We start from the raw sequence: 115,343 nt of genomic DNA, 5'->3' as shown, positions 1-115,343 counted from the left end.
GAGAAGGAGCAGCTTGTACGTGAAACGATGTCCCTTTTAAATAACCGAGAAGGGACTGTGACGGAAGAAGATATCGTGCAATGCATCGAAATGATGCAAGGTGAAGGGAAAATCATTATAGAAGAAGAGCGTATTTATTTAGCTTCTTTATATTATTCTGAGAAAGGTGTTGTGAAGTCGATTCGCCGCCTGATGAGCCAAGAGGAAACGCCGTCATTTCCTGAGGCAGAAGTGTTATTAACGCTAGGTAAGATTGAAGAGCAAATGAAAGTGCAGTATGCACCGCTTCAGCAAGAGGCGATTCAAACGGCACTTCATCAACCGATGATGCTGTTAACCGGTGGTCCAGGAACAGGAAAGACAACAGTTATTAAAGGAATTGTAGAAATGTATGCATCGCTACATGGATTATCGTTAAATCCTAAAGATTATAGCGATGATAATCCATTTCCTATTTTATTAACAGCTCCAACAGGTCGTGCGGCAAAGCGAATGAGCGAATCAACAGGTCTTCCTGCATGTACAATTCACCGTTTGCTTGGTTGGACGCCCGAAGGCTCGTTTCAGCGAAATGAAACAGATCCGGTGCAGGGGAAACTTCTTATTGTCGATGAATTTTCCATGGTTGATATTTGGCTTGCAAATCAGCTCTTGAAATCATTACCGACAAATATGCAAGTCATTATTGTTGGCGATGAAGATCAATTGCCATCTGTAGGACCAGGACAAGTATTAAAAGATTTATTAAATGCCGGTATCATTCCAACGGTAAAGCTGACCGAAATTTATCGGCAAGCTGAAGGGTCATCTGTTGTTCAGCTCGCTCATGCGATAAAGAATGGAACGTTACCGCCAGATGTAACGAAAAATAAACAAGAACGCTCCTTTATTACGTGCACAGGGAATCAAATTGTTGATGTTGTAAAACAAGTGTGTGAAAGCGCAAAGGTAAAGGGATTTAGTGCAAAAGATGTGCAAGTGTTAGCGCCTATGTATCGCGGTTCGGCAGGGATTAATGTGTTAAATGAGGCACTGCAACAAGTATTTAATCCGAAACAAGAGAAGAGTAAAGAAATTGCTTATGGCGATGTTGTATATAGAAGAGGCGATAAAGTTCTTCAATTAGTCAATCAGCCGGAAAGCCAAGTGTTTAATGGAGATATTGGCGAAATTATTTCTATATTTTACGCGAAGGAAAATGTGGAGCAACAAGATATGATTGTTGTTTCATTTGATGGCATTGAAGTGACATATACGAAGGCTGATTTGAATCAAATTACACATGCATATTGCTGCTCCATTCATAAGTCGCAAGGTAGTGAATTTCCGATTGTAATTATGCCGATTGTAAAAAGTTATAACCGCATGTTGCGTCGGAATTTAATTTATACGGGTATTACAAGAAGTAAAAAGTTTTTGATCATCTGCGGAGAAGAAGAAGCTTTTCGATCTGGAGTGAACCGTCTCGATGATGCCATGCGGCAAACAACTTTAGGAAGTCGTTTGCAAGAGGCAAAAGGCGAAGTACAGATGGTTGTTATTAATGGAGAAGAAATGGACGTGGAAAACATTTCACCGTATGATTTTATGTAACGAGGTGAAATTATATAGTGAAGCTTTCAAGTGTATCATATTGAAAGTTGCTAACATGTATAAATGAATGCAGTTTGGACATAATGGCGAATAGAATCTGGGAGAACGTAAGGAGATGGAAGCCATATGTTTAGTTGTCCAAATTGCAAAGGAAAAGATATTGGAAAAATCGGTGTGAATCAATTTTATTGTTGGAATTGTTATATCGAATTATCCGTTTCAAAGGGGAAAATCCATACACATCAAGTAGAAGAAGATGGTTCGTTAAGTTCTCTCGATGATTTATTCGATGAGGATGAAAGAACGATCGGATAACGAAAAGGGGGATTTACTTTGAATCTACGCAATTCATTCATTGCATTAGGAATTGGAGCTGCAGCATATCGATATGCTCGCAAACAAGATTTATTTTCAAAACGTAATATGAAAAAAGCACGCAAAATGATTAAGTCGTACTTGTGACGGTTTTTTATAAAATGAAAAACTCCCTAAATGAGCAGGGAGTTTTTTTATGCACTCATATGCAAATAAAAAAGTCCGATTTCTGAAAATACATGAGAAAGACCGTAACAGCCAATGCCAAGTACGCCATAATACCATAAATGTCTTGCGCGCTCTTTACGTGCTGTATGTGTAAAGAAACCTTTCCAAATTCCTAGACCAATGCAAATCCATTCAAGAATCATACAAAGTGCCGACAAACTAAGCATAAACCAGACCATTTTGTTCCTCCTGACTATCATTTTATTATGTTGTAGCCTCAGAGTAGTTGTTCTTGTTAGGTTAAATATATGTCCATCTTTTAGAAACAGTATGGTCTGGCTGAAAATATTTTAATCCAATGATTTTTTGAAGTTTTACACATAACCTGCTCGGTTTCTTTTCAAAATAAGAGAAGAGGAGGTTTTTCGTTTGAAGAATCTTAAAATTATTTGGATCTATCGACTAGGGTTATTGTTATTAGTATTTCTCTGCTTACTTGTTTTTTTAAAAATCAAACCATTATGGGCACCGATTGTATTTGTATGTAAAGTAGCCATTACACCGTTTTTTATTGCTTGTTTTATTGCTTATTTACTGCATCCTTTAATTGAGAAATTACATAAACAAGGAATGCCTCGTACCCTTGCGATTTTACTCATTTATATTCTCTTTTTTGGTGGTCTTGGTTACGGGATTTATAAAGGAACACCAGTTGTTATTAGCCAGTTGCAAGAAATGAATAAGCAATTTCCTGAGTTTATGAAAATGTATGATTCATGGATGGATGGTGTCACAGAACAAACGGATAATTTCCCGTCGTTTATTCATGATAAAGTAAAACAAATTTTTGTTGGAATTGAAATAAAAATACAATCCTTATTAAATAAAGTGATGAGTACGGCCCGCGGTGTGCTTGACTCTTTACTCATCATTTTTCTTATTCCGTTCATTGTGTTTTACATACTGAAAGATTATGGGGCGTTTTATCATGTTTTTTGGAAAGTAATTCCTTATAAATGGCGAGATACGGGACAAATATTAGCAAAAGAAATCGATAAATCGTTAGGGAGTTATATTCGCGGACAATTATTTGTTTGTTTAGTTTTAGGCGGTGTGTCTGCCCTTGCATTTTGGTTTATCGGTATGAAATATCCATTGCTTCTTGGGATTGTTGTCGGGGTTACAGATATTATTCCATACTTTGGTCCTATTTTAGGAGCGATTCCAACGTTAATGATTGCAGCAACAGTATCCACAAGTTTATTCATTAAAGCTGGGATTGCGCTAGCGATTTTGCAATTTGTTGAAAGTAACATTTTATCTCCGTATATTGTTGGGAAATCGTTGCGCATGCATCCAGTTGTCATTATGCTCGCCCTGCTTGTTGGGGGCGAGGTAGGTGGAATTGTCGGCCTTTTAATATCTGTTCCGATTTTAGCGGTTATTCGAACTGTAGTCGTTCATATAAAGCCTCTTTGGAGACATTGACAAATAGAAACGAATTCGCTACAATTTTGGCATATAGTAGAAACTTATGTCAGTTTCCATCATAAAATGTATTCTATACTGATTTGAAATTGATGACGGAACGAGTATGTCATAGTCCATTTGTAGAGAGAAACTTCCATTGGCTGAAAGAAGTTTTAAATGAAGGATGACAGAACGCTACTCCTGAGAGCAGCTAATCCCTGCCGTCTTGCCACGTTACGGCACCATGAGGTGATGAAATAAATGCATATTATTATATGCAATCTAGCTTTAGCGTCTAAAAGCTCTGAAATTTCCCAATCTCACTGAAAGACAAAAAGCGTCTTTCCGTTCGACTGGTCCAATTTCTTCCGCTTTTAAGCGAGACGCTTCCGCTTTTTATTTCATAATTAGGGTGGTATCGCGAGTTAACTCTCGTCCCTTTTATAGGGGCGAGAGTTTTTTGTTTTTATGGAATTTTTTTTAAGGAGGAAATATAGATGAAACAATTAACAGGCGCACAAATTCGTCAAATGTTTTTAGATTTTTTTAAGGAAAAAGGGCATGCGATTGAACCGAGTGCATCATTAGTTCCGCACGAAGATCCATCTCTTTTATGGATTAATAGTGGCGTAGCGACATTAAAAAAATACTTTGACGGACGTGTTATCCCACAAAATCCACGTATTACAAATGCGCAAAAATCAATTCGTACAAACGATATTGAAAACGTTGGGAAAACAGCTCGTCACCATACATTCTTTGAAATGCTAGGAAACTTCTCAATCGGTGATTATTTTAAAGAAGAAGCAATTACATGGGCTTGGGAATTTTTAACGAGTGACAAATGGATTGGATTTGATAAAGAATTATTATCTGTTACAATTCACCCAGAAGATGAAGAAGCATTTACAATTTGGCATGAAAAAATGGGCATTCCGAAAGAACGTATTATTCGTTTAGAAGAAAACTTCTGGGATATTGGTGAAGGACCAAGTGGACCGAACACTGAGATTTTCTATGATCGCGGCGAAGCTTATGGTAATGATCCAAGTGATCCAGAATTATATCCTGGTGGTGAAAATGAGCGCTACTTAGAAGTATGGAACCTTGTGTTCTCTCAATTTAACCATAACCCAGATGGTTCTTATACACCGCTTCCAAAGAAAAACATCGATACAGGAATGGGTCTAGAGCGTATGACATCTATCGTTCAAAACGTACCTACAAACTTTGATACAGATTTATTCATGCCGATGATTGGTGCAACAGAATCAATCTCTGGTGAAAAGTATCGTAGTGGCGACGCAGAGAAAGATATGGCATTTAAAGTGATTGCAGACCATATTCGTACTGTAACATTTGCTGTTGGTGATGGGGCTCTTCCTTCGAACGAAGGCCGTGGTTATGTGTTACGTCGTTTATTACGCCGAGCTGTTCGTTATGCGAAAAAATTAAACATTAACCGTCCATTTATGTATGAATTAGTACCAGTTGTTGGAGAAGTGATGAAAGACTTTTATCCAGAAGTTCTTGAAAAGAAAGATTTCATTGCAAAAGTTGTGAAAAATGAAGAAGAGCGTTTCCATGAAACACTTCATGACGGTGAAGCGATTTTAGCAGAAGTGATTGCAAAAGCGAAAGAAGAAAAAACAACTGTTATTTCTGGAGTAGATGCATTCCGTCTGTATGACACATATGGATTCCCGGTTGAATTAACAGAAGAATATGCTGAAGAAGCTGGCATGACAGTTGATCATGCAGGATTTGAGGCAGAGATGGAAAAACAACGTGAGCGTGCACGTGCGGCTCGTCAAGATGTTGATTCTATGCAAGTTCAAGGCGGCGTTCTTGGGGAAATTAAAGTAGCAAGTGAATTTGTTGGTTACGGCACTGTTGCAACAGAAAGCAACGTAATAGCACTTGTGAAAAATGGCGAGTATACAGACAGCTTACAAGCAGGTGAAGAAGGCCAATTAATGCTTGATGTAACACCATTCTACGCTGAAAGCGGTGGACAAATTGCAGACCGCGGTTACCTTCTTACAGACGGTGTGAAAGTTCTTGTAAAAGATGTACAAAAAGCACCAAATGGTCAAAACTTACACAAAGTAGTCGTGGAAGAAGGGGTATTAACGAAAGATGCAACTGTGAAAGCTGTTATTGATACGAAAAATCGCAGTAGCATTGTGAAGAACCATACAGCAACTCACCTGTTGCATCAAGCGTTAAAAGACGTGCTTGGAACACATGTTAACCAAGCTGGTTCTCTTGTTACAGCAGAACGTTTACGATTTGATTTCTCTCACTTCGGTCAAGTACAAGCTGATGAATTAGAAAAAATTGAGCGTATTGTAAACGAGAAAATTTGGGAAAGTATTGATGTGGAAATTTCTCAAAAGGCAATTGAAGAAGCAAAAGAAATGGGTGCAATGGCATTATTCGGTGAAAAATATGGAGATGTTGTTCGCGTTGTTCAAGTTGGTGATTACAGTTTAGAACTTTGTGGTGGTTGCCATGTTGATAACACAGCTTCTATCGGTATTTTCAAAATCGTTGCTGAGTCTGGTATCGGTGCAGGAACACGTCGTATCGAGGCGGTAACTGGTAAAGCGGCATACGAATTAATGAACGATCAAGTAAGTTTATTAAAAGAGGCTGCAGGGAAAATGAAAACAAATCCGAAAGATATTTTAACAAGAGTGGATGGTTTGTTTGCTGAAGTGAAACAACTTCAAAAAGAAAATGAATCTCTTGCTGCTAAGTTAAGTAATATTGAAGCTGGAAACTTAACAGACGCAGTTGTCTCAGTGGATGGGGTTCATGTATTAGCAACGAAAGTAAATGTTGCAGATATGAATAACTTACGTACAATGATGGATGACTTGAAAAATAAATTAGAATCTGCAGTCATTGTATTAGCAGCTGTAAATGATGATAAAGTAAATATCTTGGCGGGTGTAACGAAAGATCTAGTTGGTCAAGGGTATCATGCGGGTAAACTTGTAAAAGAAGTTGCATCTCGCTGCGGTGGCGGTGGTGGTGGCCGTCCTGATATGGCTCAAGCGGGCGGTAAAAATCCAGCGCAAGTAGATGAAGCGCTAGCTTTTGTACAAGAGTACGTTAAATCTGTTTCAAAATAAAGAGAGAGTAGTGTACAATAGTAGGGAGAGGAAATAGTCTTCTCCCTATATTTACTACTTGATAAGTGAGGTGCTTTAAATGGACGGTTTTGATAAAACAATGAAGTTTAGCATTCAAGATGAAAAACAGAGTGTCCATGTAAATGATGTACTTTTAACTGTGTATGATGCACTTCAAGAAAAAGGCTATAATCCGATTAATCAAATTGTCGGTTATTTATTAAGCGGAGATCCAGCATACATACCTCGTCACAAAGACGCGCGCAATATTATTCGCAAACTGGAACGTGATGAGTTAATTGAAGAACTTGTGAAGTCTTATTTGAAGCAACATCGTGAGGAGTAGTTTATGCGAATATTAGGTTTAGATGTTGGTACAAAAACAGTCGGCGTTGCCATTAGCGACGAAATGGGCTGGACAGCGCAAGGTTTAGAAACGATTAAAATTAACGAAGAACGAGAAATTTTCGGTTTTGATCGCGTTTCTGAACTAGTAAAACAGTACAATGTGGACAAGATAGTAGTAGGATTGCCAAAGAATATGAATGGGACAATCGGTCCGCGCGGTGAAGCTTGTCAAAGATATGCTGAAAGTTTACGTGAACTTTTGCAACTAGAAGTTATACTTTGGGACGAACGTTTGTCAACAATGGCAGCGGAACGACTTCTCATTTCGGCTGATGTAAGCCGAAAAAAACGAAAGCAAGTCATTGATAAAATGGCTGCAGTCGTGATTTTACAAGGATATTTAGATAGTAAATAAGAGGTGACCAGAATGGAAGAAAATCAAATTACAATTGTTGACGAAAAAGGAAATGAGCATTTATGTGAAATTATTTTCACGTTTGATGCTGAAAAATTTGGAAACAAATCATATGTTGTGTTCTCACCAATCGGTGAAGTAGACGAAGATGGAGATCCAATTTACGATGCAATGGCATACGAGCAAAACGAAGATGAAGCTGGTGGTACATTGCTTCCAATCGAATCTGAAGAAGAGTGGGAAATGGTCCAAGAAATGTTTAACACTCTTGCTGCAGAAGACGAAGAAGAATAATATAAAAAAGATGGGCTGCATGTGCAGTCCATCTTTTTATATTCATGTGTTCAATGAAAGATTTTTTGTCGAAACCATGTTGTGATTTATAGTATAATAATACGGATTGTATAACATACCAACTATGTATAAATGAATAGAGTTTTGCTTTGGTGCTGTAGAGCATTGTATAGAAGATATACATATGGTCTACAATGGAATAAGGAGGAAGAACTTTGATACAAAATCAAATGAAGAAGAAGCGTAGACGTGTCGCTTTTGTGGTGATTATTGCACTATTTGTATGTTGCGTATCAGTCTATGCGTACATTTCATCTGCATTGAAACCGATTGATCGTAGTAAGAAACAGGAAATTGTAGTTGAGATTCCAAAAGGTTCATCTACAAGTAAAATTGGAGAAATTTTAGAGGGAAAAGGTGCCATTAAAAATGGTACGGTATTTAGTATTTATGCAAAGGCAAAATCGAAAAACCTTCAGGCTGGTACATACTTATTACATACGTCGATGAATGTAGATGAAGTGATGGAACAAATGTCATCTGGAAATGTACATCGTCCAGTGGCGTATAAAATAACGATTAAAGAAGGGACACAGGTTGTCGAAATTGCCGATATGATTGCGAAGGAATTAAAATGGAATAAAGATGATGTAGTACGTCAATTAAATGATAAATCATTTGTTCAAAAATTGCAGCAAAAGTATCCGGCACTATTAACAAATAAAATTTTTGACAGCAATATAAAATATCCGTTAGAAGGCTATTTATATCCAGCAACATACTCTTTTTATAAAAAAGATACAACGTTAGAAGAAATTGTAACAGCAATGCTTGAAAAAACAAATGCACTTATTGTACAAAATGAAACGAAAATGAAGAAGAAAAATTTTGATGTTCATCAGCTGTTAACGTTATCTTCTTTAATTGAAGAAGAAGCAACAGGATTTACAGATCGTCAAAAGATTGCTAGTGTTTTTTACAATCGTTTAGCAAAAGGAATGCCATTACAGACAGATCCGACTGTATTGTATGCGCTTGGAAAGCATAAAGAGCGTGTATTATATAAAGATTTGAAAGTAAATTCGCCATATAATACGTATGTGGTAAAAGGGCTTCCGGTTGGGCCGATTGCAAACTCTGGCAAGCATTCTGTACAGGCAGCGTTAGAGCCTGCACAAACGGATTATTATTATTTCTTAGCAGCACCAAATGGTGAAGTGTATTATGCAAAAACGTTAGAAGAACATAATGCACTAAAGCAGAAATACATTACAAAAAAATAATGAAATGAGGAGGATAGCGAAAAAAGTCGCATATCCTTCTTTTTTATGTTAAAATATATCGGGTTAAAAAGTGGCAGAAGAATCGTTTGTAATATTGAAACGGGACGTACAAGCTAAGGGTGAAGCTGGCTTGTATTTTTATTGCATTCTATGTGTGAACAAAGACTGACACGTCATAGAGGCACTTCTCCGTGCAAATAAGGAGGACCATTTATGAAGGATGCAGTTAACGAATACTTATTATCATTTATTACTGAAAAAGACGAACTTATTCTTGAAATGGAAGAATATGCGAGTGAACATCATGTGCCGATTATGGATCGCCTTGGTATGGAATTTATGCTTCAATTTTTACGTTTGATTGAACCGAAAAGCATATTAGAGCTAGGAACAGCAATTGGTTATTCTAGTATTCGTATGATGCAAGCAATTCCAAATTCACGCATTGTGACAGTAGAGCGCAATAGTGATCGATATGAAAAAGCACTTGAATATATAGAGCGTTCTCCTGTTAAAGAACGCATTTCCGTTATTTACGGTGATGCATTAGAAACGGGTGAGCAAGTAAAGGAACACGGGACGTTTGATGTTATTTTTATTGATGCTGCAAAAGGACAATATCGTCGCTTTTTTGATTTATATGAGCCGTTATTAAATCCAGGTGGCGTTATTATTTCAGATAATGTGTTATATCACGGACTCGTAACGACAAAAGAGAAGATTGAAAATAGACGTACACGTGGTTTAATTCGCCGTATTAAGACGTATAATGAGTGGCTTATGAACCATAAGGGATATGATACAACAATTTTCCCGATTGGTGACGGAGTAGCAGTGAGCAAAAAGAAAGGGTGACAAAGGTATGAAAAAACCTGAATTGTTAGTAACACCAAGAGGGATTGCAGATATTGAACCTCTTGCAAAGGCAGGTGCAGATGCGGTCATAATTGGTGAACAAGAGTTTGGCTTACGATTAGCTGGTGAGTTTTCTCGTGAAGACGTGAAGCAAGGTGTAAATATTGCGCATGAGCACGGTATGAAAGTTTATGTAGCGATGAATGCAGTGTTTCACAATGAAAAAGTAGAAACTTTAAAAGACTATGTTTCATTTTTACGAGATGTACAAGTAGATGCGATTGTTTTTGGCGATCCTGCTGTACTTATGACAGTTCGTGAAGTAGCACCGAATATGCCGTTGCATTGGAATACGGAAACGACAGCAACGAACTGGTTTTCATGTAATTATTGGGGACGTAAAGGGGCAAAACGTGCTGTGCTCGCACGCGAGTTAAGTTTAGATGAAATTATTGAATTAAAAGAGCATGCAAAGGTAGAAGTGGAAGTACAAATTCACGGTATGACATGCATGTTCCAATCAAAACGTTCACTAGTTGGGAACTACTTTGAATATCAAGGGCGTCATTTGGAGATTGAAAAGAAAAAACATGAAGAAAATATGTTCTTATATGATGAAGAACGTAATAATAAATACCCGATTTATGAAGATGCAAATGGTACGCATATTATGAGTCCAAATGATATTTGCTTTATTGATGAATTAGAGGAACTAATCGATGCGGAAATAGATTGCTTAAAAATCGATGGTGTATTAAAAAGCTCTGAATATATTGTTGAGGTTACTAAGAAATACCGTAAAGCAATTGACTTATGCGTAGAAGATCGCGATGCGTATTATGACATAAAAGAAAATTTATATAAAGAGATAGAAGAGATGCAACCAGTAAATCGTCCACTTGATACAGGATTCTTCTTTAAAGAAACGGTTTACTAAACGAGGAGGGTGTAGAATATGACAATGCAAGAAATTTCACGAGTAATTGATGGCAAGCGCGTTATTGTGAAGAAACCTGAATTGTTAATCCCAGCAGGGAATTTAGAGAAATTAAAAATAGCTATCCATTACGGTGCAGATGCTGTATATTTAGGTGGGCAAGAATTTGGTCTTCGTTCCAATGCTGGAAACTTCACATTAGAAGAAATGGCAGAAGGCGTTGAATTTGCTAAGAAATATGGTGCAAAGATATATGTAACAACAAATATTTTTGCACATAATGAGAACATGGAAGGGCTAGAAGAATATTTAAGAGGCATTGAGAAAGCTGGTGTAACAGGTATTATCGTTGCAGATCCTCTTATTATTGAAACATGTAAACGAGTAGCACCTTCTGTTGAAGTACATTTAAGTACGCAACAATCACTATCTAACTGGAAAGCAGCGCAATATTGGAAAGAGGAAGGATTACATCGCCTTGTATTAGCGCGTGAAGTTGGATATGAAGAAATGAAAGAAATAAAAGAACACGTTGATATTGAAATTGAGGCATTTGTCCATGGTGCAATGTGTATTGCGTATTCTGGAAGATGTACATTAAGTAACCATATGACAGCACGTGACTCTAACCGCGGTGGTTGTTGCCAATCTTGTCGCTGGGATTACGACTTAATTCAAACAGTCTCCCAGCATAAAGATGCACAAGAACTACCGTTATTCCAAGAAGGAGATGCTCCTTTCGCAATGAGTCCGAAAGATTTAAATTTAATTCTTTCGATTCCAAAAATGATTGAAATCGGAATTGACAGCTTAAAAGTTGAAGGACGTATGAAATCTATCCATTACATTGCAACTGTAGCAACGGTATATCGTAAAGTAATCGATACGTACTGCGCAGATCCTGATAACTTTGAATTTAAACAAGAATGGTTAGACGAACTGGATAAATGTGCAAATCGTGACACAGCTCCAGCTTTCTTTGAAGGTGTACCAGGATATCAAGAACAAATGTATGGAAATCATAGTAAGAAAACAACGTATGATTTTGCTGGTTTAGTGTTAGATTATAATGAAGAAACAGGCATTGCAACAATCGAACAACGTAATTATTTTAAACCAGGACATGAAGTGGAGTTCTTTGGACCAGAAATAGAAAACTTTACACAAACGGTGGAGAAAATTTGGGATGAGGATGGAAATGAATTAGATGCAGCAAGACATCCGCTGCAAATCGTGAAAATCAAAGTGGATCGACCAGTGTATGTGAACAACATGATGCGCAAAAGCATATATCAATAAGAAAGAGTGGTAGTTGAATGGGGACGAATAAGCCTGTTGTAATTGGAATTGCTGGTGGTTCAGGATCAGGTAAGACAAGCGTAACAAAAGCAATTTTTGATCATTTTCAAGGTCATTCCATCTTAATTTTGGAGCAAGATTATTATTATAAAGACCAAAGTCATTTACCTATGGAAGAACGTTTAAAAACAAATTACGATCATCCATTAGCTTTTGATAATGATTTACTAATTGAACACTTGCACCAATTACTTGCATATAAAATGATTGAAAAACCTGTATATGATTATACTTTGCATACGCGTTCTGAGGAAGTGATTCCGGTTGAACCGAAAGATGTCATTATTTTAGAGGGGATTCTTGTACTAGAGGATCCGCGCCTTTGTGAATTAATGGACATCAAACTTTTTGTTGATACAGACGCTGATCTTCGTATTTTACGTCGTATGCAACGCGATATTAAAGAGCGTGGACGCACAATGGATTCGGTCATTGAACAATATGTAAATGTTGTACGCCCAATGCATAACCAATTTATTGAGCCTTCTAAGAAATTTGCAGATATCATTATCCCAGAAGGTGGACAAAATCATGTTGCAATTGATATTATGGTTACAAAAATCGCAACAATTCTTGAAGAAAAAGTGAATTTGTAATAGCATAGTAAAAGATATTCGATAGGAAGGGATTTTTTCCCTTCCTATCGAATACAATGATACATGCAACCTCATCTGTATATAGATGAGGGCATATTTATATCAACTTTCCATACATATCTTCTTTATATAAGGAAGAATTGGAAAAGACGGGGTTGTATGTGACAACTCCGCTAGTGCATATGTACTAGAAACCTCCGCTACTAGAAATGCGGAGGAGTTTTCATATTGGAACTCCTCTTTTTCTCGGGGGATTGGTATATAAAAGGAGTGGAAAAGAATGGCAACAGAAAAAACATACCCTATGACGCAAGAGGGTAAAGAAAAATTAGAAAACGAACTAGAACAATTAAAAACAGTAAGACGTAAAGAAGTTGTAGAACGTATTAAAATTGCACGTAGCTTCGGGGACCTTTCTGAGAACTCTGAGTACGATGCAGCGAAAGATGAACAAGCATTCGTAGAAGGGCGTATCACGCAGCTAGAAAACATGATTCGTAATGCAGTAATCATTGAGGATACTGGTGAAGCGTCTACAGTTGTTACATTAGGGAAAACGGTAACATTTAAAGAACTTCCAGATGGAGATGAAGAAGCTTACACAATCGTTGGTAGTGCAGAGGCTGATCCATTTGAAGGAAGAATTTCTAATGATTCTCCAATTGCAAAGAGCTTATTAGGTAAGCAAATTGGTGAGAAAGTAGTCATCCAAACTCCTGGTGGAGAAATGCAAGTTGAAATTATCTCTGTAAAATAATAAAAAAAGTTCACTCCTATGAGTGAACTTTTTTTATTTTCAATGAGAAGCTCCTTCTCTAAATGAAGGAAAGATAGGGAGGATTATAAGTGAAAATTGCTATATAAACATCCGTAATGTTTTAATTTTCGCCAAATTCGACATAATACGACAATAAAAAAGTTTTAACTTCCCACCCGAAAGAAGTCTCCCGCTTCTAAACGTGGAGGTGCTTTTAGCACCAGTGAAAGCGGGAGATGAATTTCGGTTAGGCGTAGCCTAACGTTATCTCTTTTTTTTGTGCCATGATATAATCAATCTTAGATAAAAAGAAAGGCTGTTATATAAATAAAATTAGACAATAATAATCATGCAGTGTTCCTGTTGTATGATCGTCTTGTTCTGGTCATAAAATATCGCAGAAAAGTGATTGATGATACCATATCTGACTATGCAAAAGATATGTTTGTTCGATTGGGCGAAAGTTACAATATTTCCTTAGTCGAATGGAATCACGATATTGACCATGTGCATATTTTGTTCAAAGCACATCCGAATACTGAAATGTCAAAGTTCATCAATGCCTATAAAAGCGCAAGTTCACGACATTTCTCCAATACAAGTTAGAAGAGCAAGGGAAAAAGCTGATCAAAATAGATAAATGGTTTCCATCATCCAAAACTTGCTCATGTTGTGGTCAAGTAAAAGAGTCTCTATCTCTTTCTGAGCGTAAATTCCACTGTGATTGTGGTTTTGTGGCAGACAGAGATTGGAACGCTTCTATCAACATCAAACGTGAAGGGTTACGCTTATTAGCGTTCGTATAGCAAAAAGAACTCTTGGAACGAGAGGGATAGCTCGGTCAGTTTTCGTTAGCTACTAAAAGTAACGATAAGTCGAGAAGCCCCCACTTCAAAAATCGTTAGATTTTAAGTGGGGGTAGTTCACAGCAACCAGCAAATCAAGAATAAAAGGAAGTTTTGTATAAAAAGAATAACACCTCGTCTAAACTGAAAAGACGAGGTGTTTTTTTATGAAAATGAAGCGAAGAATTGTTATCATTTTATTATGTTTTACATGTATTATGCTACTTTTACTTGGTAGACTGGCGCAAATACAGCTTATATCTACTGAATCATTTACAGATAGGCATATTAATTTAATTGAAAAGAGTGTCACCCAGCGTACACAAGCAGTCACAGTGGATGATGGCAGAGGGCATTTTGTTGATCGAAATGGAGAAAGAATCGGTGAAAAAAGCTATCCCGCTTTAATAATTTTTCCGTTCTTGCAAATAAAAAGTGACATGTTACAAAAAATTGCGCATATCATTGGTGTGTCAGAGCAAGACATACATTTGCAAATGAAAAATAAAAGAAAACCATTTCTATTTCAAAGAGGTGATCAGCCGTTTCAATTAACGAAAGAACAGATGGAAAAGATAAATCGTGAAAATCTGTTAGGGATGGTAGCGACTGAAGTAAGGTTAAAACAAGCATCCGAAGCAGAACATTTCATTGGTGTAGTAGGAGAGAATAAGAGGGAGTTTCAAAAGCGATATGGAGAGAAATATAAGTTATCTAGTCAAACCCCTGTCGGTATTTCAGGGTTACAACAGTCATTTGATGAATTTTTAATGACCGACGGTGAAACAAAAATATTATATCAAGTGGATCGGCAAGGGGAGCCTATTTTTGGGAAGCATGCGAAATTCACTTCTCCGGGAAATCCGTTTTATCCTGTCACGATTCAAACAACGCTTCATAAACGGATGCAACAAAAAGCTGAAGCACTTCTGGCAAGTCATGGGATAAAAAAGGGCGGATTAGTACTATTAGATATAGAAAATAGTGAAATTTTAGCTATGGTAAGTAAGCCGTCTATGCAACAAAATGATAAAGGTACATATGAACAGGCGTTGGAAAACCAAATGGTAACACCTCATTTTCCAGGCTCTATTTTTAAGACGGTGATAGCTACGGCAGCAATAGATCAAAAATTACTTCAGCATAACAGAATGTTTAATTGTGATACAGATTTATATGGTGAAGATATTCCAGAAGTAATGATGGGGAAATTAAACTTTAAAGAGAGTTTTGCTAGGAGTTGTAACCGAACGTTTGCTGAACTCGGGAATGAATTATTGCAGCTTGATACAAGTATGATGGAAACATATTTAAAGGCGCTCGGTGGAAGTGGGGATGTTGGCTGGACGGGACCGGTATTTCACGCATTAAAGTTTAAACAGTTACCAGAAGAAAAGAGAGCTGTTGTTTGGGATGAAGAAGAAAATAAAAGAAGCTATAAAGCAATTGCACAAACTGCAATTGGACAAAAAGATGTCCGAATCTCACCGTTAGCAGTGGCAAATATGATGGCAACGATTGCTCGAGGCGGAGAGAAACGTGAAGTAAAGGCTGTAAAAGAAATTCGATATAAAAATGGAACGAGTTTTTTTCGGTTTAAAGATCATAAGGTAGAAGGAAAGCAGCCTTCTTATACAACGATAACAAAGATGCAACAATTATTAAGGAGTGTAGTAACAATGAAGGAAGGCACTGGTTCAGCTCTTCAAGGTTTACCTTTATCTGTTGCTGGAAAGTCCGGTACAGCACAAACCGGAAAAGGAAATAAAGTAAATCGGTGGTTCGCTGGTTATTTTCCTTATGATCGTCCTAAATATGCTTTAGTTGTAGTGGATATAGAAACAGATAATAACCGAAATATGGTAACCTCTATTTTCAAAGAGTTTGTAGAAGCGATTTATCAATTAGAACATGCACAGTAATCTTGCAATTGTATATAAAATGTTTTCAGTTTGTGAAAAAATGTTTGTAATTGTTCAACCTTTTTAGATTTAATGTTACAATAGCAAGTAGGAAAAACTGCATGGAGGTTTGAAGAATGGCAGGAGGATCTAGATTCCAACAGAAACAACAAAAACGTCGTCAAAACGGTGTTTTAAATATTGCGATTGCGATTGTATTATTAGCAGTCATTGTTGTAGCATATCAAGTCTTCTTTACTTCTGATACAACAGAACAAGCGTCTTCTCAAGATAAGAAAGTATCTCAGGAAACAAAGAAAGAGAATAAGTCTGAGAATAAAAAAGCGAAAGAAAAAGCAGAAGAAGAAGCAAAGAAAAAAGCTGAGGAAGAGAAGCAAAAGGCAGAAGAGGAAGCAAAGAAAAAAGCTGAGGAAGAAGCAAAGGCAAATGAAAAAGTGTCAGCTGAAAAAACACTTCCAAAGGCGACTGATGCCTATACAAAACCTTCTTGGAAACCAGTAGGTACAACGCAAGGCGCAACGCCGGCAATGACATTTACAAAAGGAACAGCAGATTGGAATGAAATGAATCAAGCAATTTCTTCTGCAATTGAAATTCCTGTAGAACAATTAATTATTCATCGCATTGGAAATAATGGGAAAGAAAAAGCGTATGGTAATGTTCAAGATAAGCAAACAGGGAAAAGATATTATGTAAATATTGAATGGGTACAGAATGAGGGTTGGAAGCCAACACTTGTTCAAACTCTAAACTAAAAAGAGAGAGGTTCTGAAAAGAACCTCTCTCTTTTATAGTTAACGCAATTTTTTTAGTTTAAAATGAACAACAGCACTATAATATGGACGTTTGCTTTCTGGATCCATAACCATTTGGTGAGAAACGCGATGAACTTCAAGCATCAGTGCTTTGTTATGATCTATTTGTTCGTTAATCTTTTTCTCTAAAGAAACTAAGTCGGTTGCTTCAAAAAATTCTACTTTATCCTCTAACATTTCAAAGGTGAATGACATGAAGAAACACTCCTCTCCTTTATTCATCACATTTAGTGTAGCAAAGAAAAGAAGGAAATACCATGTACATTTAGATTGACATTTTAGGAAAGAAAGCATATCATACTGATAAAACCGATAAGAAAAAGGGGAATTTTCATGGGTACAGAATTTAATGGTTTATTTGACGAATGGGCTCATACGTACGACTCATTTGTACAGGGCGAAGATATACAATATAAAGAAGTTTTCGCTTGTTATGAGGAAATTTTAGAGGATGTAGTAAACAAATCATTTGGAAATATATTGGAATTTGGTGTCGGCACTGGCAACTTAACAAATAAATTATTACTTGCTGGCCGCACTGTTTACGGTATAGAACCGTCACGTGAAATGCGTGCAATTGCAAAAGAAAAATTGCCAGAAGGATTTACAATTACAGAGGGAGATTTTCTCAAATTTGATGTCCCAAATACGATTGATACGATTGTCAGCACTTATGCATTTCATCATTTAACAGATGAAGAAAAAGATGTGGCGATTGCGAAATATAGTCAATTACTAAACAAAGGTGGTAAAATAGTCTTTGCTGATACAATATTTGCAGATCAGGAAGCGTATGATAAGACTGTAGAAACTGCAAAACAAAGAGGTTTTCATCAGTTAGCTAATGATTTGCAAACAGAATACTATACGCGTATTCCAATCATGCAATCTATTTTTGAAAAGAATGGCTTTCATGTTACATTTACGAGACTAAATCATTTCGTTTGGGTTATGGAGGCAACTAAGCAATAGAAAGAGGGATTAGATTGAGAATTGCTGTAATTGGAGCAATGGAAGAAGAAGTGCATATTTTACGTGATAAATTAGAACAAGCAGAGACAGAAAGCGTTGCTGGTTGTGAATTTACAAAAGGAATGTTGGCAGGACATGAAGTAATATTGTTAAAATCCGGTATTGGTAAAGTGAACGCAGCGATGTCTACGACAATTTTGTTAGAAAGATATCAACCTGAAAAAGTAATCAATACAGGTTCAGCTGGTGGCTTCCATCACTCTTTAAATGTTGGAGATGTTGTCATTTCAACTGAGGTTCGTCATCATGATGTGGATGTAACGGCATTTAATTATGAATACGGTCAAGTACCAGGCATGCCACCAGGATTTAAAGCGGATAAAGAATTAGTTGCATTGGCAGAGAAATGCATGAAGGAAGAAGAAAATATTCAAGTGGTTAAAGGAATGATTGCAACGGGTGATTCATTTATGAGTGATCCAAACCGAGTTGCAGCAATTCGTGATAAATTTGAAAATCTTTACGCAGTAGAAATGGAAGCGGCAGCTGTTGCACAAGTATGCCATCAATATAACGTTCCGTTTGTTATTATTCGTGCACTTTCTGATATTGCTGGTAAAGAATCAAATGTTTCATTTGATCAATTTTTAGATCAAGCAGCTCTTCATTCTACAAACTTTATCGTAAAAGTCTTGGAAGAGTTAAAGTAATGTAACAAAAAGGCAACTGTCTCATATAAAGAATTACATACAGTTGCCTTTTCTTTATTGGCAAGTAAGGAGGAGAACACGATGAAGGTGTATCGTGGGGTTCATGAATTAATTGGTCATACGCCGATTGTAGAAATTACTCGTTTTTCACTTCCAGAGGGTGTTCGATTATTTGCGAAACTTGAATTTTATAATCCAGGTGGAAGCGTGAAAGATCGTCTTGGAAGAGAATTAATTGAAGATGCATTAGCAAAAGGGCTTGTCACAAAAGGTGGAACGCTTATTGAACCAACAGCGGGGAATACTGGTATTGGACTGGCACTTGCTGCACTAGAGCATGACTTACATGTCATCGTTTGCGTGCCAGAGAAATTTAGCGTTGAAAAACAAGAGCTAATGAAAGCACTTGGTGCAAAAGTTGTTCATACACCAACCGAACAAGGAATGACAGGTGCAATTGAAAAAGCAAAAGAGTTAGTAAAAGAAATTCCAAATTCATATTCTCCAAGTCAGTTTGCTAACGAGGCAAACCCACGTGCTTATTTTAAAACACTGGGACCTGAAATTTGGGACGCTTTAAATGGAGAAGTGGATATATTTGTAGCAGGTGCAGGTACTGGTGGTACATTTATGGGTACTGCATCGTATTTAAAAGAACAAAATTCCAATGTAAAAACGGTTATTGTAGAACCAGAAGGATCTATTTTAAATGGTGGTGAAGCAGGGTCACATGAAACGGAAGGGATTGGTCTTGAATTTATTCCGCCGTTTTTAAAACCGTCTTACTTTGATGAAATTCATACGATTTCTGATAAACATGCCTTTAAACGTGTGAAAGAATTAGCACAAAAAGAAGGGCTTCTTGTAGGAAGTTCATCAGGGGCTGCATTTCATGCAAGTTTGCTAGAAGCGGAGAAAGCAAAACCAGGTACAAATATTGTAACGATCTTTCCAGATAGTAGTGAGCGTTACTTAAGTAAAGATATATACAAAGGATGGGAATAAAAATGAGAGCAAAAACAAAATTAATTCATGGTATTCGCATAGGAGAACCTTCAACGGGATCTGTCAATGTACCAATTTATCAAACAAGTACGTACAGACAAGAAGCGGTTGGAAAGCATAAAGGATATGAATATTCACGCACAGGAAATCCAACACGTGCAGCTTTAGAAGAAATGATTGCAGTGCTAGAAAACGGTCATGCGGGATTCGCATTTGGATCCGGAATGGCTGCAATTACAGCAACAATCATGTTATTCTCAAAAGGAGATCATATCATTTTAACGGATGATGTGTATGGTGGAACATATCGTGTTGTGACAAAAGTATTGAACCGCTTTGGTATTGAGCATACATTTGTAGATACGACAAATTTAGATGAAGTAGCTGCGGCAGTACGTCCAAATACGAAAGCGATTTATGCTGAAACACCAACAAACCCACTATTAAAGATTACAGATATCAAAGCAATTTCTACATTTGCAAAAGAAAAAGGGTTGCTAACAATTATTGATAACACATTTATGACTCCTTATTGGCAGTCACCTATTTCTCTTGGAGCAGATATTGTCCTTCACAGTGCAACGAAATATTTAGGGGGACATAGTGATGTAGTTGCTGGCTTAGTTGTTGTCAATAGTCCGCAATTAGCAGAAGACCTTCATTTTGTTCAAAACTCAACAGGTGGTGTTCTTGGACCGCAAGATAGTTTCTTATTACTACGCGGTTTAAAAACATTAGGTATTCGCATGGAAGAACATGAAGTAAACTCACGTGCAATTGCTGAGTTTTTAAATAACCATCCAAAAGTTAATAAAGTACATTATCCAGGACTTGAATCACATCCGAATCATGCGCTAGCAAAAGAACAAGCAAACGGATACGGTGCAATTATTTCATTCGATGTAGATAGTGAAGAAACATTAAATAAAGTACTTGAGAAAGTACAATACTTCACACTTGCTGAAAGTTTAGGAGCTGTTGAAAGCTTAATTTCGATTCCAGCGCAAATGACACATGCTTCCATTCCAGCTGACCGTCGTAAAGAACTTGGCATTACGGATACATTAATTCGTATTTCTGTCGGTATTGAAGATGGTCAAGATTTAATTGAAGATTTAGCACAAGCGTTGGCATAATGAAAGAGCCGTTAATAACGGCTTTTTTTCTATGGAAAACTTCTCCCTCGTTGGCTGTATTTACTTACTTCAAAAACTATTAGAATATGATACAGTGGTAGGGAGGGGGGATAGAAGTTGAAAGAATTACAACAAAAAATCGCAGATTATACTCGCTTCGGTCAAGTCCTTCTCGCAATATCTACCTTTTTAATGATTGGTTTATTGATTCCAAATGGAGGAAGAGAAACGGTACAATTTTTTGCGATGATGGGTGTTATCGTTTTATTTTTAGCAATGTCGTTTTTCTTTTTTAAACGTGTTAAAGTGTTGCGTGATCGGTTAGAGGAGAACGAGTATGAATAGATGAAACGCTACAAGAAGAATATATCTTTTTGTAGCGTTTTTTTCATATAGGTAAAATTTTTGTAGAAAATGTATGTATTTCATATTGACATTGATAATCTTTATCAATTAAAATGTAATAGAAGATAGTTCTCATTTCGGATTACTCGTTAACAGTAAGGATTTGGAATGATTAGAACCGAGTGAAATATCTAGTATATATTTGAAAATCCTACACCCCCCCTCAAACCTGTAGTTTTCTTTATACTAGTTATCATATGGAAGCGGTAAACAAGTTTTGTTTACTGCTTTTTTTTGTCAAGACTTGTATATCGCTGTAATTTGTAATAATAAACTAGTTCTTCTATACCATGTTCATCATTTGCAATACCAACAGCAATGCTCCCAGCTTCTTTAGCCATTTTTACATCTACAACAGTATCTCCCATTATGAGTTCTTCTAGCCTAATATCAAGTTGTTTACATGTCTTTATACGCCTTTCTGGATGAGGTTTTCTATCTCCTACTAAAAAGAGTAGCATGAAATAATGTCCCACCTTTATTAAAAGCAATCACTTTTACCTCAATCATTTCTATTGAAATTTGAATTTTCCCCATATTTTTGTTCACCTCGTTTATAATGGATGTAAAACTTATAATATACCGTATATTCTGAAATATATTACAAGTCAAGGAGGGATTACCATTTCTACCATTGAAGATATTGCGAAATTAGCTGGAGTATCTAAAGCAACGGTTTCTCGGGTGCTCAATCGCCATCCTTACGTCCGTCCAGAGTTGCGAGCAAGAATAGAAACAATTATTGAGGAACAAAACTATGTACCAATCGCAACTGCTAAAGATTTGAGGCGTCTTCAAACAAATTTAATTGGTGTAGTTGTTCCGAATATATATCATCCTTTTTTAGTCAGTTAATTCAAGAATTAAGTCATATATTAAAAAAAGATCATTATGATGTTGTCATTCTACAGTCAAATTATGAGATGGACAAGGAGAGAGAATTTTTACACTACATTAAGACGAAAAAATTAGATGCGTTAATTTTTGCGACTCTTTCATTACCGATTGGAGAACTGGAGGAGGCAATGCATTTAGGGACAATTGTTATTTGTAATGAACATGTTGAAACAGAAAAGATATGTACAGTTCAATTTAATGAAGAGTTAGCGGGATATATGGGAACGAAACATTTAGTTGAAAAAGGGTACACAAGGATAGGTTTTTGTTACGATACATTAAAAAGTAAAGCACAGCGCCAAAGGTATCAAGGTTATAAAAGAGCATTAAAGGAATATAGCATACAGCTACAGCAAGAATGGGTGTTTTCAAACTGTTTTGAATTAAAGGATGGAGAAAAGGTGATGTTGAACATTTCTTCCATGCTCGATATTCCAGATGCAATCTTTACAGGTAGTGATGAAATAGCTGCAGGTATGATGATGACAGCACAACGATTACATATTGATGTTCCACAAGATTTAGGTGTGATTGGGTTTGATAATCAACCTCTTTCAATGATTATGACTCCCAACATAACAACAATACAGACGTCTATTAAAAGCATGGCTCAACATTCAATTTTTTTATTGCATAAACAGTTGCGAAGAGAAGAGGTACAGCAAATCCGATTGCCAGTTGCGGTAATAGAAAGAGAATCTACAAGAAGGAGGTAGCAATATGTTTCATACCGATCGTTTGCAGTTTCGGAAATATACAATGGCTGATTTAGACTTTTATGCTTCGTTATGGGGAAATGAAAAAGTAATGCGCTATATTGGAAATGGGACACTTAAAACATATATGCAGTGTAAAAAAAGCCTCGAAAACTGGGTTCTTCCAGGTTATCAAAATGGCTTAGGACTATTTCTAATGATTGAAAAAGAGATAGCAGTACCGATTGGACATGCGGGACTTGTGCGGCAACAAGTGGACGGTAAAGAAGAAATTGAAATTGGTTATTGGTTACTTCCTGCATATTGGAGAAAAGGTTATGCAAAAGAAGCAGCAACAGCATTTCGGGACTATGGATTTCAAGCACTAAGACTAAAAAAATTAATTTCCCTTATTAACCCCGATCATCCCGCTTCTATTTTTGTCGCTAGAAAGACAGGATTAAGCTATGAAAAAACAGCTTCATTTCATGGGAAGGATGTTCTTGTTTATGCGATTAAAAGAGCAGAGTAATGATTGGTAGGAAGCGATACTTCTAGCGTTGTATAAACGGTATAAGAATAATCTGCTAGCTTATACAATAAGAACAACCTTGAAGGATAGATATACTAGGATAGGGAGAATGGCAATGTGTTGAAAAATCTATATATTCAAACGAAAAGTGATAAGAACATATAAGAAAAGGCTTGTTTTCAAAGTGAAAACAAGCCTTTTATCTGGGTAGTAAGACTCCTATCTCAAGATTCAAAGAGAAGCAAGGAAGATAGGTGAGAGCTCATAATTAGTGGGGGATGAAGACCCTCACTAATTAAAATTTCATTTTATCGGTTTTAGAGTAATTAGTATACGTGTTTTCGGTTTTCTGCATGGCTAGAGATGAGTAGTAATGCAGATTCTTCCCCAATATTCCGAACAATATGAGGCACGCAAGCGCTCCAAGAAAATGAATCACCTTCTTCTACGATCGCAATATCTTCTCCATGCTGTACTTCTAATTTTCCACGTAAAACGAGATGACATTCTTCCCCTTCATGAGCGTTTGGTTTATTTTTTTTCGGGAATCCAACAGGAATCTCTACTAAAGATAAGCGCAGACCACCTTGTTCTGCTACATGTTCAATTCTTTGCTGATCTTTTCCGTATACGCTATATTTCCGCTCTTCTTTTTTAACAATTTTCATGCGATTTTTTTGTTCAAGCAATAAATAAGGAAGAGGAACATTTAGGAAATTGGAAATCGTTTCTAAAGTTGAGATAGATGGTGAAGTTTTATTATTTTCAACCTGGCTCATAAATCCTTTAGAAAGTCCTGTCCCTTCACAAATTTGGGCGATTGTGATGCCTCTGCGTTGACGAATTTCGCGTATTGCAGAACCAATATTCATAAAATCAATCTCCTTTTTGTAAACAACTATTTGTATCATAGCAAAAAAAAATTATTTTTTCTTAAAAAAAATGAATTGACGAATAAAAAATTTTATTGTATGTTTTGTAATGTTAATAAAAGTTTTATATAACAAAACTATAAAGGAGAGAAAGAAATGAATCAACGTATTGGTAATTTAATTATTCGTATCGTGTTAGGAGTAACGTTCTTCATGCACGGTTTAGTAAAATTCCAATCAGGAATTGAAAATATTGCAGGATGGTTTACAAGTATCGGTTTACCTGGTGGCCTTGCTTATGGTGTAGCAACAATGGAATTGGTTGGCGGTTTATTATTAATTATCGGTCTAGGTGTAAGATATGTTGGACTACTATTTGCAATCATTATGCTTGGAGCAATTGTAAAAGTAAAATGGTCAGCTGGTCTATTAGGAGATGGGAAAAATCCTGGTTTTGAATTAGATCTTGCACTATTAGCAATGGGACTTCATTTATTTATTGCGAAAGCTGATGGGTTTATAGATAATTTCTTAAAAGCAACTGTATTTAAAAAAGACTAATCTTATCGGGGGTATAACAATATGAGCTTTCAGCTTCATCCCAACACAGCACTTGGTATTGTTCATCTATACGTATCAAATATAAAAAAATCACGAGAATTTTATACGAATGTATTACAATTCAAAGTCATTCAAGAAGAAGAGACAATCGTTATACTTGGTACAAATACAAATGAATCACTTCTTATAATAGAAGAACAAAAAGATGCTTTACCAAAACAGAGAAATCGAACTGGCCTATATCACTATGCAATTTTATTACCGACGAGACAAGATTTAGCAAATGTGCTGCGTCATCTTGTAGAGAAGGTATATCCGTTGCATGGTGGAGCGGATCATTACTTTAGTGAGGCTCTTTACTTAGCTGATCCAGATGGGAATGGAATAGAAATTTATCATGATCGCCAAAGAGAAGTATGGCGCGATGAAAATGGAGAGCTCCCGTTTGTTAGTAACCCGTTAGATGGTGAAGGATTATTACAGCAAGGAGAGGCATGGAGTGGGTTCCCGAGTGGTACAGTGATGGGACATATTCATTTCCATGTATCTGATTTAGAAGAAGCAAGACAATTTTATGTAGATGGTCTAGGATTTGATGTAACGATTCCACCTCGAAATGGTGCGTTGTTTGTTTCTGCTGGTGGATATCATCATCATGTCGGTTTAAATACATGGCAAGGTGAAGGAGTGCCACCACAAATGCCAAATTCTATCGGCTTGAAATATTTCACAATTGTATTAGCGAATGAAACAGAAACAGAAAAGGTATGTAAAAGCTTAAAAGATATTGGTGTTATTGCGACGTACAAAGAGGGAGTATTACAAGTTGAGGATCCATTTGGCCATCGTATTCGCTTGATTACAAAAGAAGAAGCCTAAGCGGCTTCTTCTTATTTTTTTATAATCGCTTTTTCATTCTGCAAAAAGAGGTCATCAAATTGTTTTGCTAAATCAAAATCAAGTTTTGTTAGTCCTTTTGCATTCCATGATGACAAAGTGATAATCACTGCTTTATACTGAATAAGGATAAATGGATGGTGATTATGTTCTTCTGATAGTTTGGCGGCTTCAGAGACAAATTCGACACCTTTTAAGTAGTCGGAAAACATATATTTTCTTTCAATCCATTTTTCATCTTTCACTGTCCATTTATCTAGCTTCTTTAATTCCTCTTGTACTTCATGATCTGTTAATCGTTGCATTATTTCTCACATCCTTTATTGGAAGTAAAGCAAGTCCATTATGGATTAAACGTTGTACAGATTCATTTTCTGTAAATGTAGAGAGTTGTTGCAGTAAGAAAGAGGCTGTTTTTTGATCTTTGTTATGTTCTACAAGTAACTCTAATATTTCAAGGCGGAGTAGCCATTCTTTTTTATAGAATTGATTTAATACTTCATGTATGGCTACTAATTGTTCTACATCTGAATCTTGCAGCTCACCTTTATTTCGAATATCTCGAACCGTTTGATACATACGATCTAGCTCTGATAGTGAAAGTGGTGCGGGGGTTTTTTCTATTTCTTCATCCATAGGGAAGAATGAAGCTGCATCGGCTGCACCTGGGAATACAGATGTAATGTTAGAACCAACTGCCATATCAAAAGTTCCCCATGAAGCATCAAATAATAAGCGATCTTTATAAACAACAGTGCAATTTGTAAAGGAAATAAGAATGACTTTCTCATCCTGTTTTATAATATCAGTTACAGTTCCTTTTACGTGAACACCACTTGCAAAGGAAAAATCAGCATTGTTTCCAATTCTAATGCCTAATGATTGTAAAGATTCCTCTGTACAATCTTCTAGTGCTATATTGTTTTGTAATAAACCAATTGGTGTACCAAATCCATCTTCATGTACAGCTGTTGAGTGATGAGGCAGTTGCTTATGATTGAATGCTAAAGCTGTTGGTATACTTGTTTTCAGATAAATTACTTCACCAACCTCATTTTGCACCATTTCTGAGAATGTGCCTGTAATTTGTAAACCACTACTTAGTTCAGCAGTCGCTATGTTTTCAGAGCGAATTGCTTTTTCTAATCCTTCCGCACCACCCGTCTTAAAAGCCATTGTTTTAGAAAATGCTTCAAGTGCTTCTATCAGTTCTTCAAATGACTGACAGACAAATAGTTGCGGCTGCATTTTCGTCACATCATATGTTGTCTTTATGCAAGCTTCGATCGAGAATGGCACTTTTTCAACAGCATCTGTTAAACAATACTTACTTTCGCCTACAGAAGATAGTAGACCAGCTCCGTAAATTTTAGGGTTGTCTAAGTCGCCAATCAGTCCATATTCAACTGTCCACCAAAAAAGGCGAGAAATTTGTTCCGCTTCTGATACACCTGAAACTAGTTTTTGTTTTTCGATTACTTCTTTTTCTGCTGCTTCAATTTCTTCAGGTGTAGAAGTTGGACTTTCTTTTACAATGGTGAGTGTGCGAACTGCTTCAAAGGCATCATGCTCTTCTTTTGTTGAGAAAGCTTTTGCTCCAATTTGTCCAAAGCGTTTTACATACTTAGCATATGTAGGATCAAGTAAGATTGGAGCATGACCTGCTGCTTCATGAACGATATCAGGTGCTGGTGTATATTCAATATTTTCTACTTTGCGAATATCTGTTGCGATTGGTAGTAAACCATGACCTTGGAAGTCAAAAAATGCGACTCCGGGAATTAGACCATCAATCGTTACAGCTCCCCATCCGCTTGGTGCTAAACATTCATTCATTTCTTCCACTTTTGGAATTGCATCTATATTAATACCAGATGATTTTAATCCGTTCACATAAGCTGGATGAGCCACATCTTTTAAAAAGTTATGGTTTTGCCTCATAATATAGCGCCATACAGCGTGATTAATGGGTGTGTATTGATCATAATGCTGCTTAGACACAAATGGCTTTAAATGAGCTGGAATTTCTGTCTTCTTTTTCATTTCTACATCCTCCTTTTTTCTCTCATCAATTGGTTATGAGTTCTTTCTGTCAGTAGAAATTCACTGAAATATCGTCCTTTATAAAATGTATCACCACCATTTTAAAAATGTAAACGCTTATAAAAATTTTATCATAAGATTCCGAATTGTTTAACATTTGTTTTGTGAGAAACAAAAAAAGTTAGTATTGGATCATTTGATAGAGGGAGATGAAATAGCGATACCCCTATTTACCCTTCTATTTTAGGATAGCTTACTTGGTGAAGTTTCGTACGGAGTAGAGAGTGAAGAAAACACCACGGATAAAAATTTTATCTTATCTAAAATATAGCGATGGGGGAATGATAAGGAGGACGAATAATAGGGGGATAAAGAAAATGTGTAAAAAGTGGTTTTTTCTTATAATTTGTATGTTTTATTTATATGGGAGTATTTCTACTGTTCAAGCGGAAACAAAAGATATAAAAGTAGCTTTTATCCGCGATCATAATTTATGGGTAAAAATAAACGGTAAGGAAACACAAGTAACAAACGGAGAATATATTACAAAACCGAAATGGTCGCACGATGGGAGATGGATTGCATATGCAAAGGGGAAAGAACAAAATCTGCTCGAATTGTACCGCATTAAGGATGGGAAAAAAATTGTGCCATCTCAAACAGAGGCACGAAATTATCAATGGTCGCCGACAGACAACATCATTGCGTTTAAATTTACAAAGACATTAAATATATTTGATGCAGAAAAAAAGAATGCCACATTTGAAAATGTATCAAGCGGCACCGGAGACTATGCATGGTATCCAGATGGAAAGAGATTCCTTGTTTCATCTGAAGCCCAGCTTCTTCCAACAGGTTGGACAGGGGCGCAATTATACAAAGTACAAAAGGAAGCTCAACTGAACCCAAAGAAAATAAAACATTTGTATTCACTACCGAGTATGCAGGAGGATTTCTTTGCTTATGTTGCAAGTAAATTTACGTGGTCTCCAAACCGAAAGTGGATTGCTTTTTTAGCTGTGCCAACAGCTTCATGGTCTGCTGATAGCAACACGCTTTGTCTTTTGAAAGCAGATGGAAGGGATTTTACAAAAATAGACCAAATGTTATTAAATAGTAGCTGGATACAATGGGCACCATCAAAAAATACATTAGCATATATTGAAGGAAGCGGGAGATTCGCTGTTAAGAATAAGCATTTAAAAGTAAAAGAATTGCCAGCGCTTCAACAAGAAACGTTTACTCCTAAAGGATATGTGGATTGGGATTTTACATGGCATAATAATGAGCTGATTACACTTTCAAGAGCGAAAGAGATGAATTGGGAAAATGAAGAAGAAAAGAGAGCTTTGCCTTCATTATATCAAGTGAATATTGAAACAAATCAACAACGTCAAATCACAATTCCTCCTCAAAAGTATGGTGATTATCATCCAGTTTATATAAGGAATCATAAGTTAACATGGATGCGTTCTAATCGAAAAAAGGCAGAGATGTGGTTGGCGAATGAGGATGGATCAGCAGCGAAGAAATGGGTTAAAAATATAGATGTCCCTCAGTCGTATTATGAAAAATGGGATTGGGAAGAAGTGATTTCTGTTAAGGAAGTTTAAGAAACCCACCTAAAATATACTTTTAGGTGGGTTTCTTCTAATTATTTATGCGTTTTATTTGGCTTCTTCTTTCCAGGGTTTCCATTTCCTTGCCGCTTTCTATTTTGCTCATCCTTTGCTTGCTTTTCATGCAATGTGTTTAAGTAATCATTTGAACTATTCATGAATGATTCCTCCTCAAAGTTTCGTGTTCTCTCTGTTACTATAACCAATTGTGGTAGAAATGATGATTAGAGGTTTAGGGAGAGATAAATGATTGTATTTATGAAATTTTTTGAGGAGAATATTGTAAGTGGAAGGGATTAGGATGTTGCTATTGAAACTAGTATGACAATATATATTGAATTTTATATAGAGGAGGTGAGAGATGAACCTTTTTTTGTAAGGCATGGTCAAGGAGTACATACCAAAAATGTGCCAATAAGTTTGCAAATCGAGCATCCTTATTTGACAACAGAAGGGAAGCAACAAACGCTGTTACTTCGAAAGAGTTTACCGCTGAATGAAAATGATGTGCTAATTGTAAGTCCGACACTTCGAACTTTACAGACTGCGGAAATTTGGAGCTCGCAAGTATTTTGTCGAAAAATAACTCATCCCTGTATTTCACCGCGTATTTTTCCATACCGAAAAGAAGCAAGAACTTTGCCATGTGATCAGTTGTTAAATCGGGAGCTCATTCAAAAGTTATTTCCTAATTTTTTAGTAGGAGATAGTAAGAATAATCTGTTACGGAAAGAAGGAATCAATACAATATTAGAACAAGACTTTATGAATATAGCGGATGAATGCATAAAATGGTGCTATACATTACATGCAAACAGAATTTGTCTTGTTTCTCATGATGGAACAATTACAGCATATAGGCAGTATTTGCAAAAGAAAATATTGACAAGAGAGGATTTTTTAGAAGAAACAGGTATATATGAATTAAAGTTATGAACGGAGGGAGTATATGAATATTGCATTAGTAGTCGGTGATTATTCCGATCTAGAAGCACAATCACTGCGATCGACACTTGAGTATTTTGGGGCGAGAGTGATTACCTATTGGATTGGGCGACCGCGAGATTTGATGGAAGTCCTTTCGGGAGAAGTTTTGTATGACGATATACATTATATTGTTTTTTGTTTCCATGGCGACGAAGGAGAAATGATAATGAGAGAATTAGCTGAAGAAGTATATGAAGAAAATGAACCGAGAGGAAACTTTGGCGTAACGGAAATTAGCAAATATGCAAAATTGCATAATAAGCATATTTTTAATAATGGATGTACATTAGGAAATAGAAAACTTGCAGAAGCATTTCTAAATAGCGGAGCAAAATCTTATATCGGTTCGGTAGATGATGTCGATGGAAATGCAGCATTAATGTTTATCATTCGCCTATTTTATGGGTTAATGAATCATAAACAAACAATCACGGAAGCATTTCAAACAGCGAAAACAATAGATGATGAAACGTATACTTTCCAATTATATAGATGAGAAAATGGCGTGCTTATTCCATATAGGATGAGCACGTTTCACATGTATTACATCATTTTTCACATTCTTTTAATGAAAACAATTATCAATTGTGGTATGATATTTTCAAGTTTTTATATGTAATAGAAGTAACTATATAAATATTAGCTTTAGATGTTTTATATAATTGTCACAAACTATTCATAATTAACATTTTAAAAATAAGTAACTAATGTTATTATATTTTATGTAACTAAATTAATTACAACTATAGGAGGAAGAAATGTTTATTCAATTTTTAAGAGAAAACAAAGCAGTTTCTTTTGTATTAGCGATTATTCGTGTTTATCTTGGTTATACATGGCTGATGGCTGGGATCGGTAAATTACAAGGAAAGGGATTTGATGCGACAGGGTATTTACAAGGAGCCATTGAAAAATCAAAAGGAGCACAACCGGCTGTACAAACTTGGTGGGCGTCATTTTTACAAGATTTCGCAATTCCGAATGTAGATCTATTCAATACGCTTGTAACATGGGGAGAAATTCTAGTTGGAATAGGCTTAATTGTAGGTTGTTTAACAAAAACAGCTATCTTTTTTGGTCTTGTAATGAACTTTTCCTATATGTTTAGTGGGTCTATTGGTGTAAATCCGCAAATGGTTATTTTATCTATGCTTATTCTTGTTTCGAGTATGAATGCTGGCAAACTGGGACTTGATGGCTGGATTGTAGCAAAATTATTCGGTTCAAAACTAAAAAAACGACAGAAACAAGCTGCTTAATATAGGAAAAGGGTATCTCATATACGGGATACCCTTTTGATTATTTTATTGGTGAAATAGGTTTTTTTTCAAAGAACTCTTTTACATACCCTACAAATTCTTCCGGCTCTTGACGGAATGGAGCATGATAGCCTTTTTCGATAATATGGAAAGTGCTATTTTTCAAGAATTGATGATATGTTTCTCCTTCTTTCCAAGAAACGCTATTGTCATTTCTTCCCCAAATAATTAAGGTCGGAGTGGTTATTTCCGCTGCATTAATATTTAGACGGCGGGGCCATAATTTCATTTTGTTGTAATGTGCTTCATCATTTCGTTTAAATTTCACTTTATTTTCATCGTAATCGGTAATAGAAGAAACATTGCTTAAATCTGCAGATAACTTTGGTTTAGGTGATCCGTTTTTATTCGTTAATGCAGCAGCGCCTGTAGCATCTGCTAAAATAAGGTGCGTGACTGCTTCAGGATATAAATATGTTAAATTGAGAGAAATTTCTCCCCCCATAGAATGGCCGAGTATCGCAAATTTATCATAACCTAGTTTTTTCATTAATTTATAATATAAATTTGCGTGAGTTGGGAAAGAATAGTAAAAATCCATCGGTTTTGATGATTTTCCAAATCCTAAAGCATCAACAGCAATAATTGTATGATCTTTTGCTAAATCTGAGTGAATTTTTTGAAAGCCATCTGATGATCCGCCGAAACCATGAATCATAAGTAGCGGAGGTTTTTTGTCACCGATTTGTTTAAAATAAATGGTTTGTCCATCTATTTCTACCATTTTTTCATTGGTAGTGACTGCAACGGTGAGGATATCTTTTGCTTGTTTTACCGGTTTTTCTGCCACGCTACATGATGCGAATAGCATAAGAGCAAGACAGCTGACGATGTAGCATTTTATTTTATTCAAAGGTGTGTCCCCTTTCTAGCATAAGGCTGCATCTATCATAGTAAATAGCATATCACGATTTCCAGGAAGGTGTCTTCCATTTCTGATCATAAGTGGAGAACGTAATGTTTCCTGAAATTGTTCATTTTGTAAGTAAGTGCGAAATGTGATTTGTGATTGCAGGACATCAATCCGAATCACGCCATTCCACATTTGAGAGATTTGTTGTAACAATTGAATAGCATCTTTTTCCTTTTTCGCGATAAGAGGTGTTACACATAGAATATTTCCTTTTTGTATACATAGTGTAAAGGCATCTATAGTACCATTCGTTTCTAGTTTGAGAGAGAATGCTATTCTAGGTAGTAATAATGAATAAAGTTGACGTCGATTGGCACCTGTTGCGGTTTGATCAAGCTGAACGATAGAGTCAAAATCGCGTGGTGCAATTGTCTTAAAATGGGGGGATTTCATAGTTGGATTTGTAACGAGTTTTTCAAACCGATGGACATTTGTTATTGTTTCAAACCCAAATGATTGATATAAAGGTACGCCGACGTCGGTAGCAATAAGAATAGTAGGAAGAGAAGAATCGGTTAATTGTAAACAATGTTCTAGTAAGGCGCGGCCTATACCTTGTCTCTGAAAATTTGGATGAACGATTAATATACCGATAGAAGAACATGCTGGTTGAAAGGGGAATACCCCGCTAGCGGCAACGAGTTTTTTATTTTTTATATAGCCTAATAATATCCCGATTGAAAGATATAATTCAAATTGTTTTTGCATGAAAGATTTAGGTTGCAACCATCCAACGGACTCACAAAGGGATAGTAAATCTGGAATGTTCCATTTGTTTAATCGTTGTATTTTCATAGAATCGCCCCTACTTCTTTTTAGTAAATAAACTTTAGTTATGAAAGCCATTTCGATTTATACTGCTTGTTTTGTCCAAAATGGATATAAATATTTTATCACAAGGAAAGGAAGATACACTCGTCTATTGTAAAGGTCAAAACACTTGATAGGAAAGGACAAAATTATACAAATTATAACGATAATTTACATAACTTAACAAAATATTTACGTGAGACTAATCTTTTCTTAACAGTTTTTCAGTAGATTGGGTAGTGGGAACTGAATAATCTGTTGGGGGGACAAAAAAGTGAAGAAAATGATAAAGAAAGCATGGCCATTTGCCGTTGTTGCATCGTTAGCAATTACTTCAGTGGCAACGTGGAACTTTACACATTCAGAAACAATCAAAGCAGATAGTAAGGGGTATAACGCGAAAATTAAGAACGTTATTGTATTAATTGGGGATGGTATGGGCCCTTCTTATATGACAGCTCATCGTTATATGAAGGATGACCCAAAAACATTTGAAATGGAGCCGACAGAATTTGATAAACATCTTGTAGGGACGCAAAAAACATATCCAGAAGATGAGCATGAAAATATTACGGACTCTGCATCGGCTGCAACAGCAATGTCAGCTGGTATTAAAACATATAATGCAGCGATTTCGGTTGATAATGATAAAACGGAAGTCAAAACCGTGCTTGAGCAGGCAAAAGAGCAAGGGAAAGCAACAGGATTAGTTGCAACTTCTGAAATTACACATGCAACGCCAGCTGCGTTTGGTGCTCATGATACGAGCCGTAAAAATATGGATGGTATTGCAGATGATTACTTTGATGAAAAAATTAACGGAAAACATAAAATAGATGTTATGCTTGGTGGCGGCATAAAAAACTTTGCGAGAAAGGATCGTAACCTTACAGAGGAATTTAAAAAATCTGGTTATAGTTATGTAACAGATCGAGAGCAATTGTTACAGGATAAAAACGATCAAATTCTTGGTTTATTTGCACCAGGTGGCTTAGATAAAATGATTGATCGTAATGATCAAACACCTTCATTAGAAGAAATGACAAATGCAGCAATTGATCGCTTAAAGAAAAATGATAAAGGCTTCTTCTTGATGGTAGAAGGTAGCCAAATCGATTGGGCTGGTCACGATAATGATGTCGTTGCAGCGATGAGTGAAATGGAAGACTTTGAAAAAGCATTTAAAGCGGCAGTTGAATTTGCGAAAAAGGATAAGCATACGTTAGTTGTGGCAACAGCTGACCATTCTACAGGAGGCTTCTCTTTAGGGGCAAATGGTGAATATAACTTTAAAGTAGATCCTCTGAAAGCTGCTAAACGTACTCCGGATTTCATGGCAAATGAAATTGCAAAAGGTGCCAATGTAGAAGAGACATTGAAAAAGTATATTGATTTAGAACTAACACCAGAAGAAATTCAAGCAGTAAATGATGCTGCTCCGTCAAAAGATGTGACGAAGATTGATAACGTAATTGAAAATATCTTCAATAAGCGATCTGTTACGGGATGGACAACAGGCGGACATACTGGTGAAGATGTAAATGTATATGCATTTGGACCAGGTAAGTACTTATTCTCAGGTGTTCAAGAAAATACAAACTTAGCAAAACGTGTTTTTGATATTGTAGGCGGCGGTGATTCAAATAAAGGTAGACGCTAATTGTGAAAAAAAGCGGGGCAATTTGCCTCGCTTTTATATTTTTTAGAAGGAAAAGCACGGATTACATTTTCACATTATAATGGCAATGAAATTTGATTTGTACATGCTTCAATTTCATCGATATCTTGGCGAATGGTTGCCATTTTATTATCCAGCTCTTCAGCTTTCATGGCAGCATCATGTAGTTCATCCTTTAAATAATCAGGGATATTTCCTTCATATTTATAATAGAGCTTATGTTCTAAGCTTGCCCAAAAATCCATTGCAAGTGTACGTAACTGAATTTCAGCAAAGACATCCTTTGTACCAGAATTCAATAATAATGGATACTTAATGATCATATGTAAACTTTTATACCCATTTTGTTTCGGAGTGGCTATATAATCTTTTACCTCTACGACTTGCATATCTTCACGATTTTCAATCACTTGTTTTAAATGATAAATGTCTTCTACAAAGCAACATGTAATCCGAATGCCGATAATATCATGTAAATGTCTCTGAGCATTTGCGATTGTTGGGGCTAAATTTTTACGTTCCAACTTCTTTATAATACTTTCAGGTTGTTTTAGCCGTGTTTTTATATGTTCAAACGGGTTATAGTCTTCTAGGAACTGAGCTTCCCGATTCATAATTTCAAATTTTGTTTTTAGCTCTTCTAAAGCAAATGTATATGGTAATACAAATGTTTTCCAATAGTTAACAGTTGATTGGTTATATTCCATTTATATACACACCTTTTTCATATTTACAACTCAGGTTGCTTATTATACTAAATACCAAATCATATAAGCACATGCTGCAAATGATGAAATCATGAAACGATATTTGGTTTTCATATGCTTTAACTCCTTTCTTCTCCATTTTTCTATATCAATTTAAAAAATTGTTAGCAAATTGATTATGTACAAGTTTAATAGTAATAGATTGATGTGAATTTCGTATGAACTAATTGTTTCAGTTTTTTGTTTTTTGGATAATGAGTGCAAGAATTTCTTGAGTTTGAGATATTTTAATTGTATTCTTACACATGATAGGTTGAATAATCTTTGTATTTGTATATTAAGGAGGAGCAATCATGAATTTTGAAGAATTAGCAAATGCTAGACGATCTGCGATAAAATTTTTAAAAGATATAGAAATTCCGGAAGAAGATTTTAAAAAAATATTTGAGCTTACAAAACTTTCACCTTCTTGTTATAATTTGCAACACGCACACTATATTGTAATTCGTAATCAAGAGCGTAAAGAAAAATTAAGAGAACTTGCTTTTGGACAATATAAAGTTTCAAGTGCATCAGCTGTTGTTATTGTATGTGGAGATAAGAAGGCATATCAAAACGTTGAAAATATTTATTTTGGCATGAAAGTGTTAAAGATGATTGACGAATGCGAGTATATAAATACTGTACAGAAAACGAAAGATTTATATGAAGGAAGAGGAGAGCGCTTTATGGAAGATGAAGCGATTCGTAATGCTTCATTAAGCGCAATGACCTTTATGTATGCAGCAAAATATTATGGGTATGATACATGCCCAATGATTGGATTTGACGAAGAAGCAATGAAAAAGGAATTAAATATTCCGGATCATTTGATGCCAATGCTTATGATTACAATGGGAAAAGCTGATACTAGTAAAGTAAGAGCGCGTGGATATAGAAAACCAGTTGGAGAATTTGTTACTTATGAATCATTTTGATTCATAAGTAACTTGTTGTAAATTATAAAATATATATAATATGCATAGAAAATTTTTCGTATGTAATTGACAAAAGGGATGTTTCTGTATACGATATAAATCGTAATGATTACGTTTTAGTTGCGAACTTGAATCAGAAAGGAGGGTTACATATGCGTGTTAATATTACATTAGCTTGTACAGAATGTGGAGATCGTAATTATATTACAAAGAAGAATAAACGAAATAATCCGGAACGTATCGAATTAAAAAAATATTGTCCACGATTAAAGCGAGTAACATTGCATCGTGAAACGAAGTAAGGCAGCTAGAAATATCTAGCTGTTTTTTTATAGATGTCCATTCTTTTTTATGGAATAATAAAAGGGATAGACATGGAATGGGAGAGGGTATGATGGAGGAAAACGATCAAAAAAGAAAAGAGCAAGTTGCACATATTATTGAAATTCCAGACGAATATGTGCTTGTTGTAGATGATGAAAAAATGAACGAAAAGGTACATCTCCTTTGGTGGGAGAAATGTGGTAAGCCTGAGGAAAGCATTCAAGTATGTTTGCGGAAAGAGGATGGGGAATTATTAGAATTATCTGTTCGTAAAGAAACGATGCAAAAACTAAACGGAATTGCGGAATCAAAAGCGAAGGAAATTGCAGATGTATTTATAAAAAAACATGCACCTTATATACATGGAGAGTGTAACTTTATATATGTAACTTCAAAAAAAGAGTGTATTGCCGTTGAATATAAACAAGAAGTACATGGATGCCCTTTACCTCGAACGGGTTGCGTAGTGGAAATAGATCTACTCGGAAATATTATCACATTTAGAAATGAAGGAATAAAAGAAAGACCAGCTTGGCCGAGTTCCATTATTAAGAAGGAAGTTATTTTAGACAAATTGCGAAAAAAACAGGAAGTGGAACTTGTTTTTGTACATCTTTCTCATGGATGGCTTGCATATGAGAATCGCGAAATGAAGGATGGATACAATCTTGTATACGAGCCGATTACAGCACATGCTTTTATAAATCCGTGCACAGGAGCAGATTTACATGATAGAAGTCATTATATCATTGAAACAGCCCCATTGCCGTCTTTGAAAGAAAAAGTGGAAGTGGCAACAGATGTTTATAAACTACTGCATATAGATACGACAAAAATGAAAAAAGTACATGAAAAGATGGAAGGAAGAGAACTGACAAGTGTTTGGACAAAGTTGTCAACGGAAGAAAGGCAGCGAAAAGATAACGATAAATCTTTTGATACATATTGTAGACAACACATTCCTATCTTGCAATATGAAGAGGCAACGACTATAACAATGGATCAAGAGACAAATCAATTGCTTACATACTGTAAGTGGGGAAAGACTGCGTGCGAAGAACCAATATTAACACGTGAGGAATGTTTGGAAAAAGCATTGCAATTTTTAGGGAAAGTGTTTCCGAATTTTGAAGAATACCTTCGCATTTGGAAGAACCAAGAGGATGATGAGGACCCAGGACATTTTAATTTTTATGTGTATGTGAATGGGATTCGTATTGAAGGTGAGATGGTGAGAGTCGTTGTCGATGCATCATCAGGAGAAGTAGACATGTATCGTGGCGTAGCGCAACATGTAATTGAACAGCTACTCAGTTATGACACAAATGTAAAAGTGAATCAAGAAACAGCATTATCTATTTATTGTCAAGCGCTTGATGTACGATTGAAATGGTTTGAAGAATGTGAGACAAATCCGCCTCAATATCAGCTTGTCTATGTGCAAACGACCGGGAAAATGAGCGAGGGATATGGTGCAGATTATGAAAATAGAAAAGAAATTCGCTATATTGATGCACATACAGGAGAAAAGATTTGGAGTAAGTAAGTTTACAAAAAAAGTTCACCGAGAGCTCTTGATGGACTATTTGTCTCTCTCTCAAATAGTAAGTGAATTGGTTTTAATGGAATTTAAGTATTCTTTTTTCTATAGCATATCATCATCCCCTACCGTAAAATCGTAAGCACGTTAATGTTCACCTTCTCCACGCACAGGCAATATGTTTTAATGATGAATTTTCATATTTCAATGGGTACAGACACAAACAACTTCACGCCCACATACATATAGTAAAGACCACTATTTTGGCGGGGGTGAAGGGGTTGAGTTTATTCGCCGCAATTGGATATATGGTTCGTGAAGTGTTTGTGTTTGTTTCTTATGTAAAAAACAATGCGTTTCCACAACCATTGTCACCAGATGACGAAAAAAAGTACTTAGAGTTAATGGAGCAAGGGGATGCTCAGGCGAGAAACTTATTGATTGAACATAACTTGCGGCTTGTAGCCCACATTGTTAAGAAATTTGAAAACACAGGTGAAGATGCAGAAGATTTAATTTCAATCGGCACGATCGGACTTATTAAGGCGATTGAAAGCTATTCAGCAGGAAAAGGAACAAAGCTTGCAACATATGCAGCACGCTGTATTGAAAATGAAATTTTAATGCATCTCCGTGTTTTGAAGAAAACGAAAAAGGATGTTTCACTTCATGACCCGATTGGGCAAGATAAAGAAGGGAATGAAATCTCACTTATCGATATTTTGAAATCTGAATCAGAAGATGTGATCGATATGATTCAACTTAGTATGGAGTTAGAAAAAATTAAAGAGTATATTGATATTTTAGATGAGAGGGAGAAAGAAGTCATTGTAAAGCGTTTTGGACTCGGACTGGATAAGGAGAAAACGCAGCGGGAAATCGCAAAGGCACTTGGGATTTCAAGGAGTTATGTATCAAGAATTGAGAAGCGGGCACTGATGAAAATGTTTCATGAATTTGTGAGGGCGGAGAAAGAGATGAAAGCAAAGGAATAAGAAAAAGGAACGACTGCCGTGTCAATGCAGTCGTTTTTCTTTTGATGAAGGTGATAAAAAGCGAAACGAAAAGAAGAAATATATGTTCACTGTTGAAAATGATGGATTCTATCTGTAATATTAGAAGGTGCTAACGAATTTATCCAACAGTAACGGGCAGTAAGACTTTTATTTTAGATTGAAAGAAAAATAAAGATGATAGATAGGAGTCTGGTTGTCTGTAATCGCTTGATTGGTAAAGGTTCATAATCAGCGGGAGAGGGAAAATCTTGCTGCTTACAGTTTCACTTTATGAAAGAGGTCATATTTTTCTTGTATAATATGTAGACTGTCTGTAATAACGTAAAAGTGTTTATTTAGATAAACGGCATGATATCGCAAGAAAAGAAGGGAAAGCTATATGTAATTGTTACTTTAAGAGTGATTAGGAGGTTTCGCAGTTTGCGACGTACATTATATCGACTGATGATCGAACTTACAAATGGGCGTTTTACTTCTTATATATTACGTAAATTTGCACAATCTCGTTTCAGTTCTATTATTATTCCATCTTATGCAAAAGTGTTTCAAATTAATCAAGATGAGATGGAAAAAGATTTAAAAGAATATCGAACGTTACATGAGTTGTTTACACGTAAATTAAAAGAAGGAAAGCGAATGATTAATACAGAGGCAGCAACTGTTGTTAGCCCTGTTGATGGAATTTTTGCGGATTTTGGATCTATCGAAGAATCGAAAACATTTGATATTAAAGGAAAGCGCTATTCGATTGTAGATATGCTTGGCAATGAAGAAAGAGCAAGTCGTTATGCCGGCGGTACATATATGGTGATTTATTTAAGTCCAAGTCATTATCATCGCATTCATAGTCCACTTTCCGGTATTGTGACAGAGCGGTTTGAGCTAGGGAAAAAATCATATCCTGTAAATGCAGCAGGCATGAAATATGGGAAAGAACCTTTGTCAAAGAATTATCGTTCTGTTACAGAAGTAGATAGTGAAGGAAAGCATATGGCGCTAGTAAAAGTAGGAGCTATGTTTGTAAACAGTATTGAACTTCTTCATAAACGAAACACTGTTCAAAAAGGTGAAGAGATGGCATACTTTACATTTGGTTCGACAGTTGTTCTGCTGTTTGAACAAGGAATGATCGAAGCTGTTTCAACGTTAACAAGCGGTCAAGAACTCCGTGTAGGCGAAAAGATTGCAACTCGATTAACCTCATAGTAGTGAACAGTAGAGGTCTATAATAAGCTTGTATGGACTCAAAGAAGTGAGATGTGTCAATGTGTCTAATGAAAGTTCCTGAAAGTTGGAAAGTTCATTTTAGTTAAGAGCCATCTTACCGATGGCTCTTTTTACAAATAAGGCATTATTTTATATGTACTTAAGAAGATTTGACAAGCTTGTCCTCTAATGAACGTCTAATGATTTCTTGTTTTATAAGTAAAATAAAGTCAGGATTTAATTTTAGTTCTTTTGCTTTATAATAAGACTCAGTGAGTAATTCGGTAGATAACTGTTCTATATGATTTGTATTCAAGATGAGTCACCTCCTAGTAATTAAGGATAGGTTCTTTGTTGCATCTAATGTATCAAAAAAATATGACGGTCACAAACGTATGGTTATCCACAAAGTGTCGTGGATAAATTGTGTATAAAATGTTAATAATTTCTAAATTGATTGAAATATTAATGTGGAAAATGTGTACAAGTTTATCCACATGCTGTCTATCGAAAAATGTTGTCGAAAAATTTTATAAAAAATCCTCAAAGAGGTGAAAGAAATTGAAACTATTTTTACCAAATGAATACGTGAAAAACGTATATCATGTTCAACCAGAAGAGCTAAAAAAACGTGGAATTAAAGGCGTTATTACAGATTTAGATAATACGTTAATTGAATGGGATCGTCCGAATGCCACGCCACAGCTTGAACAATGGTTTTTGAACATGAAGGAACAAAACATTCAAGTGACGGTTGTGTCAAATAATAACGAAAAACGAGTAAAGGATTTTGCAGAACCACTTGGAATTCCATTTATTCATAGTGCACGTAAGCCGTTTGTTCGTGCATTTAAACGTGCAATAGAACGAATGAATTTGAAGCCAGAGGAAGTCGTAGTCATTGGAGATCAGATTTTAACAGATGTATTAGGTGGCAATCGAGTTGGGCTACATACGATTTTAGTTGTACCAGTTGCACAAACGGATGGATTAGTAACGCGCTTCAATCGAAAAATTGAGCGAAGAATTATGAAAAAAATGAAGAAAAAAGGTTTAATTAATTGGGAGGAATAAAGTTTGATTGAAACAATTAAATGTATTGGTTGTGGTGTAGAGATTCAAACGGAAAGCAAAAATGAAGTTGGATATGCACCAGCTTCATCTTTGCAAAAAGAGCAAGTAATTTGTCAACGTTGTTTCCGTTTAAAGAATTATAATGAAATTCAGGACGTGTCGCTAACGGATGATGACTTTTTACGCATTTTAAATGGAATTGGCCAGTCAGAGGCATTAGTTGTTAAAATTGTTGATATTTTTGATTTTAATGGAAGTTGGTTACCAGGGTTACATCGCTTTGTTGGGAACAACAAAGTGTTACTTGTAGGAAATAAGGCAGATTTAATTCCGAAATCTGTAAAACATGATAAGATGAAACATTGGATGCGCTATAGTGCAAAGCAGCTTGGTTTAAAAGCAGAAGATATCTTTTTAATTAGTGCAGCGAAAGGACAAGGTATTCAAGAACTTGCAGAGGCAATTGAAAAGTATCGCAACGGCAAAGATGTATATGTGGTAGGATGTACAAATGTTGGGAAATCAACATTTATTAATCGCATGATTAAAGAATTTAGTGAAGAAACTGAAAATGTGATTACAACATCTCATTTTCCAGGAACAACGTTAGATTTAATTGATATCCCATTAGATGATACGTCTTCTTTATATGATACACCGGGAATTATCAATCATCATCAAATGGCTCATTATGTTGGGAAGCAAAGTTTAAAAATAATTACACCAACAAAAGAGATTAAGCCAATGGTATTCCAATTAAATGAAGAACAAACATTATTCTTTAGTGGATTGGCACGCTTTGATTATGTGAGCGGTGGTCGTCGTTCATTTACTTGCCATTTCTCAAACCGTTTAACAATTCATCGTACAAAGCTAGAAAAAGCAGATCAATTACATGAAAAACATGCTGGGGAATTATTAAATCCACCAACTCCAGAGGAATTAGAAAGCATGCCTGAATTTGTGAAATATGAATTTAATATTCGTGAGCCAAAAACAGATGTTGTATTTTCTGGATTAGGATGGGTTACTGTAAATGAACCAGGAGCAAAAATTGTTGCTCATGTACCAAAAGGAGTTAGTGTTTCATTACGTAAATCTTTAATTTAAATGGAGAGAGATTTATGAAACAATTATATGGTGTAATCGGAAATCCAATTGGACATTCCTTATCACCGCTTATGCATAATGATGCATTTGAACATTTAGGAATAGATGCTCATTATCATGCGTTTCTTGTAGAAGAAGAGATGCTAGGGGAAGCTGTGAAAGGGTTAAAGGCGTTAGGAGTTTCAGGGATCAATGTGACGACTCCACATAAAGTTTCTATTATGAAATATTTAGATGAAATTGATCCGTTAGCAAAGCAAATCGGTGCAGTAAATACCGTTGTTCATCGAAACGGAAAGCTTGTTGGTTATAATACAGATGGAATTGGATATGTTCGTTCTTTGCAGTCTATTAGTAAAGAATCCTTACGTCACAAACGCATGTTATTACTCGGTGCAGGTGGTGCATGTCGAGCCATTTATTGTTCGCTAGTAGCTGCAGGCGTAAAAGAAATCGATATTGCCAACCGGACGGTAGAAAAAGCAAAGCAGTTGATTGCAAGTAGCAAAGAACGGGTTGTTTCAAATGCACTTTCACTAGAGCAAGCGACGGAAGCACAAGAGAATTATGATGTGATCATTCAAACAACAACGATAGGTATGCATCCACATGTACAACAGACGCCAATGCAAATTGGCTCTTTAAAACAAGGGGCAATTGTTTCTGATATTATTTATAATCCTTTTGAAACGAAGCTCTTACATGATGCGAAATCGAGCGGAGCGATTGTTCAAAACGGTATTGATATGTTTGTTTATCAAGGAGCACTTGCCTTTGAGATGTGGACTGGAATGATGCCAGACATTAATAGAATGAAACAATTAGTAATAAGAAAGCTTGGAGGATAATGATATGTTAACAGGAAAACAAAAAAGATTTTTACGTGCAAAGGCGCATCATTTAACACCGATTTTTCAAGTAGGAAAAGGTGGCGTAAATGAAAATATGATTAAACAAATTGCAGATGCATTAGAGGCTCGTGAATTATTTAAAGTGAGCGTATTACAAAACTGTGAGTTTGACCGCCGTGAAGTTGCAGAAGAACTAGCACAAGGTGCGGGAGCAGAAATTGTTCAGGTGATTGGAAGTACAATCGTTTTATATAAAGAATCAAGAGAAAATAAGCAAATTCAACTCCCGTAATCGTCGAGGATTTATATAGGTTTTTTCCGAAAAAATGCTTATTGTAGATGAAATGAACATAAGTAAGCTTTTCCAAAAGATAAGCTCTTTTCATGTTTTTTGAGGGAGAAATTGAAACTTTAATCAGTAGAGGTTTGATTCCTCGCTGATTAAAGGCCCTCATGAATCGGGTTGCCCCAAAATAGCGGGATAAAATAAAGGAGGCATTTCCTTTGAAAAAGATCGGAATTATTGGTGGTACCTTTGACCCGCCGCATTATGGACATTTGTTAATTGCGAATGAAGTGTATCATGCATTAAAACTGGATGAAGTTTGGTTTTTACCTAATCAAATACCGCCTCATAAGCGGAATCGAAATGTTACAAGTGTAGAAAATCGACGAAAGATGTTGGAGTTAGCAATAGAGAATGAAGGCCATTTTTCACTTTGTTTAGAGGAGCTTGAGAGAGAAGGCCCATCTTATACATATGACACTATGTTACAATTAACGAAGAAGCATCCGGACACAACGTTTTATTTTATTATTGGCGGTGATATGGTGGAATATTTGCCAAAGTGGTATAACATCGAAAAACTACTTGAACTTGTAACGTTTGTTGGCGTTGCAAGGCCTGGCTATACTTTACAGACACCTTATAAAATTATGACGATAGAAATTCCGGAATTTGCTGTTTCTTCATCTTTACTGCGAGAAAGATATAAGAATAAGAAGACGTGTAAATATTTGCTTCCAGAACAAGTACAGTCATATATTGAGAGGAATGGGTTGTATGAATCGTGAAAAAGCTCTTGAGATTGTAAAAAAACAAATGCACGAGAAACGCTATATACATACGATTGGTGTAATGGAAACAGCGATTGAATTGGCTCAGCGATATGGTGTGGATGAGAAAAAAGCAGAGATGGCTGCTATTTTTCATGATTATGCGAAGTGTAAACCAATTCAAGAAATGGAAGATATTATCAAACGGACGGATTTGTCAAAAGATTTGCTTCAATATAATAAAGAGTTATGGCATGCACCGGTTGGGGCATACTTAGTAGAAAAAGAAGTAGGCATTACAGATCCGGAAATTTTGCAAGCTATTACATATCATACGAGTGGTCATGAGAAGATGACAATGCTTGATAAGGTTATTTATGTAGCGGACTATATTGAACCTGGACGCAAGTTTCCGGGCGTAGATGAGGCGCGGAAGTTAGCGCGGGAGGATATAAATAAAGCATTATTATTTGCATTAAAGCGTACGATTCAATTTTTAATGGAAAAGAACCAAACGATTTATCCGTTAACATTTCAAACGTATAATGCAGTTGTGAAGGAGGAAATTACTGGATGAATAATAAAGAATTATTAATGGTAGCAGCAAAGGCAGCTGATGATAAACGAGCAGAGGACATCGTAGTATTAAATATGCAAGGGATTTCACCAATTGCTGATTACTTTATCATTTGTCACGGGAATTCTGATAAGCAAGTACAAGCAATCGCGCGTGAAATTAAAGCGAAGGCACATGAATTCCAAATTGATGTAAAGCGTATGGAAGGATTTGATGAGGCGCGCTGGGTTCTTGTAGATCTTGGTGATGTTGTAGCTCATGTATTCCATAAAGATGAGCGCGATCATTATAATCTAGAGCGCCTATGGGGCGACGTGCCGCGCGAAGATATTACAGAAGAGTTAAGCCAATGAGATATGAGCAATTTGCATTACTGTACGATGAACTTATGAATGATGTCCCATATGACAAGTGGGTAGAGTTTACAGAGGAGAGTTTGCAGCAGGTGGGGATGAAAGAAGCGAAAATCCTTGATGTAGCTTGTGGTACTGGGAATGTAACGCTCCCGCTTGTACAAAAAGGTTACGATATGACTGGTGTAGACCTTTCGGAAGAAATGTTAGCAGTTGCCCAGCAAAAATTAGGAGCAGAAGGGCATTTCATCCCATTTTATCAACAGGATATGAGAGAATTAGATGTTCCTGGAGAATTCGATTGTGTAACAATCTTTTGTGATTCATTAAATTATGTATTGCAAGAAGAAGGGATACAAGAAACATTTAAGAGAGTATTTCATCATTTACGGAAAGATGGTTTATTTTTATTTGATGTGCATTCTTTATATAAAATTCATCACATCTTTCAAAATGAAACGTATACAGTAAATGGAGAAGAGATAGCCCTTATTTGGAACTGTTTTCTTGGAGAAGTACCAGATAGCGTGGAACATGAATTATCATTCTTTGTCCAAGATTCAGAAGAAGGTGTATATCACCGATTTGATGAATATCATATGCAGCGTGCGTATCCGGTTGAACTGATTACGAAATGGCTTGAAGAAGCTGGTTTTTCTGTAATCCGTGTTACGGGTGATTTTGAACGTATGGAAGTAACAGAACAGACAGAACGCATCTTTTTTATGGTGAAAAAGAATGGATAAAACGAAAAGCAACCTATTCATTGGTTGCTTTTCGTTTTATTTTGCAAAAATAAGAGAGAATAAAGGATTTTGTATATAGATGGCGTATTCTTTACGTGTGCCTGTTAAATTGTTCTTCTACACCTGCTAAATCTTCTGCATATTTTTTATGTGTTCGTTCGAATAACTTGTGGAACATATCTCCGACGTGTCCTTCTAAAATTTGGATTCCTTCTCCGGTGACCCCACCTTTTACACATACTTTTTCTTGTAATGTCGGTAATGTGAAAATTTCTTTTTCAAGCAATTTCCCCATCCCAATAATCATTTCACTTGCTAAAGTAGTAGCTTCTTCATGAGTAATCTTTGTTTGATCTACCGCTGCGTCAATAAAGCACTGTAATAAATAACTGAAGAACGCTGGTCCGCAACTTGCAATATCAGATGAAACGCGCGTAATATCTTCTTCAATGACCATAGGTGTAGAAATATTTTTAAATAAGTTCAGTAATTGTTGTTTCCATTCCTCAGAACAGTTTTTTCCGAATGTGAATAGTGAAGCGCCAGAGAATGCTCGGTTTGTAATGCTTGGAATAATGCGTGCAACGTGACAAGAAACCACTTTTTCTAATTGGCTGGCTGATATAGGACTAGTGATAGAAATTAAACATTTTTCATCGGTCAAGTAAGCGGTATGTTGTTTTAAAATAGGATAAATATCTAAAGGCTTGACGCAAATAAAAACAAGTTCTGAACGTTCTATTACTTCTTGCACTGTTTTTGCTATATAAATAGAAGGATATTTCTCTTTTATATGATATGCTTTGGCAGGCGTACGATTAATAATAGTGAGGCACGAAGGTTTGACAGCGCGTGTTTCTAAAAAAGCATCAATGAGTATATTTCCCATGTTTCCTGTCCCTATGATTCCGATGTTCAATGTTTCATCCCTCCTTCGTAACATCTTTCTCCTAAACAATATGAACTATGTTGTGAATTTATGAATTGGAGGAATAAAATGATGTGGAATTTACAAAAGAAGTGGGTTGCTTTATTAGGAGCTGCTGGATGTGTGATTGTTCTTTTTTTATGGCAGACAAACAATCAAGAAGAGAAAGCAACTGTTCAACTTCAATCAGCTACAGTTGTGAAAAGTGAAGGGAAAAATAAATCAAAAGAATTGGAAACAAAAGAGCAGAAAAAAGAAATTATTGTTGATATAAAAGGGGCTGTGCAAAGAGAGGGAGTTTATGAGTTAAGAGAAGGTTCTCGCGTGAAAGATGGTATTGAAAAAGCAGGAGGGTTTTTGCCAGAAGCAGATGTAACACGAGTAAATTTAGCTCAAATTATGCAGGATCAAATGCTTTTATATATTCCTAAAAAAGGGGAGCAATTACATGAAACAACGATGCCTGTTCAACAATCTGGAAAGATACCGATCAATCAAGCTTCAAAAGAACAGCTTGAAAACATAACAGGAATCGGTCCGAGGAAAGCGGAGGCAATTATAAAATATCGTGAAGAGCATGGATCATTTCAAAAGATAGAAGATTTGTTGGAGATAGATGGGATCGGAGAGAAATCGCTTGAAAAGATGAAAGATCAAATTATAGTCCCATAAAGCAAAACGGGAGTCGTGCCATATGAATTTTAAAAAATCAAAGCAATGTGAAGTCTCCTTTGATCTTCATAGCTAGGCTTATACGACTGAAAATTTTATGGAAATATAATAAAATATTGACGAGCTTCTTCTTCTTTCGCTACACTACAGATGGACAAAAAGGTGGGTGAAGATATGGAACGAATTTCTTGGGATCAATATTTTATGACGCAAAGCCATTTATTATCGCTACGTAGCACATGTACAAGGCTTGCAGTAGGAGCGACAATTGTCCGCGATAAGCGAATTATTGCAGGTGGTTATAACGGTTCAATTAAGGGCGGTGTTCATTGTATAGATGATGGGTGCTATGTCATTGATAATCATTGTGTGCGTACCATACATGCAGAAATGAATGCTTTATTGCAATGTGCGAAATTTGGTGTAAAAACAGAGGATGCTGAAATTTATGTCACGCATTTTCCTTGTTTACAATGCTGTAAAGCGATTATTCAAAGCGGTATTACGGCCGTGTATTATGCGCAAGATTATAAAAATCATCCGTATGCGATAGAGTTATTTAAACAAGCAAATGTGACTGTAAAGCATGTTCCTTTAGAATATGATATTGCATCATTAGAGCAACAAGAGCGTCATATGCAATTGAAAGAACTGTTTTCTTCGTTAGAAAAAGAAGATTTAACGATGGACGAACTACAACAAGTATTCACAAAAGCGAAACAAATGCTATAAGGAGTGAGTAGGAGTTGCGTAGGCAGTGGGGCTATATTGCAATTTCTTTTGTAATAGGAATTGCAATTGCCTGTTCCTCGTCTCAAGTATTGGTTACGATTTTATTTGGGTGTTATTTTTTATTCTGCATATATCGTACTTCGCGTCAAACCTTCATGTTCTGTATAGTAGCGTGTCTTAGTAGTTTTCTTTATACATCCTATATTGAACAGGAAAATAAGCCTTCTATGCGTTATGATTTGGAATTCATAACGGGTGTGATTCAAAATACCCCTCTTATGAATGGAGATCGCCTCTCTTTTCAAATAGAAGATAACTCAAAAAATAAAGTGCAGCTATTTTATAAAATGCAGTCAGAGAAGGAAAAGAATATGCTGCGCGGGTTACGTGTGGGGATGGAATGTACTTTTAGAGGAGCGTTAAAGGAACCGCCAAGCGCCCGGAATTTTCATGGATTTGATTATAAACATTACTTGCACAAACAAAGGATTCATTTTTTGTTTGAAGCAACCGAAATAATGGATTGTAACAACAATCATGTCACATTTGTGAATTGGCTTTTTCAATTGAGACAAGAAGCAACTTTGGCAGTTGCAGAAATGTTTCCTGAACAATCAGGTGCGTTTATGAATGCGCTATTATTTGGAGACCGCCAATTCATGTCATATGAAGTGGAACAGCAATATCAACAGTTTGGTTTGATTCACTTGCTTGCTATTTCGGGTTCGCACATTGTATTACTATCGGCAATTGTATATTTTATTTTGCTTCGAATTGGTGTAACAAGGGAAAGAACAACCACTGTTCTTATCATTTGTATCCCGTTGTATATGTTTTTTGCAGGGGCATCTCCTTCTGTTATGCGAGCCTCTATTATGGGTACTTTATTGCTCATAGGGGTGATGCATTCCTTTCGTTTATTCAGTATAGATGCGATTAGTGTAACAGCTATATTCATGCTCATATATGACCCATATATGCTTTTTGATATCGGATTTCAATTTTCGTTTATTGGCAGTTTAGCATTATTGTTATCTGCAAATACATTGTTACAGTATAACCGCGGGGTAATTCAAAATGCGGTCATCCTTTCTCTTATTTCACAACTTGTCAGTATCCCGATTACGCTGTATCATTTCGGTTATTTTTCTCCATATAGTATTCCCCTCAATTTGATCTATGTTCCATTCTTGTCTTGTATTGTATTACCGTGTAGCATCATTATTTTTTTATGCATGATGCTTTTCCCCCCGATGGCAAAAGGAATTGCACATATACTGTCTATATGTTTACGCATTTCTAATGATATTTTACAGTATTGTGAAGCCTTTCCTTTCGTGCGGCTTACGTTTGGACAAACTCCTCCATTTCTTGTAGCGCTTTATTCCTTTAGTATCATTATTATATGTATCGTGTGGGAAAGAGCGATTAGGAAAGCATTTTTATATTTCGCCTTTGGCAGCTTCTTTTTTTTATGCATGTGTCATTATCTATCTCCATATTTTCGCGCAAGTGGTAGTGTGACATTTATTGATGTGGGACAAGGTGATGCGATATTGATTCGCCTTCCGTATGAGAAAGGAGTGTATCTTATCGATACAGGAGGGACAATTCCGATAAAAAAAGAACATTGGCAACAGAAGAAACATGAATTTTCTATTGGGGATGATGTGCTCCTTCCTTTTTTACAAAAGCAAGGAATTCGCACGATCGATAAGTTGATTGTAACACATGGTGATGCTGATCATATGGGAGCGGCTAAAGAGGTAGTATCAGCTCTTGATGTAAAAGAAGTTATATTTGGAAAAAAGAGAAAAGATTCCGTATTAGAAGCTGAATTGAAGCATCTTGCGCAGAAAAAAGACATACGAATCAATGAGGTGAAAGAAGGTGACGGATGGAAGGTCGATGAAGCAGAATTTAGAATACTATCACCAGAGGGAACCGAAACAAGTGATAATGATTCTTCTATTGTGTTATGGACAAAAATAGGGGAATTTACATGGTTGTTTACAGGAGATCTAGAAGGAAAGGGTGAGGAGCGTATAGTAAAACAGTATCCAAACTTGCGAGCGGACATATTAAAAGTTGGACATCATGGGAGCAAGACATCTTCTACAGCTCCGTTTTTGCATCTTATTCAGCCGAAGAAAGCGATTATTTCGGTAGGGGAGCATAATCGATACGGGCATCCGCATGACCAAGTATTAAAGCGTCTTGAGGAAAGGCAAGTGGAAGTGTGGCGGACAGATAGAGAAGGAGCCATTTTATATACTTTTCAAGGAAAGAATGGAACATTTCAAAGCAAATTAACATATGATGAAGCACAGAAAAGGATGAAAAAAGACCGCAAGTAGCGGTCTTTAGGAACCTATAAATTTAATGATTGTTGCAATAATAAAAAGTGTTGCGAAAAAACCAAATGAGACGATAAATCCTACCCCTGAATCAACAGCGTCATTACGTTTACTTTGAACGTTTTGCTCAAATTCATTCATTTAGCATCCCTCCCCAACATTCCACTTTAGTATAAAATATTGTCAGAAAAAAATCTACAATTTCCCTGCATAGATAGTAAGAGTATGCCATGGATTCTCCTTTTTTGGAGGTGAATATCTTAAAAATAAGAAAGATTTACATTACCAAGCATGTTAACAGTTGGTACTTATACTTGGAGAGTTGCTGTAAATAATAAAAGTAAAGTGGTTTACCGCACACCAATAAGATTCCCGGGGCTTATTGCGTGGCGTTTTATATAAATAAAGGAACAGGTAATGATACCTGTTCCTTTGGACTTGTAAAACATTACATCCACCAGTAGTATAAAGGTATATTGCCAAATTAGGGAGTAGGAAAAGTATGAGTGATATACATAAGAAAATTAAAAAGAAGCAGTTTGCCCCGTTTTATTTATTGTATGGAACGGAAGCCTATTTTATAAATGAAACAATCGATTTAATTACAGTGGAGGCACTTGCCGAAGAAGATCGTGATTTTAATATTGTTACATATGATTTAGAAGAGGCGTATTTAGAGGATGTAGTAGAAGATGCAAGGACACTTCCATTCTTTGGAGAGCGAAAAGTATTATTAATAAAGTCCCCGTTATTTTTAACATCACAGAAAGAAAAATTGGAACAAAATATAAAGATTCTTGAGGAATATATTGCTGAACCATCCCCGTTTTCGATCATGATTTTTATCGCTCCATATGAAAAGTTAGATGAGCGAAAAAAAATTACGAAGTTATTAAAGAAAACGGCTGAGGTAGTAGAAGCGAATGCTATGCAAGTGCAAGATGTTAGGAAATGGATTGTAAAGCGTGCTGAAGAAGTTCATGTGCATGTTGAAGAGGCGGCTGTAAGCTTGCTTTTGGAGCTCGTAGGAAGCAATGTAACAATGTTAGCGAAGGAAATGGATAAGTTAACACTGTATGTTGGAATGGGTGGAGATATTACAACAAAACTTGTAAGTGAGCTTGTACCGAAGTCAGTTGAGCAAAATGTTTTTGCCTTAACAGAAAAGGTCGTAAAAAAAGATATAGCAGGAGCAATGAAAATATTAGATGGCTTATTTACGCAGCAGGAAGAACCAATTAAATTATTAGCGTTGCTAGTGAGTCAATTCCGTTTATTACATCAAGTAAAAGAGCTACAGCAGCGAGGATATGGGCAAAATCAAATTGCTTCGCATATTGGTGTTCATCCGTACCGAGTAAAATTGGCGATGAATCAAACGAAATTTTTCTCATTTGAAGAATTGAAAAAGGTAATTTTCGAGTTAGCGGAAGCGGACTATAGTATGAAGACAGGGAAAATGGATAAGAAGTTAGTTCTAGAATTTTTCTTAATGAGACTAAATCATATGTGACCGAAAAAGTTCATGCGGCGATTAGCATGAACTTTTTTGTATATAAAAAAACGACCCAAATGGATCGTTTTTAAACGTCTTACGCGTTTACTTTTTTCGCTAAGCGAGATTTTTGACGAGCTGCAGCGTTTTGGTGGATAAGACCTTTACGAGCTGCTTTGTCAAGTTTTTTAGAAGCAGTTTTGAAAGCTTCTTTAGCATTTTCAAGATCGTTATTAGAAACTAAAGCTTCTACAGTTTTAACAGCAGTACGCATGTCAGATTTGATAGAAGCGTTATGTGCACGACGCTCTTCGCTAAGTTTAGCGCGTTTGATAGCAGATTTGATGTTTGCCATACTTTTCACCTCCCTGGTGCGATCGAGTGACTCGATACTTACATAGAACAAGTGATATTCTATCAAACGGTGGAGAGAATTGCAATAGCGATATCAATGAAATTTCATATAAAGGAAAGAATGGCTCCATAGAACTTTGGGAAATCTAACTATATTTACTATAAATTATGGAGGAGATACGATGAAAGAACCATTGGATTTAAGTAAATATGCTGTTAGAACTGACCTTGCGGTAGAAGCGCATCAAATGTTGCAAGAACAGCAACAAGAAAACACCGGTATTCAAGGTGTGATGATAAAAGAGCGTGAAGAAGAAGGAATGACGATTACGAAAGTGACGATTGATGAGAGTGCTTCGGAAGCAATGGGTAAAAAGCCTGGGAATTATTTAACACTTGAAGTGCAGGGAATTCGTCAGCAAGATACAGAACTGCAACGAAAAGTAGAGCGTATTTTCGCAAAAGAATTCGCTTATTTTTTGGAAGAGATCGGGGTTGAGAAGGAAGCGAGTTGTTTAATCGTTGGATTAGGAAATTGGAATGTAACACCAGATGCACTTGGTCCGATTGTTGTAGAGAATGTCCTTGTAACGCGCCATCTTTTTAAATTGCAACCTGAAAGTGTGGAGGATGGATATCGTCCTGTTAGTGCGATTCGTCCGGGTGTCATGGGGATTACTGGAATTGAAACGAGCGATGTGATTTACGGTATTATCGAAAAAACAAAGCCAGATTTTGTAATTGCAATTGATGCCTTGGCGGCACGTTCTATTGAACGAGTAAATAGTACGATACAAATTTCAGATACAGGGATTCACCCAGGTTCTGGAGTAGGGAATAAAAGAAAAGAACTTAGTAAAGAAACGCTTGGTATTCCTGTAATCGCGCTTGGTGTTCCAACAGTTGTAGATGCTGTTTCTATTACGAGTGATACGATTGACTTTATTTTAAAACATTTTGGACGCGAAATGAAGGAAGGAGATAAGCCTGCTCGCTCTTTATTACCAGCCGGATTTACATTTGGTGAGAAAAAGAAATTAACAGAGGAAGATATGCCGGATGAAAAAAGCCGCAATATGTTTTTAGGGGCTGTAGGTATGTTAGAAGAAGAGGAAAAACGAAAATTAATTTATGAAGTATTGGCTCCGCTTGGACATAACTTAATGGTAACACCAAAAGAAGTAGATGCGTTTATTGAAGATATGGCAAATGTAATAGCAAGTGGTTTAAATGCAGCGCTTCATCATCAAATTGATCAAGATAATACAGGAGCATATACACATTGAGTCGATTTTTGTTGCAATGTGTGTGCTGTGTAATTTTCTGTCTGTTTATCATGCTTGCTGGAATTGGAATGGCAAACTATGGATTGAAGAGTATGAAAGGGTATCGGCAGCCGACATATGAACAAATAGCTCATATGACAGGAACGAAACAAGGAAATATAGAAACAGAAATTTTGAGCGAGACGTTTTCTGCAAGTGAAAAGCAAAAACAGTTAGAAAAACTTAGAAGTTTTAATATAGTAGAAGATGTTGGAATGAAAATTGCGGAATTGACTCGTAACATTGCAAAGTTTGGACTAGATATAGCGATTGGAAAAATTAAAGAAATTTTTAATGCGTTAGGAGCATCTTAAGTTAGAAAGTTGTCAAAAACCCACTTTTATTATGGCAGGAGCACAAGATCAAAATATATTCGCATTTCGACACGAGATATCGACTAACCGGTAAAATGAAACTTTAATCAGCGGCGTGGTTCTTCATCCGTCACTAATTAGGAGCCCTTACCAATCGGGCCGTTACTACCTAAAAATAGCGGGATGAAATGCGCCCCTTCGCATCTAGTGAAAAATAGAAATAGGAATTGGTATTTATTATTTTTGTTCAGCTCGTCCAAAAAGTTATACGTTTATGACGAGCTCTTTGTTTGAAAAAGATTTGTCTCTTAATGTGTACTCGCATAAGATAAAGGTAGAATGATTTGTCTTGCAAGTAGCACGAGTTTTCATTGAATCTTTGCTGCTCTATTGATATAATCAGTGCTAGTGTATATTGGCGAGACTATTAGGAGTTGAGAACATAGATGAACAAAGAAGAAAGAGCAAAAAGACAGTCCAAAATTCGTAACTTCTCTATCATTGCTCACATTGACCACGGAAAGTCAACGTTAGCAGACCGTATTTTAGAGAAAACAAATGCGTTAACACAGCGCGAAATGAAAGCTCAATTGCTTGACTCTATGGATTTAGAGCGTGAGCGCGGTATTACAATTAAATTAAATGCAGTTCAATTAACGTATAAGGCGAAAGATGGTGAGGAATATATTCTTCATCTAATCGATACGCCAGGACACGTCGACTTTACGTACGAAGTATCACGTAGTTTAGCGGCTTGTGAAGGGGCAATTCTTGTTGTGGATGCAGCGCAAGGAATTGAAGCACAAACGTTAGCGAACGTATATTTAGCATTGGATAACGATTTAGAAATTTTACCGGTTATTAATAAAATTGATTTGCCAAGTGCTGATCCGGAACGTGTTCGTCAAGAAGTAGAAGACGTAATTGGATTGGATGCTTCAGAAGCTGTGCTTGCTTCTGCAAAAGCAGGAATTGGTATTGAAGAAATTTTAGAACAAATTGTGGAGAAAGTACCAGCTCCAGATGGTGACCCAGAAGAGCCGCTACAATGTATGATATTTGACTCTTTATATGACCCATATCGCGGTGTAATCGCATATATCCGCGTTGTAAATGGTACAGTAAAAGTCGGCGATAAAGTACGCATGATGGCAACTGGTAAAGAGTTTGAAGTAACAGAAGTTGGTGTATTTACACCGAAAACAACACAGCGAGATGAGTTAACGGTAGGTGATGTTGGTTTCTTAGCGGCATCTATTAAAAACGTAGGAGATACGCGTGTTGGTGATACAATTACACATGCGAAACGTCCAGCAGCAGAACCATTACCAGGTTACCGTAAATTAAATCCGATGGTATTCTGTGGTTTATATCCAATCGATACAGCTCGTTACAACGATCTTCGTGAAGCGTTAGAAAAGCTGCAATTGAATGACTCAGCTTTAGAGTTTGAACCAGAAACATCACAAGCGCTTGGCTTCGGTTTCCGCTGTGGTTTCTTAGGACTTCTTCATATGGAAATTATTCAAGAGCGTATTGAACGTGAATTTAAAATTGATTTAATCACAACAGCACCAAGTGTTATTTACAAAGTGTATTTAACAAATGGTGAAGAAATTGTTGTAGATAACCCATCTAATATGCCTGATCCACAGTCTATTGATCGTGTAGAAGAGCCGTATGTAAAAGCGTCTATTATGGTGCCAAACGATTATGTAGGTGCGGTTATGGAAATTTGTCAAGGAAAACGCGGTACGTTTATTGATATGCAATATTTAGATGAAACACGTGTTACATTAACGTATGAGATTCCGCTTTCAGAAATTGTATATGATTTCTTTGATCAGCTGAAATCGAATACGAAAGGATATGCTTCATTTGATTATGAATTAATTGGATATCAAGCGTCTAAGCTCGTGAAGATGGATATTTTATTAAATGGAGAACACGTCGATGCATTATCATTTATCGTACATCGAGACTCTGCGTATGATCGCGGTAAAATAATCGTAGACAAGTTAAAAGAATTAATTCCAAGACAGCAGTTCGAAGTGCCAATTCAAGCTGCGATCGGAAATAAAATTGTAGCGCGTTCTACAATTAAAGCGATGCGTAAAAACGTACTTGCAAAATGTTACGGTGGTGACATTTCTCGTAAGCGTAAATTGCTTGAAAAACAAAAAGAAGGTAAGAAGCGCATGAAGTCTGTTGGGTCGGTAGAAGTACCACAAGAAGCGTTCATGGCTGTATTACGAATGGACGATGATAAATAAAAAAGGAAGCCGCTTTAGCGGTTTCCTTTATTTTTTTAGTTGACGAATAAATTCGCCCATAAGTTGTGGAAGGTCGTTCCATGCGTGACCAGAAATTAAATTTTTGTCAACATGGAAGCGAGTTTGTACGTAAGTTGCACCGCATGCTTCCACTTCTGGACGACAAGCTGTATATGCTGTTAATTCGCGGTTCTTTAAAACATCTTTAATTACTGTTAAAGCAACAGCGGCATGACATAAAATCATAATCGGTTTATTTGCTTCAAAGAAATGTTTGGCAAGATGCGGGAAACTAGGATGCATACGGATATGTTCTGGAGCGCGTCCGCCAGGAATAATTAAAGCATCGTATTCTTCAGGATTTACATCTTCGAAAGCCGCGTGCACTTCAAGTTGATAGCCGCGTTTCTCTGTGAAAGTTTGCCAATCCTCAAAGTCATGAACAACAGTGTGTAATGTTTCTGTATTTGTTGGAGAAGCGATTGTTACATCAAATCCTTCTTCAAGACAACGGTAATATGGATAGTAAGCCTCTAGTGCTTCAACGGCGTCGCCAGTTAACATTAATACTTTTTTAGACATCTTTATATCTCTCCTTTACAATAGTGATGACACTATTTATTGTAAGAAATAAAAGTGTAATAGGGAAGAATGCACTTTTGAGTGACAAGGTAACGAAAAAGTAACTATGTAAGAAAAGTTAGGAGACGACTAATGTCTGAAAATATTCGCAAAGATATTCAAGAAAAAATAAAAAATGGTGATTTTAATTGTGAGAAGGAACTGACGCTTTCTATTATTAGTGGGAAGTGGAAGGTTGTAATTCTTTGGCACCTAGGGGTAGAGGGACCTCATCGCTTCAGTGAGTTACAACGATTGTTTCCAAATATTTCTCATAAAGTTCTATCAAATCAATTAAAGGAATTAATGGAAGATGGGATTGTGGATCGGACAGTATATCCAGAAGTGCCACCTCGTGTAGAGTATTTTATGACGGATTTAGGCATGACGCTTTTACCAATCGTCGAAATGATGTATGATTGGGGAAAAATGCGAATGAAACAAATTCGTGATGGATTAGAGAAGTAAAGGGCCTCCGAAACGCGGAGGTTTTCTTTTTAGAAAGGTAGGAGTAAAATTTGATGCAAGCTGCATATATCCATATTCCGTTTTGTCAGCATATTTGTCACTATTGTGATTTTAATAAAGTATTTATTGAGCGTCAGCCTGTTGATCAATATTTAGAGTATTTGGAAAAGGAAATCGTGAATACGGTGCAAAAGGTTCCTTTTGAGCAGTTGAAAACGATATTTGTAGGAGGAGGAACACCGACAGCGTTAAATATGGAGCAGACAAAAAAATTGCTTGATATTATAAATCGTCGTTTACGACCGTTTGCTCCAAACTGTGAAGTAACGTTTGAAGCGAATCCTGGAGATTTACCAAAAGAAAAGTTAAACCTTCTATTAGAAGGAGGCGTGAACCGGATTAGTTTTGGTGTACAAACATTTCGAGATGAACTATTGGAAAAAATCGGACGAAAGCATACGAGAGAAGATGCGTTTGTTGCCATTCGTGAAGCGCAAGAAGTAGGGTTTACAAATATTAATATTGATTTAATTTATGCACTGCCAGGACAAACAATTGAAGATGTAAAAGAAACGTTAAATATCGCTTTTACACTTGGAGTGCAGCATTTCTCGGCGTATTCTTTAATTGTTGAACCGAAAACGGTATTTTACAATTTAATGAACAAAGGGAAATTACGACTACCAGGTGAAGAACATGAGGCAAAAATGTACGAGATGGTAATGGGTGAAATGGAGAAACATGGGTATCATCAGTATGAAATTAGTAATTTTTCAAAAGAAGGTCATGAAAGTAGACATAATCTCACATACTGGAATAATGAAACTTACTATGGGTTCGGTGCTGGGGCACATAGCTATGTAAATGGTGAACGAATTCAAAATGTTGGTCCATTGAAACAATATTTTGCTAAAATCGATGAAACGGGGTTCCCTTATCTAGATGTTCATAAAGTAACAGAAAAAGAGAGAATGGAAGAAGAATTGTTCTTGGGACTTCGAAAAACAAAAGGCGTTTCAAAAAAAGCATTCCAGCAGAAGTTTGGGGTGAAGATGGAGGACATCTTTGCGAATCAATTGGTCCATAATAAAGTGCATGGATTACTTGAGGAGAAGGATGGTCATGTTTGTTTGACAAGAACAGGGAAGTTACTAGGAAATGAAGTGTTTCAATCATTCTTAGTGGATTAACGAAATTGTTTCTGTGGAAAAAGTTTCACGAATTCTTGACGTTTCCGTTGACAATTGAATGTCAATTTTGGTAAGTTAGTAATAGATTTAGCACTCGTAGATAAAGAGTGCTAACAGAGGTGATGATGAGATGCTTACGGAACGTCAGCTCTTAATTTTACAAGCAATCATTGATGACTTTATCGGATCAGCACAGCCTGTTGGATCAAGAACGTTAGCTAAAAAAGATGAAATTACATTTAGTTCGGCTACCATTCGAAACGAGATGGCCGATTTAGAAGAATTAGGGTTTATTGAAAAAACACATAGTTCTTCAGGACGTATTCCTTCAGAAAAAGGATACCGATTTTATGTAGATCATCTATTAGCGCCACAACACTTGTCCACTGAGGAAATTGTACAAATTAAGGATTTATTTGCTGAAAGAATTTTTGAAGCGGAAAAGGTTGCACAGCAATCAGCTCAAATTTTGTCAGAACTCACAAATTATACGGCAATTGTTCTTGGGCCGAAATTGAGTACAAATAAGCTCAAAAATGTACAAATTATTCCGCTGGGCCAAAAGACAGCAGTCGCAATTATTGTAACTGATACAGGGCATGTACAAAGCAAGACGATTACCGTTCCGGAATCTGTTGATTTATCAGATTTAGAAAAAATGGTTAATATTTTAAATGAAAAACTATCTGGTGTACCAATGGTAGAATTACACAATAAAATTGTAAAAGAAGTTGTGACAGTTCTACACAGGTATCTCCATAACTATGATAGCGCAATGAAAATATTAGACGGTACATTTCAAGTGCCTTTATCGGAAAAGATATACTTTGGGGGAAAAGCTAATATGCTTGCTCAGCCAGAGTTCCATGATATTCAAAAGGTACGTTCTTTGTTAGAAATGATCGATAATGAAGCTGAATTTTACGATATTTTACGTAAGAAGCAAGTAGGAATTCAAGTGAACATTGGTCGGGAAAATTCCTCAATGGCAATGGAAGATTGCAGCTTGATTTCTGCGACGTATTCTGTTGGAGAAGAACAGCTTGGAACAATTGCAATATTAGGTCCGACGAGAATGCATTACGCCCGAGTTATCACTCTTTTACAATTATTCACAAAACAATTTGCAGAGGGGTTAAATGGGCTGTATAAATCAAAATAATAAATTCGCTCGAGTAATGAAAGATAATCATTGCTGGTGTGTAACATAAATATATGCTTGAGTGCTCATGCTCAACGTGAGCACTTGAACACTTTTAAGGAGGTGAAAGTTGTGGAAGAGCGTAACGAACAAGTGGTTGAAGAGACAAAAGAAGCGCAAACTGAAGAAGCTACTATAGAAAAAAACAGTGAAGAATTTGTAACAGAAGAAACAACTGAAGAAACTGTAGTAGAAGAAAAAAGTGAGGCAGCTCTTTTACAAGAAAAAGTAGATGAATTGCAAGCGAAATTGACGGAAACGGAAGGTCGCATGTTGCGTCTACAAGCTGATTTTGAAAATTACAAACGCCGTGTTCAACTTGATAAGCAAGCGGCGGAAAAATATAGAGCGCAAAGTCTTGTATCAGATATTTTACCTGCTCTTGATAATTTTGAAAGAGCGATGCAAGTGGAAGCAAGTGATGAGCAAATGAAATCCTTATTACAAGGGATGGAAATGGTGTATCGTCAGTTGTTAGAAGCGTTAAATAGAGAAGGTATTGAGGTGATTGAAGCTGTTGGAAAGCAGTTTGATCCTCATGAGCATCAAGCTGTTATGCAAGTAGAAGACAGTGAATTTGAATCCAACGCGGTTGTAGAAGAATTTCAAAAGGGTTATAAACTGAAGGACCGTGTGATTCGCCCATCAATGGTAAAAGTAAATCAATAATTTACATAAATGTAGGAGGTTTCGCCATGAGTAAAATTATCGGTATTGACTTAGGTACAACAAACTCTTGTGTAGCTGTTATGGAAGGTGGAGAACCAAAGGTTATCCCAAACCCAGAAGGCAACCGTACAACACCTTCTGTTGTAGCATTCAAAAATGATGAGCGTCAAGTTGGGGAAGTTGCAAAACGTCAAGCAATTACAAACCCAAATACAATTATGTCTGTTAAACGTCATATGGGTACAGACTACAAAGTAGAAGTTGAAGGTAAAAACTATACACCTCAAGAAATTTCTGCAATTATTTTACAAAACTTAAAAGCTTCTGCTGAAGCATATTTAGGTGAGCCAGTAACAAAAGCTGTTATTACAGTACCAGCATACTTCAACGATGCAGAACGCCAAGCAACAAAAGACGCTGGTCGTATCGCTGGCTTAGAAGTAGAACGTATTATTAACGAACCAACAGCAGCTGCTCTTGCTTACGGTTTAGAAAAACAAGATGAAGAGCAAAAAATTCTAGTATATGACTTAGGTGGAGGTACATTCGACGTATCGATCCTTGAGTTAGCAGATGGAACATTCGAAGTTATTTCAACTGCTGGTGATAACCGTCTTGGTGGTGACGACTTTGACCAAGTGATCATCGATTATTTAGTTGCTGAATTCAAAAAAGAAAACAATATTGATTTAAGCCAAGATAAAATGGCACTTCAACGACTGAAAGATGCTGCTGAAAAAGCGAAAAAAGATCTTTCTGGTGTAACACAAACTCAAATTTCATTACCATTCATTAGTGCTGGAGCTGCGGGTCCATTACACTTAGAACTAAACTTAACAAGAGCGAAATTCGAAGAACTTTCAGCGAACCTTGTTGAAAGAACTTTAGAACCAACTCGTCGTGCATTAAAAGACGCTGGTCTTTCTGCAAGTGAGTTAGATAAAGTTATTCTTGTTGGTGGTTCTACTCGTATTCCAGCTGTACAAGAAGCAATTAAACGTGAAACTGGTAAAGAACCATACAAAGGTGTTAACCCTGATGAAGTAGTAGCATTAGGTGCTGCTGTACAGGGCGGTGTGCTTACTGGTGATGTAGAAGGTGTTCTATTATTAGATGTAACTCCACTTTCTTTAGGTATTGAAACAATGGGCGGAGTATTTACAAAATTAATTGAGCGTAACACTACAATTCCAACAAGCAAATCACAAGTGTTCTCAACTGCAGCTGACAACCAACCTGCAGTAGACATTCACGTATTACAAGGTGAACGTCCAATGGCAGCAGATAATAAAACATTAGGTCGCTTCCAGTTAACTGATATTCCACCAGCACCACGTGGTATTCCACAAATCGAAGTAACATTCGACATCGATGCGAACGGTATCGTTAACGTACGTGCAAAAGACTTAGGAACAAATAAAGAACAAGCAATTACAATTCAATCTTCTTCAGGTCTTTCTGATGAAGAAGTAGAACGTATGGTAAAAGAAGCAGAAGCAAACGCTGATGCTGACCAAAAACGTAAAGAAGAAGTTGAACTTCGTAACGAAGCAGATCAACTTGTATTCCAAACAGATAAAGTTGTAAAAGATTTAGAAGGTAAAGTAGATGCAGCTGAAGTTGCAAAAGCAACAGAAGCAAAAGATGCATTAAAAGCAGCGATTGAGAAAAATGATCTTGATGAAATTCGTGCGAAAAAAGATGCTCTTCAAGAAATCGTACAACAATTAACTGTAAAATTATATGAGCAAGCTCAAGCGGCTGCTGGTGCTCAGCAAGCAGAAGGTGCACAAGGAAACGCTGGTGCAAAAAATGACAATGTAGTTGACGCTGAGTTTGAAGAAGTAAAAGAAGATAAATAATAAAGTAAAATAGCATAAGTAAGATGACAAAAAGTCAAAGTCAAGCGTGCCTTGACTTTGGCTTTTTTCACGAATAAGGCTTAATAAGGGCCTAAGTCTTTTCAGAAGGCTCTTACGTTTTTCTTTTTGCATATTGTAAGAGAGGGAAGTTTGTTGCAAAGCACTTTCTTTCAATGTTAAAATTACGTTTATGTGAACGATTCGGGGGTTACGATTTTATGAGTAAACGAGATTATTATGAGGTGCTTGGTGTAAGCAAAAGTGCTTCAAAAGATGAAATTAAAAAAGCGTATCGTCGTTTGGCTAAAAAATATCATCCAGACGTAAGTAAAGAAGAAAATGCAGTAGAAAAATTTAAAGAAGTTCAAGAAGCGTATGAAGTGCTAAGTGATGAGCAAAAACGTGCGCAGTATGATCAATTTGGTCACGCTGGTCCAAATCAAGGTTTCGGCGGCGGAGACTTTGGTGGTGGTTTTGGATTTGAAGATATCTTTAGCTCGTTCTTTGGCGGAGGCGGTAGACGTCGTGATCCAAATGCACCGCGTCAAGGTGCAGACTTGCAATATCAAGTGACGCTAGAGTTTGAAGAAGCAATTTTTGGTAAAGAATTAAATGTGGAAATCCCAGTAGAAGACCCTTGTGATACATGTCATGGTAGTGGGGCTAAACCAGGAACTACAAAAGAAACATGTAAACATTGTTCAGGAACAGGTCAAATCAGTGTAGAACAAAACACACCATTTGGTCGCATCGTGAATCGTCAAACATGTAGACATTGTTCAGGAACAGGCCAAATGATTAAAGAAAAATGTACAACATGTCACGGAACTGGAAAAGTACGTAAACGTAAGAAAATTAACGTTAAAATTCCAGCAGGTATTGATAATGGTCAACAAATTCGTGTCGCTGGTAAAGGTGAAGCTGGCGTAAACGGAGGACCAGCGGGAGATTTATATGTAGTTGTTTATGTAAGAGAGCATGAATTCTTTGAGCGTGATGGAGATCATATTATTTGTGAAATGCCATTAACGTTTGCGCAAGTAGCACTTGGTGATGAAGTGGAAGTGCCAACTGTTCATGGAAAAGTGAAGCTGAAAATTCCAGCAGGAACACAAACAGGTACAGAATTCCGCTTAAAAGGAAAAGGTGCTCCAAATGTACGCGGTTATGGTCAAGGAGACCAATATGTAGTCGTTCGCGTTGTGGTACCGACAAAATTAACAGCGCATCAAAAAGAATTATTGCGTGAATTTGCAGGGCAAGAAGACCAAGATGACAGCTTGTTTGGAAAGCTTAAACGAGCTTTCAAAGGAGAATAATGGAAACGAAAAATGGAGTTGGTAAATTGTGAAATGGTCAGAAGTTAGTATTCATACAACAGAAGAAGCGGTAGAAGCTGTTTCTCATATTTTACACGAAGCAGGTGCTAGCGGTGTAGCGATTGAAGATCCAGCAGAGCTTACAAAAGAGCGTGAGCAACAGTATGGTGAAATTTATGCGCTCAACCCAGCTGAGTATCCAGCGGATGGAGTAGTAATAAAAGCGTATTTCCCGCAAACGGATTCTTTACACGAGACAATTGCAAGTGTAAAATCATCTATTGATGTACTTCCGTCTTACGACATTGAAATTGGTACAGGGAACATTACAATTAATGAAGTTGATGAGGAAGATTGGGCTACTGCTTGGAAAAAATATTATCATCCAGTTCAAATTTCTGATGCATTTACAATTGTGCCAACGTGGGAAGATTATACACCTTCTTCTCCAGATGAAAAGATTATTGAGTTAGATCCTGGTATGGCCTTTGGGACAGGAACGCATCCAACGACAACGATGTGTATTCGTGCGTTAGAGAAAACAGTAAAGCCTGGGGATACAGTCATTGACGTTGGGACTGGTTCAGGAGTATTAAGTATTGCGGCGGCTAAACTAGGGGCAGCTTCTGTTCAAGCTTATGATTTAGATCCAGTAGCAGTTGAAAGTGCGGAGATGAATGTCCGATTAAATAAAACAGATGATGTTGTATCTGTAGGACAAAATAGCTTGTTAGAAGGTATTGAAGGTCCGGTCGATTTAATTGTAGCAAATTTACTTGCGGAAATTATCCTTATGTTCCCTGAAGATGCAGCAAGGGTTGTAAAGCAAGGCGGATTATTTATTACGTCTGGCATTATTGCAGCTAAGGAAAAAACAATTTCCGAAGCGCTAGAGAAAGCTGGATTTACAATTAAAGAAGTGTTAAGAATGGAAGATTGGGTAGCAATCATTGCACGAAATGCGTAATATATACTTTATGAATATATGAACGGAAAAGTCTCTCGCTATAAAGGTGAGGGACTTGCCGTTTGTTCTATTAAAATGAGAATGTTTCGTTCTTTTCGTAAGTATGGGCTTACGAAAGGAACGAAACTTTACTAAGGTGATGAGATGCAACGTTATTTTGTAGAAGAGAAGAATGTAAATGGTACAAATATTCGTATCGTTGGCGATGATGTGCATCATATTGCCAGAGTGATGCGTATGTCAGCTGGAGACCACATCTATTGTTGTGTAAATGGGAAAACAGCAGAGTGTACAATTGCTGAAATTACCAATGAATTTGTCGATAGTGCTATTGTAAAATGGATAGAGACATCGAGCGAGTTACCTATACTCGTAACGATTGCCAGCGGACTGCCGAAAGGAGACAAGCTTGAGTTAATTTTTCAAAAAGGAACTGAGCTTGGGGCAGCTGCATTTTTACCATTTCAAGCATCGCGTTCAATCGTGAAATGGGATGCGAAAAAAGCGGATAAAAAAGTGGAACGTTTGAAAAAGATTGTGAAGGAAGCTGCGGAGCAATCTCACCGGACAGAAATTCCGCATGTATATGCTCCAGTATCATTTAAACAATTGCTTGAAATGAGTAAAGAGTATGATGTTTGTCTTGTTGCCTATGAAGAAGAGGCGAAGCAAGGTGAAAAAGCAAATTTTGCAAAAGCTCTTACAGCAATTGAACCTGGCCAAAAACTGCTTATTGTATTTGGTCCAGAAGGTGGTTTAAGTGAGGAAGAAGTATCCGCACTTCGTGAATATAAATTTGTACCATGTAGTTTAGGACCAAGAATTTTAAGAACAGAAACGGCACCGCTCTATGCGTTAAGCGCCGCTTCTTATCATTTTGAATTGATGGGGTGATATCAATGGCAACTGTTGCGTTCCATACGTTAGGTTGTAAAGTAAACCACTACGAAACAGAAGCAATTTGGCAATTGTTTAAACAAAGTGGTTATGAAAGAGTAGATTTTGAAAAAACAGCAGATGTATATGTCGTTAATACATGTACTGTAACAAATACAGGTGATAAAAAAAGCCGTCAAGTGATTCGCCGTGCAGTAAGACATAATCCGGATGCTGTTATTTGTGTAACAGGTTGTTATGCACAAACTTCTCCAGCAGAAATTATGGCAATTCCAGGTGTAGATATCGTTGTTGGTACTCAAGACCGCGAAAAAATGCTAGGTTATATTGAACAGTATCGTCAAGAGCGTCAACCAATTAATGCTGTACGTAACATTATGAAAACACGTGTATATGAAGAATTGGATGTACCATACTTTACTGACCGTACACGCGCATCTTTAAAAATCCAGGAAGGTTGCAATAACTTCTGTACGTTCTGTATTATTCCTTGGGCACGCGGTTTAATGCGCTCTCGTGATGGAAAAGAAGTCATTAAACAAGCGCAACAATTAGTGGATGCAGGATATAAAGAAATTGTCCTAACTGGTATTCATACAGGTGGATACGGTGAAGACATGAAAGACTATAACTTAGCGGGATTACTTCGTGACATGGAAGCAGAGGTAAAGGGATTGAAGCGCCTTCGTATTTCTTCTATTGAAGCGAGTCAAATTTCTGATGAGGTTATTGAAGTATTAGATAAATCTGAAGTGGTTGTACGCCATTTACACATTCCACTTCAATCTGGCTCTAACACGGTATTAAAACGCATGCGTCGTAAATATACAATGGAATTTTTCCAAGAGCGTTTAAATCGCTTAAAAGAGGCGTTGCCAGGCCTTGCGATTACATCGGATGTAATCGTTGGTTTCCCGGGTGAAACAGAAGAAGAGTTCATGGAAACATATAACTTTATTAAAGAAAACCGTTTCTCTGAACTGCACGTTTTCCCATATTCTAAGCGTACTGGAACACCTGCGGCACGCATGGAAGATCAAATTCCTGAAGAAGTGAAAAATGAGCGTGTTCATCGTTTAATTGAATTATCAAATCAATTAGCGAAAGAATATGCTTCTCAGTTTGAAGGGGAAGTTCTGGAAATTATTCCAGAAGAACCATTCAAAGAAGGTGACCGTGAAGGGTTATATGTAGGATATACAGATAATTACTTGAAGGTTGTATTTGAAGGATCAGAAGAATTAATTGGGAAACTAGTCAAAGTGAAAATTACAAAAGCAGGTTATCCATATAATGAAGGGCAATTTGTTCGCGTTCTCGAAGACGATATGAAAAAAGAATCTGCAAGCGCATAATGAAAAAGCATGCAAACAAAAAGGTTTGCATGCTTTTTTTCGGGCTATAGGTCATGTTTTCAAACTTGCGATTATAAAGATTGAAAAAAATAGTGGAATTTATGAAAGTTAAATACAAAAGTTCATAACTTTGTTTTCGTTGCTTTAAAGTGTGCCGGAATCAATTTGATTGGAAGAGAGGAAACGACTGAATGTACAATCGTAAGTGATTCGTTAAAAAAGAAAATAGCTATTGATTCTCACTTACGACTTAAGAGTTTTTTTGGTCAAAAAATGATCTGCTTTTCTTTTATTCTGCTAAATAGTTGACCTAAAGTGACAAAATGTATTATAATCGTAAAAGACATGCTGAAGAAGTGTTTCTTTTTGCATGCTGAAGTTAGTATGTAAGTGTGATGTTTCGGAGGGAGGGAAAGATAATGTCAAAAACAATCGTTCGTAAAAACGAGTCTTTGGAGGATGCACTTCGCCGTTTTAAAAGATCGGTTTCTAAAACTGGTACACTTGCTGAAGCAAGAAAACGCGAGTTTTATGAAAAACCAAGTGTAAAACGTAAGAAGAAATCTGAAGCGGCAAGAAAGCGTAAATTCTAAGAGAGGGTGTAAGTTATGAGTCTTCTCGATCGTTTAAACGGTGATATGAAACAAGCGATGAAGAATAAACAAAAAGAACAATTAACCGTCATTCGTATGGTTAAGGCTGCTTTGCAAAATGAAGGTATTAAGCTGCAACAGACTCTTACTGAAGAAGAGGAATTAACAGTTTTAACTCGTGAAGTAAAACAGCGTAAGGACTCCCTCCTTGAATTTAAAAAAGCGGGTCGTGATGACCTTGTTGATAAACTGCAAAGTGAAATTCAGATTTTAAACACATATTTGCCGAAACAGCTAACAGAAGAAGAACTAGCTGATGTAATTAAGCAAGTGATTTCAGAAGTTGGTGCAACATCGAAAGCGGATATGGGTAAAGTGATGAGTGCTGTTATGCCGAAAGTAAAAGGGAAAGCAGACGGATCGCAAGTGAATAAGCTGGTTGCACAGCTATTAGCATAAAAAAACGTCTCATGAGAAATGAGACGTTTTTTTATGCTTTTTTTGTTTGGACGTGATATTACAAGCTCTTTTTTCATACATATGGGATGAGAGGGGGGTCTTGGAGATGAAGAAGCTAGAACAAATGAAAAATTGGCTAACGAAGCAAATAGACCTACCAGTGGATGTACTAATGGATCTGCCTCGTATTACTCTTGTTGGGCAAGTACATATTTATATAGAAAATCATCGAGGATTATTAGTTTTTTCTGATAAAGAAGTAAGGTTGTTATTAAAACATGGTCAATTATTAATTAAAGGACAGTCGTTTGTAATCAAAACAATTCTCCCAGAAGAACTTCTACTCGAAGGTGTAATTGAGCAGGTAACATTTTTAGAAAATGAAAAGAAAGAAAAATAAAGAGAAACTCCCATCATGAAAGTTCTCTTCTTCATTAGAAGCAAAGCGGAGGGGAATTTGTCATCAGTGAGATGAGATAAGCTCACTGATTCATATTTTGCTGTATGTTGTACGAGCTATAAAAGTGGAGAGAGAAGCTCTGCTTTTGAGAAAGATAGTGGGGGGCAGACAATGAAAAATCAATGGTTTACGAAATGGCTTGGGTATGTCAAAGTACGCATTGAAGGAAGAGGGGTTGAGCGGTTTGTTAACGAGTGTGTACGCAGGAATTTAGTTGTTTGGGATGTAAAGAAAATTGCTGATGAAACATTAGTCTTTTGTATGCTGCTGCGAGATGTAAAAAAATTAAGGATAATTTATCGTAAACATGAATGTAAACTATATTTTATAGGGCGCTATGGCGCTCCGTTTTGGAATAAGCGATTGATTAAAAATAGTGGGTTTTTAATTGGATTTCTTGTCTTTTTTTTCGGTATGATCGTCTTATCAAATATGGTATGGAAAATTGAAGTTACGGGAGCTAAACCAGAAACAGAATATATACTTATGAAAGAATTGGACAAAATGGGTATCAAGAAAGGGAGATTGCAATTCCAAATGCCAAGTGTGGAAGAAATTCAGCGGCACTTGACTGATAAAATTAATGCGATTACATGGGCTGGTCTTGATGTGCAAGGAACAACATATCATTTTAAAATAGTTGAAAAAAATGAGCCGAAAAAGGAGAAGGCGCAACAGCCGCAAAACTTGGTAGCGAAAAAGGGAGCGATTATTACAAGGACCTTTGTAGAGATTGGGAAGCCGGTTGTAATGAAAAATGATTATGTAAAAAAAGGACAGTTGCTTGTTTCGGGTATGTTTGGGAATGAAGAAAATCCAACGATTGTTTCCGCGAAAGGGATTGTTTATGGAGAAACATGGTATGAATCTAACGTAACAGTTCCGCTGAAAACCACTTTTCAAGTGTATACAGGAAATTCATATAATGAGCATTTTCTTCGATTAGGAAGTGCTAAAATAAAAATATGGGGATTTCAGCATGATAAGTATAGGAAGTCCCAAACTGAAAATGTAAAACATGATGTGAAATTACTTGGTTTTACATTACCGATTTCTTATGAAAAAGAAATTGTGCGCGAAGAGGAAGAGGCTAACCGTGAATATACGGAAAGGGAAGCGCTTAAAGTTGCGAAAGAAATGGCAGAAAAAGAATTAAAGAAAAAATTGGATGAACATGCTATGATTGTAAGTGATAAGATTTTGCATAAAAAGGTTGAAGGCGAACAACTAAAAGTAGCATTACATTATACAGTGATTGAAAATATTGCAGAGCCACAACCTATATCTGAATCCGATATTCAAGGAGACTGAGTAATGACAGAACAATTAGTAGAGATGAATCAACAAGTAGAAAATCACAATGAAGCAATCGCTCTATTTGGAGTGAATGATGCGAATTTGAAAGTAATTGAACAAGAGCTTTCTGTATCGATTGTAACTAGAGGAGAGTCTGTTCGCGTATCTGGAACAGATGAAGCAGTGGCACTTGTTGAAAACATTTTACAGCAATTACTAACTGTTATTCGTAAAGGTGTATCAATTACTGAACGGGATGTTCTATATGCAATTCAACTTGGTCGCCAAGGGAAAATTGCTCATTTTGAAGAGTTATATGAAGAGGAAATTTTTAAAACAGCAAAAGGTAAGTCTATACGTGTAAAAACGATGGGGCAAAGACAGTATATTCATGCGATGAAAAAGAATGATATCGTTTTTGGAATCGGACCAGCTGGTACAGGGAAAACGTATTTGGCTGTGGTAATGGCCGTACGAGCGTTAAAACACGGCTATGTGAAAAAGATTATTTTAACAAGACCGGCAGTAGAAGCTGGAGAAAGTTTAGGGTTTTTACCAGGAGATTTAAAGGAAAAAGTAGACCCTTATTTACGCCCTTTATATGATGCGCTCCATGATATTCTTGGACAAGAATATACGCAGCGTATGATGGAAAGAGGCACAATTGAGATTGCACCTCTTGCGTATATGAGAGGAAGAACGCTTGATGATTCCTTTGTTATTTTAGATGAGGCACAAAATACAACTGGTGCTCAAATCAAAATGTTTTTAACTCGCCTAGGTTTTAGTTCGAAAATGGTTGTTACAGGCGATCCTACTCAAATTGACTTACCAAAAGGGGTTAAGTCAGGGCTTTCGATTGCAGAAAATGTTTTATCTAATGTATCAGGCCTTTCCTTTGTTAGACTAGAACAAACAGATGTAGTAAGGCACCCACTTGTACAACGAATTATTGAGGCGTATGATAAAATGGAATGATCCTATTGGCCAGGGTCATTTCTTTTTATTCATTGTAAGAGCTGCTTGTAAAAACTCAATGAATATGACCTAATAACGAATGGGAATGGAAAGGTTGGCGAATTGCGTATTTTTTAATATTATGGAAGGGTAGCAAATATAAATACAGGATAAGTACGTGGTGAAATTTAAGAAGGAAAACTTTAAAGTGTGTAGTTTATGTGAGTTAACTTTTAGTTGAGAGAAGGAATGCTCAACTGAAATTCGTTTTATTGTATGTCTGGAGAGGAGAAGGTATTGAAATCATGTCAAAGTCTCGAGAAATTTCTAAGTGGTTTCGAAATATACAACATTCGAAAAAACTAAGCTGGGTTTCTTATATTTTATTAGGGGCAGTGTTGTTTTTTGCACTAATCAACAATGTGAAACCAGAGCAACTAGATGTTAAAATGCTCTCTATTTCTAATCAAACAATCCATTCTCCTATCAACATTGAAGATAAGATAACAACAGATAAGAAGAAAAGAGAGGCTGCTCAAAAAGTCGATGATCAATATACATATAAAAGTGAGTACAAGCAAAATAAAATTGATATTGTGAACTCGGTTTTTGATGCAATTAAAGAAGTAGATGCGGAAACAAAAGCGGCTGGCCCTGATGAGCAAAAAAAGGTTACGCCGGCAGACAGGCTGGAGAAACTGAAGAAGAAGTTACCTATAGATTTAACGAAAAGTTTATCTGATGCAGTGTTGTTACAATTTATTAATGCTGATCCAGATCAATTAGAAGCAGCGAAATATCCGGTCATAACAGCTGTTAACAATATAATGAGTTCACATATTAAAATGAATGAAGAAAATGAAGCGAGAGATCGCTTTGTGGAAGAAATCAAAAATATTAATGTTAATAGCGATTTAAAAGAAGCTTTAAATGCGCTTGGAAAGTATGCGATAGAAGCGAATTACTTTTATGATTCGAATGCTACAAAAGAGCGTAAAAAAAAGGCGGAAGATGAGGTCGCACCTGTTTACATATTACAAGGTCAAGTGCTTGTAAAAGAGGGGGACACAATTACTAGAGATATATATGAACAACTAAAATTAGTTGGGCTTCTCGAGCAAAATAATACCTTTCAGCCATTTGTAGGATTAGCGATTGTAATCGGTGTACTCTTATTCTTTATGCATAAGCAATTTGAAGTGTTTTTAAAGTTGAAAAGAGAAGAAAAACCATATATGTTGGCATATACAACGATCATAGCAATTACAGTTGTGTTGATGAAAGTAATTAGTTTGTTCCAAAAGCTGGAGTATGCAGGGATTGCATTTGTTGTTCCGGTTGCGATGGGATCAATATTAGTAAAATTGATGATTGGCGATCGCTTTGTATTTCTAACGAGTATCATTTTCTCTATATGTGGAAGTATTTTATTTAATGAAGGTGTCACGAGCACGTTAAATTATAATGTTGGGGTTTATTTCTTATTAAGCTCGTTATCTGTAAGTGTCTTTTTGAGAGAGAAAAATCGTCGTTCTATGATTTTGCAAGCAGGTATTCTTGTGTCTGTTTTAAATATTATTATGTTAGCAGCTTTATTGTTATTGCGAAATGGGAATTTCTCGCCGTTTGAAATTGGCTCACAATTATTGATGGCAGCAGCTTCCGGGATTATTTCCTCCATTTTAGCTATGGGGATTTTACCATATTTAGAAAGCGGCCTTGGAATTGTATCAAGTATGAAGCTTGTCGAACTTTCAAGCCCGAATCACCCGCTTCTTCGCAAGATTTTGTTAGAAGCGCCAGGTACATATCATCATAGTGTAATGGTTGCGAACCTTTCAGAGGCGGCATGTGAGGCCATAGGAGCGAACGGTGTGTTAGCACGTGTTGGCGCATATTATCATGATATCGGAAAGACAGTACAGCCTCATTTCTTTATTGAGAATCAAATGGGGATTGAGAATCCGCATGATAAATTAGATCCAGAAACGAGTAGGGATATTATTATTGCCCATGTTACCAATGGGGTAAAGATGTTAGAAGAACATCATATTCCGCAAGAAATTATTGATATTGCAGCACAGCACCATGGGACTACGCTATTAAAGTATTTTTATTATAAGGCTATTAAAGAAGATAAAGATAAGTATACAGAGGATATGTTCCGTTATCCGGGTTCAAAGGCGACATCGAAAGAATCTGCGATCGTTGGAATTGCAGATAGTGTAGAGGCGGCGGTGCGTTCTATGAACCATCCAACGCCGGAACAGATTAATAATTTAGTGAAAAATATTATTAAAGATCGCCTACAAGATGGGCAATTTAGCGACTGTGAACTTACTTTTAAAGAACTACAAATAGTAGGAAAAACTTTATGTGAAACATTGAATGGAATTTTCCATTCTCGTATTAAATATCCGGAACCACTGGAAGAAAAGGTGAAAGAATGAGTTTAGTAATTGATTTTTTTGATGAAACAGAAGAAGTGAAAGAAGACTATGTGGATATGATTCGTGAGCTGTTAGAAAAAGCTGCACAAATGGAAGGCGTGGAAGATGGGACGGAGCTGTCTGTTACTTTCGTCGATAATGAACGGATTCGAGAAATAAATCGTGATTATCGCGGAAAAGATCAGCCTACGGACGTGATTTCTTTTGCTCTTGAAGATATGGGAGAGGGTGAAACAGAAATCATAGGTGCTGATATGCCTCGTATGTTAGGAGATCTTATTATTTCTATCCCAAGAACAAAAGAGCAGGCTGAAGAATATGGCCATTCTTTTGATCGTGAATTAGGATTTTTAGCGTTACATGGATTTTTACACTTGCTTGGTTATGATCACATGACTGAAGAAGATGAAAAAGAGATGTTTGGAAAGCAAAAAGAAATTTTAGGAGCATTTGGATTAAGAAGATGAAAAAAGGAAAACTTATAAAGAGTTTTACGTATGCTATAGCTGGTATATGTTTTTGTCTTCGTCATGAACGAAATATGAAAATTCATTGTTTGGCCGCAGTTATTGTTATATGCTGCGGCCTTTATTTCCATGTAACAAGAACGGAATGGCTTATATTACTTGCTGTAATAGGTGCTGTAATGAGTTTGGAGATGGTGAATACAGCGATTGAAAAAACGGTTGATTTAGTAACAAAGGATTTTAACCCTCTTGCAAAAATTGCAAAAGATGTTGCAGCTGGTGCCGTTTTATTATTTACTATTATAGCAGTCATAATTGGTGCTATTATCTTTTTACCTTATGTGGTATAGTTGCATTCCAAAGATCTTCTTGTACTTGAGTGGTATTGAGCCTTTAATCAGTTGATTGTTTACTTAGGTGGTCATAATATCCTATTCAAAGTCCAAGTAGGTACATCGTTACTGATAGGGATGGAAAAGTATACCGTAGATGTGATGGAAACATGCATCGTATGGTTATGTCATTACGAGGAACGTAAAGTGTTATTTTAGAAGGAGATACGGCGCTTTTAGCCATAATCGTTGTAGTGGATTGGAAACGTTTCGTGCCTCTTTGTGGAGCGTGCCGTCAAGTTGTGATAGAATTATGTAAACAGAGTATAAAATATATTTATTAAATTTACATGGTGACACTGGGAAGACGACAGTTAGAAAGTTGTTACCAGGAGCATTTTTAGCGGAGGATTTACATGAATAACAAAGGTTATAAATCAGGTTTTGTCTCTATTATCGGGAGACCAAATGTTGGGAAATCTACATTTTTAAATCGAATTATCGGTCAAAAAATTGCTATTATGAGTGATAAACCACAAACAACTCGTAATAAAGTACAAGGTGTATATACAGAAAATGATGCGCAAGTGATTTTTATCGATACGCCTGGAATACATAAGCCAAAACATAAATTAGGCGATTTTATGGTGAAAATGGCACAAACGACATTGAAAGAAGTTGACATTGTACTCTTTATGGTCAATGCGGCGGAAGGCTTTGGTCGTGGTGAAGAATACATTATTGAAAAATTGAAGGAAACGAAGCAACCAGTATTTTTAGTGATTAATAAAATCGATCAAGTTCATCCAGAAAAATTATTAGAATTGATTGATCAATATCGCAACTTGTACGAATTTGCAGAAATTGTGCCGATTTCTGCATTGGAAGGTAATAATGTGGAAGCTTTAATTGGAGCAATTAAAAAATATTTACCAGAAGGACCGCAGTACTATCCAGAAAATCAAGTAACAGATCATCCGGAACGATTTATTATTGCTGAATTAATCCGTGAGAAAGTGCTTCATTTAACGCGTGAGGAAGTACCTCATTCAGTAGCAGTTGCGATTGATGCGATTCAAAAGCGTGAAGGTGGAGCGGTGTATGTAAATGCAACAATTATCGTGGAACGTCCTTCTCAAAAGGGAATTATTATTGGAAAGCAAGGGAAAATGTTGAAAGAAATCGGGAAGCGAGCTCGTTTTGATATTGAAGCCCTTCTTGGCTCTAAAGTGTTTTTAGAAGTATGGGTGAAAGTACAAAAAGATTGGCGTAATAAAATGTCCCAACTTCGTGATTTAGGTTTCCGTGAAGATGAATATTAATAGAAATTAGGAAAATTTTTTCTCACATGAAAATGGACAAAATGGGTCATTTTAATAACAACAAAAGAAATTGGTTTACATGCTATGCTTACTTAGAAAGGTGGATTCTTATGCTGGATTTTACCTGGAAGGTTTTCTCCAAAACAGGAAGTATTGAAACGTACTTGCTTTTGAAAGAAATGGAAAAAGATCTAAATGATGAGATGGATCAACATGAAGAGGAGCTAGCACATCTAGATTCTCCAATTTCTTGACCCGTTTTGTTCAATCCTTGGATGGTGACGAACATGTTTCAAAAAGTTGAGGGCATTGTTATCCGAACAACAGATTACGGAGAAACGAACAAGATTGTTACGATATTTTCTCGTGAATTTGGAAAAGTAAGTGCAATGGCAAGAGGAGCGAAAAAACCAAAAAGTAGGTTAGCATCTATTTCGCAACTCATGACGCATGGTCATTTCCTAATTCAAATGGGGTCTGGTCTCGGAACTTTGCAACAAGGTGAAATGATTTCATCGATGAAAGAAATTCGAGAAGATATTTTTTTAACTGCTTATGCATCGTTTATTGTGGAATTGACAGATAAAGCCACGGAAGATAAAAAGCACAATCCATATTTATTTGAAATGTTATATCAGACACTTCACTATATGTGTGATGGTGTCGATCCTGAAGTATTATCTCTTATTTATCAAACGAAAATGCTTCCGGTATTAGGGATGCATCCATACTTTGATACATGTGCGATTTGTCACCAAGAAACAGACTTTGTCGCCTTCTCTGTAAGAGAAGGCGGTTTTCTGTGCTCTCGTCACGCAGAACAAGATCCGTATCGCATTCCGGTGGGCGAGGCGGTTCATAAGTTATTACGTCTCTTTTATCACTTTGACTTAGGGCGACTCGGTAATGTATCAGTAAAAGAGGAAACGAAGCGACAAATTCGTACAGTATTGAATACATATTATGATGAATATTGTGGCATATATTTGAAATCGAGACGTTTTCTTGAACAACTTGATAAATTTCAAATATAATGAGGACCATATAAAGGTCCTTTTTACATACTTTCTTTTTCAAATAGCATATTTAGTATATAATATTTAGGAGATAGTATAACTTTTTTGTTTTGTATTGAAGGTGGTGATTATCATAGAGCTGAATAAACGACAAGAACATATCATTCAGATTGTAAAAGATCACGGTCCTATTACAGGAGAGTCAATCGCTGCACAGTTAAATTTAACGCGTGCAACATTAAGACCAGATTTGGCAATTTTAACGATGGCGGGTTATTTAGAAGCGCGTCCGCGCGTCGGTTATTTTTATACAGGGAAAACTGGTGGTCAGTTATTATCAGAAGCTGTTAAAAAAATTAAAGTACAAGATTATCAATCTAGACCAGTTGTCATTGATAAAAATGTTTCCGTATACGATGCAATTTGTACGATGTTTCTAGAGGACGTTGGTACTTTGTTTGTCGTGGATCAAACTACATTTTTAGTTGGCGTCGTTTCCCGTAAGGATTTATTGCGAGCAAGTTTAGGAAAGCAGGATTTAACCTCCCTTCCGGTTAATATTATTATGACGAGGATGCCAAACATTGCGATGTGTCATAAAGAGGATTCTTTATATGATGTTGCAATGGAATTAATAGAAAGACAGATTGATGCTGTACCCGTTGTAAAAGAAACAAAGCAGGGACTAGAAGTTGTTGGACGAATTACAAAAACGAATATTACGCGTGCGTTTGTGAATTTAGTAAATAATGAATAAGTGTAATTTGTTTAAAGTGAGGTAATGGAATGGTTAATAAAATCGTATATGTCGTATCTGATTCAGTCGGAGAGACTGCTGATTTAGTTGTTCGAGCGGCAATGGGACAATTTCCTTTCGCTCCTGATATTAGACGTGTACCGTATGTAGAAGATACAGGAACATTAAAAGAAGTGATATCAATCGCAAAGAGTAATCGGGCGCTGATTTGTTTTACACTCGTGAAGCCTGATATGCGTCAATATTTGTTAACAGAAGCGGCAAAAGAAGGCGTAGAAGCATATGATATCATCGGGCCTCTTATTGACCAAATTGCAGAAATTACAAGGCAAGTGCCAAGATATGAGCCAGGGATTGTTAGAAAACTGGATGAAGAATATTTTAAAAAGATTGAAGCGATTGAGTTTGCGGTTAAATATGACGATGGTCGAGATGCGCGTGGTATTTTGAAAGCTGATATTGTTTTAATTGGTGTTTCTCGTACATCAAAGACTCCACTTTCACAATATTTAGCTCATAATAAGCGATTAAAGGTTGCGAATGTACCGCTTGTTCCTGAGGTTGACCCGCCTGAAGAATTGTATCAAGTTCCAAAGGAAAAGTGTTTTGGTTTGAAAATTAATCCGGAAAAATTAAATCATATTCGGAGAGAGCGCTTGAAATCACTAGGATTAAGTGATGGGGCAACATATGCGAACATTAATCGTATTAAAGAAGAAATTGACCATTTTGAAAAAGTGATCAATAAAATAAATTGCCAAGTGATTGATGTGTCTAACAAAGCGATTGAAGAAACGGCAAATATTATTGTGAATGCGGTGCAAAACCAAAGAATGTTTTAGCACATTTACCAAAGGTGAATGTGTTTTTTTAGCTCAAAGACCAATCTGATTCAGAGGGAAATATTTATAGAACTGTAATGGTTAGAGAAATTTCAGAGGATATGTAGCGAAGTAGAAAGAAATATATTATAATAAAAAATTGTGATAAAAAACCTATATTTTACGTTTAGACTTTAATTTTTCAGAATAAACTAGGGATAGGATTTACGAAAAAAGACGTACATTTACGTAAAATCGACAAAAATCTAAACAAGAAAACGTACTTTGTAGAAGGATTCACTGAAGGGATGTAGAATACAGAAATATGCAAAACATCAGTAAGATTCTAGTTGATGCAGATGCATGTCCCGTAAAGGATGAAATTGTACAAGTCGGAACAAAATTTCATGTCGAAATTTTGTTTGTCGCATCCTATGCCCATCGTTCAAGAAAACAGCAAGGAAATTGGATCTATGTAGATTCTGAGCAAGATGAAGTTGATTTTTATATTTATAAGCATGCGAAAGCTACAGATCTCGTGATCACACAAGATATGGGACTTGCTGGTCTTCTTGTTAAAAAAGGAGTATATGTCTTATCTCCGAGAGGTACATTTGTGACAGATGAGCAAATGGATACAATTTTATATAGTAGATATGTGTCTGCTAAATTACGCAGACAAGGGACCTATACAAAGGGCCCAAAGTCATTTTCAAAGCAGGATCGACAATCTTTTTTAACAAGTTTAGAAAAAATATTGTCGAATTATAAAGGAATCCTTTAATTTGTATCGAATACAAAATACGACACGGAGATGGAGTTATGGGGAACAGAATTCCCGAAGAAGTTGTTGAACAGATTCGGACATCATCTGATATTGTAGAAGTAATTGGTGAGTATGTTCAGCTAAGAAAGCAAGGGCGTAATTATTTTGGACTTTGTCCGTTTCATGGTGAGAATTCTCCCTCCTTTTCTGTTTCATCAGATAAGCAAATTTTCCATTGCTTTGGATGTGGGGAAGGTGGAAATGTTTTTTCCTTTCTCATGAAGATGGAAGGCCTTTCTTTCACAGAAGCTGTACAGAAGCTTGGAGAAAGAAATCATATAGCAGTCGCAGATTATACATCAGGAAAAGAACAGCAGGACAATATATCTGATGACAATGTCATTATGTTACAGGCTCACGAACTCTTAAAAAAGTATTATCATCATTTGTTGGTAAATACAGAAGAGGGGAATGAAGCTCTTTCTTATTTATTAAATCGTGGTATTACGAAGGAAATGATTGAGAAGTTTGAAATTGGTTATGCATCACCAGATTGGGATGCAGCGGCGAAAATATTACAAAAAAGAGGTTTTTCGCTAATGACCATGGAGCAAGCGGGTCTCCTTGTAAGAAGTGAAAAGGATGGCAGTCATTACGACCGATTCCGTGGTAGAGTAATGTTTCCGATTCATACATTACAAGGAAAAGTGGCAGCATTTAGTGGAAGGGCGCTTGGAGATGATACTCCTAAATATTTAAATAGCCCAGAAACACCTATCTTTCACAAGAGCAAGTTGCTGTACAATTTCCATCAGGCAAGGCCGTTTATTAGAAAGCGTGGGCAGGTCGTCCTTTTTGAAGGTTATGCTGATGTTCTAGCTGCTGTAAAAAGCGGGGTTGAAGAAGCTGTCGCAACAATGGGAACAGCTTTAACAGAAGAACAGGCGAAACTTCTGCGACGTAATGTTGAAACTGTTGTTCTTTGCTATGATGGTGATAAGGCTGGACAAGAAGCGACAATGAAAGCGGGGCAACTCTTAACTCAAGTTGGTTGTCAAGTTAAAGTTACTGTATTGCCAGAGAAATTAGATCCTGATGAATATGTGCAACAATATGGAACAAAGGCTTTTGAAAATCTCGTCAAATCAAGTATAAGTTTTGTTGGATTTAAAATAAATTATTTGCGTTTAGGGAAAAATTTGCAAGATGAGTCCGGTAAAGAAGAATATGTAAAAAGTGTTTTAAAAGAGTTATCCTTATTGCAAGATGCGATGCAGGCAGAGTCCTATTTAAAATCGTTATCACAAGAATTTGCATATTCCATGGAAACACTTTTAAGTCAATTGCACCAATATCGCAAAGAACAAAAGATACAGCAAAAACAAGCGAAGCAAATTTCGAAGCCATCTCAAATTGTTCAAACGAGGCCGAAGCTATCCGGCTTTGAAAGGGCAGAGAGGGAACTTATTTACCATATGTTGCAAAGTGCCGAAGTAGCAGTGCGTATAGAGCCTCATATAGAAGATTTTCATACAGAAGAACATAAAGGGATTTTATATGAACTATACGCATATTATGAAAAGGGAAATGAACCTTCAGTCGGAAATTTTTTAAACTGGCTATCTGATGAAAAGTTGAAAAATATCGTTACCAATATTTCGACAGATGAGTTTATCAATCCAGAATATACAGATGAAATACTGGAAGGACACCTGGAAGCGTTAAAGCGCCATAAGGAAAAGTTGAAAAAGATGGAAACCATCTTTACAGTAAAGCAAATGGAAAAAGCTGATCCGCTAGAAGCTGCTAAATTTTACGCAGCGTATTTGCAAAATCAAAAAGCAAGAAGATAGCTTTTTGCATAAAATTTTAGTATAATGAATGTTTGTATCTCGCGTAAGGAGGGGAACAAATGGCTGATAAACCAGCTCGTTCTAAACAAATTGAAACTGAAATGACCCTTGAGCAAGTGAAAGAACAACTCACTGAGCTCGGAAAAAAACGTGGCGTTCTTACATATGAAGAGATTGCAGAACGCATGAACGGATTTGAGATTGAATCCGAACAAATGGATGAATATTATGAATATTTAGGTGAACAAGGGATTGATTTAGTTGGTGATAATGATGAAGGCCCAAATAATCATCAAATCACAAAAACGGAAGAAGAATTCGATTTAAATGATTTAAGTGTACCACCAGGTGTGAAAATCAATGACCCTGTTCGCATGTATTTAAAAGAAATCGGTCGTGTTGATTTATTATCTGCTGAAGAAGAAATTCAATTGGCGACTCGTATTGAAGAAGGCGATGAAGAAGCAAAACGCCGTCTTGCAGAAGCAAACTTACGTCTTGTTGTAAGTATTGCAAAAAGATACGTTGGCCGCGGTATGCTTTTCTTAGACCTTATTCAAGAAGGAAATATGGGTCTGATTAAAGCGGTTGAAAAGTTCGACTACCGTAAAGGATTTAAATTTAGTACGTATGCAACATGGTGGATTCGTCAAGCGATTACACGTGCGATTGCAGACCAAGCAAGAACAATTCGTATTCCGGTTCATATGGTTGAAACAATCAATAAATTAATCCGTGTACAACGTCAATTATTACAAGATTTAGGTCGTGAACCAACTCCGGAAGAGATTGGCGAAGAAATGGATCTTGCTCCAGAAAAAGTACGCGAAATCTTAAAAATTGCTCAGGAGCCAGTTTCTCTTGAGACACCGATTGGTGAAGAGGATGACTCACACTTAGGCGATTTTATCGAAGACCAAGAAGCAACATCACCTGCGGACCATGCAGCGTATGAATTATTGAAAGAACAATTAGAAGATGTGTTAGATACGCTAACAGATCGTGAAGAAAACGTTCTTCGTCTTCGTTTTGGTTTGGATGATGGACGAACTCGTACGCTTGAAGAAGTCGGAAAAGTATTCGGCGTAACAAGAGAGCGTATTCGCCAAATTGAAGCAAAAGCGCTTCGTAAATTAAGACATCCAAGCCGTAGCAAACGGTTAAAAGATTTCTTAGAGTAGGTCTTATATAAGTTTACTTCACCTTTGTGAAGTAAACTTTTTTATTTTGTTAAGTTTTGTTAAAATTTAGCTGTAAGTACCGATTACAATACTTGTAATTTATTTTACAGAATTGTCTTTTGATTTGCAAATGCTCATTTTTCGATTTTTCGATTAATTTTGTGTATTTTATACAAAAATATATGTAGAAAAACAAAAAATATGATGAGAAACATAGATATTTATCAAAAAAATATAGGGTAAAAATAAGATAGTCAATAAACTGAATTTATGGAATATTTTTAACAACTGACAATTTCGCCTTTTCTGATAGAGCGTTTTCAAGTACAATAGAAATAACTGAATCATCTAACTATTAGGGGGTATAGAGGGGGGAGAAAATATATGAAACGTAATCCGTTGATTCCATTCGCTCTTATTGCAGCACTAGGTATTATCGTGATGTTCGTATTTTCATTTCAAGGGTTACATAAGTCTAAAGAGCTAGCTGATGCTAAAAATGGAGGAAAGCAAACTCAAACAGCATCAAAGCCTGAAGACATTGTAAAACAAAACTGTACGAGCTGCCATGGTGATCAGTTACAAGGTGCAGTGGGACCTGAACTACAAAAAATTGGCGGGAAACTTTCTAAAGATGAAATTAAAGAAGTGATTGTAAAAGGAAAAGGAAATATGCCGCCTAATTTAATTCCAGCAGATCAAGCTTCCAAAGTAGCAGATTGGTTATCGAAGAAAAAATAAAGAAAAACAAGCCCTTTACTTTTCAAGTAAAGGGCTTGTTTTTCTTTTCTTTCTAAAATACGATTAAAGAAAGATAAAGGGATTGAATGATTGTTGCTTACTTGCAACAATACTTGTTCATTCATTATCATGGAAACAGACTGACAAGAGAAGGAGCAATGGAAATACATGAATGAAGTCAAACTTTCAAAAAGGTTAGAAGAGGTAGTGCGAGAGATTCCAGCAGGGTCTACGGTAGCGGATATCGGATCAGATCATGCTTATTTACCGTGCTATGCAATTTTAAATCATATTGCGACAAAAGCAGTAGCGGGAGAAGTGGTAGATGGACCGTTTCGTTCTGCGCAGGCAACGGTAGCTGAGAATGGCTTACAGGGAAAGATTGATGTTCGCAAAGGAAATGGATTAGCTGTTATTTCACCAGGAGAAGTGGATGTCATTACAATTGCTGGTATGGGTGGAGCGTTAATTCGTGATATTTTAGAAAGTGGAAAAGAAAAATTAAACGGGGTAACGCGTCTTATATTACAACCGAATATTGCAGCGCATCATATTCGTGAATGGTTTATTGAAAATGATTGGGAACTGATTCATGAAAAGATTGTAAAAGAAGATGGTAAGATTTATGAAATTTTAGTAGGCGAAAGAGGGAATCCGTTAGCGCCTTACTCAGATCATAAGCAAGCGGAATTATTGATCGGACCATTTTTGATGAAAGAAAAAAGTGATGTTTTCGTTGAAAAATGGGAATGTGAATTGAAAAATTTTCAAAATATCTTAAAGCAATTAGAACGTGCGACAGAATCGGAAGATACAAAAGCGAAACGAAATGAAGTAATGGAGAAAATGAAAATGGTAGGAGATGTATTATCATGAGCAAAATTCCAAATGGACATGAAGTAATTTCTTTATTTGAAAGCATGTATCCGAAGCATCTAGCGATGGAAGGGGATAAGATTGGTCTGCAAATTGGAGCTCTTAATAAACCAGTGGAGCATGTCTTAATCGCACTAGATGTGACAGAAGAGGTTGTAGAAGAAGCGATTCAAATTGGAGCAAATATCATTATTGCACACCATCCTCTTATTTTCCATCCTTTAAAAGCGATTCATACGGATAAAGCGTATGGAAAAATTATCGAAAAATGTATCAAACATGATATCGCTGTGTATGCAGCGCATACAAATGTTGATGTTGCAAAAGGTGGAGTAAATGATCTACTTGCTGAAGCGCTTGAACTGCAAAACACGGAAGTGCTCGTTCCAACATACACAGAAGAAATGAAAAAAGTAGTTGTATTTGTTCCTGTAACACATGCAGATGCGATTCGAAAAGCATTGGGAGACGCAGGTGCGGGTTATATCGGTAACTACAGCCATTGTACGTTTGGTAGTCAAGGTATAGGTACATTTATCCCTCAGGAGGGAACAAGCCCTTACATTGGCGAAACTGGGCAGTTAGAGCGTGTCGAAGAGATAAGAGTTGAAACGATTATCCCAGCGTCGTTAGAACGAAAGGTTGTTAAAGCGATGTTAACAGCGCATCCGTATGAAGAAGTTGCTTATGATATATATCCGTTAGATAATAAAGGAGAAACACTAGGGCTTGGTAAAATTGGATATTTACAAAAAGAAATGACCCTCGGGGAGTTTGTTGAGCATGTAAAGCGTTCATTAGATATACAAGGTGCACGAGTTGTCGGAAGGCTTGATGATAAAGTGCGTAAAGTAGCTGTTCTTGGTGGTGACGGGAATAAATTTATCAATCAGGCAAAATTTAAAGGTGCAGATGTTTATGTCACTGGCGATCTGTATTATCATGTTGCTCACGATGCCATGATGTTGGGACTGAATGTTGTTGATCCAGGGCATAATGTAGAGAAGGTAATGAAACAAGGTGTTCAAAAACAACTACAGCAAAAAGTAGAGGCTAAAAAATTTGCTGTACAAATTCATGCATCTCAGCTACATACAGATCCATTTACATTTGTATAAGTGAGCACTCATCTCTATGTAATCAGGCGAGAGTCTTTTCGGTTAAAACGATAAAAAATCCGTTGCGAGTAGTGAGCAACGGATTTTTTATTTATTGTTTTTTTACCTTTACACGCGGCAAGATTTTTTGAAGTGGTACGTTTCGTTTTCTTTCCCACGTAGCAGGGTTTGTTGGATCATATTGTTCTAAAAAGGCAATGACTTCTTTTGTAATTGGAGTTGGAGTAGAAGCACCAGCAGTTACTGCTACATTTTCAACTCCTTGAAGCCATTCTAGCTGAATTTCACTTACATCAGCGACGCGATATGCCTTTGTGCCGGCAATTTCTTGCGATACTTGAGCGAGACGATTGGAGTTATTGCTTTTCGGATCGCCAACAACAATTGTTAAATCGGCAACATCGGCTTGCTTTGCAACGGCTTCTTGACGAACTTGTGTTGCTAAGCAAATTTCTTTATGGAATTCAGCCGTTGGGAATTTTTTTTGGATATCTTCCATCAGATGCTGAACGTCCCATTGACTCATTGTTGTTTGATTTGTAACTAAAATTTTGTCTGTCGGAATCTCTAATGTTTTTAAATCATCTGCTTTTTCGATGAGATGAACGATATCAGGTGCAATGCCAACTGCTCCTTCTGGTTCTGGATGGCCTTTTTTCCCGATGTAAATCACATGATAACCTTCTGATTTTTTTGCTTCAATTAGGTCGTGTGTTTTCGTAACATCTGGGCATGTCGCATCAATTGTTGTTAAGCCTTTTTCTTTAGCACGTTGTTTTACTTCTGGGGAAACACCGTGTGCAGTGAAAATAACAGTACCAGAATCGATTTGATCCAAAATTTCTAAGCGGCTTGGGCCATCTAATGTAATAATTCCATCTTCTTCAAATGCATCTGTTACATGCTTATTATGAACAATCATGCCTAGAATATAGATAGGCCTTGGTAATGATTTATCTAGTGCAGCGTTGCGTGCAATAACCATTGCATCTACAACGCCATAGCAATAACCACGAGGGGAAATTTTAATAATTTTCATGTGAGTAATCCTCTCCTTCTAAACAAGGAATCCTTTTGTACATAGTCCTTTTCATTATAAAGGAGGAGTGGACAGAAAACAAAGTATTGTTACACATATAATTTTGGTTTTGCTGGTAAAGGGGAAGTGGTTTCGTTTTGTGATTCTTCAGCGTTGGTAGATTTTGGCGTAACTTCTTTTCTTTTTTTCTTTTTTAAAGGTGTTTTCGGTACGTTATTTTTTTTCACTTCTTCTTTTGGATTCTCGGTGTCTCCTTTCCCTGAAGTAAGGATTTTCACAATGCTCGGTATACTGCGAACGATGGGTCCGTATTGCTCTACAACAGGCCCGACAGATTGGGCGACTTGAGCAACTTTTTCAATGTTATTTAACATATTAGTTGGATTAGCAATTAAATTAGAAAAGAAACTTCCAATTCCACCACTGGTATTCGTTGCAGTGAATGATTCACCACCGCGCATATCGCTTTGGTCATACATGGGTGGCGCGCTCATTGGTTGATGCATATAAGGCTGATTATAATGAGGATGCATCGTTTGCGGATATTGTTGGTGCATCATTGGCTGTCCTTCCATTTGCCGGTAGGGAGGAATCATTTGCATAAAAGGCTCAGTCGGATCATGTTTTTTAAAAAGTTTAGAGAGCAGCCCTTTCTTTTTTTGCATCATTGGTGGTAAATGTGGAATTGGATATGGTGTATAGGGTTGTTGCCCTGTATGCATTTGTTGTATAGGGGATTTCGGATACATAAAAGAAATCCTCCTTTCTTCAATTAGGTATATACACATACAGTATGCAATCGAAAGTAAGAAGGTTAGTTTTTAAGTTGGAAACAAAAACTAAAGATGGATTTTACGATTAGATTTCGTTATAATGTAGACTTGACTGATTTGTGCGCGCAGTAGAAATTTGAGAAAGAAGGTGTAATCTGTGACAATACAAACATTTACACAGTATAATTTTCAACCGTTTTTAATAGATGCAGTTCGTGAATTACGCTTTACAGAGCCGACAGAAATTCAAAAGAAAATATTCCCTGTTGTAAAAAAAGGGGTAAGTATAATTGGACAATCCCAAACAGGATCTGGAAAAACACATGCATACTTATTACCGACAATCAATCAAATTGATCCAAAACGTGAAGAGGTGCAGCTTGTGATTACAGCGCCAACGCGTGAGTTAGCACAACAAATTTATCAAGAAATTATCAAATTAACAAAGTTTTGTACGGAAGAACAAATGATTACAACGCGTTGCTTAATTGGAGGAACTGATAAACAGCGCTCGATTGAAAAATTGAAAAAGCAGCCGCATATCGTTGTTGGAACGCCAGGTCGTATTAAAGATTTAGTAGAAGAGCAAGCTTTATTTGTTCATACAGCAGAAACGATTATTGTCGATGAAGCAGATTTAATGCTTGATATGGGATTTATTCAAGATGTAGATAAAGTTGCAGCGCGCATGCCGAAAAATTTGCAAATGCTCGTTTTTTCTGCGACGATTCCGCAAAAATTGAAACCATTTCTGAAGAAATATATGGAGAATCCAGAGCATATTCATATTAATCCGAAGCAAGTTGCAGCGGGAAACATTGAACATTATTTAGTTCCATCGAGACATCGTAATAAGATTGAACTAGTCAAGAATATGTTGCTTCAATTTCAGCCGTATTTAGCAATTGTTTTTACAAATACGAAAAAAATGGCAGAAGAAGTTGCGAATGGATTAACAGAGAGAGGGTTAAAAGTAGGACGTATTCATGGCGACCTATCACCTCGTGACCGCAAAAAAATGATGAAACAAATTCGTGATTTAGAATTTCAATACATTGTTGCGACAGACTTAGCGGCACGTGGTATTGATATCGAAGGAATTAGTCATGTTATTAACTATGAAATTCCGTCTGACTTAGACTTCTTTATTCACCGTGTTGGCCGTACAGCGCGTGCTGGGTATTCTGGTATTGCTGTAACGATATATGATACGCGTGATGAAGAGGCTATAGATAGTTTAGAAAAACAACGTAATATTGCGTTTAAACACGTAGAATTGCGAAATGGTGAATGGATAGATTTAGGGGAGCGCAACCGACGTCAAAGCCGTAAAAAACCGAATAATGAGTTGGATATTATGGCAACGAAAGTTGTGAAAAAACCGAAAAAAGTAAAGCCTGGATATAAGAAAAAATTAGCAGCTGAACGTGAAAAGGTAAAGAAAAAATATAGTCATAAAAAGAGATAAGGGAGACCTTATCTTTTTTATTGTCTGATTTGCAAATGATTTTTTTGAGTAAGCAATTCGCTACATATTTCTACAAATTATGCTATTATTATAGCTATTGTATATTGAAGAGGTGATAATATGTTGAAGATTGGATCTCATGTTTCAATGAGTGGGAAAAAAATGCTATTAGCTGCAAGCGAAGAGGCAGTTTCATATGGTGCTACGACATTTATGATTTATACAGGTGCACCGCAAAATACGAGAAGAAAGCCGATTGAAGAATTAAATATAGAAGCTGGTCGCAAACATATGGAAGAGCATGGAATTAAAGAGATTATTGTTCATGCACCATATATTATTAATGTTGGAAATACAACAAAGCCTGAAACATTCCAATTAGGTGTGGATTTCTTGCGCATGGAAATTGAAAGAACAGAAGCGCTTGGAGTAGCAAAACAAATTGTTCTGCATCCTGGAGCTCATGTTGGGGCAGGTGCAGATGCAGGGATTGCACAAATTATAAAAGGTTTGAATGAAGTATTAACGCCAAAACAAACGGTAAATATTGCATTAGAAACAATGGCTGGGAAAGGTACAGAGTGCGGACGTAGCTTTGAGGAAATTGCGAGAATTATTGATGGTGTAACATATAATGAAAAGCTATCTGTATGTTTTGATACATGTCATACACATGATGCAGGGTATGATATTGCTAATGATTTTGATGGCGTTTTAAATGAGTTTGATAAAATTGTTGGAATTGATCGCTTACAAGTGTTACACATTAATGATAGTAAAAATGTCCGCGGAGCTGGAAAAGACCGTCATGAAAATATTGGTTTTGGTCATATTGGTTATAAAGCTTTACATGATATTGTTCATCATCCGCAGCTAGAGCACATACCAAAGATTCTTGAAACGCCATATGTAGGGGAAGATAAGAAAGATAAAAAGCCACCATATAAATTTGAAATTGAAATGTTAAAGAACGGAACATTTGATGAAGGGCTTCTTGAGAAGATTAAAGGACAATAAGGAGGGGATTCCCCTCCTTATTTTAATAATTTCTGAAAGAGTGTATTAACTTGCTGGGCGGTAGAAGGAGAGGTTACTTTCGCAATTTTTTTTAAAAGTTCGAGCCTTTCATCTGTATTATAAATATTAATATTTTTTCCTTTCATCAATAAAACAATTTGATCTGCTTGTTCAGTTGTAATAGGAATTTTATATTCTTTACTATATTTCAATAATTCTTTTGGCGACATGCTATTTATTTTTTTGTTCACAATTTGTTTGATGAGGTTCACGATATAGTCCTCCTTCAGGTGTTCTTTTATCGAAATATATGTGTATAGTGCCTGTATATATTCGTATAACACTTCTTTTTTTCTATTAGAAAAAGAAGAATATGTTATAATAAAAGAACGAAACAACAGAAAAAGATTATAAGGAGGGCTTATGGAAAAGAAACAACATCGAAAAGAAAGTGTTATTCATCTATTGTATCGTTTAATTATGATTGTCTTTGGAGCAGCGTGTGCAGCAGTCGCAATTGAACTATTTTTAATCCCAAATAAAATTATTGATGGTGGAATTATTGGTATTTCCCTCATACTAGATTACCTTACCCCTAACATTTGGTGGCTGAGTTTTTCTACTTTAGTTGTTATCCTCAATATACCATTTATGTACTCCGGTTATAAGCAAATTGGAAAGACATTTATGCTATCTTCAACTTTTGCGATTGTCGCGTTAGCATTTATTGAAACAACACTACATACTATAAAACCATTTACAACAGAACCTATTTTAGCAACCGTGTTTGGTGGTCTTATATTAGGGCTTGGCGTAGGGCTTGTTATTCGTCACGGTGGATCATTAGATGGAACTGAAATTATGGGAATCTTATTAACAAAAAAATTACCATTCTCCGTTGGGGAATTTGTTATGTTTGTGAACTTGTTCATTTTTGCTTGGGCAGCCTTTGTATTTGGTGTGGAACAGGCAATGTATTCTGTTATGACCTACTATATTGCTTTCAAAACAATTGATACTGTTATTCAAGGATTGGATGAAACAAAAGCTGTGTTAATTGTCTCTGATCAATATGAAGAAGTATCAAATGCGATATTACACCGTCTTGGTCGTGGGACAACGAAGCTTATAGCTAAGGGTGGTTATACCGATAAAGAAAAAGAAGTGATTTACGCCGTTGTGACACGTCTTGAAGTAACAAAATTAAAATCAATTGTTCATGAAATTGATGAAAACGCCTTTGTTACAATTATGAGTACGCAAGAGACAAACGGTGGTAAGTTTAAATCAGCGATCCATTAAAAGGTATGTTCAAAAAGCAGAGAGAAATTCTCTGTTTTTTTGTTATAATAATAAGGTTGTCTAAAGTAAATCATATATTTTAGGCAGATTGGTTTACAACTATAATCAGCTGTACTATAATTCAAATAGAAGTAAATCGGAATCATTCTGAATTAAAATAGGTGAGATGATATGGAAAATATATTAGAAATAGAAGGTTTGACATTTCGCTATGAAGATCGAAATGTGATAGAAGACATTTATTTGCAAGTTCCTAAGGGAGCTTTTTTAGGTTTGGTTGGACCGAATGGATCTGGTAAATCAACGTTATTAAAGTGTATATTAGGTGTTTTGAAGCCAAAGAAAGGAAATGTTCGCTTATTTGGTATTGATAGTAGAAAGTTTAAAGCATGGAATCAAATCGGTTATGTTTCGCAAAAGGCTAACAGCTTTAACTCTGGGTTTCCAGCAACTGTTTTTGAAGTGGTTTCTATGGGTCTTGTGTCGAAAAAAGGCTTATTCCGCTTTTTGACGAAAGATGATAAAGAAAAGGTAGCAAAAGCAATTGCAGATGTAGGAATGAGTGAGTTTCAAAATCGTAACATTGGAGAGCTTTCTGGAGGTCAACAGCAGCGTGTGTTTATCGCCCGTGCACTTGTAAGTAGTCCAGAATTACTCATTTTGGACGAGCCTACTGTGGGGGTTGACATAAAGAGTGTAGAAAGTTTCTATGAAATATTAGAAGATTTAAATAAGAGATTAGGTATCACGCTTATTCTTGTTACACACGATATAGGAGCTGTAACAGAAAAAGTGACGCACGTTGCATGTTTAAATCAGCGTTTACATTTTCATGGGAAGGTAGAGAAATTCCGAGAGTTAGAGGATGCAGAAATGTCCATTTTATATGGGTATCATGTTCATCGATTAGAACATGATCATGAGCATCACGGGAGGGTACAATGATACAGGATTTTTTACAATATGATTTTTTACGCAATTCATTATACGCTGGGATTTTAATAGGATTGATAGCGCCTCTTATCGGAGTATTTGTTGTAATCCGCCGTTTGTCCCTAATTGCGGATGCATTAAGTCACGTAACTTTATCGGGGATCGCTGCAAGTTTGTTGCTTGAAAAAACGATATTTACCGGTGGATTTTTAAATCCATTATATATGGGGATGCTTTTTTCAATGGGCGGAGCATTGCTTATTGAAAAATTACGCTCTGTATATAAACATTATCAAGAGTTAGCAATCCCGATTATTCTGTCAGCTGGGATGGGGATTGGGGTTATTTTTATCTCGCTTGCTAATGGGTTTAATACAGATTTATTTAGTTATTTATTTGGTAGTGTAAGTGCTGTAACGAGCGCAGATTTAATGGTTATTGGCATTGTAGCAATCGCGGTTGTAGCAACGATTATTTTATTATATAAAGAGCTATTTTTATTATCATTTGATGAAGAATATGCTGTATCAACAGGACTTCGGGCAAAGTGGCTCCACTTTATTTTTATTATTTTAGTTGCTCTTGTTATTGCCGTATCAATGCGAATTGTTGGGGTTCTTCTTGTATCGTCTTTAATGACTTTACCGGTAGCAGCAAGTATTCGGATTGCCAAAGGATTTAAGCAAACGATTTTCTTCTCCGTTTTATTTGGAGAAATTGCTGTAATTGGTGGAATGCTAGTTTCTTATCAACTCGATTTAGCTCCAGGTGGTACAATTGTTATGTTAGCGGTTCTCATTTTAATTGGTGCAATCTTATGGAAGAAGAAAAAAACGGCATAAAGTAGGGATAGTTATGAATTTAACAGAAGCTTTACGCTTAATGAAGGAAAAAGGATATAAACACACTGGAAAACGAGAGGAAATGTTACGTTTATTTGCGAAATATAATCGGTACTTAACAGCAAAAGACGTGTTAGAACACATGAAGGATAATTATCCGGGATTGAGTTTTGATACAATTTATCGTAATTTAACGGTATTTGCTGAAATCGGTATTTTAGAGCAGACAGAATTAAATGGGGAAAAACATTTCCGTTTTACATGTTCTATTATGGAACATCATCATCATTTCATTTGTTTAGATTGTGGTGGTACAAAAGAAATTACTTCTTGTCCAATGGATTTTATGAATAAAGATTTTAAAGGATATGAGGTCACAGGTCATAAATTTGAAATATATGGACGTTGTCCGAAATGTGCAAAGTAAGAGCTCATCAGCTGAAAAGTTGATGGGCTTTTCTAGTATATGATAAAGAAAGGACTGTTTACATCATAGTGCAAACAGTCCTTCATCATTATTGTTCTTGTTTTTCTTTTTCTTGGTTTTCAGCCATTTCAGCAGCAATGACATCAATTTCTTTTTTGAGTTCTTCTACCATTGTTTCTTCTGGAACTTTTCGAACGACTTTTCCTTTGCGGAATAATAAGCCTTCACCACGTGCTCCAGCAATCCCGATATCAGCTTCACGAGCTTCACCTGGGCCGTTTACTGCACAGCCAAGCACAGCTACTTTAATCGGTACTTTTAATGTAGAGATATACTCTTCAACTTCATTTGCAATACTGATTAGGTCAATTTCAATACGCCCGCAAGTTGGACAAGAAATAAGTGTTGCGGCATTTGAAGCAAGACCAAATGATTTTAACAATTCACGGGCCACTTTTACTTCTTCAACTGGATCAGCACTTAGGGAGATACGAAGTGTATTTCCGATACCTTTGCTTAAAATAGCTCCAAGACCAGCGGCACTTTTAACTGTTCCGGCAAATAGAGTACCGGACTCTGTAATGCCTAAATGCAATGGATAATCAAAAGCACGAGCTGCTTTCTCATAAGCTTCAATGGCTAAATTTACATCGGAAGCTTTCATCGATACGATAATATCATGAAAGTCTAAGTCCTCTAAAATTTTAATATGATGCAATGCGCTCTCGACCATACCATCAGCAGTAGGGTAGCCATACTTTTCTAAAATATGACGCTCTAATGAACCGGCATTTACACCAATTCGAATTGGAATACCGCGCTCTTTGGCAGCATTTACAACAGCTTCTACTTTGTGGCGGCGTCCGATATTACCCGGGTTGATACGTACTTTATCAATGCCACCTTCGATTGCTTTTAAAGCAAGGCGATAGTCAAAATGAATATCAGCAACAAGTGGAATATTAATTTGCTTTTTAATATCAGCAATAGCATTTGCAGCTCGTTCGTCTGGAACAGCTACGCGGACAATTTGACAACCTGCTTCTTCTAAACGCTTAATTTCAGCAACAGTTGCTTCCACGTCATGCGTTTTTGTTGTAGTCATACTTTGTATAATTAATTCATTATTACCACCAATTGTTAAATTACCGACTTTAACCGGACGTGTTTTTGTACGATGAGTTATTTCATTCACGAATAGATCGCTCTCCTTATAAAAGAAGTTTCTTATTTTGTCTCTTATACCACACATAGTATATGAAGTATAAGGAAATCGAAACCACTATGCTTGGTTTCACTTTTACTATTGTATCAGCGCCTTTATAGAATTGACAAGGATAATGTAATGGCTCATTGATATAATGGGAATTTATACGACTTTCCAATTTGAATTTTTGTAGAAGTTGTCTCTTTATTTAATCGTTTAAAATCGTTGATTACTTTTTCGATGGACGGAACTTTTTTCTTATTAATAGCTTCTGTAATAGAGAGAACAGTATCTCCTGTTTTTACCTCGATTTTTTGATAAGATGTATCTGTCTTCTTTTTTGTCTCTTTCTTTATATCTTCTTTTTTAACAGTTTGAGCAGCAGTTGTTTTTTTGTATGAGCTTAACATTGGCAAAGTGCCAATTTTTATATCGTAATAAAATATATAACCGAGAACAAGCACAAATAAAAATACGCCAAGTCTCTTCATATTCCTCACTCCTTTGTTAGGAATATATGCTTGTCCTAAAAAAAAATGCCTAAATAGTGATATAGCATGTAAGGTGTTATAGTTGGATGTACGCAAGTGCAATGTCAACATATTTCATTTTTTCAGTTGTGTGTTGCGATTCTTGAGTGATGGCGAGAATATGAAAAGATGGATATTTCATATATGTGTTTCTCTGCTATTTTTAGCAGGTATTCAAATCATTTAAAAAAATGGGAATTGAATTTTTGTAGGACGTGAATGGTGCTTGGAGATTAAAAAAGTATTGAATTTATATATATAAATTTTTATTAAAAATTATACAGAAGGATGATATAATCAACTAGAATGACTCAACTTTTTGATTTAGCAGACGAAAGAACGTAACATGTTATGAAAAAAGAACGTGAACCCATAAGTTAAGAAAAGGCTTCCGGAGGGGGTCTTTTCTTTTTTTGGTAATTGCGTCTTTTTTATACAGATCTTTACTGTGTGATTTGAAAAGTTTTGTATGGAAAATATCGAAAAGGAGAAATGAAGATGAAAAAATTTTTTGTAATGAGCATGACTTGTCTACTATTTTTTGTTATGGGAAGTATGCACCTTCATGCTGCTGAACGAACAAATGTAAAAGAAATTTTCAGCTTGGAAGCGCCAATTTGGATATTTCAAGCAGGAATAACGAAAGGGGTATTTCATGATCGACAAGATTTAGGGTTTATTCTACAAGCAAACACGACATTAAAGGTAAGACAAACGAATCCTAATTTTAAAAATGAATTAACATTACGTTTGTTATCTAATGATTCAAAAACAGAGAAATCTATTCAAGTAGGCAGTAAATGGGTAACTGTTCAAGCCGATGTACCAGTAGTTCCGTTCGTAGATACACCTTATGATGAGAATGGCGCTACGATTGAATACCAAGTAGGAAGTGAACAACCTCAAAAACCACTCCCTATCTATCAGGAAAAAGGCAATGAGTCTGCATTCTTTAAGACATGGGATCAATTTGATGGAGAGTATGCATTAGTAAAAGGAACGAGTTTTCAACTATTTGTACCTAAAAAAGATAAAGAATCATTAAGAAATTTGAAAGATTTCCAATCCTTAGACGAACTAATCCATTATTATGAAGAAATTTTTACGATGTATGATTCAATGATTGGTTTGGATGGCTCGGCACCCGAAAATAAAAAAGGGCAAAATCGTTATTTCTTAAAGGCAGACGCATCTGGTGTAGGTGGTGCCTACTATGGGCACTATTGGGCAGCAAATAGTACAGATAGTGTAGATATGTGGCTAGGTAAATTAAGTTGGGGAACGCTACATGAGATTGCACATGGTTATCAAGCTGGCTTTGATAATCAAGGAATGTACACAGGAGAAGTTTCCAATAATTTGTTTGGTGTTCAGTATCAATATAGTAAATATGGTAAGAAAGCAGATCAAATTGGTTGGTTGTTTAATTATGGAAAAAAAGAGAGCGTTGAGAAAAATTTATATAACGCTGTAATCAAAAACAAAAAAAGTTATGATGCTTTAGATTTAAGACAAAAACTCATCATGTTAACGATGGCGAAGCAAAAAGCTGGAAATGAAGCTTTTACAAAAATGTATCAAGGTTATCGAAAGCTAGCTAGTCAATTTGATTTTGATCATTCTTTACCAGATTTAATGAACCAGTATTATAGCGAGAATAGTCAACTTGATTTTACACCTGTCTTTGAAAGCTGGGGACTAAACCTTGACGCTACACAAGCAGAAAGAAATCGAGCGAAAGGCTATGAGGCAGTTAGTTCATTGGCTCATATTGTACCTGAATCTCGATTAGCTGAAGCAAGGGCGATAGTAGATCCTGAAATTTTAATTAATTCTAATTTTGAAATGGTCACGAATAAGGAAATTGCTCCGCTAGAATTAAAAGGAAACTTACATATTCATTTACATACGAATGATATAAATCGTGTGAAAGGGGCAAAAGTTCAATTAAAAGAAGGAAATAGAGTGATTCAAGAGACAACCATTGAAACAGCAGATATTCATTTTAAAGACGTTCCAAATGGGGTGTATACAGTTGAAATCTTACATGGAAAGGATATCATGTATCACTTCAACCAACATTACGCTTATGTAAAGGAAACGGATAACAATTTATCAATTGACGTGAACTAAGTCTAAGTGAGCAAAAGTTTATATCAAATAAGAAGCGATCCAAAACGTATACGTTTTGGATCGCCTCTTTTGTAATATTTATTTTTCTTTTGGTGTTGGAATTTCTTTTATGGTTAAGTATAAGACGATTAAAATAACTGCAATGTAAAGGAGGAATGATCCAGGAACAGTAATCTTTAGTAAGTCCATAATCATAAAGAAAACAGTCGGGATTGTATAACTATAAGCAGTTAACGTCCAAACTTGTTTATAAGATAATTTACGCTGACCGCTCATAGCGGAGCCGATAAATGCCAGTAGTGTAACGCCTAAAAAAGTAATAAATAACTGGAAGAAATAAATAAAGAATCCGATAACAAGCATTAAAATAGGATACATACTATTGAAAAAAGAAAGAAAGTCTTGCAAGTCTTTTTTCTCAAGAGAAGCACCTAATAAATCATTGTAGGAATATGTTTGTGTTACTCCATTTGCAGCAGAAATAACTTTGTCTTTTAGAACAAACAACCCTGTTTTGTTCGTATACTTTCCTGTATCAATAGCATTTGGATCGAATACAAAGATAGAGTTTCCCTCTTCTTTTTCAATAGGTTTATCAATATCTGCCTTTAGTTCCCCATTTTCGATTTTAAAGTTTGGAATGTCTTGTTCAAGCGCTTGCTTTATGATTCCAACGCTATCTTGAATAACGCTGCCATACAATAAAGTTCTCGGGATGGTTGTAAGGAAACAGAGTAATAAGATATACAGAATCGTTTTTCCGATTTTTTGAAACCGAAAAAGCGCCATGTCTTTCGGTGAGTATAGACTCTTTCCAATCTGTGTAAAGATGGACATAGATTCACTTCCTTTTTTATATTAAGTAGAGATATGTATAAAAACATTGTAACGTACGTATCTAGAGAATCACAAGCAATATCGCGTTCTCATGTCATGCGTAGCGAGTTTATTATATAAGCTTTTTGAAAACACAAAACATGAAAGGAAAAATATAATTGACACTTTTCTTTTTTATATGGTAAATTTATCTTACGTTTCTTGCGTCTTCCATTTTGTAGACGGCTCGCTTTTATAGAAGTTTCATGGAAGAAGCATAAAGAATGATATAGTCGTTTTTTCTATATAATTCTGGACCCTTAGCTCAGTTGGTTAGAGCAGACGGCTCATAACCGTCCGGTCGTAGGTTCGAGTCCTACAGGGTCCATACCCATTTTACATACTTATAAATGCAGGTAAGAAGCTTCCTTGTAGAAGGAGGCTTTTTTTACGAAATAAGTGAGCATTTTGTTTGAAAAGAAATGGAGATTTTGCTACTTTAATGATAGCAAGACAATGTGATTTAATTTGCTTTCACCCTATGGCAATTAGGGTAAAATGAAGGTGTATGCCAAATTGTTTTGGCAATACATAAAATGGGAGGAATAGAATAATGGCAAAACATGAATTACCAAATTTACCTTATGCGTATGATGCATTAGAACCTCATTTTGACAAAGAAACAATGAACATCCATCATACGAAACACCACAACACGTATGTAACAAACTTAAATGCTGCATTAGAAGGTCACGCAGAATTAGCTGACAAAAGTGTTGAAGAATTAGTTGCAAACTTAAACGAAGTACCAGAAGAAATTCGTACTGCAGTACGTAATAATGGTGGTGGACATGCAAACCATAGCTTTTTCTGGACAATCTTATCTCCAAATGGTGGTGGACAACCAGTAGGTGAACTTGCTACTGCAATTGAAGCAAAATTCGGTAGCTTTGATGCATTCAAAGCAGAATTTGCAAAAGCTGGTGCATCTCGCTTTGGTTCTGGTTGGGCTTGGTTAGTAGTAAACAACGGTGAACTAGAAGTAACAAGCACTCCAAACCAAGATTCACCTTTAACAGAAGGTAAAACACCAATTATCGGTTTAGATGTTTGGGAGCATGCTTACTACTTACATTACCAAAACCGTCGTCCTGATTACATCGGTGCGTTCTGGAATGTTGTAGACTGGAATGCAGCTGAAAAACGTTACCAAGAAGCTAAATAATAGTGTTTGTTTCATTTTGTACAAGGGAATATGAAAAGAGCTAGGGGCATATGCCTCTAGCTTTTTTGTATGCTTTCTTTTACATAATTGTGCCTAGTCTTTGGAAGACTAGAACATGAAGTAAAGGAGAGTTATATATGAAGTGGAAACATGTAATTGGTGATGTTGAGGTGAATCGGGATTTAATATTACTACTTAGTATGGGCGGATTGTACACACTTGCTATTTCATTATCCAATACATTTGTTAACATTTATTTATGGAAGCAAACGCAAAATTATGTAAACATAGGGCTATATAATTTAGCGAGTGTTGTGTTACAACCGCTGACTTTTTTATTCGCAGGAAAATTAGCGAAAAGAATCGATCGAGCCATTTTATTGCGGATCGGAGTCGGAACATTAGCGACTTTTTTTATTGTAGTTTTACTTACAGGAACGCATGCCTCCAAATATATTATATTAATAGGTGGGCTCCTTGGTATTGGGTATGGGTTTTATTGGTTGGCCTTTAACTTGTTAACGTTTGAAATTACAGAGCCAGAAACGCGTGACTTTTTCAATGGTTTTCTTGGTCTTTTAACTTCGTTTGCTGGCATGATTGGGCCAATAACAGCTGGATATACCATTTCCCGTATGGAAAAGTGGAGCGGTTATACAGTGATTTTTTTTCTTTCATTAACTTTGTTTGCGATTGCTGTTGTCATTAGCTTTTTTTTATCGAAAAGAGAGTGTGAAGGTCGCTATGAAGTTGTACAAGTTTTACAGGAACGAAAGATGGATAAAAACTGGGGAAGAATTACACGCGCTCATTTTTTTCAAGGGCTACGAGAAGGAATCTTTGTCTTTGTTATTTCTGTATACGTCTATTTGGCAGCAGGGAGTGAATTTGCGTTAGGGAAGTATAGTTTAGTAAATTCGGCCGTTTCGTTTGTCGCTTATTACTTAGTTGCTCGTATGTTAAAAAAAGAATGGAGAAAAAAAGCCATTTTGTTTGGTGGGATTATTTTATATGCTGTGGTATTTTTAGTTGTTTTTCATGTTACATATGCGAAATTACTTATCTATGCAGCTTCTATTGCAATTGCTTATCCAATCTTACTCGTTCCTTATGGATCAATGACTTATGATGTAATTGGAAGAGCAAAGAATGCAAAAGAATGGCGAGTTGAGTATATTGTTGTGCGAGAATTATGGTTAAATGGTGGAAGAATTTGCTCTATTATCAGTTTTTTATGCGCTGTATCGTTTTTTCAACCAGAAAAAAGCTTACCTGTTTTATTAGGCATCCTTGGAGCTGGACATTTCCTTGTTTATTTTGCTGTGCGAAATGTCAAATACGGTGAGAAAAACGTGAACAAAACAAGCATGATAGCTACAGAAACGATACCAAATCGTACAGAACCAGAAGGTTAACTTCTTCTTTGTTTTATGCTAGAATAAAAAGACATGTAGAATAGCTGTAAGGGCACCTGTAACAGGTGTCCCTTTCATATTATATAGCTAAAGGTGGTAGAGGGGGTTCGTATGAGTAAGAAGAAAAAGAAAAAGACCCACGTTCCGTTTCGGCTGAACGTGTTATTTCTTTGTGTATTTTTAATGTTCTCTGCGGTGATTGTAAGGCTTGGTTATGTACAAATTGTTCATGGGGAGGAGTACAAAAACGAAGTTGAGAAAAAAGAAAACTCAACAATTAGTAATCCGGTTCCACGTGGAAAAATCTTTGACCGATATGGACGTCACGTTGTAGATAATGATCCAGTTCGAACCATTACATTTACGCGAATGAAAGGATCGACTTCAGAGGAACGTTTAGAAACAGCGAAAAAGCTTGCAGATTTAATTGAAGTATCACCGGATAAATTAACAGAACGCGATAAAAAAGATTATTGGTTGTTCCTTCATAAAGAAGAAGCGGAAGCAAAGATTACAAAAAAAGATCGTGAAGAATTAAAAGCAAAAAAAATTGATGATAAAGAAGTGGCAGAGCGTCAACGAAATCGTGTGACGGAAGAAGAATTAAATCAATTAACAGAGAAAGATTTAGAAGTGCTGGCGATTAAAAGTAAGATGGACGGCGGATATGCAATGACGCCGCAAATTATTAAAAAGCAAGTAACCCCGAAAGAATATGCTGTAGTAAGCGAGCGTTTAGCGTTATTACCAGGTGTCGATACAAATGTAGATTGGGATCGTAAATATACGTATGATGATATGTTCCGCAGTGTACTTGGTGGTGTAACGAGCTCGGATGAAGGGTTACCAAAAGAGCGCTTAGATTATTTCCTTGTTCGGGATTATAACCGTAATGATCGAGTTGGAAAAAGTTATATTGAACAACAATATGAAGATGCACTTCACGGTTCAAAGGCAGAAGTGAAAAATATTACAGATAAAAATGGTAATATTTTAGAAACAGTAAATGTCTTAAAAGGGCAACGAGGAAATGATTTAAATTTAACAATTGACATGGAATTACAAAAGCGTGTCGAAGAAATTATTGGGAAATATTTGATGCAATTTAAAGGTTCGGAACCTCTACTTGATCGTGCATTTGTTGTCATGATGAATCCAAAAAATGGTGAAATTCTATCGATGGCTGGGAAACAGCTTGTCAATGAAGATGGGAAAACAGAAGTGAAGGACTTTGCTTTAGGTACAATGACAAGTTCTTACCCAATGGGATCGACTGTCAAAGGTGCAACTTTGTTAACTGGATATCAAACAGGTGCCATTACACCTGGAACAACTTTATTGGATGAACCAATCAAATTGAGAGGGACACCGACGAAATCTTCTTGGAAAACGATGGGTTATATTAATGACTTAACTGCTTTAAAGATGTCTTCTAACGTATATATGTTTAAAACAGCGATGAATATTGCAAAAGTACCTTACATTCGTGGTGGTACATTAGATATTAAAAAACAAGCGTTTGATGATATGCGTTATTACTTTAGTCAGTTTGGTCTAGGAGTGAAAACAGGTATCGACTTACCAAATGAATCAGCTGGACTTCAAGGTTCGCAGTATACACCTGGTTTCTTGTTAGACTTATCGATTGGACAGTATGATAACTATACACCACTTCAGCTTGTACAATATGTATCTACAATTGCAAATGGTGGCTATCGTATGCAACCACAAATTGTAAAAGAAATTCGTCAACCAGCAGCGAAACCTGATGAAGTTGGAAAAGTCATTCAATCAATGGAACCGAAAGTATTGAACCGTATCGATATGCCTGAGAGTCAGATTAAACGAATTCAAGAAGGGTTTAGACAAGTATTTAATGATGCGGGTGGTACTGGGAAAAAATACTTTGCGACTGCAAAGTATCAAGCTGCCGGAAAAACAGGAACTGCTCAAACGGTATATGGTGGCGACAAAGAGAGTGGGAAAAAAGCAAACGGTGAGCGTGTACAAGTTTATAATTTAACGCTGGTAGGATACGCACCGCTTGAGAATCCAGAAGTTGCATTCTCCGTTGTTGTTCCATGGGTATATAGTGATAAAAGGGGAATTAACGGATACATTGGTCGTGAAATTATGGATGCTTACTTTGATTTGAAAAAGCAAGCATTAACAGGTGAAGAGCCGCAAGATGAAAAAGGAAAAAAATCAAAGAAACAAGACGATGATGAATAAAATGATATAAGTTTGGCACACTATCTCAAAAGATAGTGTGCTTTTTTTGTAAGTGATGCATATATTTTAGTAATGATGGACAAGCCACTATAAAAGGAAGCCGTTTTATAGGATCATTTGAAATCAAATATAGAGAGAATAAGGAGAGGATATTTGATTATCATTAAAAAGTTGAACTTTACAAATTTTTTACAAACAATTAAAACCGCATTAATAGTTGAGCATTATTCTTATATTTGTAATCCTGTTATGTAGGTTACTTCTAGGAGGAACACGTGTGAAGTGGATACGCAGATTGAGTAAGATTTTCATTGTATCGATATGTTCTATATTTTTGTGCATGTCTCCTGCATTTGCTGCAAATCAAATAGGGGAAGTAAGAGTTGATGGATCCTCAACAGTTTTTCCTATTATGGAAGCAGTAGCAGAAGAATATACAAAGAAAGAACCGCATGTGAAAGTTTCTATTAGTATTTCTGGGACAGGAGGAGGATTCCAACGTTTTGGAGCAGGAGAAGTAGATATGAATAATGCTTCACGTTCCATGAAACGAGTAGAAGAGAAAATGATGAAAGAGAACTCCATCCAATTTACACCACTTGAAATAGCTTACGACGGTTTGACTATGATTGTGAATCGTCAAAATAAGTGGGTGGATAATATGACAATAGAAGAATTACGAAGATTATGGAGTGAAGATGGAAGCATAAAGCGGTGGTCGCATATCCGTCCGGAATGGCCGAAGGAAAAAGTTCAATTTTATGCACCAGGCGTGGATTCTGGTACGTATGATTATTTTCAAAATGTAGTCTTACAAAAGAATCGCCTTGCAAAAACAGTTTCATTGTCAGAAGATGATCAAGTTATTATGCAAGGTGTTAGGAATGATAGAAATGCGATTGCGTTTGTAGGGTATGCCTACTACATAGCGAATCGTGATCAGGTAAAAGCCATCAAAGTAAACGGTGTATTTCCGACAAAAGAAACCATTCAACTTGGAATGTATAAGCCGTTATCAAGACCGCTGTTTGCATATGTAAATCATGCGTCTCTCCATCATAAAGAGAGTGTGGCAGATTATGTTGCATTTATGATGAAGCATGTAGGCGAGTTAGCCGAAGAAGTCGGATATGTAAAGTTACCAGAAGAAAAATATAATGATCAGCTGCGAATGTTAACAGAAATAGAGAGATAATGTCAGGGTGGAAAGGGGTTTTCATCTTTGGCTCATCATAACAAAAGTCAAATTACATTTTCTGTGCAACATTTGATTGAAAGAAATAGGCTTAAAAGAAAGAAAACGCAGCGAATCAATCGAATGGTTCCAGTATTCCTAAAGGCAATTGCTAGCGTCTCTATTATAACGACAGTAGGAATTGTTATGACGCTTGCAAATGAAACGATGATGTTTTTTCGAAAAGTATCATTGTATGATTTTTTTCTTAATAAAGAGTGGTTACCTTTTTTTGAAGAACCAAAGTTTGGAATACTTCCGCTTATATGTGGAACGTTCCTTGTTACAATCATTGCTATGATTGTGGCGATTCCAATTGGGTTAGGGTGTGCCATTTTTTTAAGTGAGTATGCTCCAAAGGCTGCTAGAAAATTACTAAAGCCGTTGTTAGAACTATTGGCAGGTATCCCGACAATTGTGTATGGCTTTTTTGCATTAACGATCGTTACACCACTTTTGCAAAAAATGATTCCGAATTTGCAATTTTTCAATGCGATTAGTCCAGGGATTGTGATTGGTTTTATGATGATTCCGACGATCGCTTCTCTTGCTGAGGATGCAATGGGTGCTGTAGCAAAGGGAGTAAAGGAAGCATCATTGGCGCTTGGCGCAACCCGATTTGAAACAGTGAAGCAAGTCATATTTCCCGCCGCTTTTAGCGGAATTATGGCTGCGATTTTATTGGCGGCCTCTCGTGCGATTGGTGAAACAATGATTGTTGTCATTGCGGGTGGTTCAACGCCAAATTTATCTTTGAATCCAACGCATTCGATTCAAACGTTAACAGCATATATTGTTCAAGTGAGTCTAGGAGATGCACCGCATGGGACAATCACTTACTACAGCATGTATGCTGTAGGGGCTACGCTCCTTCTATTTACATTTATGATGAATATCATTTCACAGCAAATTATGCGTCGATTTAAAGAGGCGATATAAAATGCGGATGTTAAATCATAAGCGGATAAAAGAAAACATGTCGCTTCGCTTTTGGAAAGATCGAGTATATAAATGGATTTTTTCTATCGCAATGCTGTTTTCCGTTATGATTTTGATTGTATTGCTATATCAAATTTTGGAAAAAGGTATCGATTATCTTTCAGTCGATTTTTTGATACATTTCGCTTCGCGTCATCCAGATCAAACGGGAATTGCTGCCGCATTATCAGGAACGATATTGTTTATGAGTATTGTTGCGCCAGTCTCATTTATTTTAGGAGTTAGTACAGCGCTATATTTAGAACATTATGCAAAACAATCTATTTTTACAAGAATGATAGCATTAAATATTCAAACATTAGCGGGTGTTCCATCCGTTGTATTTGGATTGTTAGGTTTAACAATTTTTGTTTATGCTTTTCAGCTAGGAGAAAGCATAGTAGCTGCGGCGCTTACAATGAGTCTTCTTTCATTGCCGACAGTTGTTGTGTCTAGTCAAGAAGCAATTCGTATGGTGCCGAATGGTTTATTGGAGGCTTCGTATGGAGTAGGAGCAACGAAATGGCAAACAATGTATCAAGTTGTATTACCAGCTGCTCTCCCAGGAATTTTAACAGGATGTATTTTAGCTTTGTCTAGAGCAATTGGAGAAGCAGCGCCGTTATTAGTAATTGGAGCTCTTGCTTTTGCAAATTATATTCCATTTGGAATATTTGATAGATTTACAGTTTTACCAATTCAAATTTTTAATTGGATGAGTAGGCCACAAGAAGAGTTTCAATATGTAGCAGCAGCGGGGATGATCGTTTTACTAGGATTGTTGCTGATTATGAATGCGTTTGTTTTATGGCTGCGAAATCGTAAATAAAGTAGGAAGTGGATGAAAGGGGAATTCAAAATGGTAGCAACAGTAGTAAATGTACAGGTGAAAAAAGAGGAGAAAGTGGAAACAGCCCCAAAAAAAATTGTGTTCGATACGAAAAATTTAAATTTATGGTATGGAGAGGATCATGCTTTAAAAGATGTGAATTTAAGCATTCATGAGAATGAAGTAACTGCAATTATTGGGCCTAGTGGTTGTGGGAAATCCACATACTTAAAAACATTGAACCGTATGGTTGAACTAGTCCCAATCGTTCGAACAACAGGCGTGATTGAATATCGAGAGCGTAATATTTTTGATAAATCATATCCTGTAGAAGAGTTACGTACACATGTTGGAATGGTGTTCCAAAAACCAAATCCATTTTCAAAATCCATCTATGAAAATGTAGCATACGGCCCGAAAATTCATGGTATTCGCGATAAAAAAACGCTTGATGCTATTGTAGAAAAAAGTTTACGTGGTGCAGCAATTTGGGATGAATTAAAAGATCGATTACATGACAATGCATATGGTTTATCTGGTGGTCAACAACAGCGTTTATGTATTGCTCGCTGTTTAGCGATTGAGCCGGATGTTATTTTAATGGATGAACCAACATCTGCTTTAGATCCAATTTCTACATTGAAAGTAGAAGAGTTAATTCAAGAGTTAAAGAAAGATTTTAGTATTGTAATTGTGACACATAATATGCAACAAGCAGCACGTATCTCGGATAAAACGGCATTTTTCTTAAGTGGTGAAGTCGTAGAGTATACGGATACGAATAAATTGTTTACAACACCTTCAGATAAGCGAACAGAAGATTATATTACAGGACGCTTTGGATAATAAGAGTAAAAAGCCCCTCTTACAATGGGGCTTTTGTTGTGTCAAGTCGATCTGTAAGATGAAAGATTTGTCTTATGTAAAGTGAAATTTTAGTAAGTGGAGAGCTTTCGTAGACAGCTCCCCTCAAAATTTTTTGCTTTCATCAAATTTTGAGGGGAGAGTCTTATTACTTGCAAATAGTGGGATAAATAGAGGGGGAAGAATGATGGTACGCGAGCAATTTCATTATGATTTAAAAACATTGCAGCAAAAAGTAATGAAACTAGGAGAATTAGCAGGAGGTGCTCTTTTGCTTTCTATGGAAAGTCTTCAAAAGAGAGACGTAGAAAAGGCGCTAGAAGTGATTGATGGTGATTACCGAATGGATCATTTAGAAGAGGAAATTAACGATTTTGCGCTTATGTTAATTACAAAGCAACAGCCTGTAGCAAGTGACTTGCGAAAAATTTTTATTTCAATTAAAGCGGCAACAGATTTAGAGCGTATAGCAGATCATGCGGTAAATATTGCGAAAGCAACGATTCGCCTTGGGGAAAAAGAGGTATCTGTTCAGTTACATAATATAGAAGAAATGTTTTCAATTGCTCATGAGATGTTACGTCTTTCTTTGGAGGCTTACCAAAAGGGAAATTTAACGTGTGCGAAACAAATAGCTGAAATGGATGATTCCGTTGATGAAATATACGGAAAAGCAATTCGAGAATTTATATCTACGATTCCAGAACAACCAGAAGCAATTACACAAATTACACAATTGTCTTTTATCGCTAGATATATTGAGCGTATAGCAGATCATATTACAAATATCGCAGAAAATGTTTTCTATTTGGTGAAAGGTAAACATCATTTATTAAATGAGTAGAAACCAATGAGGGCAGATGATAAGAGTCATCTGCTTTTTTAGTCAAAACATGACAAAAAAAGCTCGTTGCCTCGTTTAAATTATGATGATAAGATGTATCGTAATAAATATGGAAAAATAAAGAAAGTAACGATTGCACAACGAAAAGTAAGCGTTTTCTAAAACAGGGTTTAGAAATTGGAAAGATTAACTGATATAGAAGTTACATACATATGGTAAATAAAGATGTTTTCATATTACAAAAGTGGAGGATGAATGTGCATGAAGGGGGTTATTTTAGCTGGTGGAAAAGGAAGGCGCCTAAGACCGTTAACATGTAATGTTCCAAAACCGATGTTACCATTATTAGAGAAACCAGTTTTAGCATATAACATTGAATTGTTACGGCAGCATGGTATTCGGGAAATCGCAATTACTGTTCAATATTTGAGCAGTACGATTAGAGAGTACTTTGGGGATGGAAGTAAATGGGGCGTCAAATTACATTATTTTGAGGATTCTCCCCCCCTTGGTACAGCAGGAAGTATGAAACAGGCTGAAGCATTTTTAGATGAACCGTTTGTAGTAATTAGTGGTGATGCATTAACAGATTTTCCATTAACAGAAGGAATTGCATTTCACCAACAGAAGAAGAGAATGTTAACGATGTTTGTAAAAGAAGTAGAAAATCCACTATCTTTTGGGTTAGTTGTGATGAATAAAGAACAAGAAATTATACGTTATATGGAGAAGCCGAGTTGGAATGAAGTCATTTCAAACGTTGTAAACACAGGGATTTATATTATGGATCCTAGTATTTTTTCTTATATATCTCCTCAAACATATGCTGATTTTAGTCGCCATATCTTTCCGTTACTGGAGAATACAAATGCGTTATTTGGATACAAAGCAGAAGGGTACTGGATGGATATTGGAACGTTTGAGCAGTATCGGCAAGCTCAATTTGATTTATTGACGAAAAAAGTGAATGTAACGATTCCTTATACAGAAGTATTACCGATGGTTTGGATGGGAGAAGGAGTAACGATTGAAAAAGGTACAAAGATTCACGGCCCATCTTTCATCGGTGACGGGGTAACAATCGGGGCGGGAGCGATCATTGAACCGTATTCTATTATTGGGAAACATAGTACTGTATCAAGCTACACACATCTTCAAAAAAGTATTATTTTCGCCAATACGTATATTGGGAAACATTGTGAATTATTAGAGACGACAGTTGGTGAAAAAACGAGACTCGAAGACGATGTCACGCTATATCAGAAAAGTGTTGTAGCGGATTGTTGTCAGATAGGGAAAAGTACTGTAATTAAGCAAGGTGGGAAGTTATGGCCTCATAAAATAATTGATAATCATTCTATTATTGCATCTGGCGGCGTTACAAAAGAAGAACATGCATCAAGATGGTTGCAAAAAAGTCAAATTGTAGGTAGAGGAAATATTGAAATCACACCGCAAATCATTGTAAAAATAGCAATGGCTTACGGTTCGTTGTTTCAAAAGGGTGAGACTATATTAATAGGAAGCGATAAGAATGCAGAAGTACAAGTTTTTAAAAATTTATTTCTGCATGCGCTTCATAGCGTAGGAATTCATACGGTGGAATGTCAAGAAATGAATGAATCCCCTTTTCAATATACGATTCGGAAATTAGAATGCATAGGTGGTGCGTTCATTTGTTTTACGAAAGATCAAGATATAATGATGCGATTCTATGGGAAAGAAGGAAGGCAGTTACCTTATAAGCAGCAGAAGGAAATAGAACATTTATATATGGCCGAAAACTTTCGCTATGTATCTGAAAAAGAGATAGGAGAAAATCAAATAATACAAATTTGTTTAGAGGATTATGTAACGGCTGTTTTAGAATATATAGATGTTGAGAACATACAAGCGCAACAGTTCCACCTTCTTATTAATAAAGTGGATCGTTTGTTACAACCGTTACTTCTTTCTTTTTTTCAAAGGCTTGGTTGTTCCATTACATGGGTGTATGCGCAGGAGCGGAAAGAACATGTGAAATCTTTAATGAAGTCCAGTCATTCTAATATGGCCTTTATATGCTGTGAAGAAGGAAATGCATTCGAATTATATGATGGGCATGGTAGGGTGTATCAGAGTGAGAACGTTAGCGAAATCGATATGTCAGACTTATTATTGAAAACAGTAGAGGATATGTATCCAATATCGTTAAAGCTCGGAAATTGTTATCTTCTCTTTTATATACACATGGAAAAAGAATTACGACAAGTGTGGCAAAGGGATATGTTATATCGGATTGGGAAGTTACTTGAGTTAATTGCAAAACAAGGAAGTACATTATCCATTATGGTAGAACAGACAGCACCGCTTTATTTGTTATGTGATGAGGTTGTTTGTTCGTGGAATGAAAAAGGAAAAATAATGGGGATGTTACTGCAAGATATGGGAGACAGGGAAATAGAAATATTAGAAGGAATTCAGTTTAAATATGCAGAGAAAGAATGGTCGTACATTGTTTCTGATGTGAAACAACCGAAATTTCTTGTATATTCACATGCGAAAAACCCACTAGTAGCAAGAGAAAATATGAAAAATCTTATAGAAAAAATTAGACAATATCAAAAGGTGTAGAATTTTTGTTTTAAAAGTGGTATTATGGTATAGTCTGATTTAAGTTATTAGTGACTGGAGGGAAATAAGAATGCGTGTGAATATTACTCTAGCATGTACAGAATGCGGAGATCGTAACTATATCTCAAAGAAAAATAAACGTAACAACGCGGAGCGCCTTGAGCTTAAAAAGTATTGCAAGCGTGACAAGAAGTCTACGTTACACCGTGAAACAAAGTAAACAGTAGGAATATTTCCTACTGTTTCTTTTTATTTTGTGCCAGTATTTCGCTGTGCAGTATGTATGTAAAATGATAAACTTAATGTATTGTTTAAGATTAGATGCTACTGCAAGGGGGAAATAGTCATGAACGAGGAGAAGATACAGCTACGTAAACGAATGTTAGAACACATGTATTCGATGACACAAGAGCAGCGTAAGGCTTTATCAGAACAAATTGCAGATTCTTTATATGAACAAAGAGAGTGGAAAGAGGCGGAAACAATTGGCATTACTCTTTCTATGGACCATGAAGTGAATACATATGTTATTATAGAAAAAGCATGGCAAGAAGGAAAAAAAGTAGTAGTACCAAAATGTAATCGAAAGACAAGAACAATGACTTTTCGTGAAATCATGAACTGGGATCAATTAGAAACGGTATATATGAATTTACGAGAGCCTATTCCTACTGTAACGAAAGAAGTAAAGGCGAATGAGATAGATCTTCTCTTTGTCCCTGGAATTGCTTATACGAGACGAGGAGAACGTATTGGATATGGTGGTGGCTATTATGATCGTTACCTTGCTACGTATGAGGGGGCAAGAGTGTCTTTAGCTTTTGACTTTCAAATTGTAGATGATATTCCGATAGAGCCATTTGATCAAAACGTCAAAAAAATTATTACAGAAAAAGAAACAATTGTGTAAAAGACACTGATATAGATGAAGAAGAATTGACGAGGCTTTTTCTCGTTGATTATAATGAAATATGTGAACGTTTTCTTATTATATTTGTATAATAAGTAGACATAGAGGGTGATAAAATGATATCCATTTATGATATTCAACAATTACTAAAAAAATTTGGAACGATTATTTATACAGGTGATCGGGTGGCTGATTTACAATTAATGCAGGAAGAGCTACATGAATTGAATCAATCACAGCTGATTGAACGAAAAGATTATCAAACAGCTTTATTTTTAATAAAGCAAGAAATTCAAAAAGAGATGAGCAAGAAATAGAAAAAGGTAGGTTAGCAAAAATGGAAGAGAAATGGTTAGTTGGTGTTGACCTTGGTGGGACGACAATTAAATTAGCATTTATTAATGTGTACGGTGAAATTTTATACAAGTGGGAAATCCCAACAAATACTAGTGAACAAGGAAAACATATTACACTAGATGTAGCCAAAGCAATCGATAAAAAATTAGAAGAATTAGGTGAATTAAAGAGTAAACTAATTGGTATTGGTATGGGTGCTCCTGGTCCTGTCCATGTAGCTTCAGGTATGATTTATGAAGCGGTTAACTTAGGGTGGAAAAACTATCCATTAAAAGATTTATTGGAAGTTGAAACAGGCTTACCTGTTGTTATTGATAACGATGCCAACTTAGCAGCATTTGGGGAAATGTGGAAGGGTGCTGGAGAAGGTGCGAAAGATCTTGTTTGTATGACGCTTGGAACTGGTGTTGGTGGTGGTGTTATTACCAATGGTGAAATCGTTCATGGTGCAAGCGGTGCAGCTGGTGAAATTGGCCATATTACAGTCGTTACAGAAAATGCATTTCCTTGTAATTGCGGGAAATCTGGTTGCTTAGAGACAGTGGCATCCGCAACAGGAATTGTTCGTGTTGCAATGAAAAAAATGCAAGAAACAGAGAAGGAAAGTATACTGCGTTCGATGTTGGCTGAAGAAGGCCGTATTACATCAAAAGATGTATTTGAAGCATTAGGACAAGGTGATGAATTAGCAGCTGAAGTAGTAGAAAAAATCGCTTCTTATTTAGGATTAGCTGTAGCAAACCTTGCAAGTACGTTAAACCCTGAAAAAATTGTAATTGGTGGTGGCGTCTCTAAAGCAGGTGATGCGTTATTAAAACCGACGCAACGTTATTTTGAACAATACGCATTCTCACGTGCTAGAAAGAGCACAAAGCTAGCAATTGCAACGCTTGGTAATGATGCGGGTGTAATCGGAGGAGCTTGGCTTGTAAAAAAGCACCAATACGAAGCGAAGATGATATAATTTGTGAAGAATAAAAAAACGAAAGGGCTGCCCCTTTCGTTTTTTGTATGCAAAATCATGTTGAATAAGAACATAACAATGAATTATGATGCTGGTGGATACCCATTATTTAGAACGGTCATAACTGTAAACCACCCAAAAACGAGTACGGTTGCAATGGAAAAGCCGCCTGCTAGTAAGTTTTTTTCACGTAATGTTCTCAGGGTGGCGAATACAGCTAACAGAGTGACTAGTGCAAAAATGATAACAAGACCCATATATAATCCCCCTCTGCTCTCACATTCTTAGTTTTTAGAATATTTATTCTTTTTTATTGTACATGTTTTAGAAATGATTGTCGAGATAGCAGTGCTTCGTTTCGTCAGAGAAAGAAATGTTGTATCATAAAAGGTAAGTCCAACAACTGGAGGAGATGAAAAGATGAAATGGATACAAATGCCGTTAGGCCCTTTACAAACAAACGCGTACATTTTAAGTAACGATCAAAAAGAATGTGTAATTTTTGATCCAGGTAGCGAAGGGGAAAAGCTTGTAACTTATTTACAGCAAGAAGGGTTAAAGCCGCTTGCGATTCTATTAACACATGCACATTTTGATCATATCGGTGCAGTTGATGCGGTAAGAGAAGCTTTTCATATTCCCGTATATGTACATAAGGAAGAAGCAGATTGGCTTGGTGATCCGGCTGTTAATGGTTCACAAATTTTTATGATGAACCGAAGTATTACAGCAAAACCAGCGGATCATATGATTGATGGAGAAGGAACATTAACAATTGGTTCATTTACATTTGAAATGTTTGAAACACCGGGGCATTCTCCGGGGAGTATTTCCTACTATTGTAAAGAAGTGAACGCTGTATTTTCCGGAGATGTATTATTCCAAATGAGCATCGGCCGGACAGATTTACCAGGGGGAAGTCTTACAGAGTTAATGGGAAGTATTGAAGAGAAATTATTTATGCTATCAGATGATACGACTGTATTGTGTGGACATGGTCCAGAAACGAATATTGGGTTTGAAAAAGAAAATAATCCATTTTTACAATAAGGTGCAGTATGGGGATAGAGTTCATTTTAAGGGGATATATGGAAAAAGAAAGGGATTATTCGATTTCATATCGCACGTATATGGAAGTTGCATTATATAATCAAGAACATGGATATTATATGAAAAGCCGTCATAAAATCGGAAGAAACGGTGATTTCTTCACAACTAGTAATGTCTCTTCTGCAGTTGCAAAGACATTTGCTCGATTTTTTATAAGGCTTGTTCAAAGGGGAGAAATCGAGCCTAATCTTTGTGAAATTGGGGCTGGAACAGGGAGATTTGCTTATGATGTTTTACAAGAATGGCATCGTCTATCTCCTGAAACTTTCGCTGATTTACACTATTCTATTATTGAGTTAAGCCCTTTTCATCGAAAGCTACAAAAACAGCAACTGAACTCATTTTCTAATCTTTCTCAGCACCAGTCTTATAAAGAATTAGGTGACTCTGTTACAGGAATTGTTTTTTCAAACGAATTATTTGATGCTTTCCCTGTTGAAGTAATTGAGAAGCGCAAGGGAAAGCTATATGAAGTGCGAGTTTCATATACAGATGAAGGAAAACTTACAGAGGTATTCAGACCGATAGAAAATGAGACAGTTCACTATTTAAGAAGACATCATATAAGACTTTCAGAAGGACAACGATTTGAAGTTCCGATTGTAGCAGAATCCTATATAGAAGAGATTGCCGCATGGCTAGAAGAAGGATTATTAATTACAGTCGATTATGGCTATACAAAAGAAGAGTGGATGCATCCAGCTCATCGTGAAGGAAGTTTAAGAGGGTATTATCGTCATCAATTGATTCGAAGCCCGCTCGCTTATCCGGGTGAAATGGATATTACAGCCCATGTACATTGGGATGAAATAAAGAAGGCTGGGAAAACGGCAGGACTTGATACAATATGGCATACAAAGCAGAGTACTTTTTTATTAGCGGCAGGCATACTTGAACAGCTTATGAATCATCAAGATCGAAATCCTTTTTCTGAAAATCAAAAAATAAATCGATCCATTCGTTCCATGATTTTAGGTGGAGGAATAGGTGATGCTTTTGATATTTTAATACAGAAGAAAGGATTGCCGTTTTTGGATGTAAATCGTTATTTATATGTATAGAAAAAAACAAGACGCAGAAACTTTCTGCGTCTTGTTTTTTAATACGACTTTTCATATGTAGCCTAATATATTTTCTCTCATGATATATATTTATATTAAAGATATGAGATAAAAAATATAGAATACGCCATTCTTTTCTCTGTTTAATGGCTCAATAGTCCCTAACCTAGTAATACGCGGACGAGTTGAATGATGATTTCATTCTCTACTTTGTAATAAATCTCCAATCCTTTTCTTTCACTAGAGACAATTTTAGCACTTTTTAACTTTGCTAAATGCTGTGAAATTGTGGATTGTGGCATGTTTAAGCCTGTGTACATTGTAGAAACATTACTTGGGCCTCTTTCAATTAAGCCCTTTACAATACATAAACGAACAGGATGAGCAAGCACTTTCAATAATTCTGCATTACTCTCATAAAGTTCTAATTCTTTTTGAAAGGTTTCTAACATGTTCTTCTCCACCTCCGTGTAAGCTGTTATATCATAATATTCATACCAAAAAACTAAAGCAAAGGAAACAGTTGTTGCAGAAAAAATGTTTTAAAGTAAAGAAATTGTAAGAAAAGAGACTATGATGTAAATAAATGAAATAAATTTGTGTGTTTTTGCCAAAAGATAGTTTCACTTTGAAATTTGGAAAAGATATACTTATAACACAATTTTATCATGAATTTTTTGTTCTTTCAAATTGATATACGGAATTTTTAAAATAATACGAAAAAAGGATTTTATACTTTTGTATAGAATGTTTATTATGTTAATCAGAAAATATGCCTTAAAAAACAAAAAACGAAATTTAAATTTTTAGTTGAATAGAGTGGTAATCGAATGGTTTTGTTCCAGTTTAAGGATTATATTGAAAAACCCCACCTATCTCTATATGAGTTTGAGGTGGGGATTTTTGTTAAGAGGATAAAAACAGCTTTTATATATTTACAGGTTCTTCTACATAGGAAAGGGCGTTTTCAAAATCAGTAATTAAATCGTCTACATTTTCTAATCCAACCGATAAGCGAAGTAAAGAATTAGAAATTCCTCTTTCATTGCGAGCTTC

General features: G+C 36.3%; 124 protein-coding genes, 1 tRNA gene and 4 pseudogenes (2 of these 129 cut by a window edge). 105 read left to right on the top strand and 24 right to left on the bottom strand.

Features of this window, described 5'->3' with window-relative positions:
- From recD2 to MR063_RS03225, 3 genes are all read left to right on the top strand, one after another.
- A protein-coding gene (recD2, locus tag MR063_RS03235; protein ID WP_242193310.1) for an SF1B family DNA helicase RecD2 crosses the window boundary here: on the top strand, window positions 1-1,593 show its 3' portion. Its footprint begins 744 nt before the window's first position; the window shows 1,593 of its 2,337 coding nt (coding positions 745-2,337); its start codon lies off the left edge, out of view; its stop codon occupies window positions 1,591-1,593.
- 126 nt (window positions 1,594-1,719) lie between these two features.
- Window positions 1,720-1,908, top strand: coding sequence for a hypothetical protein (locus MR063_RS03230; protein ID WP_242145512.1), 189 nt, complete (start codon window positions 1,720-1,722; stop codon window positions 1,906-1,908).
- An 18-nt stretch (window positions 1,909-1,926) separates the two neighbouring features.
- A complete protein-coding gene (locus tag MR063_RS03225) occupies window positions 1,927-2,055 on the top strand; it encodes a YrzQ family protein (protein ID WP_012095565.1) in 129 nt (42 codons plus the stop codon).
- Between the two features lie 47 nt (window positions 2,056-2,102).
- Here MR063_RS03225 and MR063_RS03220 read toward each other — a convergent pair whose 3' ends face one another.
- Window positions 2,103-2,315: a hypothetical protein gene (locus tag MR063_RS03220; RefSeq protein ID WP_242193309.1), complete on the bottom strand. Its 213-nt coding sequence runs from the start codon at window positions 2,313-2,315 to the stop codon at window positions 2,103-2,105.
- A 190-nt stretch (window positions 2,316-2,505) separates the two neighbouring features.
- On the opposite strand from MR063_RS03220, the gene MR063_RS03215 reads away from it, so the two are divergent.
- From MR063_RS03215 to MR063_RS03145, 15 genes and pseudogenes are all read left to right on the top strand, one after another.
- A complete protein-coding gene (locus tag MR063_RS03215; protein WP_242193308.1) occupies window positions 2,506-3,564 on the top strand; it encodes an AI-2E family transporter in 1,059 nt (352 codons plus the stop codon).
- A 479-nt stretch (window positions 3,565-4,043) separates the two neighbouring features.
- Window positions 4,044-6,686: an alanine--tRNA ligase gene (gene alaS, locus MR063_RS03210; protein WP_242193305.1), complete on the top strand. Its 2,643-nt coding sequence runs from the start codon at window positions 4,044-4,046 to the stop codon at window positions 6,684-6,686.
- Between the two features lie 79 nt (window positions 6,687-6,765).
- A complete protein-coding gene (locus MR063_RS03205) occupies window positions 6,766-7,032 on the top strand; it encodes an IreB family regulatory phosphoprotein (protein WP_012095561.1) in 267 nt (88 codons plus the stop codon).
- 3 nt (window positions 7,033-7,035) lie between these two features.
- Complete coding sequence (gene ruvX, locus MR063_RS03200; RefSeq protein WP_242145508.1) at window positions 7,036-7,449, top strand: Holliday junction resolvase RuvX; 414 nt, start codon at window positions 7,036-7,038, stop codon at window positions 7,447-7,449.
- Between the two features lie 12 nt (window positions 7,450-7,461).
- Complete coding sequence (locus tag MR063_RS03195) at window positions 7,462-7,743, top strand: DUF1292 domain-containing protein (RefSeq protein ID WP_012095559.1); 282 nt, start codon at window positions 7,462-7,464, stop codon at window positions 7,741-7,743.
- Between the two features lie 215 nt (window positions 7,744-7,958).
- The gene (gene mltG / locus MR063_RS03190; protein ID WP_242193304.1) at window positions 7,959-9,026 is read left to right on the top strand and encodes an endolytic transglycosylase MltG; all 1,068 of its coding nucleotides are present in this window, start codon (window positions 7,959-7,961) and stop codon (window positions 9,024-9,026) included.
- A gap of 213 nt (window positions 9,027-9,239) precedes the next feature.
- Window positions 9,240-9,881, top strand: a complete 642-nt coding sequence (locus tag MR063_RS03185) for an O-methyltransferase (RefSeq protein ID WP_012095557.1) — start codon at window positions 9,240-9,242, stop codon at window positions 9,879-9,881.
- Between the two features lie 7 nt (window positions 9,882-9,888).
- Window positions 9,889-10,818, top strand: coding sequence for a peptidase U32 family protein (locus MR063_RS03180; RefSeq protein WP_242193299.1), 930 nt, complete (start codon window positions 9,889-9,891; stop codon window positions 10,816-10,818).
- A gap of 18 nt (window positions 10,819-10,836) precedes the next feature.
- A complete protein-coding gene (locus MR063_RS03175) occupies window positions 10,837-12,117 on the top strand; it encodes a peptidase U32 family protein (RefSeq protein ID WP_242145505.1) in 1,281 nt (426 codons plus the stop codon).
- 17 nt (window positions 12,118-12,134) lie between these two features.
- Window positions 12,135-12,773 (top strand): uridine kinase, encoded by a 639-nt coding sequence (gene udk, locus MR063_RS03170; protein WP_012095554.1) that lies wholly within the window; start codon window positions 12,135-12,137, stop codon window positions 12,771-12,773.
- 280 nt (window positions 12,774-13,053) lie between these two features.
- A complete protein-coding gene (gene greA / locus MR063_RS03165) occupies window positions 13,054-13,530 on the top strand; it encodes a transcription elongation factor GreA (protein ID WP_242145504.1) in 477 nt (158 codons plus the stop codon).
- Between the two features lie 327 nt (window positions 13,531-13,857).
- Window positions 13,858-14,115: pseudogene (gene tnpA, locus MR063_RS03160) on the top strand (IS200/IS605 family transposase); the annotation flags it as partial.
- Window positions 14,109-14,336, top strand: a pseudogene (locus tag MR063_RS03155) (zinc ribbon domain-containing protein); the annotation flags it as partial. The pseudogenes tnpA and MR063_RS03155, both read left to right, overlap by 7 nt.
- 206 nt (window positions 14,337-14,542) lie before the next feature.
- Entirely contained in the window at window positions 14,543-16,297 is a 1,755-nt protein-coding gene (locus MR063_RS03150; protein WP_242193297.1) for a peptidoglycan D,D-transpeptidase FtsI family protein, read from the top strand.
- A gap of 116 nt (window positions 16,298-16,413) precedes the next feature.
- Window positions 16,414-17,052, top strand: a complete 639-nt coding sequence (locus tag MR063_RS03145; protein ID WP_242193295.1) for a YrrS family protein — start codon at window positions 16,414-16,416, stop codon at window positions 17,050-17,052.
- 39 nt (window positions 17,053-17,091) lie between these two features.
- On the opposite strand, the gene MR063_RS03140 is transcribed toward MR063_RS03145, so the two are convergent.
- Entirely contained in the window at window positions 17,092-17,307 is a 216-nt protein-coding gene (locus MR063_RS03140; protein WP_242193294.1) for a YrzA family protein, read from the bottom strand.
- Between the two features lie 138 nt (window positions 17,308-17,445).
- Between MR063_RS03140 and MR063_RS03135 the strand changes: the two genes are divergently transcribed.
- The 5 genes from MR063_RS03135 to MR063_RS03115 all read left to right on the top strand — a co-directional run bounded on the left by MR063_RS03135 (window position 17,446) and on the right by MR063_RS03115 (window position 21,280).
- Window positions 17,446-18,084, top strand: coding sequence for a class I SAM-dependent DNA methyltransferase (locus MR063_RS03135; RefSeq protein WP_242193293.1), 639 nt, complete (start codon window positions 17,446-17,448; stop codon window positions 18,082-18,084).
- Window positions 18,085-18,098: 14 nt separating this feature from the next.
- Window positions 18,099-18,794: a 5'-methylthioadenosine/S-adenosylhomocysteine nucleosidase gene (gene mtnN / locus MR063_RS03130; RefSeq protein ID WP_242193292.1), complete on the top strand. Its 696-nt coding sequence runs from the start codon at window positions 18,099-18,101 to the stop codon at window positions 18,792-18,794.
- Between the two features lie 81 nt (window positions 18,795-18,875).
- Window positions 18,876-19,799, top strand: a complete 924-nt coding sequence (locus tag MR063_RS03125) for an O-acetylserine dependent cystathionine beta-synthase (protein WP_242193291.1) — start codon at window positions 18,876-18,878, stop codon at window positions 19,797-19,799.
- Between the two features lie 2 nt (window positions 19,800-19,801).
- The gene (locus MR063_RS03120) at window positions 19,802-20,935 is read left to right on the top strand and encodes a bifunctional cystathionine gamma-lyase/homocysteine desulfhydrase (protein WP_242193290.1); all 1,134 of its coding nucleotides are present in this window, start codon (window positions 19,802-19,804) and stop codon (window positions 20,933-20,935) included.
- A gap of 117 nt (window positions 20,936-21,052) precedes the next feature.
- Window positions 21,053-21,280 (top strand): YrhC family protein, encoded by a 228-nt coding sequence (locus MR063_RS03115; protein WP_242145495.1) that lies wholly within the window; start codon window positions 21,053-21,055, stop codon window positions 21,278-21,280.
- Between the two features lie 281 nt (window positions 21,281-21,561).
- On the opposite strand, the gene MR063_RS03110 is transcribed toward MR063_RS03115, so the two are convergent.
- Window positions 21,562-21,801, bottom strand: coding sequence for an HAD family hydrolase (locus MR063_RS03110; RefSeq protein ID WP_242193289.1), 240 nt, complete (start codon window positions 21,799-21,801; stop codon window positions 21,562-21,564).
- Window positions 21,802-21,862: 61 nt separating this feature from the next.
- On the opposite strand from MR063_RS03110, the gene MR063_RS03105 reads away from it, so the two are divergent.
- From MR063_RS03105 to MR063_RS03095, 3 genes are read left to right on the top strand one after another with little or no spacing between them, the layout of a single operon-like run.
- Window positions 21,863-22,195, top strand: a complete 333-nt coding sequence (locus MR063_RS03105; protein WP_242193288.1) for a LacI family DNA-binding transcriptional regulator — start codon at window positions 21,863-21,865, stop codon at window positions 22,193-22,195.
- Window positions 22,171-22,953, top strand: a complete 783-nt coding sequence (locus tag MR063_RS03100) for a substrate-binding domain-containing protein (RefSeq protein WP_313928214.1) — start codon at window positions 22,171-22,173, stop codon at window positions 22,951-22,953. The genes MR063_RS03105 and MR063_RS03100 overlap by 25 nt, the downstream gene beginning before the upstream one ends.
- Window positions 22,954-22,957: 4 nt before the next feature.
- Entirely contained in the window at window positions 22,958-23,464 is a 507-nt protein-coding gene (locus tag MR063_RS03095; protein ID WP_242193286.1) for a GNAT family N-acetyltransferase, read from the top strand.
- Window positions 23,465-23,790: 326 nt separating this feature from the next.
- Here the strand turns inward: MR063_RS03095 and MR063_RS03090 are convergent, their stop codons facing one another.
- Window positions 23,791-24,336 (bottom strand): helix-turn-helix domain-containing protein, encoded by a 546-nt coding sequence (locus MR063_RS03090; RefSeq protein WP_242193284.1) that lies wholly within the window; start codon window positions 24,334-24,336, stop codon window positions 23,791-23,793.
- 156 nt (window positions 24,337-24,492) lie between these two features.
- Here MR063_RS03090 and MR063_RS03085 point away from each other — a divergent pair, with 156 nt between their 5' ends.
- Complete coding sequence (locus MR063_RS03085; protein ID WP_242193282.1) at window positions 24,493-24,897, top strand: DoxX family protein; 405 nt, start codon at window positions 24,493-24,495, stop codon at window positions 24,895-24,897.
- Window positions 24,898-24,918: 21 nt separating this feature from the next.
- Window positions 24,919-25,776 carry a VOC family protein gene (locus MR063_RS03080; RefSeq protein ID WP_242193280.1) on the top strand — a complete coding sequence of 286 codons (858 nt, stop codon included), beginning with the start codon at window positions 24,919-24,921 and terminating at the stop codon, window positions 25,774-25,776.
- 11 nt (window positions 25,777-25,787) lie between these two features.
- On the opposite strand, the gene MR063_RS03075 is transcribed toward MR063_RS03080, so the two are convergent.
- Both MR063_RS03075 and MR063_RS03070 read right to left on the bottom strand, forming a co-directional pair.
- Entirely contained in the window at window positions 25,788-26,102 is a 315-nt protein-coding gene (locus MR063_RS03075; protein WP_242145522.1) for a 4a-hydroxytetrahydrobiopterin dehydratase, read from the bottom strand.
- The gene (locus MR063_RS03070; RefSeq protein WP_242193279.1) at window positions 26,077-27,837 is read right to left on the bottom strand and encodes an aromatic amino acid hydroxylase; all 1,761 of its coding nucleotides are present in this window, start codon (window positions 27,835-27,837) and stop codon (window positions 26,077-26,079) included. Before MR063_RS03070 ends, MR063_RS03075 begins: the two co-directional genes overlap by 26 nt.
- 377 nt (window positions 27,838-28,214) lie before the next feature.
- Here MR063_RS03070 and MR063_RS03065 point away from each other — a divergent pair, with 377 nt between their 5' ends.
- Window positions 28,215-29,450 (top strand): TolB family protein, encoded by a 1,236-nt coding sequence (locus MR063_RS03065; RefSeq protein WP_396021814.1) that lies wholly within the window; start codon window positions 28,215-28,217, stop codon window positions 29,448-29,450.
- Window positions 29,451-29,491: 41 nt separating this feature from the next.
- Here MR063_RS03065 and MR063_RS03060 read toward each other — a convergent pair whose 3' ends face one another.
- Complete coding sequence (locus MR063_RS03060) at window positions 29,492-29,614, bottom strand: DUF4023 domain-containing protein (RefSeq protein WP_041810033.1); 123 nt, start codon at window positions 29,612-29,614, stop codon at window positions 29,492-29,494.
- Window positions 29,615-29,777: 163 nt separating this feature from the next.
- On the opposite strand from MR063_RS03060, the gene MR063_RS03055 reads away from it, so the two are divergent.
- The 3 genes from MR063_RS03055 (at window position 29,778) to MR063_RS03045 (ending at window position 31,702) form a co-directional block, all read left to right on the top strand.
- Complete coding sequence (locus MR063_RS03055) at window positions 29,778-30,392, top strand: histidine phosphatase family protein (RefSeq protein ID WP_242193276.1); 615 nt, start codon at window positions 29,778-29,780, stop codon at window positions 30,390-30,392.
- A 13-nt stretch (window positions 30,393-30,405) separates the two neighbouring features.
- Window positions 30,406-30,939, top strand: a complete 534-nt coding sequence (locus MR063_RS03050) for a CHAT domain-containing protein (RefSeq protein ID WP_242193274.1) — start codon at window positions 30,406-30,408, stop codon at window positions 30,937-30,939.
- Between the two features lie 262 nt (window positions 30,940-31,201).
- Window positions 31,202-31,702: a DoxX family protein gene (locus MR063_RS03045; RefSeq protein ID WP_242145487.1), complete on the top strand. Its 501-nt coding sequence runs from the start codon at window positions 31,202-31,204 to the stop codon at window positions 31,700-31,702.
- 40 nt (window positions 31,703-31,742) lie between these two features.
- On the opposite strand, the gene MR063_RS03040 is transcribed toward MR063_RS03045, so the two are convergent.
- Both MR063_RS03040 and MR063_RS03035 read right to left on the bottom strand, forming a co-directional pair.
- A complete protein-coding gene (locus MR063_RS03040) occupies window positions 31,743-32,573 on the bottom strand; it encodes an alpha/beta fold hydrolase (protein ID WP_242193343.1) in 831 nt (276 codons plus the stop codon).
- A gap of 57 nt (window positions 32,574-32,630) precedes the next feature.
- The gene (locus MR063_RS03035) at window positions 32,631-33,470 is read right to left on the bottom strand and encodes a GNAT family N-acetyltransferase (RefSeq protein WP_242193273.1); all 840 of its coding nucleotides are present in this window, start codon (window positions 33,468-33,470) and stop codon (window positions 32,631-32,633) included.
- A gap of 289 nt (window positions 33,471-33,759) precedes the next feature.
- Between MR063_RS03035 and MR063_RS03030 the strand changes: the two genes are divergently transcribed.
- Window positions 33,760-35,145 carry an alkaline phosphatase gene (locus MR063_RS03030; RefSeq protein ID WP_242193272.1) on the top strand — a complete coding sequence of 462 codons (1,386 nt, stop codon included), beginning with the start codon at window positions 33,760-33,762 and terminating at the stop codon, window positions 35,143-35,145.
- A 74-nt stretch (window positions 35,146-35,219) separates the two neighbouring features.
- Here the strand turns inward: MR063_RS03030 and MR063_RS03025 are convergent, their stop codons facing one another.
- Window positions 35,220-35,870, bottom strand: coding sequence for a GTP pyrophosphokinase (locus tag MR063_RS03025; RefSeq protein WP_242193271.1), 651 nt, complete (start codon window positions 35,868-35,870; stop codon window positions 35,220-35,222).
- 353 nt (window positions 35,871-36,223) lie between these two features.
- Here MR063_RS03025 and MR063_RS03020 point away from each other — a divergent pair, with 353 nt between their 5' ends.
- The 5 genes from MR063_RS03020 (at window position 36,224) to MR063_RS03000 (ending at window position 40,933) form a co-directional block, all read left to right on the top strand.
- Complete coding sequence (locus MR063_RS03020) at window positions 36,224-36,847, top strand: nitroreductase family protein (protein ID WP_242193270.1); 624 nt, start codon at window positions 36,224-36,226, stop codon at window positions 36,845-36,847.
- Window positions 36,848-36,999: 152 nt separating this feature from the next.
- Window positions 37,000-37,149 (top strand): 50S ribosomal protein L33, encoded by a 150-nt coding sequence (gene rpmG, locus MR063_RS03015; RefSeq protein ID WP_001265619.1) that lies wholly within the window; start codon window positions 37,000-37,002, stop codon window positions 37,147-37,149.
- A 92-nt stretch (window positions 37,150-37,241) separates the two neighbouring features.
- Complete coding sequence (locus tag MR063_RS03010; protein ID WP_242193269.1) at window positions 37,242-38,717, top strand: YcdB/YcdC domain-containing protein; 1,476 nt, start codon at window positions 37,242-37,244, stop codon at window positions 38,715-38,717.
- A 275-nt stretch (window positions 38,718-38,992) separates the two neighbouring features.
- Window positions 38,993-39,706: an RNA polymerase sporulation sigma factor SigK gene (gene sigK / locus MR063_RS03005; RefSeq protein WP_012095529.1), complete on the top strand. Its 714-nt coding sequence runs from the start codon at window positions 38,993-38,995 to the stop codon at window positions 39,704-39,706.
- A 441-nt stretch (window positions 39,707-40,147) separates the two neighbouring features.
- On the top strand, window positions 40,148-40,933 hold the full coding sequence (locus tag MR063_RS03000; RefSeq protein ID WP_242145361.1) for a phosphatidylserine decarboxylase: 786 nt from the start codon (window positions 40,148-40,150) through the stop codon (window positions 40,931-40,933).
- Window positions 40,934-41,093: 160 nt separating this feature from the next.
- Here MR063_RS03000 and sda read toward each other — a convergent pair whose 3' ends face one another.
- Entirely contained in the window at window positions 41,094-41,249 is a 156-nt protein-coding gene (sda, locus tag MR063_RS02995) for a sporulation histidine kinase inhibitor Sda (RefSeq protein WP_012095527.1), read from the bottom strand.
- A gap of 245 nt (window positions 41,250-41,494) precedes the next feature.
- On the opposite strand from sda, the gene MR063_RS02990 reads away from it, so the two are divergent.
- The 8 genes from MR063_RS02990 (at window position 41,495) to MR063_RS02955 (ending at window position 46,700) form a co-directional block, all read left to right on the top strand.
- Complete coding sequence (locus tag MR063_RS02990) at window positions 41,495-42,007, top strand: YqeG family HAD IIIA-type phosphatase (protein WP_242145360.1); 513 nt, start codon at window positions 41,495-41,497, stop codon at window positions 42,005-42,007.
- 3 nt (window positions 42,008-42,010) lie between these two features.
- A complete protein-coding gene (gene yqeH / locus MR063_RS02985) occupies window positions 42,011-43,117 on the top strand; it encodes a ribosome biogenesis GTPase YqeH (RefSeq protein ID WP_242145359.1) in 1,107 nt (368 codons plus the stop codon).
- A 14-nt stretch (window positions 43,118-43,131) separates the two neighbouring features.
- The gene (gene aroE / locus MR063_RS02980; protein ID WP_242193268.1) at window positions 43,132-43,965 is read left to right on the top strand and encodes a shikimate dehydrogenase; all 834 of its coding nucleotides are present in this window, start codon (window positions 43,132-43,134) and stop codon (window positions 43,963-43,965) included.
- A gap of 4 nt (window positions 43,966-43,969) precedes the next feature.
- Window positions 43,970-44,260, top strand: a complete 291-nt coding sequence (gene yhbY, locus MR063_RS02975) for a ribosome assembly RNA-binding protein YhbY (protein ID WP_012095523.1) — start codon at window positions 43,970-43,972, stop codon at window positions 44,258-44,260.
- Window positions 44,261-44,472: 212 nt separating this feature from the next.
- The gene (locus tag MR063_RS02970) at window positions 44,473-45,042 is read left to right on the top strand and encodes a nicotinate-nucleotide adenylyltransferase (RefSeq protein ID WP_242193266.1); all 570 of its coding nucleotides are present in this window, start codon (window positions 44,473-44,475) and stop codon (window positions 45,040-45,042) included.
- Window positions 45,032-45,601, top strand: a complete 570-nt coding sequence (gene yqeK / locus MR063_RS02965) for a bis(5'-nucleosyl)-tetraphosphatase (symmetrical) YqeK (RefSeq protein WP_242193264.1) — start codon at window positions 45,032-45,034, stop codon at window positions 45,599-45,601. Before MR063_RS02970 ends, yqeK begins: the two co-directional genes overlap by 11 nt.
- Window positions 45,598-45,954, top strand: a complete 357-nt coding sequence (rsfS, locus tag MR063_RS02960; RefSeq protein ID WP_242145355.1) for a ribosome silencing factor — start codon at window positions 45,598-45,600, stop codon at window positions 45,952-45,954. Before yqeK ends, rsfS begins: the two co-directional genes overlap by 4 nt.
- Window positions 45,951-46,700 (top strand): class I SAM-dependent DNA methyltransferase, encoded by a 750-nt coding sequence (locus MR063_RS02955; RefSeq protein WP_242193261.1) that lies wholly within the window; start codon window positions 45,951-45,953, stop codon window positions 46,698-46,700. The genes rsfS and MR063_RS02955 overlap by 4 nt, the downstream gene beginning before the upstream one ends.
- Window positions 46,701-46,791: 91 nt before the next feature.
- Here MR063_RS02955 and comER read toward each other — a convergent pair whose 3' ends face one another.
- A complete protein-coding gene (gene comER, locus MR063_RS02950; protein ID WP_242193260.1) occupies window positions 46,792-47,619 on the bottom strand; it encodes a late competence protein ComER in 828 nt (275 codons plus the stop codon).
- Between the two features lie 78 nt (window positions 47,620-47,697).
- On the opposite strand from comER, the gene MR063_RS02945 reads away from it, so the two are divergent.
- From MR063_RS02945 to MR063_RS02935, 3 genes are all read left to right on the top strand, one after another.
- Window positions 47,698-48,300: a helix-hairpin-helix domain-containing protein gene (locus tag MR063_RS02945; RefSeq protein ID WP_277927749.1), complete on the top strand. Its 603-nt coding sequence runs from the start codon at window positions 47,698-47,700 to the stop codon at window positions 48,298-48,300.
- Between the two features lie 174 nt (window positions 48,301-48,474).
- Complete coding sequence (locus MR063_RS02940) at window positions 48,475-49,032, top strand: ComE operon protein 2 (protein WP_242193257.1); 558 nt, start codon at window positions 48,475-48,477, stop codon at window positions 49,030-49,032.
- A gap of 14 nt (window positions 49,033-49,046) precedes the next feature.
- Window positions 49,047-51,389, top strand: a complete 2,343-nt coding sequence (locus MR063_RS02935) for a DNA internalization-related competence protein ComEC/Rec2 (protein ID WP_242193255.1) — start codon at window positions 49,047-49,049, stop codon at window positions 51,387-51,389.
- A 6-nt stretch (window positions 51,390-51,395) separates the two neighbouring features.
- Here the strand turns inward: MR063_RS02935 and MR063_RS02930 are convergent, their stop codons facing one another.
- Entirely contained in the window at window positions 51,396-51,530 is a 135-nt protein-coding gene (locus tag MR063_RS02930) for a YqzM family protein (protein WP_041810028.1), read from the bottom strand.
- Between the two features lie 361 nt (window positions 51,531-51,891).
- Between MR063_RS02930 and holA the strand changes: the two genes are divergently transcribed.
- Complete coding sequence (gene holA / locus MR063_RS02925) at window positions 51,892-52,902, top strand: DNA polymerase III subunit delta (protein WP_242145349.1); 1,011 nt, start codon at window positions 51,892-51,894, stop codon at window positions 52,900-52,902.
- Window positions 52,903-52,981: 79 nt separating this feature from the next.
- Here the strand turns inward: holA and rpsT are convergent, their stop codons facing one another.
- Complete coding sequence (rpsT, locus tag MR063_RS02920) at window positions 52,982-53,239, bottom strand: 30S ribosomal protein S20 (RefSeq protein ID WP_012095513.1); 258 nt, start codon at window positions 53,237-53,239, stop codon at window positions 52,982-52,984.
- A 181-nt stretch (window positions 53,240-53,420) separates the two neighbouring features.
- Between rpsT and gpr the strand changes: the two genes are divergently transcribed.
- From gpr to lepA, 3 genes are all read left to right on the top strand, one after another.
- Window positions 53,421-54,524, top strand: a complete 1,104-nt coding sequence (gene gpr, locus MR063_RS02915; protein WP_242145348.1) for a GPR endopeptidase — start codon at window positions 53,421-53,423, stop codon at window positions 54,522-54,524.
- Complete coding sequence (locus MR063_RS02910; RefSeq protein WP_277927748.1) at window positions 54,521-54,877, top strand: DUF3679 domain-containing protein; 357 nt, start codon at window positions 54,521-54,523, stop codon at window positions 54,875-54,877. The genes gpr and MR063_RS02910 overlap by 4 nt, the downstream gene beginning before the upstream one ends.
- A 446-nt stretch (window positions 54,878-55,323) precedes the next feature.
- Window positions 55,324-57,150: an elongation factor 4 gene (lepA, locus tag MR063_RS02905; RefSeq protein WP_242145347.1), complete on the top strand. Its 1,827-nt coding sequence runs from the start codon at window positions 55,324-55,326 to the stop codon at window positions 57,148-57,150.
- A 27-nt stretch (window positions 57,151-57,177) separates the two neighbouring features.
- Here the strand turns inward: lepA and MR063_RS02900 are convergent, their stop codons facing one another.
- Window positions 57,178-57,732 (bottom strand): DJ-1/PfpI family protein, encoded by a 555-nt coding sequence (locus tag MR063_RS02900; RefSeq protein WP_242193253.1) that lies wholly within the window; start codon window positions 57,730-57,732, stop codon window positions 57,178-57,180.
- Window positions 57,733-57,864: 132 nt separating this feature from the next.
- On the opposite strand from MR063_RS02900, the gene MR063_RS02895 reads away from it, so the two are divergent.
- The 29 genes and pseudogenes from MR063_RS02895 to MR063_RS02755 all read left to right on the top strand — a co-directional run bounded on the left by MR063_RS02895 (window position 57,865) and on the right by MR063_RS02755 (window position 85,164).
- Window positions 57,865-58,239 (top strand): winged helix-turn-helix transcriptional regulator, encoded by a 375-nt coding sequence (locus MR063_RS02895; protein WP_242145345.1) that lies wholly within the window; start codon window positions 57,865-57,867, stop codon window positions 58,237-58,239.
- Window positions 58,240-58,289: 50 nt separating this feature from the next.
- A complete protein-coding gene (gene hemW / locus MR063_RS02890) occupies window positions 58,290-59,429 on the top strand; it encodes a radical SAM family heme chaperone HemW (protein WP_242193252.1) in 1,140 nt (379 codons plus the stop codon).
- A gap of 130 nt (window positions 59,430-59,559) precedes the next feature.
- Window positions 59,560-60,591 (top strand): heat-inducible transcriptional repressor HrcA, encoded by a 1,032-nt coding sequence (gene hrcA, locus MR063_RS02885; RefSeq protein ID WP_242193251.1) that lies wholly within the window; start codon window positions 59,560-59,562, stop codon window positions 60,589-60,591.
- 111 nt (window positions 60,592-60,702) lie between these two features.
- Window positions 60,703-61,299 carry a nucleotide exchange factor GrpE gene (grpE, locus tag MR063_RS02880; RefSeq protein WP_242193248.1) on the top strand — a complete coding sequence of 199 codons (597 nt, stop codon included), beginning with the start codon at window positions 60,703-60,705 and terminating at the stop codon, window positions 61,297-61,299.
- A 26-nt stretch (window positions 61,300-61,325) separates the two neighbouring features.
- Entirely contained in the window at window positions 61,326-63,161 is a 1,836-nt protein-coding gene (dnaK, locus tag MR063_RS02875) for a chaperone protein DnaK (protein ID WP_242193246.1), read from the top strand.
- Between the two features lie 218 nt (window positions 63,162-63,379).
- A complete protein-coding gene (gene dnaJ, locus MR063_RS02870; RefSeq protein ID WP_242193243.1) occupies window positions 63,380-64,480 on the top strand; it encodes a molecular chaperone DnaJ in 1,101 nt (366 codons plus the stop codon).
- Window positions 64,481-64,508: 28 nt separating this feature from the next.
- A complete protein-coding gene (gene prmA, locus MR063_RS02865; protein WP_242193242.1) occupies window positions 64,509-65,447 on the top strand; it encodes a 50S ribosomal protein L11 methyltransferase in 939 nt (312 codons plus the stop codon).
- A 144-nt stretch (window positions 65,448-65,591) separates the two neighbouring features.
- Window positions 65,592-66,341 carry a 16S rRNA (uracil(1498)-N(3))-methyltransferase gene (locus MR063_RS02860; RefSeq protein WP_242193241.1) on the top strand — a complete coding sequence of 250 codons (750 nt, stop codon included), beginning with the start codon at window positions 65,592-65,594 and terminating at the stop codon, window positions 66,339-66,341.
- Between the two features lie 5 nt (window positions 66,342-66,346).
- Window positions 66,347-67,699: a tRNA (N(6)-L-threonylcarbamoyladenosine(37)-C(2))-methylthiotransferase MtaB gene (gene mtaB / locus MR063_RS02855; protein WP_242145337.1), complete on the top strand. Its 1,353-nt coding sequence runs from the start codon at window positions 66,347-66,349 to the stop codon at window positions 67,697-67,699.
- 419 nt (window positions 67,700-68,118) lie between these two features.
- Complete coding sequence (gene rpsU, locus MR063_RS02850) at window positions 68,119-68,292, top strand: 30S ribosomal protein S21 (RefSeq protein ID WP_012095498.1); 174 nt, start codon at window positions 68,119-68,121, stop codon at window positions 68,290-68,292.
- 15 nt (window positions 68,293-68,307) lie between these two features.
- Window positions 68,308-68,751, top strand: a complete 444-nt coding sequence (locus MR063_RS02845) for a GatB/YqeY domain-containing protein (protein WP_242193240.1) — start codon at window positions 68,308-68,310, stop codon at window positions 68,749-68,751.
- Between the two features lie 106 nt (window positions 68,752-68,857).
- Window positions 68,858-69,151 carry a sporulation protein YqfC gene (gene yqfC / locus MR063_RS02840; protein WP_097896947.1) on the top strand — a complete coding sequence of 98 codons (294 nt, stop codon included), beginning with the start codon at window positions 68,858-68,860 and terminating at the stop codon, window positions 69,149-69,151.
- Between the two features lie 171 nt (window positions 69,152-69,322).
- On the top strand, window positions 69,323-70,522 hold the full coding sequence (gene yqfD / locus MR063_RS02835; RefSeq protein ID WP_242193238.1) for a sporulation protein YqfD: 1,200 nt from the start codon (window positions 69,323-69,325) through the stop codon (window positions 70,520-70,522).
- 3 nt (window positions 70,523-70,525) lie between these two features.
- Window positions 70,526-71,485, top strand: coding sequence for a PhoH family protein (locus MR063_RS02830; protein ID WP_242193237.1), 960 nt, complete (start codon window positions 70,526-70,528; stop codon window positions 71,483-71,485).
- A gap of 284 nt (window positions 71,486-71,769) precedes the next feature.
- Window positions 71,770-73,914 (top strand): HD family phosphohydrolase, encoded by a 2,145-nt coding sequence (locus tag MR063_RS02825; protein ID WP_242193234.1) that lies wholly within the window; start codon window positions 71,770-71,772, stop codon window positions 73,912-73,914.
- A complete protein-coding gene (gene ybeY / locus MR063_RS02820; RefSeq protein WP_242145333.1) occupies window positions 73,911-74,381 on the top strand; it encodes an rRNA maturation RNase YbeY in 471 nt (156 codons plus the stop codon). Before MR063_RS02825 ends, ybeY begins: the two co-directional genes overlap by 4 nt.
- Window positions 74,378-74,731: a diacylglycerol kinase family protein gene (locus MR063_RS02815; protein ID WP_242193231.1), complete on the top strand. Its 354-nt coding sequence runs from the start codon at window positions 74,378-74,380 to the stop codon at window positions 74,729-74,731. Before ybeY ends, MR063_RS02815 begins: the two co-directional genes overlap by 4 nt.
- Before the next feature lie 87 nt (window positions 74,732-74,818).
- Window positions 74,819-75,137 (top strand): annotated as a pseudogene (locus MR063_RS22045) (cytidine/deoxycytidylate deaminase family protein); the annotation flags it as partial.
- The gene (era, locus tag MR063_RS02805; protein WP_242145331.1) at window positions 75,130-76,035 is read left to right on the top strand and encodes a GTPase Era; all 906 of its coding nucleotides are present in this window, start codon (window positions 75,130-75,132) and stop codon (window positions 76,033-76,035) included. The pseudogene MR063_RS22045 and the gene era, both read left to right, overlap by 8 nt.
- Window positions 76,036-76,145: 110 nt before the next feature.
- Window positions 76,146-76,289 (top strand): YqzL family protein, encoded by a 144-nt coding sequence (locus MR063_RS02800; protein WP_012095489.1) that lies wholly within the window; start codon window positions 76,146-76,148, stop codon window positions 76,287-76,289.
- A gap of 33 nt (window positions 76,290-76,322) precedes the next feature.
- Window positions 76,323-77,069 (top strand): DNA repair protein RecO, encoded by a 747-nt coding sequence (recO, locus tag MR063_RS02795; protein WP_242145330.1) that lies wholly within the window; start codon window positions 76,323-76,325, stop codon window positions 77,067-77,069.
- A 106-nt stretch (window positions 77,070-77,175) separates the two neighbouring features.
- Complete coding sequence (locus MR063_RS02790; RefSeq protein ID WP_242145329.1) at window positions 77,176-77,808, top strand: transcriptional regulator CcpN; 633 nt, start codon at window positions 77,176-77,178, stop codon at window positions 77,806-77,808.
- 29 nt (window positions 77,809-77,837) lie between these two features.
- On the top strand, window positions 77,838-78,650 hold the full coding sequence (locus tag MR063_RS02785; RefSeq protein WP_242145328.1) for a pyruvate, water dikinase regulatory protein: 813 nt from the start codon (window positions 77,838-77,840) through the stop codon (window positions 78,648-78,650).
- A 304-nt stretch (window positions 78,651-78,954) separates the two neighbouring features.
- Window positions 78,955-79,413 (top strand): YaiI/YqxD family protein, encoded by a 459-nt coding sequence (locus MR063_RS02780; RefSeq protein ID WP_242145327.1) that lies wholly within the window; start codon window positions 78,955-78,957, stop codon window positions 79,411-79,413.
- Window positions 79,414-79,451: 38 nt separating this feature from the next.
- On the top strand, window positions 79,452-81,248 hold the full coding sequence (gene dnaG / locus MR063_RS02775; RefSeq protein ID WP_242145326.1) for a DNA primase: 1,797 nt from the start codon (window positions 79,452-79,454) through the stop codon (window positions 81,246-81,248).
- Between the two features lie 59 nt (window positions 81,249-81,307).
- The gene (rpoD, locus tag MR063_RS02770; RefSeq protein ID WP_012095483.1) at window positions 81,308-82,429 is read left to right on the top strand and encodes an RNA polymerase sigma factor RpoD; all 1,122 of its coding nucleotides are present in this window, start codon (window positions 81,308-81,310) and stop codon (window positions 82,427-82,429) included.
- Window positions 82,430-82,813: 384 nt separating this feature from the next.
- Window positions 82,814-83,170 carry a cytochrome c550 gene (gene cccA / locus MR063_RS02765; protein WP_012095482.1) on the top strand — a complete coding sequence of 119 codons (357 nt, stop codon included), beginning with the start codon at window positions 82,814-82,816 and terminating at the stop codon, window positions 83,168-83,170.
- 168 nt (window positions 83,171-83,338) lie between these two features.
- Complete coding sequence (locus MR063_RS02760; RefSeq protein ID WP_242145325.1) at window positions 83,339-84,046, top strand: tRNA (adenine(22)-N(1))-methyltransferase; 708 nt, start codon at window positions 83,339-83,341, stop codon at window positions 84,044-84,046.
- Complete coding sequence (locus MR063_RS02755) at window positions 84,043-85,164, top strand: Nif3-like dinuclear metal center hexameric protein (RefSeq protein WP_242193230.1); 1,122 nt, start codon at window positions 84,043-84,045, stop codon at window positions 85,162-85,164. The genes MR063_RS02760 and MR063_RS02755 overlap by 4 nt, the downstream gene beginning before the upstream one ends.
- Before the next feature lie 91 nt (window positions 85,165-85,255).
- Here MR063_RS02755 and MR063_RS02750 read toward each other — a convergent pair whose 3' ends face one another.
- Window positions 85,256-86,203, bottom strand: coding sequence for a 4-hydroxy-3-methylbut-2-enyl diphosphate reductase (locus MR063_RS02750; RefSeq protein ID WP_242193222.1), 948 nt, complete (start codon window positions 86,201-86,203; stop codon window positions 85,256-85,258).
- A gap of 89 nt (window positions 86,204-86,292) precedes the next feature.
- Window positions 86,293-86,952: a VrrA/YqfQ family protein gene (gene vrrA, locus MR063_RS02745; RefSeq protein WP_242193219.1), complete on the bottom strand. Its 660-nt coding sequence runs from the start codon at window positions 86,950-86,952 to the stop codon at window positions 86,293-86,295.
- A 181-nt stretch (window positions 86,953-87,133) separates the two neighbouring features.
- Between vrrA and MR063_RS02740 the strand changes: the two genes are divergently transcribed.
- Window positions 87,134-88,444 carry a DEAD/DEAH box helicase gene (locus MR063_RS02740; RefSeq protein ID WP_242193217.1) on the top strand — a complete coding sequence of 437 codons (1,311 nt, stop codon included), beginning with the start codon at window positions 87,134-87,136 and terminating at the stop codon, window positions 88,442-88,444.
- Between the two features lie 120 nt (window positions 88,445-88,564).
- Window positions 88,565-89,461, top strand: coding sequence for a deoxyribonuclease IV (locus MR063_RS02735; RefSeq protein ID WP_242193215.1), 897 nt, complete (start codon window positions 88,565-88,567; stop codon window positions 89,459-89,461).
- Window positions 89,462-89,478: 17 nt separating this feature from the next.
- Here the strand turns inward: MR063_RS02735 and MR063_RS02730 are convergent, their stop codons facing one another.
- Window positions 89,479-89,733: a DUF2624 domain-containing protein gene (locus tag MR063_RS02730; protein WP_242193213.1), complete on the bottom strand. Its 255-nt coding sequence runs from the start codon at window positions 89,731-89,733 to the stop codon at window positions 89,479-89,481.
- 151 nt (window positions 89,734-89,884) lie between these two features.
- Here MR063_RS02730 and MR063_RS02725 point away from each other — a divergent pair, with 151 nt between their 5' ends.
- The 4 genes from MR063_RS02725 to MR063_RS02710 all read left to right on the top strand — a co-directional run bounded on the left by MR063_RS02725 (window position 89,885) and on the right by MR063_RS02710 (window position 92,965).
- Window positions 89,885-90,763 carry a YitT family protein gene (locus MR063_RS02725; RefSeq protein ID WP_242145318.1) on the top strand — a complete coding sequence of 293 codons (879 nt, stop codon included), beginning with the start codon at window positions 89,885-89,887 and terminating at the stop codon, window positions 90,761-90,763.
- A 171-nt stretch (window positions 90,764-90,934) separates the two neighbouring features.
- Window positions 90,935-91,708, top strand: coding sequence for a metal ABC transporter ATP-binding protein (locus tag MR063_RS02720; RefSeq protein ID WP_242193211.1), 774 nt, complete (start codon window positions 90,935-90,937; stop codon window positions 91,706-91,708).
- Window positions 91,705-92,538, top strand: a complete 834-nt coding sequence (locus tag MR063_RS02715) for a metal ABC transporter permease (protein WP_242145316.1) — start codon at window positions 91,705-91,707, stop codon at window positions 92,536-92,538. The genes MR063_RS02720 and MR063_RS02715 overlap by 4 nt, the downstream gene beginning before the upstream one ends.
- A gap of 13 nt (window positions 92,539-92,551) precedes the next feature.
- Window positions 92,552-92,965 carry a Fur family transcriptional regulator gene (locus tag MR063_RS02710; RefSeq protein WP_242193209.1) on the top strand — a complete coding sequence of 138 codons (414 nt, stop codon included), beginning with the start codon at window positions 92,552-92,554 and terminating at the stop codon, window positions 92,963-92,965.
- A gap of 88 nt (window positions 92,966-93,053) precedes the next feature.
- Here MR063_RS02710 and ispG read toward each other — a convergent pair whose 3' ends face one another.
- Window positions 93,054-94,217 (bottom strand): flavodoxin-dependent (E)-4-hydroxy-3-methylbut-2-enyl-diphosphate synthase, encoded by a 1,164-nt coding sequence (gene ispG, locus MR063_RS02705; RefSeq protein ID WP_162533139.1) that lies wholly within the window; start codon window positions 94,215-94,217, stop codon window positions 93,054-93,056.
- A 98-nt stretch (window positions 94,218-94,315) separates the two neighbouring features.
- Window positions 94,316-94,663, bottom strand: coding sequence for a hypothetical protein (locus MR063_RS02700; RefSeq protein ID WP_242193207.1), 348 nt, complete (start codon window positions 94,661-94,663; stop codon window positions 94,316-94,318).
- 537 nt (window positions 94,664-95,200) lie between these two features.
- Here MR063_RS02700 and MR063_RS02695 point away from each other — a divergent pair.
- A pseudogene (locus MR063_RS02695) lies at window positions 95,201-96,832 on the top strand (M60 family metallopeptidase); the annotation flags it as partial.
- Window positions 96,833-96,913: 81 nt separating this feature from the next.
- Here the strand turns inward: MR063_RS02695 and MR063_RS02690 are convergent.
- A complete protein-coding gene (locus tag MR063_RS02690; protein ID WP_242193202.1) occupies window positions 96,914-97,672 on the bottom strand; it encodes a DUF1189 domain-containing protein in 759 nt (252 codons plus the stop codon).
- A 293-nt stretch (window positions 97,673-97,965) separates the two neighbouring features.
- On the opposite strand from MR063_RS02690, the gene MR063_RS02685 reads away from it, so the two are divergent.
- The 14 genes from MR063_RS02685 to glcK all read left to right on the top strand — a co-directional run bounded on the left by MR063_RS02685 (window position 97,966) and on the right by glcK (window position 112,116).
- Window positions 97,966-98,039, top strand: a tRNA-Ile gene (locus tag MR063_RS02685).
- Between the two features lie 225 nt (window positions 98,040-98,264).
- Window positions 98,265-98,876 carry a superoxide dismutase gene (gene sodA, locus MR063_RS02680; RefSeq protein WP_242193200.1) on the top strand — a complete coding sequence of 204 codons (612 nt, stop codon included), beginning with the start codon at window positions 98,265-98,267 and terminating at the stop codon, window positions 98,874-98,876.
- A gap of 137 nt (window positions 98,877-99,013) precedes the next feature.
- The gene (locus MR063_RS02675; RefSeq protein ID WP_242193196.1) at window positions 99,014-100,291 is read left to right on the top strand and encodes an MFS transporter; all 1,278 of its coding nucleotides are present in this window, start codon (window positions 99,014-99,016) and stop codon (window positions 100,289-100,291) included.
- A gap of 111 nt (window positions 100,292-100,402) precedes the next feature.
- Window positions 100,403-102,523: a peptidoglycan D,D-transpeptidase FtsI family protein gene (locus MR063_RS02670; protein WP_242193194.1), complete on the top strand. Its 2,121-nt coding sequence runs from the start codon at window positions 100,403-100,405 to the stop codon at window positions 102,521-102,523.
- Window positions 102,524-102,800: 277 nt separating this feature from the next.
- Entirely contained in the window at window positions 102,801-103,718 is a 918-nt protein-coding gene (locus tag MR063_RS02665) for a PstS family phosphate ABC transporter substrate-binding protein (RefSeq protein WP_242193193.1), read from the top strand.
- 27 nt (window positions 103,719-103,745) lie between these two features.
- Window positions 103,746-104,696, top strand: a complete 951-nt coding sequence (pstC, locus tag MR063_RS02660) for a phosphate ABC transporter permease subunit PstC (protein WP_242193191.1) — start codon at window positions 103,746-103,748, stop codon at window positions 104,694-104,696.
- A gap of 1 nt (window position 104,697) precedes the next feature.
- The gene (pstA, locus tag MR063_RS02655; protein WP_242193189.1) at window positions 104,698-105,564 is read left to right on the top strand and encodes a phosphate ABC transporter permease PstA; all 867 of its coding nucleotides are present in this window, start codon (window positions 104,698-104,700) and stop codon (window positions 105,562-105,564) included.
- A gap of 30 nt (window positions 105,565-105,594) precedes the next feature.
- Window positions 105,595-106,410 (top strand): phosphate ABC transporter ATP-binding protein, encoded by an 816-nt coding sequence (gene pstB, locus MR063_RS02650; protein ID WP_242193187.1) that lies wholly within the window; start codon window positions 105,595-105,597, stop codon window positions 106,408-106,410.
- A gap of 205 nt (window positions 106,411-106,615) precedes the next feature.
- Window positions 106,616-107,272, top strand: coding sequence for a phosphate signaling complex protein PhoU (gene phoU / locus MR063_RS02645; protein WP_242193185.1), 657 nt, complete (start codon window positions 106,616-106,618; stop codon window positions 107,270-107,272).
- A 261-nt stretch (window positions 107,273-107,533) separates the two neighbouring features.
- The gene (locus MR063_RS02640) at window positions 107,534-109,885 is read left to right on the top strand and encodes a sugar phosphate nucleotidyltransferase (RefSeq protein ID WP_242193183.1); all 2,352 of its coding nucleotides are present in this window, start codon (window positions 107,534-107,536) and stop codon (window positions 109,883-109,885) included.
- Window positions 109,886-109,955: 70 nt separating this feature from the next.
- The gene (gene rpmG / locus MR063_RS02635) at window positions 109,956-110,105 is read left to right on the top strand and encodes a 50S ribosomal protein L33 (RefSeq protein WP_012095458.1); all 150 of its coding nucleotides are present in this window, start codon (window positions 109,956-109,958) and stop codon (window positions 110,103-110,105) included.
- Between the two features lie 126 nt (window positions 110,106-110,231).
- Window positions 110,232-110,795: a 5-formyltetrahydrofolate cyclo-ligase gene (locus tag MR063_RS02630; protein WP_242193181.1), complete on the top strand. Its 564-nt coding sequence runs from the start codon at window positions 110,232-110,234 to the stop codon at window positions 110,793-110,795.
- A 116-nt stretch (window positions 110,796-110,911) separates the two neighbouring features.
- Window positions 110,912-111,112 (top strand): YqgQ family protein, encoded by a 201-nt coding sequence (locus MR063_RS02625; RefSeq protein WP_242145300.1) that lies wholly within the window; start codon window positions 110,912-110,914, stop codon window positions 111,110-111,112.
- Between the two features lie 20 nt (window positions 111,113-111,132).
- Complete coding sequence (glcK, locus tag MR063_RS02620) at window positions 111,133-112,116, top strand: glucokinase (RefSeq protein ID WP_242145299.1); 984 nt, start codon at window positions 111,133-111,135, stop codon at window positions 112,114-112,116.
- An 83-nt stretch (window positions 112,117-112,199) separates the two neighbouring features.
- Here the strand turns inward: glcK and MR063_RS02615 are convergent, their stop codons facing one another.
- A complete protein-coding gene (locus MR063_RS02615) occupies window positions 112,200-112,373 on the bottom strand; it encodes a DUF2759 domain-containing protein (protein ID WP_012095454.1) in 174 nt (57 codons plus the stop codon).
- Window positions 112,374-112,536: 163 nt separating this feature from the next.
- Here MR063_RS02615 and MR063_RS02610 point away from each other — a divergent pair, with 163 nt between their 5' ends.
- Both MR063_RS02610 and MR063_RS02605 read left to right on the top strand, forming a co-directional pair.
- Window positions 112,537-113,166 carry an MBL fold metallo-hydrolase gene (locus MR063_RS02610; protein ID WP_242193180.1) on the top strand — a complete coding sequence of 210 codons (630 nt, stop codon included), beginning with the start codon at window positions 112,537-112,539 and terminating at the stop codon, window positions 113,164-113,166.
- Window positions 113,167-113,174: 8 nt separating this feature from the next.
- Window positions 113,175-114,287: a class I SAM-dependent methyltransferase gene (locus MR063_RS02605; RefSeq protein WP_242193178.1), complete on the top strand. Its 1,113-nt coding sequence runs from the start codon at window positions 113,175-113,177 to the stop codon at window positions 114,285-114,287.
- 161 nt (window positions 114,288-114,448) lie between these two features.
- On the opposite strand, the gene MR063_RS02600 is transcribed toward MR063_RS02605, so the two are convergent.
- The gene (locus MR063_RS02600; protein ID WP_242145296.1) at window positions 114,449-114,739 is read right to left on the bottom strand and encodes an ArsR/SmtB family transcription factor; all 291 of its coding nucleotides are present in this window, start codon (window positions 114,737-114,739) and stop codon (window positions 114,449-114,451) included.
- A 475-nt stretch (window positions 114,740-115,214) separates the two neighbouring features.
- Window positions 115,215-115,343: the 3' portion of a cystathionine beta-lyase gene (gene metC, locus MR063_RS02595; RefSeq protein ID WP_242193174.1), read on the bottom strand. It continues 1,035 nt past the right edge of the window; 129 of the gene's 1,164 nt are visible here — the last part of the coding sequence; its start codon lies beyond the right edge, outside the window — the gene reads right to left on this strand; the stop codon is at window positions 115,215-115,217.

The organism is Bacillus cereus group sp. BfR-BA-01492 (assembly GCF_022662815.1).
Lineage (GTDB): Bacteria > Bacillota > Bacilli > Bacillales > Bacillaceae_G > Bacillus_A > Bacillus_A cereus_BD.
The sequence above is the reverse complement of the archived record's forward strand: the minus strand, read 5'-3'. Positions and strand labels throughout refer to the sequence as shown.

Excerpts from the sequence above, each read along its gene's own strand:
- MR063_RS03230 (WP_242145512.1), top strand. The coding sequence starts at position 1,720 with ATGTTTAGTTGTCCAAATTGCAAAGGAAAAGATATTGGAAAAATCGGT.
- MR063_RS03220 (WP_242193309.1), bottom strand. The coding sequence starts at position 2,315 with ATGGTCTGGTTTATGCTTAGTTTGTCGGCACTTTGTATGATTCTTGAA.
- alaS (WP_242193305.1), top strand. The coding sequence starts at position 4,044 with ATGAAACAATTAACAGGCGCACAAATTCGTCAAATGTTTTTAGATTTT.
- MR063_RS03205 (WP_012095561.1), top strand. The coding sequence starts at position 6,766 with ATGGACGGTTTTGATAAAACAATGAAGTTTAGCATTCAAGATGAAAAA.
- ruvX (WP_242145508.1), top strand. The coding sequence starts at position 7,036 with ATGCGAATATTAGGTTTAGATGTTGGTACAAAAACAGTCGGCGTTGCC.
- MR063_RS03195 (WP_012095559.1), top strand. The coding sequence starts at position 7,462 with ATGGAAGAAAATCAAATTACAATTGTTGACGAAAAAGGAAATGAGCAT.
- MR063_RS03185 (WP_012095557.1), top strand. The coding sequence starts at position 9,240 with ATGAAGGATGCAGTTAACGAATACTTATTATCATTTATTACTGAAAAA.
- MR063_RS03180 (WP_242193299.1), top strand. The coding sequence starts at position 9,889 with ATGAAAAAACCTGAATTGTTAGTAACACCAAGAGGGATTGCAGATATT.
- MR063_RS03175 (WP_242145505.1), top strand. The coding sequence starts at position 10,837 with ATGACAATGCAAGAAATTTCACGAGTAATTGATGGCAAGCGCGTTATT.
- udk (WP_012095554.1), top strand. The coding sequence starts at position 12,135 with ATGGGGACGAATAAGCCTGTTGTAATTGGAATTGCTGGTGGTTCAGGA.
- greA (WP_242145504.1), top strand. The coding sequence starts at position 13,054 with ATGGCAACAGAAAAAACATACCCTATGACGCAAGAGGGTAAAGAAAAA.
- MR063_RS03150 (WP_242193297.1), top strand. The coding sequence starts at position 14,543 with ATGAAAATGAAGCGAAGAATTGTTATCATTTTATTATGTTTTACATGT.
- MR063_RS03145 (WP_242193295.1), top strand. The coding sequence starts at position 16,414 with ATGGCAGGAGGATCTAGATTCCAACAGAAACAACAAAAACGTCGTCAA.
- MR063_RS03140 (WP_242193294.1), bottom strand. The coding sequence starts at position 17,307 with ATGTCATTCACCTTTGAAATGTTAGAGGATAAAGTAGAATTTTTTGAA.
- MR063_RS03135 (WP_242193293.1), top strand. The coding sequence starts at position 17,446 with ATGGGTACAGAATTTAATGGTTTATTTGACGAATGGGCTCATACGTAC.
- MR063_RS03125 (WP_242193291.1), top strand. The coding sequence starts at position 18,876 with ATGAAGGTGTATCGTGGGGTTCATGAATTAATTGGTCATACGCCGATT.
- MR063_RS03120 (WP_242193290.1), top strand. The coding sequence starts at position 19,802 with ATGAGAGCAAAAACAAAATTAATTCATGGTATTCGCATAGGAGAACCT.
- MR063_RS03110 (WP_242193289.1), bottom strand. The coding sequence starts at position 21,801 with ATGCTACTCTTTTTAGTAGGAGATAGAAAACCTCATCCAGAAAGGCGT.
- MR063_RS03095 (WP_242193286.1), top strand. The coding sequence starts at position 22,958 with ATGTTTCATACCGATCGTTTGCAGTTTCGGAAATATACAATGGCTGAT.
- MR063_RS03090 (WP_242193284.1), bottom strand. The coding sequence starts at position 24,336 with ATGAATATTGGTTCTGCAATACGCGAAATTCGTCAACGCAGAGGCATC.
- MR063_RS03085 (WP_242193282.1), top strand. The coding sequence starts at position 24,493 with ATGAATCAACGTATTGGTAATTTAATTATTCGTATCGTGTTAGGAGTA.
- MR063_RS03080 (WP_242193280.1), top strand. The coding sequence starts at position 24,919 with ATGAGCTTTCAGCTTCATCCCAACACAGCACTTGGTATTGTTCATCTA.
- MR063_RS03070 (WP_242193279.1), bottom strand. The coding sequence starts at position 27,837 with ATGAAAAAGAAGACAGAAATTCCAGCTCATTTAAAGCCATTTGTGTCT.
- MR063_RS03065 (WP_396021814.1), top strand. The coding sequence starts at position 28,215 with ATGTGTAAAAAGTGGTTTTTTCTTATAATTTGTATGTTTTATTTATAT.
- MR063_RS03060 (WP_041810033.1), bottom strand. The coding sequence starts at position 29,614 with ATGAATAGTTCAAATGATTACTTAAACACATTGCATGAAAAGCAAGCA.
- MR063_RS03055 (WP_242193276.1), top strand. The coding sequence starts at position 29,778 with ATGACAATATATATTGAATTTTATATAGAGGAGGTGAGAGATGAACCT.
- MR063_RS03050 (WP_242193274.1), top strand. The coding sequence starts at position 30,406 with ATGAATATTGCATTAGTAGTCGGTGATTATTCCGATCTAGAAGCACAA.
- MR063_RS03045 (WP_242145487.1), top strand. The coding sequence starts at position 31,202 with ATGTTTATTCAATTTTTAAGAGAAAACAAAGCAGTTTCTTTTGTATTA.
- MR063_RS03040 (WP_242193343.1), bottom strand. The coding sequence starts at position 32,573 with ATGCTATTCGCATCATGTAGCGTGGCAGAAAAACCGGTAAAACAAGCA.
- MR063_RS03035 (WP_242193273.1), bottom strand. The coding sequence starts at position 33,470 with ATGAAAATACAACGATTAAACAAATGGAACATTCCAGATTTACTATCC.
- MR063_RS03025 (WP_242193271.1), bottom strand. The coding sequence starts at position 35,870 with ATGGAATATAACCAATCAACTGTTAACTATTGGAAAACATTTGTATTA.
- MR063_RS03020 (WP_242193270.1), top strand. The coding sequence starts at position 36,224 with ATGAATTTTGAAGAATTAGCAAATGCTAGACGATCTGCGATAAAATTT.
- rpmG (WP_001265619.1), top strand. The coding sequence starts at position 37,000 with ATGCGTGTTAATATTACATTAGCTTGTACAGAATGTGGAGATCGTAAT.
- MR063_RS03010 (WP_242193269.1), top strand. The coding sequence starts at position 37,242 with ATGGAGGAAAACGATCAAAAAAGAAAAGAGCAAGTTGCACATATTATT.
- aroE (WP_242193268.1), top strand. The coding sequence starts at position 43,132 with ATGAAACAATTATATGGTGTAATCGGAAATCCAATTGGACATTCCTTA.
- yhbY (WP_012095523.1), top strand. The coding sequence starts at position 43,970 with ATGTTAACAGGAAAACAAAAAAGATTTTTACGTGCAAAGGCGCATCAT.
- yqeK (WP_242193264.1), top strand. The coding sequence starts at position 45,032 with ATGAATCGTGAAAAAGCTCTTGAGATTGTAAAAAAACAAATGCACGAG.
- rsfS (WP_242145355.1), top strand. The coding sequence starts at position 45,598 with ATGAATAATAAAGAATTATTAATGGTAGCAGCAAAGGCAGCTGATGAT.
- MR063_RS02955 (WP_242193261.1), top strand. The coding sequence starts at position 45,951 with ATGAGATATGAGCAATTTGCATTACTGTACGATGAACTTATGAATGAT.
- MR063_RS02945 (WP_277927749.1), top strand. The coding sequence starts at position 47,698 with ATGATGTGGAATTTACAAAAGAAGTGGGTTGCTTTATTAGGAGCTGCT.
- MR063_RS02940 (WP_242193257.1), top strand. The coding sequence starts at position 48,475 with ATGGAACGAATTTCTTGGGATCAATATTTTATGACGCAAAGCCATTTA.
- MR063_RS02930 (WP_041810028.1), bottom strand. The coding sequence starts at position 51,530 with ATGAATGAATTTGAGCAAAACGTTCAAAGTAAACGTAATGACGCTGTT.
- holA (WP_242145349.1), top strand. The coding sequence starts at position 51,892 with ATGAGTGATATACATAAGAAAATTAAAAAGAAGCAGTTTGCCCCGTTT.
- rpsT (WP_012095513.1), bottom strand. The coding sequence starts at position 53,239 with ATGGCAAACATCAAATCTGCTATCAAACGCGCTAAACTTAGCGAAGAG.
- gpr (WP_242145348.1), top strand. The coding sequence starts at position 53,421 with ATGAAAGAACCATTGGATTTAAGTAAATATGCTGTTAGAACTGACCTT.
- lepA (WP_242145347.1), top strand. The coding sequence starts at position 55,324 with ATGAACAAAGAAGAAAGAGCAAAAAGACAGTCCAAAATTCGTAACTTC.
- MR063_RS02900 (WP_242193253.1), bottom strand. The coding sequence starts at position 57,732 with ATGTCTAAAAAAGTATTAATGTTAACTGGCGACGCCGTTGAAGCACTA.
- MR063_RS02895 (WP_242145345.1), top strand. The coding sequence starts at position 57,865 with ATGTCTGAAAATATTCGCAAAGATATTCAAGAAAAAATAAAAAATGGT.
- hrcA (WP_242193251.1), top strand. The coding sequence starts at position 59,560 with ATGCTTACGGAACGTCAGCTCTTAATTTTACAAGCAATCATTGATGAC.
- dnaK (WP_242193246.1), top strand. The coding sequence starts at position 61,326 with ATGAGTAAAATTATCGGTATTGACTTAGGTACAACAAACTCTTGTGTA.
- dnaJ (WP_242193243.1), top strand. The coding sequence starts at position 63,380 with ATGAGTAAACGAGATTATTATGAGGTGCTTGGTGTAAGCAAAAGTGCT.
- MR063_RS02860 (WP_242193241.1), top strand. The coding sequence starts at position 65,592 with ATGCAACGTTATTTTGTAGAAGAGAAGAATGTAAATGGTACAAATATT.
- mtaB (WP_242145337.1), top strand. The coding sequence starts at position 66,347 with ATGGCAACTGTTGCGTTCCATACGTTAGGTTGTAAAGTAAACCACTAC.
- rpsU (WP_012095498.1), top strand. The coding sequence starts at position 68,119 with ATGTCAAAAACAATCGTTCGTAAAAACGAGTCTTTGGAGGATGCACTT.
- MR063_RS02845 (WP_242193240.1), top strand. The coding sequence starts at position 68,308 with ATGAGTCTTCTCGATCGTTTAAACGGTGATATGAAACAAGCGATGAAG.
- yqfC (WP_097896947.1), top strand. The coding sequence starts at position 68,858 with ATGAAGAAGCTAGAACAAATGAAAAATTGGCTAACGAAGCAAATAGAC.
- yqfD (WP_242193238.1), top strand. The coding sequence starts at position 69,323 with ATGAAAAATCAATGGTTTACGAAATGGCTTGGGTATGTCAAAGTACGC.
- MR063_RS02830 (WP_242193237.1), top strand. The coding sequence starts at position 70,526 with ATGACAGAACAATTAGTAGAGATGAATCAACAAGTAGAAAATCACAAT.
- MR063_RS02825 (WP_242193234.1), top strand. The coding sequence starts at position 71,770 with ATGTCAAAGTCTCGAGAAATTTCTAAGTGGTTTCGAAATATACAACAT.
- ybeY (WP_242145333.1), top strand. The coding sequence starts at position 73,911 with ATGAGTTTAGTAATTGATTTTTTTGATGAAACAGAAGAAGTGAAAGAA.
- MR063_RS02815 (WP_242193231.1), top strand. The coding sequence starts at position 74,378 with ATGAAAAAAGGAAAACTTATAAAGAGTTTTACGTATGCTATAGCTGGT.
- era (WP_242145331.1), top strand. The coding sequence starts at position 75,130 with ATGAATAACAAAGGTTATAAATCAGGTTTTGTCTCTATTATCGGGAGA.
- MR063_RS02800 (WP_012095489.1), top strand. The coding sequence starts at position 76,146 with ATGCTGGATTTTACCTGGAAGGTTTTCTCCAAAACAGGAAGTATTGAA.
- recO (WP_242145330.1), top strand. The coding sequence starts at position 76,323 with ATGTTTCAAAAAGTTGAGGGCATTGTTATCCGAACAACAGATTACGGA.
- MR063_RS02785 (WP_242145328.1), top strand. The coding sequence starts at position 77,838 with ATGGTTAATAAAATCGTATATGTCGTATCTGATTCAGTCGGAGAGACT.
- MR063_RS02780 (WP_242145327.1), top strand. The coding sequence starts at position 78,955 with ATGCAAAACATCAGTAAGATTCTAGTTGATGCAGATGCATGTCCCGTA.
- dnaG (WP_242145326.1), top strand. The coding sequence starts at position 79,452 with ATGGGGAACAGAATTCCCGAAGAAGTTGTTGAACAGATTCGGACATCA.
- rpoD (WP_012095483.1), top strand. The coding sequence starts at position 81,308 with ATGGCTGATAAACCAGCTCGTTCTAAACAAATTGAAACTGAAATGACC.
- cccA (WP_012095482.1), top strand. The coding sequence starts at position 82,814 with ATGAAACGTAATCCGTTGATTCCATTCGCTCTTATTGCAGCACTAGGT.
- MR063_RS02760 (WP_242145325.1), top strand. The coding sequence starts at position 83,339 with ATGAATGAAGTCAAACTTTCAAAAAGGTTAGAAGAGGTAGTGCGAGAG.
- MR063_RS02755 (WP_242193230.1), top strand. The coding sequence starts at position 84,043 with ATGAGCAAAATTCCAAATGGACATGAAGTAATTTCTTTATTTGAAAGC.
- MR063_RS02750 (WP_242193222.1), bottom strand. The coding sequence starts at position 86,203 with ATGAAAATTATTAAAATTTCCCCTCGTGGTTATTGCTATGGCGTTGTA.
- vrrA (WP_242193219.1), bottom strand. The coding sequence starts at position 86,952 with ATGTATCCGAAATCCCCTATACAACAAATGCATACAGGGCAACAACCC.
- MR063_RS02735 (WP_242193215.1), top strand. The coding sequence starts at position 88,565 with ATGTTGAAGATTGGATCTCATGTTTCAATGAGTGGGAAAAAAATGCTA.
- MR063_RS02725 (WP_242145318.1), top strand. The coding sequence starts at position 89,885 with ATGGAAAAGAAACAACATCGAAAAGAAAGTGTTATTCATCTATTGTAT.
- MR063_RS02720 (WP_242193211.1), top strand. The coding sequence starts at position 90,935 with ATGGAAAATATATTAGAAATAGAAGGTTTGACATTTCGCTATGAAGAT.
- MR063_RS02715 (WP_242145316.1), top strand. The coding sequence starts at position 91,705 with ATGATACAGGATTTTTTACAATATGATTTTTTACGCAATTCATTATAC.
- MR063_RS02710 (WP_242193209.1), top strand. The coding sequence starts at position 92,552 with ATGAATTTAACAGAAGCTTTACGCTTAATGAAGGAAAAAGGATATAAA.
- ispG (WP_162533139.1), bottom strand. The coding sequence starts at position 94,217 with ATGTGTGGTATAAGAGACAAAATAAGAAACTTCTTTTATAAGGAGAGC.
- MR063_RS02700 (WP_242193207.1), bottom strand. The coding sequence starts at position 94,663 with ATGAAGAGACTTGGCGTATTTTTATTTGTGCTTGTTCTCGGTTATATA.
- MR063_RS02690 (WP_242193202.1), bottom strand. The coding sequence starts at position 97,672 with ATGTCCATCTTTACACAGATTGGAAAGAGTCTATACTCACCGAAAGAC.
- sodA (WP_242193200.1), top strand. The coding sequence starts at position 98,265 with ATGGCAAAACATGAATTACCAAATTTACCTTATGCGTATGATGCATTA.
- MR063_RS02675 (WP_242193196.1), top strand. The coding sequence starts at position 99,014 with ATGAAGTGGAAACATGTAATTGGTGATGTTGAGGTGAATCGGGATTTA.
- MR063_RS02670 (WP_242193194.1), top strand. The coding sequence starts at position 100,403 with ATGAGTAAGAAGAAAAAGAAAAAGACCCACGTTCCGTTTCGGCTGAAC.
- pstA (WP_242193189.1), top strand. The coding sequence starts at position 104,698 with ATGCGGATGTTAAATCATAAGCGGATAAAAGAAAACATGTCGCTTCGC.
- pstB (WP_242193187.1), top strand. The coding sequence starts at position 105,595 with ATGGTAGCAACAGTAGTAAATGTACAGGTGAAAAAAGAGGAGAAAGTG.
- phoU (WP_242193185.1), top strand. The coding sequence starts at position 106,616 with ATGGTACGCGAGCAATTTCATTATGATTTAAAAACATTGCAGCAAAAA.
- MR063_RS02640 (WP_242193183.1), top strand. The coding sequence starts at position 107,534 with ATGAAGGGGGTTATTTTAGCTGGTGGAAAAGGAAGGCGCCTAAGACCG.
- rpmG (WP_012095458.1), top strand. The coding sequence starts at position 109,956 with ATGCGTGTGAATATTACTCTAGCATGTACAGAATGCGGAGATCGTAAC.
- MR063_RS02630 (WP_242193181.1), top strand. The coding sequence starts at position 110,232 with ATGAACGAGGAGAAGATACAGCTACGTAAACGAATGTTAGAACACATG.
- MR063_RS02625 (WP_242145300.1), top strand. The coding sequence starts at position 110,912 with ATGATATCCATTTATGATATTCAACAATTACTAAAAAAATTTGGAACG.
- glcK (WP_242145299.1), top strand. The coding sequence starts at position 111,133 with ATGGAAGAGAAATGGTTAGTTGGTGTTGACCTTGGTGGGACGACAATT.
- MR063_RS02615 (WP_012095454.1), bottom strand. The coding sequence starts at position 112,373 with ATGGGTCTTGTTATCATTTTTGCACTAGTCACTCTGTTAGCTGTATTC.
- MR063_RS02610 (WP_242193180.1), top strand. The coding sequence starts at position 112,537 with ATGAAATGGATACAAATGCCGTTAGGCCCTTTACAAACAAACGCGTAC.
- MR063_RS02605 (WP_242193178.1), top strand. The coding sequence starts at position 113,175 with ATGGGGATAGAGTTCATTTTAAGGGGATATATGGAAAAAGAAAGGGAT.
- MR063_RS02600 (WP_242145296.1), bottom strand. The coding sequence starts at position 114,739 with ATGTTAGAAACCTTTCAAAAAGAATTAGAACTTTATGAGAGTAATGCA.